This is a genomic window from Bacillus sp. REN3 (genome assembly GCF_017912555.1).
Taxonomy (GTDB): Bacteria; Bacillota; Bacilli; order Bacillales; family Cytobacillaceae; genus Mesobacillus.
Genome location: NZ_JAERSD010000017.1, coordinates 1 through 89,692 on the forward strand (window position 1 = coordinate 1; position 89,692 = coordinate 89,692).

General features: G+C 43.6%; 82 protein-coding genes and 2 pseudogenes. 48 read left to right on the forward strand and 36 right to left on the reverse strand.

Annotated elements, in window-relative coordinates; genetic code table 11:
• Positions 1–230: 230 nt before the first annotated feature.
• The 3 genes from JJQ88_RS14660 to JJQ88_RS14670 all read left to right on the forward strand — a co-directional run bounded on the left by JJQ88_RS14660 (position 231) and on the right by JJQ88_RS14670 (position 3,308).
• Complete coding sequence (locus JJQ88_RS14660; RefSeq protein ID WP_210366797.1) at positions 231–956, forward strand: hypothetical protein; 726 nt, start codon at positions 231–233, stop codon at positions 954–956.
• Between the two features lie 16 nt (positions 957–972).
• Complete coding sequence (locus JJQ88_RS14665; protein WP_210366798.1) at positions 973–1,845, forward strand: DUF3307 domain-containing protein; 873 nt, start codon at positions 973–975, stop codon at positions 1,843–1,845.
• An 83-nt stretch (positions 1,846–1,928) separates the two neighbouring features.
• Entirely contained in the window at positions 1,929–3,308 is a 1,380-nt protein-coding gene (locus JJQ88_RS14670) for an FAD-binding domain-containing protein (RefSeq protein WP_210366799.1), read from the forward strand.
• Between the two features lie 13 nt (positions 3,309–3,321).
• Here the strand turns inward: JJQ88_RS14670 and JJQ88_RS14675 are convergent, their stop codons facing one another.
• Entirely contained in the window at positions 3,322–4,200 is an 879-nt protein-coding gene (locus JJQ88_RS14675) for a DMT family transporter (RefSeq protein ID WP_210366800.1), read from the reverse strand.
• Positions 4,201–4,342: 142 nt separating this feature from the next.
• On the opposite strand from JJQ88_RS14675, the gene JJQ88_RS14680 reads away from it, so the two are divergent.
• The 16 genes from JJQ88_RS14680 (at position 4,343) to hutG (ending at position 22,662) form a co-directional block, all read left to right on the forward strand.
• Complete coding sequence (locus JJQ88_RS14680) at positions 4,343–5,755, forward strand: aminotransferase-like domain-containing protein (protein WP_210366801.1); 1,413 nt, start codon at positions 4,343–4,345, stop codon at positions 5,753–5,755.
• A gap of 38 nt (positions 5,756–5,793) precedes the next feature.
• Complete coding sequence (locus JJQ88_RS14685) at positions 5,794–6,549, forward strand: exodeoxyribonuclease III (RefSeq protein ID WP_210366802.1); 756 nt, start codon at positions 5,794–5,796, stop codon at positions 6,547–6,549.
• Positions 6,550–6,829: 280 nt separating this feature from the next.
• Complete coding sequence (ccpN, locus tag JJQ88_RS14690) at positions 6,830–7,477, forward strand: transcriptional regulator CcpN (protein WP_210366803.1); 648 nt, start codon at positions 6,830–6,832, stop codon at positions 7,475–7,477.
• 13 nt (positions 7,478–7,490) lie between these two features.
• Positions 7,491–8,309, forward strand: coding sequence for a pyruvate, water dikinase regulatory protein (locus tag JJQ88_RS14695; protein ID WP_210366804.1), 819 nt, complete (start codon positions 7,491–7,493; stop codon positions 8,307–8,309).
• On the forward strand, positions 8,309–10,981 hold the full coding sequence (gene ppdK / locus JJQ88_RS14700; protein ID WP_210366805.1) for a pyruvate, phosphate dikinase: 2,673 nt from the start codon (positions 8,309–8,311) through the stop codon (positions 10,979–10,981). Before JJQ88_RS14695 ends, ppdK begins: the two co-directional genes overlap by 1 nt.
• A 439-nt stretch (positions 10,982–11,420) precedes the next feature.
• A complete protein-coding gene (locus JJQ88_RS14705; RefSeq protein ID WP_210366806.1) occupies positions 11,421–11,810 on the forward strand; it encodes a phasin family protein in 390 nt (129 codons plus the stop codon).
• A 28-nt stretch (positions 11,811–11,838) separates the two neighbouring features.
• Entirely contained in the window at positions 11,839–13,500 is a 1,662-nt protein-coding gene (locus tag JJQ88_RS14710) for an ABC1 kinase family protein (protein WP_210366807.1), read from the forward strand.
• 108 nt (positions 13,501–13,608) lie between these two features.
• Positions 13,609–13,734, forward strand: a complete 126-nt coding sequence (locus JJQ88_RS21580) for a hypothetical protein (protein WP_282597709.1) — start codon at positions 13,609–13,611, stop codon at positions 13,732–13,734.
• A 120-nt stretch (positions 13,735–13,854) separates the two neighbouring features.
• Complete coding sequence (glsA, locus tag JJQ88_RS14715) at positions 13,855–14,781, forward strand: glutaminase A (RefSeq protein WP_210366808.1); 927 nt, start codon at positions 13,855–13,857, stop codon at positions 14,779–14,781.
• A 113-nt stretch (positions 14,782–14,894) separates the two neighbouring features.
• Positions 14,895–15,551, forward strand: coding sequence for a protein kinase family protein (locus tag JJQ88_RS14720; protein ID WP_210366809.1), 657 nt, complete (start codon positions 14,895–14,897; stop codon positions 15,549–15,551).
• Positions 15,552–15,638: 87 nt separating this feature from the next.
• Positions 15,639–16,217 carry a branched-chain amino acid aminotransferase gene (locus JJQ88_RS14725; RefSeq protein ID WP_210366810.1) on the forward strand — a complete coding sequence of 193 codons (579 nt, stop codon included), beginning with the start codon at positions 15,639–15,641 and terminating at the stop codon, positions 16,215–16,217.
• 272 nt (positions 16,218–16,489) lie between these two features.
• Positions 16,490–16,927 carry a hut operon transcriptional regulator HutP gene (gene hutP, locus JJQ88_RS14730; protein WP_210366811.1) on the forward strand — a complete coding sequence of 146 codons (438 nt, stop codon included), beginning with the start codon at positions 16,490–16,492 and terminating at the stop codon, positions 16,925–16,927.
• Positions 16,928–17,027: 100 nt separating this feature from the next.
• Positions 17,028–18,554, forward strand: a complete 1,527-nt coding sequence (gene hutH, locus JJQ88_RS14735) for a histidine ammonia-lyase (protein WP_210366812.1) — start codon at positions 17,028–17,030, stop codon at positions 18,552–18,554.
• Positions 18,555–18,783: 229 nt separating this feature from the next.
• On the forward strand, positions 18,784–20,445 hold the full coding sequence (gene hutU / locus JJQ88_RS14740) for a urocanate hydratase (protein ID WP_210366813.1): 1,662 nt from the start codon (positions 18,784–18,786) through the stop codon (positions 20,443–20,445).
• 23 nt (positions 20,446–20,468) lie between these two features.
• A complete protein-coding gene (gene hutI / locus JJQ88_RS14745; RefSeq protein ID WP_210366814.1) occupies positions 20,469–21,749 on the forward strand; it encodes an imidazolonepropionase in 1,281 nt (426 codons plus the stop codon).
• Positions 21,718–22,662, forward strand: a complete 945-nt coding sequence (gene hutG / locus JJQ88_RS14750; RefSeq protein ID WP_210366815.1) for a formimidoylglutamase — start codon at positions 21,718–21,720, stop codon at positions 22,660–22,662. The genes hutI and hutG overlap by 32 nt, the downstream gene beginning before the upstream one ends.
• 46 nt (positions 22,663–22,708) lie before the next feature.
• On the opposite strand, the gene JJQ88_RS14755 is transcribed toward hutG, so the two are convergent.
• Complete coding sequence (locus JJQ88_RS14755; RefSeq protein ID WP_210366816.1) at positions 22,709–23,728, reverse strand: LLM class flavin-dependent oxidoreductase; 1,020 nt, start codon at positions 23,726–23,728, stop codon at positions 22,709–22,711.
• Between the two features lie 331 nt (positions 23,729–24,059).
• On the opposite strand from JJQ88_RS14755, the gene JJQ88_RS14760 reads away from it, so the two are divergent.
• The 8 genes and pseudogenes from JJQ88_RS14760 (at position 24,060) to JJQ88_RS14795 (ending at position 29,929) form a co-directional block, all read left to right on the forward strand.
• On the forward strand, positions 24,060–24,272 hold the full coding sequence (locus JJQ88_RS14760) for a helix-turn-helix transcriptional regulator (protein ID WP_349237142.1): 213 nt from the start codon (positions 24,060–24,062) through the stop codon (positions 24,270–24,272).
• A complete protein-coding gene (locus JJQ88_RS14765) occupies positions 24,273–24,683 on the forward strand; it encodes a hypothetical protein (protein ID WP_210366817.1) in 411 nt (136 codons plus the stop codon).
• Between the two features lie 233 nt (positions 24,684–24,916).
• Positions 24,917–25,752: pseudogene (locus JJQ88_RS14770) on the forward strand (dimethylarginine dimethylaminohydrolase family protein).
• A gap of 152 nt (positions 25,753–25,904) precedes the next feature.
• Positions 25,905–27,368, forward strand: coding sequence for an alanine/glycine:cation symporter family protein (locus tag JJQ88_RS14775; protein WP_210366818.1), 1,464 nt, complete (start codon positions 25,905–25,907; stop codon positions 27,366–27,368).
• 123 nt (positions 27,369–27,491) lie between these two features.
• Positions 27,492–28,403 (forward strand): CBASS cGAMP-activated phospholipase, encoded by a 912-nt coding sequence (locus JJQ88_RS14780; RefSeq protein ID WP_210366819.1) that lies wholly within the window; start codon positions 27,492–27,494, stop codon positions 28,401–28,403.
• Positions 28,404–28,468: 65 nt separating this feature from the next.
• Complete coding sequence (locus tag JJQ88_RS14785; RefSeq protein WP_210366820.1) at positions 28,469–28,738, forward strand: DUF1292 domain-containing protein; 270 nt, start codon at positions 28,469–28,471, stop codon at positions 28,736–28,738.
• 84 nt (positions 28,739–28,822) lie between these two features.
• On the forward strand, positions 28,823–29,599 hold the full coding sequence (locus tag JJQ88_RS14790; protein ID WP_210366821.1) for a class I SAM-dependent methyltransferase: 777 nt from the start codon (positions 28,823–28,825) through the stop codon (positions 29,597–29,599).
• Positions 29,600–29,659: 60 nt separating this feature from the next.
• Positions 29,660–29,929: an RNA-binding protein gene (locus JJQ88_RS14795; RefSeq protein ID WP_210366822.1), complete on the forward strand. Its 270-nt coding sequence runs from the start codon at positions 29,660–29,662 to the stop codon at positions 29,927–29,929.
• A gap of 76 nt (positions 29,930–30,005) precedes the next feature.
• Here JJQ88_RS14795 and JJQ88_RS14800 read toward each other — a convergent pair whose 3' ends face one another.
• The gene (locus JJQ88_RS14800; protein WP_210366823.1) at positions 30,006–31,136 is read right to left on the reverse strand and encodes a glycoside hydrolase family 18 protein; all 1,131 of its coding nucleotides are present in this window, start codon (positions 31,134–31,136) and stop codon (positions 30,006–30,008) included.
• A gap of 156 nt (positions 31,137–31,292) precedes the next feature.
• On the opposite strand from JJQ88_RS14800, the gene JJQ88_RS14805 reads away from it, so the two are divergent.
• From JJQ88_RS14805 to JJQ88_RS14825, 5 genes are all read left to right on the forward strand, one after another.
• The gene (locus JJQ88_RS14805; RefSeq protein WP_210366824.1) at positions 31,293–32,087 is read left to right on the forward strand and encodes an alpha/beta fold hydrolase; all 795 of its coding nucleotides are present in this window, start codon (positions 31,293–31,295) and stop codon (positions 32,085–32,087) included.
• A gap of 88 nt (positions 32,088–32,175) precedes the next feature.
• The gene (locus tag JJQ88_RS14810; RefSeq protein ID WP_210366825.1) at positions 32,176–32,463 is read left to right on the forward strand and encodes a DUF3219 family protein; all 288 of its coding nucleotides are present in this window, start codon (positions 32,176–32,178) and stop codon (positions 32,461–32,463) included.
• Positions 32,464–33,459, forward strand: a complete 996-nt coding sequence (locus tag JJQ88_RS14815; RefSeq protein WP_210366826.1) for an LLM class flavin-dependent oxidoreductase — start codon at positions 32,464–32,466, stop codon at positions 33,457–33,459. It begins immediately after the preceding gene.
• 221 nt (positions 33,460–33,680) lie between these two features.
• A complete protein-coding gene (locus JJQ88_RS14820; protein ID WP_210366827.1) occupies positions 33,681–34,400 on the forward strand; it encodes a YebC/PmpR family DNA-binding transcriptional regulator in 720 nt (239 codons plus the stop codon).
• Positions 34,401–34,859: 459 nt separating this feature from the next.
• Complete coding sequence (locus JJQ88_RS14825) at positions 34,860–35,909, forward strand: mechanosensitive ion channel family protein (protein WP_246861204.1); 1,050 nt, start codon at positions 34,860–34,862, stop codon at positions 35,907–35,909.
• A gap of 2 nt (positions 35,910–35,911) precedes the next feature.
• Here JJQ88_RS14825 and JJQ88_RS14830 read toward each other — a convergent pair whose 3' ends face one another.
• Both JJQ88_RS14830 and JJQ88_RS14835 read right to left on the reverse strand, forming a co-directional pair.
• Positions 35,912–36,172, reverse strand: coding sequence for a hypothetical protein (locus JJQ88_RS14830; RefSeq protein WP_210366828.1), 261 nt, complete (start codon positions 36,170–36,172; stop codon positions 35,912–35,914).
• A gap of 486 nt (positions 36,173–36,658) precedes the next feature.
• Complete coding sequence (locus JJQ88_RS14835; RefSeq protein WP_210366829.1) at positions 36,659–37,303, reverse strand: SDR family oxidoreductase; 645 nt, start codon at positions 37,301–37,303, stop codon at positions 36,659–36,661.
• 275 nt (positions 37,304–37,578) lie between these two features.
• On the opposite strand from JJQ88_RS14835, the gene JJQ88_RS14840 reads away from it, so the two are divergent.
• The gene (locus tag JJQ88_RS14840; protein WP_210366830.1) at positions 37,579–38,139 is read left to right on the forward strand and encodes a class I SAM-dependent methyltransferase; all 561 of its coding nucleotides are present in this window, start codon (positions 37,579–37,581) and stop codon (positions 38,137–38,139) included.
• A gap of 149 nt (positions 38,140–38,288) precedes the next feature.
• On the opposite strand, the gene JJQ88_RS14845 is transcribed toward JJQ88_RS14840, so the two are convergent.
• Complete coding sequence (locus JJQ88_RS14845; RefSeq protein WP_210366831.1) at positions 38,289–38,444, reverse strand: hypothetical protein; 156 nt, start codon at positions 38,442–38,444, stop codon at positions 38,289–38,291.
• Positions 38,445–38,549: 105 nt separating this feature from the next.
• Here JJQ88_RS14845 and JJQ88_RS14850 point away from each other — a divergent pair, with 105 nt between their 5' ends.
• Complete coding sequence (locus JJQ88_RS14850) at positions 38,550–38,741, forward strand: YbxH family protein (RefSeq protein WP_210366832.1); 192 nt, start codon at positions 38,550–38,552, stop codon at positions 38,739–38,741.
• A 153-nt stretch (positions 38,742–38,894) separates the two neighbouring features.
• Here the strand turns inward: JJQ88_RS14850 and JJQ88_RS14855 are convergent, their stop codons facing one another.
• Complete coding sequence (locus JJQ88_RS14855) at positions 38,895–40,001, reverse strand: MGDG synthase family glycosyltransferase (protein WP_210366833.1); 1,107 nt, start codon at positions 39,999–40,001, stop codon at positions 38,895–38,897.
• Between the two features lie 196 nt (positions 40,002–40,197).
• Here JJQ88_RS14855 and JJQ88_RS14860 point away from each other — a divergent pair, with 196 nt between their 5' ends.
• From JJQ88_RS14860 to JJQ88_RS14870, 3 genes are all read left to right on the forward strand, one after another.
• Positions 40,198–40,404: a DUF1657 domain-containing protein gene (locus tag JJQ88_RS14860; protein ID WP_210366834.1), complete on the forward strand. Its 207-nt coding sequence runs from the start codon at positions 40,198–40,200 to the stop codon at positions 40,402–40,404.
• A 174-nt stretch (positions 40,405–40,578) separates the two neighbouring features.
• Positions 40,579–41,142: a YkoP family protein gene (locus tag JJQ88_RS14865; RefSeq protein WP_210366835.1), complete on the forward strand. Its 564-nt coding sequence runs from the start codon at positions 40,579–40,581 to the stop codon at positions 41,140–41,142.
• A 74-nt stretch (positions 41,143–41,216) separates the two neighbouring features.
• Positions 41,217–42,032: a metallophosphoesterase gene (locus JJQ88_RS14870; protein ID WP_210366836.1), complete on the forward strand. Its 816-nt coding sequence runs from the start codon at positions 41,217–41,219 to the stop codon at positions 42,030–42,032.
• A 243-nt stretch (positions 42,033–42,275) separates the two neighbouring features.
• Here the strand turns inward: JJQ88_RS14870 and JJQ88_RS14875 are convergent, their stop codons facing one another.
• Positions 42,276–43,028, reverse strand: a complete 753-nt coding sequence (locus JJQ88_RS14875; RefSeq protein WP_246861205.1) for an endonuclease/exonuclease/phosphatase family protein — start codon at positions 43,026–43,028, stop codon at positions 42,276–42,278.
• A 100-nt stretch (positions 43,029–43,128) separates the two neighbouring features.
• Between JJQ88_RS14875 and JJQ88_RS14880 the strand changes: the two genes are divergently transcribed.
• Positions 43,129–44,613 carry an alkaline phosphatase family protein gene (locus tag JJQ88_RS14880; RefSeq protein ID WP_210366875.1) on the forward strand — a complete coding sequence of 495 codons (1,485 nt, stop codon included), beginning with the start codon at positions 43,129–43,131 and terminating at the stop codon, positions 44,611–44,613.
• A gap of 302 nt (positions 44,614–44,915) precedes the next feature.
• Here JJQ88_RS14880 and JJQ88_RS14885 read toward each other — a convergent pair whose 3' ends face one another.
• Positions 44,916–46,445: a multicopper oxidase family protein gene (locus JJQ88_RS14885; RefSeq protein WP_246861206.1), complete on the reverse strand. Its 1,530-nt coding sequence runs from the start codon at positions 46,443–46,445 to the stop codon at positions 44,916–44,918.
• Positions 46,446–47,455: 1,010 nt separating this feature from the next.
• On the opposite strand from JJQ88_RS14885, the gene JJQ88_RS14890 reads away from it, so the two are divergent.
• Together JJQ88_RS14890 and JJQ88_RS14895 are read left to right on the forward strand one after the other, a co-directional pair.
• Positions 47,456–48,346, forward strand: a complete 891-nt coding sequence (locus JJQ88_RS14890; RefSeq protein ID WP_210366837.1) for a Vgb family protein — start codon at positions 47,456–47,458, stop codon at positions 48,344–48,346.
• Between the two features lie 15 nt (positions 48,347–48,361).
• Positions 48,362–49,009 (forward strand): Vat family streptogramin A O-acetyltransferase, encoded by a 648-nt coding sequence (locus JJQ88_RS14895; protein WP_210366838.1) that lies wholly within the window; start codon positions 48,362–48,364, stop codon positions 49,007–49,009.
• A gap of 631 nt (positions 49,010–49,640) precedes the next feature.
• On the opposite strand, the gene JJQ88_RS14900 is transcribed toward JJQ88_RS14895, so the two are convergent.
• The 5 genes from JJQ88_RS14900 to parE all read right to left on the reverse strand — a co-directional run bounded on the left by JJQ88_RS14900 (position 49,641) and on the right by parE (position 57,082).
• On the reverse strand, positions 49,641–50,126 hold the full coding sequence (locus JJQ88_RS14900) for a staygreen family protein (protein WP_210366839.1): 486 nt from the start codon (positions 50,124–50,126) through the stop codon (positions 49,641–49,643).
• A gap of 81 nt (positions 50,127–50,207) precedes the next feature.
• Entirely contained in the window at positions 50,208–50,975 is a 768-nt protein-coding gene (locus tag JJQ88_RS14905; protein ID WP_210366840.1) for a hypothetical protein, read from the reverse strand.
• A 93-nt stretch (positions 50,976–51,068) separates the two neighbouring features.
• Complete coding sequence (locus JJQ88_RS14910; protein ID WP_210366841.1) at positions 51,069–52,511, reverse strand: alanine/glycine:cation symporter family protein; 1,443 nt, start codon at positions 52,509–52,511, stop codon at positions 51,069–51,071.
• 150 nt (positions 52,512–52,661) lie between these two features.
• Positions 52,662–55,100: a DNA topoisomerase IV subunit A gene (parC, locus tag JJQ88_RS14915; RefSeq protein ID WP_210366842.1), complete on the reverse strand. Its 2,439-nt coding sequence runs from the start codon at positions 55,098–55,100 to the stop codon at positions 52,662–52,664.
• Positions 55,097–57,082 (reverse strand): DNA topoisomerase IV subunit B, encoded by a 1,986-nt coding sequence (gene parE, locus JJQ88_RS14920; protein ID WP_210366843.1) that lies wholly within the window; start codon positions 57,080–57,082, stop codon positions 55,097–55,099. The genes parC and parE overlap by 4 nt, the downstream gene beginning before the upstream one ends.
• Before the next feature lie 318 nt (positions 57,083–57,400).
• Between parE and JJQ88_RS14925 the strand changes: the two genes are divergently transcribed.
• Positions 57,401–58,810, forward strand: a complete 1,410-nt coding sequence (locus JJQ88_RS14925) for a S8 family peptidase (protein WP_210366844.1) — start codon at positions 57,401–57,403, stop codon at positions 58,808–58,810.
• A gap of 37 nt (positions 58,811–58,847) precedes the next feature.
• On the opposite strand, the gene helD is transcribed toward JJQ88_RS14925, so the two are convergent.
• From helD to JJQ88_RS14970, 9 genes are all read right to left on the reverse strand, one after another.
• Positions 58,848–61,172, reverse strand: a complete 2,325-nt coding sequence (gene helD, locus JJQ88_RS14930) for an RNA polymerase recycling motor HelD (protein WP_210366845.1) — start codon at positions 61,170–61,172, stop codon at positions 58,848–58,850.
• Positions 61,173–61,466: 294 nt separating this feature from the next.
• On the reverse strand, positions 61,467–62,603 hold the full coding sequence (locus tag JJQ88_RS14935) for a glycerate kinase (protein WP_210366846.1): 1,137 nt from the start codon (positions 62,601–62,603) through the stop codon (positions 61,467–61,469).
• A gap of 18 nt (positions 62,604–62,621) precedes the next feature.
• Positions 62,622–63,887: a GntP family permease gene (locus tag JJQ88_RS14940; protein WP_210366847.1), complete on the reverse strand. Its 1,266-nt coding sequence runs from the start codon at positions 63,885–63,887 to the stop codon at positions 62,622–62,624.
• A gap of 288 nt (positions 63,888–64,175) precedes the next feature.
• Entirely contained in the window at positions 64,176–64,589 is a 414-nt protein-coding gene (locus JJQ88_RS14945) for a CoA-binding protein (RefSeq protein WP_210366848.1), read from the reverse strand.
• Positions 64,590–64,669: 80 nt separating this feature from the next.
• The gene (locus JJQ88_RS14950; protein WP_210366849.1) at positions 64,670–65,566 is read right to left on the reverse strand and encodes a glycine betaine ABC transporter substrate-binding protein; all 897 of its coding nucleotides are present in this window, start codon (positions 65,564–65,566) and stop codon (positions 64,670–64,672) included.
• Positions 65,563–66,228: an ABC transporter permease gene (locus JJQ88_RS14955; protein WP_210366850.1), complete on the reverse strand. Its 666-nt coding sequence runs from the start codon at positions 66,226–66,228 to the stop codon at positions 65,563–65,565. The genes JJQ88_RS14950 and JJQ88_RS14955 overlap by 4 nt, the downstream gene beginning before the upstream one ends.
• On the reverse strand, positions 66,228–67,205 hold the full coding sequence (locus JJQ88_RS14960; protein ID WP_210366851.1) for an ABC transporter ATP-binding protein: 978 nt from the start codon (positions 67,203–67,205) through the stop codon (positions 66,228–66,230). Before JJQ88_RS14960 ends, JJQ88_RS14955 begins: the two co-directional genes overlap by 1 nt.
• A gap of 105 nt (positions 67,206–67,310) precedes the next feature.
• Positions 67,311–68,609, reverse strand: coding sequence for a purine/pyrimidine permease (locus JJQ88_RS14965; protein ID WP_210366852.1), 1,299 nt, complete (start codon positions 68,607–68,609; stop codon positions 67,311–67,313).
• Between the two features lie 170 nt (positions 68,610–68,779).
• Positions 68,780–70,216, reverse strand: coding sequence for a phospholipase D family protein (locus JJQ88_RS14970; protein ID WP_210366853.1), 1,437 nt, complete (start codon positions 70,214–70,216; stop codon positions 68,780–68,782).
• A gap of 353 nt (positions 70,217–70,569) precedes the next feature.
• Between JJQ88_RS14970 and plsY the strand changes: the two genes are divergently transcribed.
• On the forward strand, positions 70,570–71,160 hold the full coding sequence (plsY, locus tag JJQ88_RS14975; RefSeq protein ID WP_210366854.1) for a glycerol-3-phosphate 1-O-acyltransferase PlsY: 591 nt from the start codon (positions 70,570–70,572) through the stop codon (positions 71,158–71,160).
• 146 nt (positions 71,161–71,306) lie between these two features.
• Here the strand turns inward: plsY and JJQ88_RS14980 are convergent, their stop codons facing one another.
• Positions 71,307–72,143, reverse strand: coding sequence for an STAS domain-containing protein (locus JJQ88_RS14980; protein WP_210366855.1), 837 nt, complete (start codon positions 72,141–72,143; stop codon positions 71,307–71,309).
• Between the two features lie 269 nt (positions 72,144–72,412).
• Between JJQ88_RS14980 and JJQ88_RS14985 the strand changes: the two genes are divergently transcribed.
• From JJQ88_RS14985 to JJQ88_RS14995, 3 genes are all read left to right on the forward strand, one after another.
• On the forward strand, positions 72,413–72,598 hold the full coding sequence (locus tag JJQ88_RS14985) for a hypothetical protein (protein WP_210366856.1): 186 nt from the start codon (positions 72,413–72,415) through the stop codon (positions 72,596–72,598).
• Positions 72,599–73,083: 485 nt separating this feature from the next.
• Positions 73,084–74,250 (forward strand): CapA family protein, encoded by a 1,167-nt coding sequence (locus tag JJQ88_RS14990; RefSeq protein ID WP_246861207.1) that lies wholly within the window; start codon positions 73,084–73,086, stop codon positions 74,248–74,250.
• A 92-nt stretch (positions 74,251–74,342) separates the two neighbouring features.
• Positions 74,343–74,636 (forward strand): HesB/YadR/YfhF family protein, encoded by a 294-nt coding sequence (locus tag JJQ88_RS14995; protein ID WP_210366857.1) that lies wholly within the window; start codon positions 74,343–74,345, stop codon positions 74,634–74,636.
• 19 nt (positions 74,637–74,655) lie between these two features.
• Here JJQ88_RS14995 and JJQ88_RS15000 read toward each other — a convergent pair whose 3' ends face one another.
• From JJQ88_RS15000 to JJQ88_RS15030, 7 genes are all read right to left on the reverse strand, one after another.
• Entirely contained in the window at positions 74,656–74,961 is a 306-nt protein-coding gene (locus JJQ88_RS15000; RefSeq protein WP_210366858.1) for a hypothetical protein, read from the reverse strand.
• On the reverse strand, positions 74,962–75,405 hold the full coding sequence (locus tag JJQ88_RS15005) for an acyl-CoA thioesterase (protein WP_210366859.1): 444 nt from the start codon (positions 75,403–75,405) through the stop codon (positions 74,962–74,964).
• Position 75,406: 1 nt separating this feature from the next.
• Positions 75,407–77,734, reverse strand: a complete 2,328-nt coding sequence (locus tag JJQ88_RS15010) for an AAA family ATPase (RefSeq protein WP_210366860.1) — start codon at positions 77,732–77,734, stop codon at positions 75,407–75,409.
• A 94-nt stretch (positions 77,735–77,828) separates the two neighbouring features.
• A complete protein-coding gene (gene tlp / locus JJQ88_RS15015) occupies positions 77,829–78,050 on the reverse strand; it encodes a small acid-soluble spore protein Tlp (protein WP_210366861.1) in 222 nt (73 codons plus the stop codon).
• Between the two features lie 136 nt (positions 78,051–78,186).
• Positions 78,187–78,330: an acid-soluble spore protein N gene (locus tag JJQ88_RS15020; RefSeq protein WP_210366862.1), complete on the reverse strand. Its 144-nt coding sequence runs from the start codon at positions 78,328–78,330 to the stop codon at positions 78,187–78,189.
• Between the two features lie 69 nt (positions 78,331–78,399).
• Complete coding sequence (locus JJQ88_RS15025) at positions 78,400–78,531, reverse strand: FbpB family small basic protein (protein ID WP_210366863.1); 132 nt, start codon at positions 78,529–78,531, stop codon at positions 78,400–78,402.
• Positions 78,532–79,012: 481 nt separating this feature from the next.
• Positions 79,013–79,888, reverse strand: a complete 876-nt coding sequence (locus JJQ88_RS15030) for a LysR family transcriptional regulator (RefSeq protein WP_210366864.1) — start codon at positions 79,886–79,888, stop codon at positions 79,013–79,015.
• Between the two features lie 132 nt (positions 79,889–80,020).
• Between JJQ88_RS15030 and JJQ88_RS15035 the strand changes: the two genes are divergently transcribed.
• Entirely contained in the window at positions 80,021–81,307 is a 1,287-nt protein-coding gene (locus tag JJQ88_RS15035) for an NCS2 family permease (protein WP_210366865.1), read from the forward strand.
• 29 nt (positions 81,308–81,336) lie between these two features.
• Here JJQ88_RS15035 and JJQ88_RS15040 read toward each other — a convergent pair whose 3' ends face one another.
• The 3 genes from JJQ88_RS15040 to JJQ88_RS15050 form a co-directional block, all read right to left on the reverse strand.
• The gene (locus JJQ88_RS15040) at positions 81,337–81,882 is read right to left on the reverse strand and encodes a hypothetical protein (RefSeq protein ID WP_210366866.1); all 546 of its coding nucleotides are present in this window, start codon (positions 81,880–81,882) and stop codon (positions 81,337–81,339) included.
• A gap of 280 nt (positions 81,883–82,162) precedes the next feature.
• A complete protein-coding gene (gene acnA / locus JJQ88_RS15045) occupies positions 82,163–84,871 on the reverse strand; it encodes an aconitate hydratase AcnA (RefSeq protein WP_210366867.1) in 2,709 nt (902 codons plus the stop codon).
• A 458-nt stretch (positions 84,872–85,329) separates the two neighbouring features.
• A complete protein-coding gene (locus JJQ88_RS15050; RefSeq protein ID WP_210366868.1) occupies positions 85,330–85,587 on the reverse strand; it encodes a hypothetical protein in 258 nt (85 codons plus the stop codon).
• Positions 85,588–85,702: 115 nt separating this feature from the next.
• On the opposite strand from JJQ88_RS15050, the gene JJQ88_RS15055 reads away from it, so the two are divergent.
• The gene (locus tag JJQ88_RS15055; protein ID WP_210366869.1) at positions 85,703–85,846 is read left to right on the forward strand and encodes a small acid-soluble spore protein P; all 144 of its coding nucleotides are present in this window, start codon (positions 85,703–85,705) and stop codon (positions 85,844–85,846) included.
• Positions 85,847–86,576: 730 nt separating this feature from the next.
• On the opposite strand, the gene selA is transcribed toward JJQ88_RS15055, so the two are convergent.
• Both selA and JJQ88_RS15065 read right to left on the reverse strand, forming a co-directional pair.
• Positions 86,577–87,989, reverse strand: coding sequence for an L-seryl-tRNA(Sec) selenium transferase (gene selA, locus JJQ88_RS15060; RefSeq protein ID WP_210366870.1), 1,413 nt, complete (start codon positions 87,987–87,989; stop codon positions 86,577–86,579).
• Positions 87,990–88,173: 184 nt separating this feature from the next.
• Positions 88,174–88,356, reverse strand: a pseudogene (locus tag JJQ88_RS15065) (Rdx family protein); the annotation flags it as partial.
• Positions 88,357–88,546: 190 nt separating this feature from the next.
• On the opposite strand from JJQ88_RS15065, the gene selD reads away from it, so the two are divergent.
• A complete protein-coding gene (selD, locus tag JJQ88_RS15070; RefSeq protein ID WP_210366871.1) occupies positions 88,547–89,599 on the forward strand; it encodes a selenide, water dikinase SelD in 1,053 nt (350 codons plus the stop codon).
• Positions 89,600–89,692 lie beyond the last annotated feature (93 nt).

An 89,692-nucleotide genomic window follows, 5' to 3' on the forward strand; every position in this document is an offset into this window, starting at 1 on the left:
GGTTTGATGAGGAGGGACTGAAAGTAAAAGAGGAAGCCAGGAAGGCTCCCTCTTTGAAATCAGTTTCTTACTCTACCATCGACCCATTGAAGCGAACGTACGCTCTTGTTAAAATGAATGAAAGTGATTTTACGCTGGAGTATAAGGTTTGACTAATCAATCTAATTTAATTAAAATTAAATCATATAATCTAATTTAAGAGGTTGGGTGGTTTAATGGAGCCTGTGTCGGTGTTTATTATGGATGTGTCCAAGTCTTCTGCCGCTGGAGCGGAAATAAGCAGTTATCTGCTGGAAGTGGAGCAGCGGATAAAGGAATGGTATACGGGAATGATCGACATAAAAGTAAAACATCGGGCCGGCGATGAAATCATTTTTATTGCACAGGGTTATCCGACAGCATACATAACAGCGTTTTTCATCAGCAGGCTCTGGAAATATGAACGCCATATGCCATATTTCGGTCTCGCCTATGGGAAAATTGATGACAAAGTAAAGAATCTTGATGTTGAGAAGTGGATTCATCCAATAGTGAAACAGGCAAGGATGGCGAGTGACAGTTTGAAAATGGAGCAAAAAGGAAGGGAAACATTCCTCTTTCGGCTGGAGGCAGAGAATAAGGAAACAGAGATGCTGCTGAATCGAGTAGTAAGGCTCCAGCATGCATTGGAAACGCAGCAAACTGAAGTCCAGCGACTTGTTTGTTCCATGTACTTGATTTTCCAAAAACAAAATTTGATTGCCAGGCTTCTTGGCAAATCGGCACCGACGATTTATAGCCATTTCAAAAAAGGTCACTGTGAACTGATCCTTGACAGTTACAAAGAGGTCAGGATCGTGCTTGATTCCTATCAAGCCAAAGAATTGCCAAGCAATGATATCGTCGACAGCGGTCTCCTTGAAGCCGAAATCCGGAAAATCATAAGAAAGCAGCCAGGAATCTATCTTACTATTTAATGTGAAAGGAGCAGGCATGCTGTTATTACTTCTAATCATTGCCCACCTTCTTGCGGATTTTTATTTACAGACCGATGAAATGGTCCGTGAAAAGCAAAAACACCTAAAAAAACATGTCCTTCATCATTTTACCTTGTATTTCGCCGTTCTTGGGCTATTTTGGTTCTATGGCAGTCCAGGAAAAGGTGTTTTGGAAACTTGGCTTTGGCCTGCCTTGTTCTTAACGGGTACGCATTTTATCATCGATTACATGAAGATCAAGCTTGTGGATACATTCTCAAAGGTTGGGAATTTATACAAGCTTTCCTATTTCATTATCGATCAGATTTTGCACCTGGCGACGATTGTTATTACTTGCCAATTGTTTTATGGCATTAAAGCAAGGTCTGTATTCAATCGGCTCATGGAACTGGTTACCGTCGAAGGCGCAACCATGGACACAATGAGTGAACTTTTATCTATTTTTGTCATTTTAATTTTCGGCACTACGGTCAGCGGCCATATCATCAGGATCTTGCTAGGTTCATTGCCGGGACAGCTGTTGAGCTTTGAAGGAAAGTACACATTCCAGAACAATCTGAAGGAGGATATTTATCCGGAAGAAGGTTACGGTGACAGGGGGCTTTCGGAGGAATACAGCTATATGATCTTCAATAAGCATGACCTTTCAAGAGGCAAGCTGATCGGTTACATTGAAAGGCTGCTCGTCATCCTCCTGACTTTCTATCATGCTTATCCTGCGATTGCTTTCATTGTAACAGCTAAATCGATTGCTCGTTTCAAACAGTTGGATGACCGGGATTGGGCTGAATACTTCCTGCTTGGGACATTGACCTCCATGTTCCTCGGATTGGCTTTCGGCATTTTGCTGAGGGAAATATTGGTTTGATAAAATGGCGGCCACATTGGTGCGCCATTTTCATTTTCTTTGGGTAAATGTATAGATGAACACTGGAAAATGGGGTGACTTCGATGAATGTTATGTTATTCAACAGGGATTTAAGGCTGTGTGACAACGAACCTTTTGCGGAAGCGTCGAAACCTGGGGAGTTGCTGCCCCTGTATATCTTTGATCCATCTGAATGGGAAGAAACAGAGCTATCGCACCGTCACTTCCAGTTTGTACTGGAAAGCCTGGAGGAACTTTCATCACAAATACAGCAGCGCGGAGGCAAACTGTTTTTGGCGATTGGGGAAATCGAAGCGATTTTAGCCGAACTCCTGAAAGCCTATGGATCCCTTGCCATCTTCACCGCAATTGATACTTTGAAGAAAGATCCAATTATGCAGTGGGTGAAGAAGAACAATCAAAGATATTCTGGCTATGGTTTAAAGAATGACGGGGAATCCGAAATGACCTTTAAGGCACGATGGAGGGAATATGTAAACAGTCGGGTTATTGAAGCTCCTGCGCGTCTGCAAGTTCCAGCGAACGTTCCGGAAGTTCTTTTTACCAATCCGAATCGAGTAATGGGGATCAAGGCCAGAGGAAGTAAAATCCGTTACGGACAGCAAGGCGGAGAAGAGAAGGCAAAGGAGACACTCGACACTTTTATTCATCATCGCTATTTGAAATATGCCGAGAACCATCAAATGCCTATTGCTTCTTCCATGTCGTCCAGCAGACTATCAGCATATATCGCATGGGGCAATCTGTCTGTACGGACAATTTTCCAGCAGACAATAGAAAAGGCGGGAAATATCAGGGTGGATGAGCGGCGTCAATTTGATCCATTTCTCGCAAAATTGTTTTTACATGATAAATCAATCCGCTTCATTAAAGAATCGGATGTCAATCAAATAAAAAGATGCTGGGACGAGGGATGGTACGGACGATGGCTTGCCGGAAAAACGGGGATTCCATTTATTGATGCTGCGATGAGATGTCTCGATAAAACTGGATGGTTGAATTTCACGCTACGGGAAATGGTGATTTCCTTTATCTGCAATACATTGATGATGGATATCGAAAAGCCTATGCATGGGATGGCTGGCCTCCTCCTGGACTATCATCCGGAAATATACGCATATAACGTAAAAAAGATGACAGGCTTCCAGGGGGATAAAAAGCTCAGGATCATTGATCCGATCCGCCTTGGGAAAAGACTGGACCCTGATGGCGTATTTATTCGCAGGTATGTCCAGGAACTTAGAGGGGTGCCAGCAGAATACATCCATGAACCATGGCGCTACCCAGGATTTTATCAACTTCGCTATGAACCACCGATAATCGATGTGAAAAAGGCGAACAAAATTGCCAAAATAGAATTCGCCCGCCTAAATCCAGCGGACTGCCTTACAAAAAGGCAAATGAAAAAGGATGGAGCAGAACAGCTATCCTTCGATTTGTGAACCTTTACGAAGCCTAGTTCAGGTGTTTTCCTCTGTTTCGATCTTCCAAGAAAGTAAATGAAACTCCTGCAAGGGTAATGAATCCTCCGATGATTGTCATAGTGGTTGGAGTTTCCCCAAGCCACACCCAGGCAATCAGGAAAGAGGCAGCAGGTGTCAAGTAGAGAGAACTTGCAGCTTCGGAGGCTCCGGTCTTTTTTGTGATATAAGCCAGGGCGAAATACGCGATGACAGTCGGGAACACTCCCAGGTAAACGGCGCTGAGGGTGGCTCCAACTGAAGCTTGATTCAAAGCCATTCCAATTCCGGGCGAAAAGAACGCCATGATGATTGTGGCAGCCCAAATGGTATAAGCTGTGAACGGGAGAGCGCCGTATTTATCCAAATAGCGCTTCTGGAATACGAAATATATTGATTCTGATAGTGATGCTCCCAGAATCCAGATAATCCCCATCCCAGCTTCGAGCGGTCTGCTGCTTCCGGCAGAAATCAGGAAGACACCCCCTGAACATATTGCTGCGCCAATCCAGTACCACTTCCCCGTCTTTTCCTTTAGAAATAATTTTCCGAGGATACCGATCATGATCGGTGAAGTTGAGACAAGCAGGCTTGCTGTACCTGCATCAACAGTTTGTTCTCCATAACTCAGCCAAGTTTGATAGACGGCGAAGCCGAGCAATCCGAATACGAAAATGACAGGAAGATCCTTCAGCTCAGGCAATCTCATTCGAGTGGCTGCTGCATAAACCATCAGGCCGACCGCACCGATCAAAAGGCGGAGGAAGGACAAATGCTCTGGCGAATATCCTGAAAGTCCATAGCGTATTCCGGCGAATGCCGAACCCCAAAGAAGGATAATAGTAGCGTTGGCAACGATAATTCTATAATTCAAATGAACTCACCCCATATAGCCAGCCAATTCAGGAAGGAAATTTTTTATCTTCCCAATATATCAAGGACTTGTTAATATGTAACCAACCAATCAGCCGATTTTTAAACCAACCAATTGCCAATAGATAGAATGGAGCCTGATAATGAAAAGACCGCGGAAATATCAGTTGATTATCGATTTTATAAAGGAGCAAATCGGGAATGGAACTTGGCCTGTCGGAAGCAGGCTGCCTAGCCAGCGGGAACTTGCAAAGCGATTTGCTGTGAACAGAAGTACGGTGATTACTGCGCTTGAAGAATTAGCGGCTGAAGGCCTTGTCCAGGGAAAGAGTGGCGCAGGCACGATTGTGTTGAACAATACATGGTCATTGATGCGGTCAGGCCCTCTAATTAATTGGAATGAACAGGTCCGGATGGGAACACATCTGGCGAGCCTTTCTATTGTCCAGGCGATTAATAAAGCAGAATCTGACCAGCGGTTGATCCAGCTCAGCAAGGGAGAACTTTCCCAGGAGCTTTTTCCACTTAGGGAAATGAAAACGGTCATCCAGCAAGCAGGCGAGGAACTTTCACCTTTCGGATATGAGGACCCAAAGGGTTATCCTGCTCTTCGAGAGGAGGTAAGCCTATATTTAAGGAAAAAGGGAATCCAGGCACCGCCAACATCGATCCTGATTGTTTCTGGTGCCCTTCAGGCACTCCATCTGATTTCCATCGGTCTGCTGAAGCGGGGTTCGACTGTTTTTCTTGAGAATCCCTCCTATCTGTATACGTTATCGACCTTCCAGTCTGCCGGGATGAAGCTTAAAGGTATCTTTACGGATGATGAGGGTATTCAGCCAAAAATGATCAAAGAAGAGGCAGTAAGCGGAAATTCTGTACTCTATTGTCATCCAACCTTCCATAACCCGACTGGCGCTTTAATGGGGAGCGAACGGAGGAAGGAATTGCTGAAGCTGGCAGAAAGAATGAGGCTGCCAATTATTGAAGATGATGTATATGGAGATCTCTGGCTGGATGCCCCGTCGCCTCCTCCGATAAAGTCGTTTGACAGGGAAGGGAATGTCCTCTATCTCGGCAGTCTCTCAAAAAGCCTTGCTCCTGGCCTGCGGATTGGATGGCTAGTAGGCCCCGAACCTGTCATCGACCGGCTTGCTGATCTGAAAATGCAGACAGACTATGGTTCAAGTTCTTTATCGCAAAGGGTTGCGTCCAAATGGCTTGTGAATGGTTTTTACCAGGAACATCTCAATAAGATACGCGGAGAGTTAAGGAGACGGAGAGAAGTTCTTTTATCCGCGCTGGAAACCCATCTTGGGGATGTTGCGGAATGGGAATCCCCCGCAGGTGGTTTTTTTATCTGGGTAAAAATCAATCGTGATATCCCCGTCGCTGTACTGCACTCTAAAGCAATGGCCAAAGGTGTCCTGTTGAATCCGGGGCGCATGTATAGCTCGAATAAACTTCAGTACTTGAGGCTTTCATATGCGAATGCACCTGTTGATGAGCTTATTAAAGGAATCGTGATATTAGAAACGATCATCAAAGACTGGTAGAATGAGAGAAGCATATTTTTCAAGGAGAAAAAAACAACATGAAATTTGTATCATGGAATGTCAATGGAATAAGGGCGTGTGCTGGCAAGGGTTTCCTTGATTACTTCAGAAAAGCGGACGCTGACCTTTTCTGCATACAGGAAACTAAGCTGCAGGAAGGGCAAATCAATCTTGAACTCGAAGGCTATAAGCAGTTTTGGAATTATGCGGAAAGAAAGGGTTATTCGGGCACTGCAATCTTCTCAAAAGAACAGCCGATTTCGGTCCAATATGGAATCGGTTCAGATGAATATGATTGTGAAGGAAGGGCGATAACCCTTGAATTTGAATCGTTTTATATCGTGAATGTATATACTCCCAACTCACAGAGGGACCTAGCGAGGCTTGGATTTCGGCTTGAATGGGAGGATAGGCTAAGGGACTACCTTATGCAGCTGGACAGAAAGAAGCCGGTTGTCCTGTGCGGGGACCTAAATGTAGCTCATCATGAAATTGATTTGAAAAACCCAAAGCCAAACCGGGGAAACTCCGGTTTTACAGATGAGGAACGCGGAAAAATGTCCAGGCTTTTGTCTAGCGGATTCATTGACTCATTTCGTTATCTTCACCCTGACAAGGAAGGGGTCTACACGTGGTGGTCTTACATGAATAAAGTCAGGGAACGGAATATTGGCTGGCGGATCGATTACTTCATCGTTTCCGAAACGCTGTCTCCTGCGATTCTTGAGGCTGGGGCTGAATGTATGGTTATGGGCAGCGACCACTGCCCGGTTACTTTAGAACTCAATCTTTAAATTATGGCCTCTTCGGAGAAATCCGAGGAGGTATTTTGTTGCTCATCTTAGGGACAGCCACTTTCGGGAATAACGGAGGACTTTAGGGCATAACAAACAAGTGTTTACAAAAAGTATAGCTTTTTTATCTGGGTAACAGCTGATTAGAAAAGAATTTCACAAAAAATTAAAACCTTTTCTTTCGATTTGCAGTTAAATGTTATATACTATAAATCAATAAGGATAACACATTTAACGGATCCTTGATAATGTTACATAATTTATTGGGGGTAAGCTGGTGGTGAGTTCTATTAAACTAACGAAAAGGCAGGAAGAAATCGTCCAGATTGTTAAGGAAGACGGTCCCATTACTGGAGAACGGATTGCCGAAAAATTAAAGCTGACACGCGCGACCCTCCGACCAGACCTCGCCATCCTGACGATGGCAGGCAGACTTGAAGCAAGGCCGAGAGTCGGGTATTTTTTTAACAAGGATAAAGAAAAACAGTTCGATGCAGCTGCTTTTCTTGAGCAAAAAGTCAATGACTATAAAGGACATCCAATTGTTTTGCAAAAGTCTGCCTCTGTCTATGACGCCATTGTCCAAATGTTCCTTGAAGATGTAGGCACACTTTACGCAATCGACAAGGAAGGCTGTTTGGCAGGTGTCATATCCCGGAAGGACCTTTTAAGGGCAGCGATTGGGAATAAAAACCTTGAGGATCTTCCTGTAAGCGTCATCATGACCAGGATGCCAAATATTATAACAGTCGCGCCAGAGGAAACCATGCTGCAGGCGGCCAGGAAACTTGCGGTGAACCGCATTGACTCATTGCCTGTCGTCCGCCAGAAGGGAAAAGATCCGGAAGCATATGAGGTAATCGGACGTATTACCAAAACAACAATAACAAAAGCTTACCTTGAAATTACTGAGCAAAAATCTGTCTAGGAAGTGAGTTATATTGGAGATGAAGGAAGTCGTCTATGTGGTTTCCGATTCAGTCGGAGAAACAGCGGAGTTTGTTGTGAAAGCTGTGGCCACTCAATTCAATGGAGGGCAAGTCGATATCAGGCGAAGCTCTTATGTGGAAGACGAAGAGGATATCGAGGATATCATCGCGGTAGCCAGACAGGGGCGGTCGATTATAGCCTATACAATCGTCGTGCCGAAATTGAAGGCGTATCTTGACAAGAGGTCGCAAGAGGAAGGGATTCACGCAGTCGACCTATTGAATCCGTTAATGAATGCATTTGAACAAAAATTCAACAAAGAACCTAACCATCAGCCGGGAATGATGAGGAAACTTGACGATGACTATTTCCGGAAGATTGAAGCAATTGAGTTTGCCGTTAAATATGATGATGGACGCGATCCGCGAGGAATTTTAAGAGCCGATATCGTTTTGGTAGGTGTCTCAAGGACGTCAAAAACCCCTTTATCGATGTATCTGGCGCATAAAAGGTACAAAGTAGCAAATGTTCCGATCGTTCCAGAGGTGAAACCACCTGAAGAACTTTTCCAAGTTCCCAGGACAAAATGCGTCGGACTTATCATTTCCCCTGAGAAATTGAATGAAATCAGGACAGAAAGACTAAAAGCCCTGGGTTTGGGTGCAAGGGCAAACTATGCAAGCTATGAGCGTATCCTCGAGGAGCTGGATTATGCAGAAAAAATCATGAAGCGGGTTGGCTGCCCGGTCATCAATGTCTCAAACAAGGCGATAGAAGAAACAGCCGGTTTAATACTGGATATTTTAAAAAGTGAGAGGAGTTTTAAGTGATGTCCAAATTCGTTTACCTGTTCAATGAGGGAAATAGCAGCATGAAAGAAATTCTCGGAGGGAAAGGTGCGAACCTTGCGGAAATGACAAAGATCGGCCTCCCTGTCCCATTTGGATTCACCATTTCCACTGAGGCATGCAACGCATACTATGATGCAGGCAAGAACATTCCTGAAAAAGTCAAAACCCAGGTGCTTGACGCACTCGCAGAACTGGAAAAGAACACCGGAAAGAAACTGGGGAATCCTGAAAACCCTCTCCTGGTATCTGTACGTTCAGGCGCTGTTTTCTCGATGCCTGGTATGATGGATACCATCTTGAACCTCGGTATGAACGATGAGACTGTCGAAGGGGTGGCTAGACTGACAAACAACCCGCGTTTTGCCTACGACTCTTACCGCCGCTTCATCCAAATGTTCAGTGATGTTGTCCTTGATGTCGATGTCTTCTTTTTCGAGCGACTGCTTGAAGAAACAAGGGAGGCAAAAGGATATTCTTCCGACCCCGAAATGACAGCTGAAGATTGGAAGGAAGTCATTGAGGGCTATAAAAACATTGTCACGAAGCATACAAGAAAGCCATTTCCGCAGGATCCTGCAGAGCAGCTTTTCTTGTCAATCAACGCAGTGTTTGACTCATGGAACAACCAGCGTGCGATTGTGTATCGCCGTTTGAACAAAATTCCTTCGCACCTTGGAACAGCGGTCAATATTCAAAGCATGGTATTCGGAAACATGGGCGACGATTCGGGAACAGGCGTAGCCTTTACCCGCGACCCTTCAACCGGTGAACACATCCTTTACGGTGAGTATTTGATCAATGCCCAGGGTGAGGATGTTGTGGCAGGTATTCGCACTCCGCAGCCAATCCAAACATTGAAGGATGAAATGCCTGCTGTTTATCAGCAATTTGTTGATACATGCCAGATCCTTGAACAGCATTATAAAGATATGCAGGATATCGAATTCACAGTGGAGCGCGGAAAGCTATTCTTCCTGCAAACCCGAACCGGAAAGCGTACCGCTCAGGCTGCGATCAGGATTGCGGCAGAACTCGTTCAGGAAGGAATTATTGATAAAAAGACAGCTTTGCTTCGTGTTGATCCTGAACAACTGGATCAGCTGCTGCATCGAAGGATTGATGAAAATCATGAACGCCAGCAGCTTGCAAAAGGACTCCCTGCCTCACCTGGTGCTGCAACAGGCAAGGTTGTTTTCGACGCAGATGAAGCGGAACAGCTGGCAAACGAAGGACAAAAAGTCATTCTTGTCCGTCCAGAAACAACCCCTGATGACATCCATGGAATTATTGCTGCCCAGGCAGTCGTCACCAGCCGTGGCGGGATGACAAGCCATGCTGCCGTCGTAGCCAGGGGAATGGGCAAGGCGTGTATTTGCGGGTGCGAAGCGATGAAAATCGATTTGCACGAAAAGAAGTTCCAAGTCGGGGAAATAGCGGTGAATCATGGTGATATCATTACCATCGACGGAGGTACTGGTGAAATCATGCTAGGGGAAATCCCGATGATTGAACCAGAACTTTCAGCAGAATTCCAGCTGTTGCTTTCCTGGGCTGATGAGGAAAGGAAAATCGGTGTCCGCGCTAATGCCGATAATCCTGAAGATTCCCGGAAAGCACTTGAATTCGGTGCAGGGGGCATTGGTTTATGCCGTACAGAGCACATGTTCATGGACGCTGCAAGAGTGCCGATCGTTCAAAAAATGATTCTCGCTGAAACTTCAGAAGAACGCAGCGAGGCATTAAATGAATTATTGCCGATGCAGCAGGGAGATTTCGAAGGGATTCTTGAAGTAATGGAGGGACTCCCAGTTACCATCCGTTTGCTAGACCCTCCGCTCCATGAGTTCCTGCCTGATAAAGAAGAGCTCTTGGTTGATATCACCAGATTGCAAATTCTTGAGCCGGAATCCAAAGAACTAAAAGAAAAGGAATTATTGCTTAAAAAGGTACGTCAGCTTGATGAATTCAATCCAATGCTGGGACACCGCGGCTGCCGGCTTGGCATGATCCATCCGGAAATCTATGAAATGCAGGCAAGAGCTATTTTCTACGCAGTTGCCAGCCTTGCGGACAAAGGAATTCATGTCCAGCCGGAAATCATGATTCCGCTTGTGGGACATGTCAATGAATTGAAAGAGATGAGGCAACTGGTGAATTCAGCAGCACAGAGTGTCAAAGAAGAAACAGGCAAGGAATTCGATTATACGGTGGGAACAATGATTGAAATTCCGCGTGCTGCTTTGACTGCAGACCAAATCGCTGAAGAAGCGGATTTCTTCTCATTTGGAACAAATGATTTGACGCAGACCACCTTTGGCTACAGCCGTGATGATGCGGAAGGTAAATTCCTCCAGAATTACATCGAACAGAAGGTATTGCCGGAGAACCCATTCGCTGTTCTCGACCGTGAAGGCGTCGGCAAGCTTGTTGAAACCGGTGTAACGCTTGGAAGGCAGACGAAACCTGGCCTGAAGACTGGTATATGCGGAGAACACGGAGGGGAGAAAAGCTCAATCGAATTCTGTTATAATGCAGGACTTGATTATGTGAGCTGTTCACCGTATCGTGTACCTCTCGCCCGCCTTGCAGCTGCACAGGCAACGATCCGCAAGGAGAAAACATCTGAAAAGTCAGCAGTAACAGCAAAATAAACACAAAAGAGCGTAGGCTGATTAAGCCGCGCTCTTTTGTTCTTGGCTCAAGGAAAAGCTGAAGTTAATTACATATGGCTCAAGTATGTACCGAGACGCTTAAAAGAAGATAGGCAGTTGGAGGCAATCCTGAATGTTGAACTTTTTTAACGGAAGAGAAAAAGAGACAGGGAATTGATAAAGAAGGAAATGCTGAAAACTTTAAACATCCATTAGATCAAATAATACACAGTGCCAAAGAACAATAGCAACATTTGTGATGACCGCCATCCATCAAGATACAGGAACAGTGGGATAAGGTATAAAAATACTTGTGAATAACACTGGTTAACAGGGTTCGGCCGCATGGTTGATGGCCTGTTTTTTTCCCAAAGTGGATAATTTTTACCGATATTGGGGTATTGATAAGGAAACATGTATGTAAAAGGAGGAGGACGAAATGAACAGTTTCCTGAAAAGTGGCTTTTTATTAGGGCTGGGAGCTGCTGTGGCCGGTAAAGAAAAATTTGATGAAACCATTACGAAGCTTGTGGAAAAGGGAAGCATGACACAATCTGAAGCTGATTCCTTGTTCGATGAGTGGATGAAAAAAGGAGAGACAAAGAACGAAGAATGGAATACGGAATTCAGGGAGCTGGCGAAGAACCAATTAAGGGAGCTAGGATTCGTCAGCCGTGAAGAACTTGATCATGTACAGGCACAGCTTGTGCTCCTGCAGGAGGAGCTTATCCAGTTAAGGAACAATTTGAACGATCAGGGAAAGGATAAAGCGGACCAAGAGCAGGGGATGGAAAATATTCCACCAGGCTTTTCGAAAGATGTAGATTAATAGCAGGTGAAAAATGGTGACTAAACAGATGAGACGTTTGAATAGATATAAAGAAATCGGCTCGGTCTTTGTGAGGTATGGATTCGGCTATGTTTTTGATGAAATAGGTCTGTTTCATGTTTTATCATTGAAGGATAAGGTAGCAGCAGAAATAAAAAATGGCAATACCAAAGAAGCTGGCTACCGAATCAGGTGCATGCTGGAGGAATTAGGTCCTGCGTTCATCAAGCTTGGGCAGCTGCTCAGCATAAGAAGCGATTTGCTGCCTGATGAAATCATCAAGGAGCTTGAACTTTTGCAGGATCAAGTTCCCCAGGTTCCAGTCAAAGAAATTAAGGCGAAAATCGAGCAGGATTTCGGAAGGCCGGCGGAAGAAGTGTTCGATTACTTCAATGAGCAATGTGTTGCAGCTGCTTCAATCGGCCAAGTTTACGAAGCTGTCCTGCTGACAGGAGAATCTGTCATGGTCAAGGTTCAGCGGCCGGGAATCAAGGAAATTGTCGATACAGATCTCGCGATTTTAAAGGATCTCTCACGCGCGATCGAACAAAGGTATGAGTGGGCCCAATATTATAATGTCACCGAGATCGTCGATGAGTTATCCGAGTCTATTCGCAGGGAGCTCGATTATCTTGAAGAGGCACGTAACACTGAGACTGTCCAAATGCAATTTGCTGATTGTGAACAAATTAAAGTGCCTGAAATTTATGATGATTATACCACTTCCCACATCCTGACAATGGAAAAGATAGATGGCGTGAAGGTGAATGAACTTCATAATATGGTCGCAAGCAGGGAGGAAAAACGGCAAATTGCTGAACTTCTCGTCAGCTCATTCATCACTCAAATCTTAAAGGAAGGTTTTTTCCACGGAGACCCCCATCCCGGGAATATCCTGTATGTCCCTGAAAAAAAACAACTTGTATTCATCGACTTCGGGCAGGTTGGCCGGCTTTCTGCAGGTATGCGCTATGATTCTGCGGATATGATGATGGGGATTATGCAGGATGAGCCTGAAAAAATCGTCAAATCCATCTTCCGGATGGCTTACGTCCCCTCAGATGTCGATGAAAAGCATTTCCACGATGAGGTTGAATGGATCAGCAAACAGCTGTCCCGTTCAAATGGAGGGAACATAAACCTTGGGCTGGTTGTTAAAGATTTGTTTGCCGCGGCACAGGAGCACAGGATCATCCTGCCGAAGGAAATGACAATGATGGGCAAGGCATTGATCACGATTGATGGAATCATTTCAGATATCGATCCTGAATTGGATATGATTTCACTGGCTCGCCCATATGGGGAACAATTGATGCGCGAAAGATATGATCCTGCGAAAATAGGTAAAAGGCTTTGGAGTCAGGCGGAAAATTTAAGTGATACCTTAACGAATATTCCGTCGCAAGTCGAGGATGTCCTTGACCAGGCATCAAAAGGTGACTTGAAATTTGAAATCAGCCTGTCTGAAATCAATCGTATCCTTAATAAGTTTGATCGGATCAGCAATCAGGTTTCCTTCAGCCTTACGCTGCTTGCTTTCAGCATCGTTGTGCTCGGACTGATTGTAGGCTCCACGTTTGGCAACAATACGATCCTGACTAGCGTTCCTGCTATTGAAATCGGATTTGTCATTGCCTTCGGGATGTTTTTGCTGATTATTTACTCCATCATGCGATCAGGAAGATTTTAATCATTCAAAGCGACCAAGAGGATTTAATCATTCAAAATGGTAGGCTTTGTTCCCATTTGCAGAACTTCTGTGCACTTAGCCGGTTCATAGAGCCAGGTGAAGCCTGGTATGGTAATGGAAATCGCCAGCACCAGCACAGCAGCGAGGAAAAATGATGTCTATGCATTTACGCCACTTAATATTCGCCGGCTTTTTTCTGAAAGCGTGGAATCGGAATACCGTGCTCATTCTTGATAAGAATCAGCACGGCTTTTTTTCGTTTCTGTTCTGATGTCCTTGAATGCATTGACTATCTTTTTCCGGGAACAATGGATAATAGCGGTAACCAATCAATTGGGAATGGAGGAAGCACAAATGCCTTGCAGGACGACATCTGAATTGAATAAACTTGTCAGGGAAGCGAAGAAACATACGAAACAAGGGAAGGTGGCTGATTATATTCCTGCTTTGGCAAAAGCAAATCCCAAGGAACTATCCGTTGCCATTTTCCATCATGATGGGCTATGCATATCTGCAGGAGACGTGCAGCAAAAAATTACACTTCAGAGTGTATCAAAAGTTTTGACCCTGGCCTTGGCACTGATGGATTACGGGGAAGAAGCTGTTTTTAGCAAAGTTGGGTATGAGCCGACGGGAGATCCATTCAATTCGATTGTCAAGCTGGAAAATAACCCTTCCAAGCCTTTGAACCCTATGATTAATGCCGGTGCTTTGGCGGTGACACATATGATCAAAGGAGAGGACTCTGGCAAGCGATTTGGAAGGATCCTTTCTTTTATCCAGAGGCTTGGCGGGAACCCATCGATAAACTATTGCGCTGAAGCAGCAGAATCAGAATATAGAACAGCTGACCTCAACAGGTCGCTATGCTATTTCATGAAACAGCATGGTGTCATTGAAGAAGATGTTGAGGAACTGCTGTTGATTTATACAAAGCAATGTGCGATTGAAATGGATTGCCTCGATCTGGCGAGGATTGGCTGCGTATTTGCGATGGATGGTGTCGACCCTATTACCGGTGAAAGGCTGATCCCTGGACATGTTGCAAGATTATGCAAGACATTCATGGTTACATGCGGAATGTACAACGCCTCAGGAGAATTCGCAGTCAGAGTGGGGATACCAGCTAAAAGCGGAGTGTCCGGGGGCATCATGGGAGCAGTACCGAACCGTTTTGGCATCGGGATATTTGGCCCGTCCTTAGACGAGAAGGGGAACAGTATCGGCGGGATCAAATTATTGGAGATGATGTCAGCACACTACGCCATGAGCATGTTTTAGGCCGGACGAAAAATTGTAAAGATTCGGACAAAAATTACCAGGAGGAGTATATCCATCCTATGTTACGATAGAATCGCGATAAAACCAAATGATGGAAAGGAGTTTGAAGGATATTGGAGAACAAGGTTACTTCGATGCATTCAAGACTTAAAGATGCCTTATTTGAAGAAATCGATGAGCTTTTCATTTATGCGAATGATTATTTTGCGGATTATTTACTCGGATTGCTTGATGAGTTTATCGAAAAAGAACAAATCCCCGAACCTATTGCTGCCAAGATGATTCCTCATTTCCTCTGGTGGGCCATCCTCACATACCGTTCCCCCAAAAACAGGAAAACGATCTTTCAGCACTATCTTGAGTCTCCAGAATATAAAAGCAGGCGAAAACCATATTTGCATAAGAACGTAAGCCAATGGAAATATGTCCTTCCCAGTTTCTATTATGTTGAAGAAATCTTAGGTGACCGGGCCCTCGTATTGATTGATATCTTTCAAATGAAAGAGAAGCTTGTTGGGGTTTTTAATGAAGTTTATCATCCGCCTTCCGAAAGGCAAATGGTATTTGGCTACATCCTCCCTGATGGAGATGGCACATATTCGCCGATCATTGATTTTTTCCATATCCCCTCTGAACACAAACAGGAGGTCGCTATCCAGATCATCCAGTTTTACAACAAAAAAGCAGTTACCACAGACCGTCAATTCTTCGAAAAATACTTCCCTAAACTTTTATCGATCATCTCCAAAATCATTGATAAACAGAATTAATGGGCCAGACTAATAGTTGCAATTTTGGATAATAGCATTCATGATGGAATCAAACCATTTGCAGTCATGAATATTTGGAGGTTGAACATGTTAAGAACGAAAATTGGCCGATTGCTGGCAGACAAGGCTGAACTATTTAAAGAAGAAAGGGAATATGCCCTGCGGACCGGCCTTCTGAAAGATGAATCGGATATTGCAGAAGCAGGAGACTGCACAAGATTCAAAGAAGCCTATATCGAGGTGGGAGACAAAGAAACTGAAAATTTGGTAGCGGTAAAAGGACCCGATTTTTTGGATAACCCGATCACCTACTTCAAGGATCACAAAAATGAATTCATGTATTTGGAATCTGACTGGTGGGACCTCGTCGGTGTCGATGCAGTCAGCCTTGAAATCGATGATGTTTTTGGCAATTATGATGTCATGCTTGGCATTAGGTTGCAGAAGAAATACGGGAATGCCATCAAATCCTATTTATCAGAAAATCCGGACGGAAACCCGATGGCCAATGATCTGATGTTCGATTCCAATGAAGGCATTTGGAGCCTGAACTTTTCGCTTAATGAAATAAAGGGATTCGAAGATGGAATGATGATTGGGAAAGCCTACGAGGTCATCTACAGTTATCTGTTCGGACTTGCTGAATGGGTGGAAAGCAACCAATAAACAGAAATGAAAAAACGCCTTTTGGCGTTTTTTTTATGCGTTGCGGAGGCGAATCAGCTTGGCATGCTATGACCTGTTCACCATACCCGCCAGGAAACAGGCAAGTGGGGAATAGAGGAAATTTGCTGATTCTCCTGTATGGTAATCCTTTAATATACTGCTATATTAGAATACTAAAATTTACCAAAATCCATTGACAGAAGGATGTTTTAACACATACAATCAAGATGAGTTATTAGTCAATAGTTAAAATTCTGAAATCGGAGTTAGTCATGAGCAATAAATTAGCGATTGGAAAAACTGCGATCCTGCTGGCAGCTTTGACAGAAGATGAAATGGCTGCATTTCAGCCGACTTTATCTGATGTGAAGTATTGTCTCGGCAAGGTTGGATCGATGAACATGCAAAAAGTGATTTCGGCTGTGGAAACAGCCGCAAAGCGGAATGGGCTCATCCATCAAAATTTATACCGCGAAACCCATGCCTTATACCATGCGATCATGGAGGGAATGGAGGGAGTGACAAGAGGCCACTTGGCCATTGGCGATATGAGCAGGACTGTGGGTCTGCGGTTTTCTGTTGTAAGGGGCATGCCATTTCTTGAAAACGGCGAAGGGGAATGGATTGCCGTCGCTTTTTATGGAACAATCGGAGCCCCGATAAAAGGGTCTGAACATGAAACGGTTGGTTTAGGAATTAATCATATATAGTTTATGACATTGCCTATAGTCCATAGTCAGAAGGAGGCGATGATGGTATCTTGATGCCATTGTCGGCTCCTTTTTATTATATTATCGGGAGGTAAACGGCATGGTTGTATTGACAGGTGAAACATTGACGCTGGAACAGATCAAAAGGATCTGCTACCAGGAAGAAGCAGTTGCGATCAGCCCTGAAAGCATGCGAAAAGTGGCGGAAAGCAGGGCTGCTGTAGAAAAGATTGTATCCGAGAAAAGAACTATTTATGGTATCAACACGGGTTTTGGGAAGTTCAGCGATGTCATCATCAATGAGGATGATGTCAATGCTCTTCAGCTTAATTTGATACGCTCGCATGCCTGCGGGGTTGGTGACCCTTTCCCTGAGGAGGTTTCGCGGGCCATGGTGCTGCTTAGGCTCAACGCCTTGATAAAGGGTTTTTCCGGAATCAGGCCCGTTATCGCCGAGCGTTTGCTGGATCTATTGAACCTGGGAATCCATCCGGTGGTCCCGCAGCAGGGTTCACTTGGAGCTTCTGGGGATCTTGCGCCGTTGTCCCATCTTGCCCTTGTATTGCTTGGTGAAGGAAAGGTATTTTATAAGGGTGAAATTTGCCCGACTGAAAAAGCCTTCAAGGAGTTAGGGATCAAGCCGGTTGTACTGCAGGCAAAGGAAGGCCTGGCCTTAATCAACGGTACCCAGGCGATGACAGCTATGGGTGTTGTCAATTGGATTGAAGCCAGTGACCTGGCATATCAGTCAGAATGGATTTCTGCGCTGACAATGGAAGGACTTGAAGGAATCATGGATGCATTTCACCCTGCCATCCATGAAGCACGGGGATATAAACAGCAAATGGATGTTGCGGAAAGGATGAGCAATATTCTTGCTGGTAGCAGGCTGACAACAAAACAGGGCGAGAAAAGAGTTCAGGATGCCTACTCGCTAAGGTGCATTCCCCAGGTGCATGGGGCATCATGGCAGGCGCTGGACTATGTGAAAGAAAAGCTGGAGATCGAAATGAACGCAGCAACAGACAATCCTTTGATTTTCGATGGGGGACATACAGTTATTTCAGGGGGGAATTTCCATGGACAGCCAATAGCAATCGCCATGGATTTCATGAAAATTGCCATTGCCGAATTCGCCAGTATATCAGAAAGAAGGATTGAAAGATTGGTTAATCCCCAATTGAATGATTTGCCTCCATTTTTAAGTGCCCAACCTGGCTTGCAATCCGGCGCGATGATCATGCAGTACAGCGCCGCATCGCTTGTATCTGAAAACAAAACGCTCGCCCATCCAGCAAGCGTTGATTCCATACCGTCATCAGCCAATCAGGAGGACCATGTCAGCATGGGTACGATCGCTTCAAGGCATGCCCATCTGATTATCCAGAATGCCAGGCGGGTGCTTGCGATTGAATGCATATGCGCCCTGCAGGCGGTACAGCATCGCGGAGTAGACAGGATGTCCCCACAGACGAGAGCATTTTACGAGGAAGCCAGGAAGATCGTCCCTTCCATAACTGAAGACCGCGTGTTTTCCGAAGATATTGAGAAGCTTGCAGTGTGGCTTAAAAAAAATGACAGGCAGTGGACAGCTTCCTTCAAAAACGAAGCGAACCTAGTTTCATAGATGACAGCCTTGCTTTTCAACTAAATGGCTTAAATGAACATCAGCGTAAATGATGATGGCGATAGGAATTTAAGAGCAAGACGGGTTTAGTGTAGACAATCCATTTAGAGAATGTTTGGAGTCCTTTTCGGCATATGACCATTGCAGATGCAAGACTGGCCACAGAACCATGAAGGATTCTGGATTCATAGATTTGAAGAACAGATTCAAAAATAAGGGAGTGGAAAAGATGACAATTGAAGCAAAAAGAAGCGTCAAAGCAAAAAAAGGATTTGAACTTGAATGTAAAGGCTGGGAGCAGGAAGCTGCATTGAGGATGCTTTATAACAATCTCGATCCTGAAGTAGCAGAAAAACCGGAAGAACTCGTGGTGTATGGGGGAATCGGCAAAGCAGCGCGTAATTGGGAAGCATTCGATGCAATCGTCAATACCCTCCGCAGACTTGAAAACGATGAAACGATGCTGATCCAGTCCGGGAAGCCAGTGGCTGTCTTTAAGACGCATAGAGCTGCTCCCCGGGTGTTGCTATCCAATTCCGTCATCGTCCCTAAATGGGCAAACTGGGAACATTTCCATGAGCTTGATCAAAAAGGTTTGATGATGTACGGACAAATGACGGCTGGAAGCTGGATCTATATCGGAACCCAGGGGATTCTACAGGGAACATATGAAACCTTTGCCGAAGTGGCAAGGCAGCACTTTGAGGGTACCTTGAAGCATACGATTACCCTGACTGCAGGATTGGGTGGGATGGGTGGCGCCCAGCCGCTGGCGGTTACCATGAACGGTGGTGTCTGCATCGCTGTTGAGATTGATCCCGAGCGGATCCAGAAGAGGATCGATACACGCTATTGTGACCGGATGACTAGTTCAATTGACGAAGCAATCGGATGGGCACAGGAAGCAAAGCAAAAAGGCAGTCCATTATCCATTGGACTGATCGGAAACGCCGCAGAAATCCATTATGAACTGCTGCAAAGGAATGTGAAGATAGATATCGTGACAGACCAGACCTCCGCCCATGACCCTTTGAATGGCTATATACCTTCCGGACTTTCTTTGGAGGATGCCGCAAGACTCAGGAAAGAAAATCCGAATGAATATACCAGGCGGTCACAGGCTTCAATGGCAAAGCATGTAGCGGCAATGCTGGAATTCCAGACAAAAGGGGCGGTCACTTTCGATTATGGCAACAATATCCGACAGGTTGCCAGTGACAATGGCATAGAGAATGCGTTTGATTTTCCCGGTTTTGTGCCTGCTTATATCCGCCCCCTGTTCTGCGAAGGAAAGGGACCTTTCCGCTGGGCAGCACTGTCAGGCGATCCTGCTGATATCCATCGTACTGATGCGCTTATCAAAGAGTTGTTTCCAGATAACGAACCATTGCAGCGATGGATTGACATGGCACAGGAGAAAGTCGCATTCCAGGGGCTTCCAGCCAGGATTTGCTGGCTTGGTTATGGAGAAAGGGTCAAGATGGGTCTGGCAATAAACGACTTGGTCAGGAAAGGCGAGTTGAAGGCTCCGATTGTCATTGGGCGGGATCACCTGGACTGCGGATCTGTTGCATCGCCAAACCGTGAAACGGAAGCGATGAAGGATGGAAGCGATGCTGTTGGCGACTGGGCGATTCTTAATGCCCTTGTGAACGTGGCTGCGGGAGGATCGTGGATTTCTATCCATCATGGCGGCGGGGTCGGAATGGGCTATTCCCTGCACGCGGGAATGGTTGTTGTCGCAGATGGAACAGACCTTGCGGAAGAGAGGCTAAAAAGGGTACTTACAACCGACCCAGGCATGGGTGTTGTCCGCCATGCGGATGCAGGCTATGAAAAAGCCATCGAGGTGGCAAGGGAGAAGGGTGTCGATATACCGATGCTTCCTTAAAACACAACAAGGAGTGGAGAAGATTGAAATTTGATTTGCTTGTTTTCAATATCGGCGAATTAATTTTACCTAAAAAAACGCAAAAACCTTTGAAAGGCGATGATATGAAGAAGCTGTCGATACTCAAAAACGCAGCGATCGGGGTTTCTCATGGTTCCGTCGAATGGATTGGCAGTAATGAAGAAGCAAATTCATTGGAAGCAGTCCAACGCGTCGACGCAAAGGGAAGGGTAGTCTCCCCGGGACTAGTTGACCCTCATACACATCTTGTTTTTGGCGGTTCACGGGAAAATGAACTGGCCATGAAGCAAGCGGGCGTACCATACCTTGAAATTCTTGCCGGCGGCGGCGGGATATTATCGACCGTCAAAGCAACTAAGGACGCTTCGGAGGATGAGCTATTCAAAAAAGCATCTTTTCACCTTGAAAGAATGATTTCCCATGGCGTGACAACCGTAGAGGCTAAGAGCGGGTATGGCCTCGATCGGTTAACAGAGATGAAGCAGCTAAGGGTTGCGATGAGGCTTAAAGAACAATACCCTGTAACAATAGTTTCGACATTTCTAGGACCACACGCAATCCCGCCTTCCTACAAGGGCAGAGAGAATCACTTCCTTGATGAAATGGCAGGCTTGCTGGATGAGATCAGGGAAGAGGGGCTAGCTGATTTTGCTGATATTTTCTGCGAAACAGGCGTGTTTTCAATTGAACAATCGAGGGAGTTCCTTCAAAGCGCAAAATCGAAAGGATTCGGATTGAAAATCCATGCTGACGAAATCGACCCGCTTGGCGGCGCCGAACTTGCTGCATCTCTGGATGCTGCAAGCGCTGATCACCTGGTAGCTGCCTCCGATGAGGGCATCGATCGTTTGGCCGAAAGTAACACAGTGGCAGTGCTTCTTCCTGGAACAACCTTTTATTTAGGGAAGGACCAGTATGCACGAGCGAGAGAAATGATTGATAGTGGGGTTGCTGTAGCCCTTGCAACAGATTTCAATCCGGGCAGCTGCGTTACGGAAAATCTTCAGATGATCATGTCGCTTGCTGCTTTGAAGCTGAAGATGACGGCTGAGGAAATATGGAATGCAGTCACTGTCAACGCAGCGCATGCAATTGGGAAAGGAACGGAAGCCGGAACACTGGAGATTGGACAAAATGCCAGCTTCGTCCTCTGGGATATTCCGAACTATCAATATATACCTTATCATTTTGGAGTGAACCATGCGCAAAGTGTTTACCAAGCGGGAAAAAAACTTTGGGAGAGAAAGCCAAATGGGGAATTTCAGTTATCTTCAGCCAGGTAAGCCAGCTATTTTCAAAGACCAATATGTAACAAAAGTAAATGAATGTCTCCTTCCATATTCAGACGGAAGGAAAGGGGATATCGGACTAGTCGGTCTTCCTTTTTCGAAAACGTCCATTTCCCCCTCCCAGGCATCTGCTGCACCTGCAATAATCCGGTCGATTCTTGGGGGATTCTCCACCTTTTCCGGGGAACAGAATACGGATTATTTGGACTTGAAACTATTGGACTTCGGTGATGTGGACACTCACCCAACCGATATCGAAGGGACAATTGAAAGGCTATATATAAGTGTAAAAGAAATGCTCCAAAAAAACGCCAGTGAGAGATATATTATTCTCGGCGGCGACCACGGGGTCAGCTATCCGTCAATCCGTGCTTTCAAAGAACATTTCGGGACAGTTGGGGTCATCCAATGGGATGCACACCATGATGTCAGGAATCTAGACGACGGCGGCCGGACGAACGGCACCCCTTTCAGGAGCCTTATTGAAGGCGGGTATATAAAAGGAGAGCATCTTGTCCAGGTTGGGATCCGCGATTTTGCCAATGCACGGGAATACCATGAATACGCTAAAGAAAAAGGCGTTGCTGTGTATTCTATGGGCGATATAGAGAATGAGGGGATATTGAAGGTTATCAAGAATGAATTGGCGAGGCTTGAGGGATTAGTAGACATCATCTATTTATCGGTTGATATGGATGTTGTAGACCAGGCCTACGCACCTGGCTGTCCCGCTATCGGTCCTGGAGGGATGACGAGCAGGGAACTCTTATCCAGTATTTCGCTGGCAGCAGCACATGAAAAAGTAATTGCGATGGATCTTGTGGAAATCGATCCATCGAAGGATTTCAGGGACATGACGAGCAGGCTTGGAGCCCTTGCGATGCTGCGTTTTATGTTCAGTAAATAGCCTAATAGAAAAGGAGAAGCCGGGGCAGCTTCTCCTTTTCATTTTCTTACTTTCCATTGAAGATGTCTGAGACAATTTCATAGGATTTTAAGCGGGCTTTGTGATCAAAAATCTGGGCATTGATAATCATTTCGTCTGCCTGAGTGTCATCAAGGAATTCCTGCAGCTGTGTTTTAACTGTTTCTGGGCTTCCCACGATGGAGGAACCAATCCTGCTGTCTAGTAGCTGACGTTCGTAATCACTGAGGCGTTCCTCCAAATTCTCGACAGGTGGAAGCAAAGGACTTGGGTTATTCCTGAATAAATTGAGGAATTGCTGCTGCATGGAAGTAGCAAGCAAGGAAGCCTCCTCGTCGGTCTCCGCAGCAATAATATTCATTCCCACCATGGCATAGGGTTCTTGCAGCACTTCTGAAGGTTTGAAGGACTGACGATACAGCCTGAGTGCTCCTAAAGTATTCTCGGGAGAGAAGTGGCTTGCGAATGAAAAAGGAAGCCCCAGCTGTCCTGCCAGTTGTGCGCTGTAGCCGCTCGAACCGAGAAGCCAGATAGGAATTTCGAGACCTTCTCCCGGAATTGCCCGGACACTGCGATATTTTGAATCCGGATCAGGATTGAAATAGGCCCGAAGCTCCTCCAGTTGCTCCGGGAAATCCTGCCCATCACTGCGCCGTTCTCGTCTCAATGCGTATGCTGTCACCTGGTCAGTTCCAGGAGCTCGGCCAAGACCGAGGTCGATCCTTCCCGGGAATAAAGACTCCAAGGTACCAAATTGTTCTGCAATCACGAGGGGGGCATGATTAGGGAGCATAATGCCTCCGGAACCGACCCTGATCGTTGAAGTGCCTGCCGCTACATGACCGATGACGACAGATGTAGCTGAGCTTGCGATGCCGGGCATATTATGATGCTCAGCAAGCCAGTATCGGTTATACCCCCACTTTTCTGTATGCCGCGCTAAATCCAATGTATTTCTAAAAGAATCCGCTGCTGTGCCACCTTGTAAAATCGGTGACAGGTCAAGGACAGAATATTTTATGTCACTTAAACTCTTCATGGCTTTCATCTACTTTCTTTGGAAAATAATAGCCTGTAAAGGCTATAGAACCTATAGTAACAATTCTCGAAATGGTTTCAAAATAATTTGTTTTATTTGCTTTTTCAATTCCTCATGGAAAAAGCATTTTTATGCTAAATGACTGATATGTCTTTTTTTGGTAGAAATTCAGCATTTTCAATATTTTATGGTAAAGAAGGCTCGATACTGGAAGCTGATTGCTGGAACTTTTCATTACATCTTTTCAAATATGTAAAGATATCTTTACATATTGTTGAGCGAAGTTTATGATGAATGTAAAGGTATCTTTACATTCAATCGGATGGAGGTCGGAAGATTTGTGAAAGTCATTAATCATATTAAGGAAATTCGTTTAGGAAAAGGGATTACCCAGGTTCAAATGGCAGAGGATTTACAAATTACCCGCCAAACAATCAATGCCATTGAAAGAAATAAATATAATCCAAGTTTAGAATTGGCTTTGAAATTGGCTGAATATTTCAATGTACCGTTTGAACGACTTTTTTATTTGGAAAAAAAGGAGGAGAAATAATTGGAAGAAAGAAAACTGAAAATACTTTTGTGGATTGTGATCACAGTGTGTATGACTATCGGAGGGATTATGGGGATTTATATAATTGGCAACGAAACAGGTGTATATGACTTTGATTTGATAGGGGCAATTTTTTTCGGCGTAATTGGAGGCTTTCTCGTCTATTTAATGATTTCCAAATTAAATGGAAAAAGAAATGGAAAGGTACCGGATGTCGATGAACGGACGGTTCGAATCATGCAAAAGTTTTTATTGTTTTCTTTATACGGTGTTTTAATTGGAAGCGGAGCGATGTTAATAATTGCCTATGCAATGGGAATTAAAACGATTGAGACAGGTATTTTGATTCTATGTCTGTTAGGTATTTACATGATTATTGGCCTTGGTGCGTTGGTAGTGAAAAGATTATGAAATTGGATGCAGCGTATTCGAGCAAGGGTTGAATACGTTTCATTATTATTATGCAAAAAAACATTGCCATCTTACGTCTAAGAAAGAGTTCATTCCAACAATCTTTCTCCAACTACACTTTGATGAGATACATTAAATGGGTTTAAATGAATCGTAATTTTTTTGCCTTTCAATCATGTTTTTCACCAATCATGCTAACCCTATCATCAAATAACTATTGCAGGAGGAAAACCATGCACCCTAATAGCTTCGTCTTCAGTGAGTACGATGTATTAAAAAAAGCAATCCTTTGCCAGCCGCAATATATGACGATCCGTGAAGTGATAAACGAAACCCAGGAACATTTCAAGAATGAAGGAATACATATCGAACGTGCTCTTGAGCAGCATTCGGCATTAGTCCATGTCCTGCGTGAAAATGGCGTGGAAGTCATACTGCTTCCGTATCATAAGAAATACCCGGAGCAGGTCTTCACAAGGGATATAGGATTTACACTTGGCAGACAATTTTCGTTGCCGAAATGGCAAGCAAGGTCCGTAAGGGAGAAGAGAATGTACTCAAACAATGGCTGGAGGATGAGGGTATATCTTATTACAACCTGCTGGGGGACAAGATAGAGGGAGGGGATGTGATCATTGACCAGGAAACCATATACATTGGACTCAGCAATAGGACAAACAGACATGCGGCAGACCACCTGCGGAGCTTGCTTACCCAATTCAAGGTACACCCGATCCCCTTTAAAACGGAATACCTCCATTTGGATTGCGTTTTCAATGTCATTTCCCCGGAGACTGCTCTTATCTATCGGGATGCCTTGACCGAGGAAGATATCCATTTATTCAGTTCACGCTATGCCCTAATTGAAATCACTAAAGAGGAGCAGTTTTCTCTGGGAACGAACGTCCTATCGATTGGGAACAAAAAGATTTTAAGCCTGCCAGTTAATCAAAGGGTAAATGAGGAGCTGAGAAAAAGGGGATTTGAAGTCTTAGAAGTCGACATCACAGAAATCATCAAATCGGGTGGGTCGTTCCGTTGCTGCACGCTCCCAATCTTGAGATGTTAGTCCGTATATCCCCTAAATCCTTTTATAGTACAAAGGGGATATCTTTTTGTGGAAAAATTAGTTTATATAGAATTTAAATATTTTAATTGTTCTCTAAACGAAATTATCTTATAATTCAAAATAGAAAGAAATAAATACAAAGGGGGATTACTTTGTCAGATTTCGTAAATGGTTTAAATGGTATTCTATGGAGTACACCAGTTATTTACATTATCCTTGGTATTGGGCTGATGTTCTCCATCCTGACCAGGTTCCTGCAGGTCAGGCACATTAAGGACATGGTATTGCTCATGTTCAAAGGCAGAAGTTCTGATGCTGGCGTTTCATCTTTTCAGGCATTATCCATTGCTCTTTCGGGCCGCGTTGGAACAGGTAACATTGCTGGTACTGCTACAGCGATTGCAATGGGAGGACCTGGGGCAGTATTCTGGATGTGGACAATCGCCTTCATCGGTGCGGGCAGCGCATTCGTTGAATCAACTCTTGCGCAAATTTACAAAGTGAGACAAGGTGGTCTATATCGAGGAGGACCTGCTTATTACATTGAAAAGGGACTTGGAATCAGGTGGTTCGCCATTGCATTCGCGATAGCCGCTCTCCTAGCGATGTCGCTCCTGATGCCAGGCATCCAATCGAACTCGATTGCTTTGGGAATTGAAAACGCTTTCGGTATAAGTAAAACATTCACAGGTTTATTTATTATCGTACTCCTAGGCTTGATCATTTTTGGAGGAGTCAAACGAATTGCGACTGTTGCACAATATACTGTGCCATTCATGGCTGTAGGTTACATTGTGGTAGCGCTCGTAATCATTGGTATGAACATCGCAGAAGTGCCGGGAGTGTTCGCCTTGATCTTCAAAAGTGCCTTTGGTGCTGACTCCATGTTTGGCGGAATCCTCGGAAGTGCGATTGCATGGGGAGTCAAACGGGGAATCTATTCAAACGAAGCTGGCCAGGGGACAGGACCGCATGCTGCTGCTGCGGCTGAGGTATCGCACCCTGCAAAGCAAGGACTTGTCCAGGCATTTTCTGTTTATATCGATACCCTTTTCGTTTGCTCGGCAACTGCATTCATGATTCTGTTCACAGGTATGTTCAATACAGTCGGCCCAGACGGGAAGACATTCCTAGTCGAAAAATTGCCTGGAGTTCAAGCTGGCCCTGGATATACCCAGGCTGCAGTAGACGCTGTCATCCCAGGTTTTGGTGCAGGGTTTGTCGCCATCGCTCTATTCTTCTTCGCATTCACGACTATTATGGCATATTATTATATGGCTGAAACAAATATCGCTTACCTTCTTCGCGGCAGGGATGGAAAGTTGCCAATGTTCATTCTTAAAGTTGTGATCCTTGGTGCTACCTTCTATGGGGCAGTGAAGGAAGCAGAACTTGCATGGGCGCTTGGAGATGCAGGACTGGGGTTGATGGTGTGGCTCAACCTCATCGCAATCGTTCTGCTTGCAAAGCCTGCCCTGATTGCGCTTAAGGATTATGAAGAACAGAAGAAGCAAGGCCTCGATCCGGTTTTCAATTCCAAGAAGCTTGGAATCAAGAATGCTGAATATTGGGAAGAAGAATATAAATTTGATCATGAAAACGAAAAAGTTTCGTGATGATTGATCGAAAATGGGCCAACCGCTGCAGGCTGGCCCATTTTTTCATTTCCAGGAAAGGGTATAATATTGTAATAGGGGAAGGCTGAAGAACAGAAGCCATTTTAAGCGGGAGGATGCTATATGAGAATGCTATCCATTGACGGTGGCGGAATCAGAGGGGTGTTCCCAATTTCGATTTTGCAATCAATCGAGGATGAACTGCAAAGACCGGTGGGCGAACTATTCGATTTAATTGCGGGTACCAGTACAGGTGCTATCATAGCATCAGCTGCGGCGATTGGCATACCGATGGAAACACTGATGGATAAATATCAAAGGTATGGCGAGCAAATATTCACGAAAAACGCCAAGATCGGGCTTTTTAAAAGCGTTTATAGTGACCGATATTTAAGGCGGCTGCTGAAAATATCATTTGGTGATATGGAATTGGCAGAAGTCGAGAAACCATTGGTTATCCCTGCTGTTGATATAACGAATGGAAAACCATTCATCCACCGGTCCGATTTTGGGTTTGCCAAGGAAAATGAGTTGGGGGTTAAGCTCTGGGATGCTGTCCTGTCTTCGTGTTCGGCACCAATCTATTTTCCTCCGAACAATATAAATAACAAATATCTATCAATTGATGGAGGGCTTTGGGCAAATAATCCGTCGCTTGTCTGCATCACGGAAGCCTTGAAGCATTTCAAAACCGATCTGCGAGATATAACTATATTCTCCCTTGGCACTGGCCAGCAACGGATCGATTTTACTATCGATGAGGACGATGAGTGGGGAATCCGCCAGTGGCTGCCATTCCAGTTCCCGTCTATGAAGGTAACCCCTAAGCTACTCGATTTGGCTATGGACCTGTCTTCAGAGTCTGTCTCATATCACAGCAGTATTTTGCTTGGCGGAAATTATTTGCGCCTGAATGAAGGGCTTTCAGCTGAAATTCCTTTTGACGATGCTGGCTGTATGGAGGAATTGACGCATCTCGGGAAAAAAGTATTTATGGATAGGAAAACAGAAATAATCGATTTTTTAAAGAAGTAGAACGAAAAGTTTATTAATAGGAATCAAGGCTGAAAGGCCTTAATCGAACGAAAGGGAGGAAGGACATGGATAAGCTGGAAATAGGAGAAGTTTTCACAATCATTGATGAGAATGACGAAGAATTGGAGGTTGAGGTGATCGGTTCTGCCACAATAGGAAATGATTCGTATGCAGCGGTAAGTTTTATAGAAGACCTTCAGGCAGGAACAGAGGGTGACATTGATCTGTTTTTTTTGAAAGTAGATCAGGAGGGTGATTTTGCTGCTATTGAGTCAGATGAAGAGTTCGAGAAAGTCTCAGCTGCATTTGACGAAATGCTCAAAAGGGAGAACTAGCGGCAGGGAAGGGTTGTCTATCCTTCTTGGCTGACGAATTTATTTACTGTGATTTTGCTGTGAGGGGATAAGGAGGAGACCACAATGAATGAAAAAGAGAATGTTCAAATCCAATTTGGCAAAAATGCCGGAAACTATGTTACAAGTACAGCGCATGCAGAAGGGGCAGATCTGGCTGAATTAGTTGAAATCGTAAAAAATCATCGAACCAGGGGCTCCATTTTGGATATAGCGACAGGTGGCGGACATGTAGCGAATGCTTTAGCCCCGCTTGCCGAAGTGGTGATTGCTTATGATATAACCGAGAAAATGCTGGAAAAAGCAGAGGAGTTCATTCATGGAAATGGGCATCGAAATGTGAAATTTGTCTGTGGCGATGCCGAGAACCTTTCATTTCCGGATTCATCTTTTGATATTGTAACTTGCAGGATTGCTGCCCATCACTTTCCACATGTGGAACGATTTGTGCAAGAAGTATTCCGGGTATTAAAAGCAGGTGGGCTATTTATTCTTGTGGACAATGTAGCGCCTGAGCTGGAAGAATACGATGAATTCTATAATGCGATTGAAAAGAAAAGGGATCCAAGCCACTTCCGGGCACATAAAAAGTCAAAGTGGATTACATTTGTAGAGAGCGCAGGCATGCAAGTTAGGAGCATGAGGACCTTTGTGAAGAAATTCCAGTATGAAATATGGTGTGCAAGAATGGCTCTCCCGGCTGATGATAAAAATGAGTTGAGTACATATATGAAGGACGCTGCGAAAGATATCAGAGATCACTTTTCGCTTGAAGTAAATGAATCGGGTCAGATAGAGGGCTTCATTGGGGAAAGCATCCTGCTTGCATCTGTAAAGAAGTGAATGGGTAAAAAAGGGGAAATGGCAAACGTGTCGAATTGATTCTGAAAGGAGTTGATTCAATTGGATAGCGTCATTATAGTAACCTTCAAGATAAAAGGAATCCCCATTCCTATAAAAATAGCATCCTCAAATGAACCAAGCAAGGACCAGATTCAAAAGAAAATCACGGATCTAGCCAAAGGATATGACTTAATTGGCGAGATTCAATTCAAGAAACTTCTTAAGGAAAAAGGACAGAAAATGTATATCTATGAGATTGGCGGCAGAAAATGCATCGTTCTTGTTGAACGGCTGGAAAAAATCAAAGAGTTCGAGGAAATCAGCTCATGAAAGAGTCTCACCCAGGAACCAATCGTTCCTGGGTGATGTTTTAATGAGCTATCGATTCCTGTTTCGATTAGAAGTCTCATCTAAATACATAATTTTGATTTACCAGTGTTTGTCCGATCACGTTTGCCGCGCTTGAATGATCTTTTGCATCGAGGCCGGCTTCCCAGATCATCATCCCGCCAAGCTGCTGGTCGATTGCCAGCGTTGTTTTCTTTTTTAGAGTTGAATGGCCATTATAATGATAGGTCATTCCGTTAAGGGTTACCGAGTCCTTAACGATATTCCCGGGATTGTTTTTCATCAGCGCTTCGTATGATACTTGTTTTGCACCCGGGTCTTCAGGCTGTCCATATAACGGCACCCCCAGGATAAGCTTTTCACGTGAATACCCATGTCGATCAAAAAGACGAGTCCAATAGTTAATGATATTTTGGGAATAAGAGATCGTTGAAAGGTTGGCAGCATTGTATCCGCCATCCCACTGTCCATCATAAGCCATTAAATGGACTCGCTCAAAATATTCGAACATGCCAGGTTCAAAGACAACCGAATCGTTCTCCATCCCGCTGATACTATTGATCTTAGCATTTACAGCAATGGATAATTCCTTCCCGGCGGGCCGCAGCATGACACTGAGATCTCTTACAAAAGCAGCCAAATGGGCTGCATCTTCTTTTGTCCGCGGATGCTCGAAATCAATATCAATGCCGTCAAGTTTTTCTTTCCTTACCAACATTGTCAATTCGGATGCCAATCTTTTCCTGCTGCCAGGGCTGGAAATCGCCTTTTTAAAGTAGGGGTAGGACTCGCCTCCATGAATATGGTACCAGCCCCCGACTGCTAGGATAACCTTCGTGCCTTGCTGATTTGCCTCAGAAACGATTTTCCGGAGGTGTTCGAGGGCACGATCCCCATTTAGCAGCACGTCTCCATCAGCGGTTGGATGGGCAAATGAGAAAATGATATGAGTGTAGTAAGCCATGTTAATTTTTTCAGGGTCCCGAAAGTCCTGTACATATCCAGCCAGGATTTTTGGGTTTGCACTCTTTGTTTTGGGAACAGACTTCTTTCCTGCACCTTTTTGTGATTTAGGAACGACAGTATCAGTAGATGTATTTACGGAATCATGTACGCGGTCGTATACAGCCATAGAACCGCCAATCAGGACCAAGATAGCCGCAGCAATGAAGAATGAACGTTTTTTCATGAACTGTCCTCCCAAAAAAATCATCAATCATAGGAAATTGTAACAGATATACTCCGTCCAATTTCATGGAAATATCAGGATTGGCTGCTTTGACCAGGATTAATTCAGATGGATCCGGGAATAAAGGAAATAGTATAGAAGATAGGAGCCTGTATGATGGAATCAAAAGTGCTAACAATAAATAATGCAGATATTTCCTATTACGATATAGGAAAAGGAAAACCGATTGTTTTGCTTCACGGATTTGCGGGCAGCAAAAAATATTGGGAAAAAGTCGCGCCTGACCTGGCCTCTGATTACGGGGTAATTATTCCTGATCTGCCTGGACATGGCGAATCGGGAATGTCAGGTGAGCGGAGTTCTATAGAAGATATGGCCGTGGTCATGAAAGAGTTCCTTGAGGGGTTATCAGTTGATCAAGTGACGATGTTCGGACATTCGATGGGAGGGTATATTACCCTGGCCTTCACTGAAATGTATCCTGAAAAGTTGAGTGGTTTTTCCCTTGTTCACTCAACTACGCTTCCAGATTCAGATGAAGCGAAGGAAGGCAGGGACTCCAATGCCAAAAAAGTTCTTGAGGATGGTTTCTATGAAATTATGGCCGGGTTGTCAAAAAAGCTCTTTTCTCCTGACAACTATGAGAAAAACGCTGAAGATATTAAAAGAATGGTGGATATCGGGATATCCACCTCCGATAAGGGTGTTATAAATGCATTGCTGTCGATGAAAGAGCGGCCAGACAGGACGCAAGTGCTTGAAAGGACCGACCTGCCTGTGCTTGTGATAACGGGTGATAAAGATCAAATCATTCCAGCAGAGAAAGCCTTTTGGTCCGACAGGCCTCAAATCAGGCGGGAATCGATCGATGGCGCTGGACACATGAGCATGATTGAACAGCCAAAAGAACTGGTAAGGATCATGAAAGATTTTCTTGATGAACTTCATTGATAATGGCACCTGCCCATAAAAAGGGCAGGTTTCATTGTGTGAAAGGCAAAATCATCCGCAAAACATGACTAAGGAAAGGATTTTCTGAATGGTTAAGGAAATGATTCTAAATGGATACAGCATACAATTAACTCAATACAAAGAAAGGCTTGAAGAAGGCTTGCATAAGGTATCAATCAAGTTCAATGTGACGAGTGAGGAGTATTATCCAATCACTACACTGCTATATCAAGATGAAATGCTTGTAGAGATTCCTGAAACCGGATTGGAGTTTACCGGAAAAATAACAGAGTATTCCACATCGGTCACCAACCTTTATCAAGAAGGCCAAACTGGCCAATTTAGCGTCACATTTATGGAAGCAAGGGATCAATAGATGAAGCTTAGTATTCTTGACCAAGCCCCTATTTCTGCGGACCAGACGGCCAAGGAAGCTCTTGAAGCGTCTGTGAAGCTTGCCCAGGCAGCTGAAGATGTTGGGTATGAGCGTTATTGGATCGCTGAGCACCATGATATTCCAGGCCTTGCTTGCCCTGCTCCTGAGGTTATGCTTGGTTACATAGGAGCACAGACACGACAGATCCGAATTGGCTCTGGCGCTGTCCTTTTGCCTCACTATAAACCATTCAAAGTGGCAGAAGTTTTCAATATGCTGGCCACGCTGTTTCCTGGAAGGATCGATATGGGAATCGGCAGAGCTCCAGGCGGATCGGCGGAAGTAACCAATGCGCTATCGGACAGTTTCCTGCAACGTGTATGGAAGATGCCTGAATTGCTGAAGGAATTGCTCCATTTTATCAACAATGATTTTCCCGATGATCACGATTTTTCCAGTGTGTGTGCTTCTCCACTTCCAGAAATCAAACCGCAACCATGGCTCCTTGGTACCAGCGAAAAAAGCGCCCTCCTGGCTGCCGAGCTTGGAATGGCCTACGCTTTTGGCCATTTCATGAGCGATAAGGATGCAGGCAGGATTTTACAATCTTACTATGATACATTCCATTCACGGGGACAATCTTCCAGGCCACAGTCGATAGTAACGGTAAATGCATATTGCGCGGAGACAACTGAGAAAGCGGAGGAAATTGCCCTGAGTTCTCTGATTTGGTCGCTGCAAAAAGAGAATGGAGAAGCAAATTCCGGTGTTCCTTCCATTGAAGAGGCAAAAGCCTATCCGCTGAACGAGTCTGTTAAAGATACGATTGAAAAAATGAAAAGGAAAATGATTATCGGCAATCCTGCGCAAGTCAAAGAGAAACTTATCGGTCTTCAGGAACAATATAAGGCAGATGAAATCATGATAGTGACTACAACACATAGCCTAGAGGACAGGATCCATTCTTACAAACTGATAGGACAAGAATTATTATGAATCATGAATGGCTAGATCTATGTTTCTTCAAATTGTATCCAGAGTTGGCACTAATGTGGTTTGCCATGCCTTGCATCGGTCTTCAATAAGTACCCTCTTAACAAATCGCTCTTTTGAGGTATAATATTATCTGTGAATCCTTGCAGCCCAACGTTTAGCAAGGATGTAATTCTCAGCCAAGCGCTGCAGATACCGATACAAGTTGAAAGAGAGTGGGATATATGGGTCGAAAATGGAATAACATCAAGGAGAAGAAAGCGTCAAAGGATGCAAATACAAGCCGGGTTTATTCAAAGTTCGCACTGGAAATTTATGTTGCCGCTAGACAGGGGGAACCAAACCCTGAATCAAACCAGGCATTGAAATTTGTCCTTGAACGCGCCAAGACATACAATGTACCAAGGGTGATCATTGATCGTGCCATTGAGAAGGCAAAAGGCGGAGCCGAGGAGAATTACGATGAACTCCGTTATGAAGGGTTTGGCCCAAGCGGGTCGATGATCATTGTTGACGCCTTGACGAACAACGTCAATCGTACCGCCTCGAATGTGCGGGCAGCTTTTGGCAAAAATGGCGGGAACATGGGGGTTAGCGGATCTGTATCTTATATGTTCGATGCCACTGCAGTCATTGGTTTTGAAGGAAAAACGGCTGAAGACGCGCTCGAAGTCCTTATGGAAGCAGATGTGGATGCAAGGGATATCATGGAAGAAGGTGATTCAGTCATTGTCTATGGAGAACCTGAGCAATTCCATGCCATCCATGAGGCTTTCAAGAATGCAGGAATTAATGATTTTACCGTTGCCGAGCTGACAATGCTTGCTCAAAACGATATTAGCCTAGACCCAGAGGCCCAGGCTCATTTCGAGAAATTGATTGATGCCCTGGAAGATTTAGAAGATGTCCAGCAAGTTTACCATAATGTTGACTTAGGAGAATAAAGTTCTCTCACCCCATTCATTTGATTGAATGGGTTTTTTGTTTAATCCGTTTTCCTATGGGAAATCTATTTGTATAAGATCATTGGATGCAATTAGGATGAAAATTATTTCGCTAAATGCATCAATGCCGAAATAAAAAGACAAACTCAATTGAACATACAAAATACCAAAAGAGAAGCCGAAAAGAAATCGGCGAATGCCTAAGAGAAATGGATTATGAATGGGATATCGAAAGAGCTTTGGAACTCAATTTCGCTACATTCGTTGCGGGAACGACGCTGAACCAGACAAATGCATAAACTGTTACATGTAAAAATAGCAACAGCCACAAGTTCCGGTAGAAATTCCTGGCACAAAAACGAACACAAAGCTGCTTTTTGCTTTCGGGGGTATAGTCCCTTGAATCCGTGCATTGAAGCTAAAGTGACTGATTAGAAAGATCAAATATGGGTGGTATTGATGACAGGTATTTCAATGAACGAAGAAATGATCGCAATGGTTCGCTTCCTGATAACGCTGGTAGCGATTCTTGTGGGGAGTATATTGCTGAAAAAGGCAGCGGGCCGCTTTGCTGCCGGCCGGCCTGTACTGCGGAATAAATCCCTGCCAGCCTTTCATTCATTAATGAATTGGATTACACTTTACGCAGTTGTCTTATTGTTTTTGTTTTCATTTGTCGATTCGAAATGGCTCGATTACACGATATATTCTGATGGAGACTTGGATGTAACTCCATTTCTGGTTACTTTTGTTTTTATGATCGTATCTCTTGCCCACAAGGTGATCAAACTTTTTACTAAATATATTTTATCGGAAGTTTATGAGAATTATGGAGTGGATAAGGGACTCGGATATACCTTGAACCAGGTAATCTACTATACGGTCATGATCATCGCGTTTATCGTTGGTTTCAATTATCTCGGGATCAATTTGACCGCATTAGGTGCATTATTTGGCGTCCTTGGCATCGGGATAGGCTTTGGAATGAGGAATGTTGCCGGCAACTTTGTATCCGGCATCATCATTTTGTTTGAGCGGCCGATCGAAGTAGGAGAAGTGATCCAAATCGATGACAAAATCGGACGGGTTGAAAAAATCCGTCTGCGCTCAACCGTGATTCGAACTGCAAAAGAAGGGACCTTGATTGTTCCGAACCAATATTTCATCGAACAAATCATCAAAAACAGGACCAGTGCCAAAATGATGGCACAGGTCCATGTCAGTGTTGCCTATGGGACGGATAGCGAAATGGTACAGGGGCTATTGGAGGATGCTGTCACAAGGATAAAGGAGAAAGAAGAAGGGGTTCTAGGCCATCCTGCTCCGGATATAAGGTTTGTGGACTTTAAAAACAAGTCGATGGTTTTCTTGATTGAAATCCCTGTTGCCAATTTTGAAATTAAAGAGAAAATCGAGAGCAGGATTAGGCATTTAATATCCAGGGCTTTTGTTGATCATGACATAAAATTGCCTGGATTCGACGTCGAATGGATGGAACGCAATCGATAGGATTAGAAAAAGCTCGCCTTTCTTAACGGTAGGTATTTCCCGTTAGGCAACTTTTTCACCAAGTCAAACTCGATCAGCTTCTTTAATGATAGATTGCAATAAGCCGCTGCATCGTACTTATCCCTGCCAACCATGAGTCCAATCTCTGTGGGACCGATACCTGGATAATCATAATCTTTCTTTTTTTTTCTTGAAAGCTCCCATAAAGCCTGATAAATTTTCTTGTCTTTTTCAGTGAGTTGTTTCTTTTGCTGATTTGCCATGAACATAGCCTCCAGAAAAAAAGGTTGTATATTTATTATATACACATAGTGAACAACAGTACTCCGCCTAGAAAATGCTGCTTTCATTCCATTTCAATCATAGAGAGAAAATTTCCCAATGATGGAAGAAGGGAGGGAAGCGATTAGCCGTTAGAGGCCAACACTTTTATTTCTATTCACGAAATATCGGAGGATAATTTCCCAACGTGTTAGAAAATATAAGTTTCCTCTTTTGATGGATCAAAGACGACTTTTTACAACAAGGCATGGAATCCAAGAGAGGGAATTTCTTCTGTGGCTCTTCAAATTCTTGTTGCCACATCAGGCATTTTCTTACGTGTAAGACTCTACGACGATAATGAGGGGAACACGAAAAACGCTGTTGAAGTCAGTTTCAACAGCGTTTCTTGATGGCTGATTTTAAGAGGTTTCGAGTATCAACTAGACTCGTTATATTTGTGCGCCTTTAAAACTTTGGTTTTACATCTACAATTTTTTTAGTGCTTCAGCAATCGGGCTGTCGCCAGCAATCAGGTCAAAAGAACGCTGATAAGTGTTTTCTTCCTTCAGGCTTGCGGCAATTGTCCTTGCAACATCCTCACGAGGAATCGATCCTCGCTCCAGATTTTCTGCCACTGCCACTTTCCCGCTCCCCGGCTCGTTAATCAGCCCTCCTGGCCGTATGATGGTATAGTTAAGGCTGCTTTGGAGAAGCGCTTTATCAGCATAGTGCTTCGCGACATAATAAGGTTTGATTTCTTCTGCCCAGTTTTCCCGGTTGTGTGCCTGGAAAGCGCTGACCATGACGAATCGTTTCACCCCAGCTTGCTCTGCGGCTTCCACCGTTTTTACGGCACCATCGAGGTCGACAAGGAGTGTTTTATCATATCCAGTATGTCCTCCGGAACCTGCCGTGAAGACAATTGCGTCACAGCCTTTCGCGGCTTTTGCGATTGTGTCGACAGGTCCTTCGAGACTTGCCAACACAGGTTCGATATCTGTCCCTTGATAGGCATCTGCCTGATCAGGCTGTCTCAGCATCGCCTTTACGCTGAAACCCTGTTCTTCATCAAGCAATTTGATTAGATGTCTCCCTATTTGGCCATTAGCCCCAACTACCAAAACTTTCATGAAATGTTCTCCTTTCCTTTTTACATAAGTCCTTTATATATGTACCCTGCCATCATAAATATAAAAGCGTTTTTCCCTGATCGCCGGCAAAGAATCTTAGCTGACGTGAATTTCATGTAGTTCGGAAAGATTCAAACATTCACTTAGGTGGACCCTTCAAATGGTTGATTGCTGGTATCCTGATTCTGCAGCACGTATTTATAAGGATATCGTTTTATCCTTTTTCATTGTAAGATATAGTCGAGTCAAAAAATTTCAAGCAGGCAGGTGGGGGCATGGACCAGAAAGAGAAATGGAATCGCAAGCATGCGCAAAGATTGTCTGGAAAAGAAGAGCTAATGCCGAATCCATTGCTTAAGAAACTCGTTAAAAATAAAGGAGAAGGATTGGCTATTGATATCGCCTGCGGCCTGGGAGCAAACAGTTTATTCCTTGCAGAGCAAGGCTATGAGGTAACCTCGTTGGATTTATCAGAAGTGGCTATCCGATTTGTAAGGAAAGAGGCGGAAAGACGATCACTTAGGATACAAGCAAAAGCCATCGACCTGGAAGAACTGGCTCCAATATCGGAGGAAGGAAAGAAGTACAATCTCGCCATCATGACAAATTATTTAGACCGCTCGCTCTTCCCAGTGATAAAGGAACTCTTGAACACTGGGGGCTGTTTCTTTATGGAAACTTTCTTTATGACCGAGGAGAGGAGCAGCCAAACAATACCCGATAAGTACAAACTTCGATCCAATGAACTTTTGGAGGTTTTCCAGGAATGGAAGATCCTCTTTTTTGAGAAAAATGTACAAAGCGGAAAGCAGGCGATTTTTTGCGAAAAAAAATAGTTCGATATTGATTTTTTTATTCAGTTCAGGGGTCCTCTTTCCCTACGCGGAACGGGCTCCCTCATCCTTTTTAAACTTGGAACCCGTTTCTCCCGCGCCAAAAGGGGAGTCTTCTTGAAACATCAACCTCTTAAGGGATCCCATATCGTTCAGCTGGGGTCAACCTCATCAAAAGATAACGTCGTGACAAGCGTATACTCTCCTTTTTCAATCTCTTCCTTTGATGCATGGCGGCCAAGTTCTTCCTGGTCATCCATTCCTGGAGCAATGGTAGGTTCAGCTTCGGTCTTGATTTTTCGATGCATTTCTGATCTCTCCTTATAGCATTGATAGAAGTAGTTTTTACTGAACATGGGTACTTTATGAATTAGGCCATTACATAAATAAAAGGCAGTTAAGGAGGGATTAAAGTGGGTGCAGTTGAACAAAATGGTTTTGTATTCGAACCAGAATTCAGCGTCATTGGACAAAATGGAGCGATCCATGTATTCAAAAACGGAAAGTTTATCGAGGAAATCCAGTTTGTATTTTCAGGAGAATACCCTGAGTTTGATGAAATCCAGCAGCTGATTGACAACTATTGTGAGCAAAACAGCATATGATTTAGGTATTGGTCAAGATGGATTGCGATCATCCTTTAAAGGAAGGGGAGTGAATAGATTTGGTACGAACGTTTTTTCTTTTGGGCATTCAAACACTCCCCTCCTACATCGCATCCTCCATTCTGATGGGAAAAGTAAAACCATTCAAGCGGCTCAAAGGAAATCATTTTTATTTATGAAGTTTTCCAAAATGGTCTCTACGTTTTCAAGCTGCTGCAAATAAGAGGAAACCCTATTATTGAGCAGCTGACGTTGTCGTTTGTCCTCAAGGAACAAAAGCAATTGTTCCTCCATATCTTCCGGGATGATTTTTATAGCCAATTCCTTCTCCAGCAAATACCGGAGGTTGTGTTCTTCTTGCCCTGGCAGGGCAGGGAGGAGACCTACGGGAAGCTTTTTCCACAGGCATTCACTTACCGTAATCCCCCCTGGCTTTGTTAGTACCATGTCCATTTGCTCGTATAGCCGATTCATTTCTTTTCTTGAGGATATGTAAGGAACTGCCCGAAAGTGAGAAGGTTGAAGCATGGTCATTTTCTTAAATAAAGTTTGATTCTTGCCGCATAACACATGATAGCGGATTTTCCCTGAAAACTTCAATGATTTAAATAGATTTTCAATTGTCCCCACCCCTAAATTTCCTCCAGCAACCATAACATTGAAAGGGTACGGGCAATTCTTACTGGCATCTCCCTCTTTCAGGAATTCCGGATGAACCGGAATTCCTGTAACAGCAATATTCCCAGCATAAACATCCCATTGCTCAAGATCATTCTTGATCTTTTCGCTAGGAGCAAGGTGGAGATCGATATGGCTGACTCCCCAGACGGTATTGATGAAATAGTCCGTATAAACATTTATGACAGGAACTGATAGCTCTCCAGACTTTTTCAGGAGGTTTAATAGGTACGAGGGAAGACAATGAGTGCAAATGATGAGGTCTGGGTTTTCGTTTCTTAAAAGTGTTTTCATGCTTTTTAAAAAAATCCATTCATAAAGAAAGTGCCGCCTATCTGGATCATTGCGGCCGCATGCGTTAAACCGATATAACCAACTGTAAAGTTCAGGGGTCATTTTAATAGCTTTTAAATATCCGTACGTAGTCGCTTTCTCTCCAAGCCGGGAAGTATATTCAAAAATATCCATTTTCTTAATTTCAAGTGCAGGGTTGATCGTTTTTAAATAGGAACGGAGTGCTTCTGCTGCCGTATGATGTCCCGAGGGCATTTGCAGGAAAGGTAAAATAAGGATTTTCTTCATATTAACCAAACCTTTACTTTTCTTTACCTTCAAATTTTCCGAATTCGGTCAAAAATATTCACCATATATCAAGCTTGAAGAAATAGGAAAAGAAGCTTCTTCTTCGAAAAATCTAAACATTTCCACTTATATTTCCATACGCAAAACAACAAAATACACTTCGTAACTCAATAACAATGAAGGAAGGGATTGAAAGATGACAGTAGCAGCTCAGGTAAATCAGACGATTGCAGGTTTAAAAAGCGCACAGGCAAGTTTTGAAACCTTTGCATTGCAAACTGAAAACCAACAGGCTAAGCAATTGTATCAGACTGCCGCAAAGCAAACACAAGCAATCATTGACAGCATTGGGCCCCGCGTCCAGCAAATTGAACAAGAAGAGCCACAATACAAACAACAATAAATTCTCAATCAGGTTGGCTGCTTGCCAACCTGGCCATTCGAAATAAAAGTGTGACATAGAAGTGAGTGAAAATAATCTCTACGAAAAACAAAAAGATAGCCGTGACGGTGAAAATGAGAAGGGGGTAACCGTTTGCTGCGAGCGTGGCTAGTCAAATGAAAGGAGAAGAATGACTTGTATTACCGTCCGTTTCTATTAGCCTTATGGAGATATTTCGATCCAGTCTATTTTGAGTTTACCCGGTTGCAACATCTTTGTCCTGAGAATAAAGAAAGAGGAATTTTCAGGGTCAGGCTAACTCGATACCGTGGAAAAGACGTTGTTCTGTCAGATGGAATAAAAATTTCCAAAAATGATCTTATGCTTAAAGTCCATTTGCATAATGTCAAGATTTTGAGTGATTTTTCCACCATGAAGAATGAGTGGGCTAAAGGTAGATCCATTTTTCGGCAGGTTACCGACTCCATGCCTCTTTTGGCTGCATTTATCCATAATCATCCCCAAAAAAATAATATTAAAGGCATCATTGGCATCACACTTATAAACAAAGGATACAGTCCGTTAGGGTTTGAATGTTACCATCCAGAAAACAGATTCTATTCCTGGTTTAAAAAGACATTGCAATTACCGATTTATCTGCTGTCCTCCTCAAAAGTTTCTGATTTAAAGAAACATCATACGGTTTATTTAATGATGTCAAAAGAAAAACTTATGAAAAAGTACAAACAACTGGTTTAGTTACTTGCCAGCAGGTTCCATTGTTTCGATCCAGCCATTCCTTGTATACTTGTTAACAGGGGAGGGATAAGACAATGGAACTGATTATTTTACTTATTATTTCCAGTTATCTTGGGTATATTTTGCTAAAAGCATACAAGAATACAAAGAAAGTGGCCATTAATACCATTTCCGTTACCAGGCCAAACATTACCGTTTCTAAAAAGAATTTAAAAATCCTGCACCTTTCTGATTTGCATCTTGAAAACCTATCAGTGACCCCTACTGATCTTTATGAAAAAATCTCTGATCAAACGTTTGACCTTATCGCTCTAACGGGGGATTTCCTTGATCGAAAGCGAAGCATTCCAAAGCTGAGGGACTATCTCGAGGTGCTTGAAGTCTTGAAACCTAAATATGGGATTTATGCCGTCTTTGGGAACCATGATTATGTCCTGAAAGGGAAGAACTTTAAGGAATTGAAAAAGACGCTTGAGGAACACGGCTGCAGAACACTTCAAAACGAGCATGTCGCCATCGAAGTCAATGGGGAGAACCTGAATATCATTGGAATTGACAATTACAGTACAAACCATAGCGATGTTAAAAAAGCATTTAAAGGTGTTCCCAAAGGTTATAACCTGGTACTGACCCATGATCCGAATGTTGTGCTTGATATGGAAGGTGTACATTTTGATTACCTGCTGTCAGGTCATTTTCATGGCGGGCAGATTCACTGGCCAAAGCCCTATCACTTGATTAAAATGGGGAAGCTGGTCCGGATGAAGATGATCAAGGGACTGCACTACCATGGTGGAAAGCCATTTTATATTAGTGAAGGACTTGGACAGACAGGCGTGAACATCCGAATCGGGAGCCGCCCTGAAATTACATTCCATGAAATTTCATAAGGTATCTTTTCGCCCTTCCATTATTCGGAAGGGCTTTTGCATAATTCCCAAGGCTTAAATCAAAATTTTCCACCACTCATATAAAACTGATCATCAATGATGTAAATACAATAGGTTGAAAGCCAATCATGAGCTTGGCAGGGGCGCTGGTCAACTGGTTGTGTATAGAACCTCCCCCTTGCGAATAAGGGAAATCCCAATTAACACGATCTTCAGTTCAGTAAAAGGAGTACTAAATAAGAATCATTTTATATTCAGCGTGGCCATATAAGGCAAATGATCAGAGGCTAATATATCATCCAGGCAAACTGATGCTTCGATTACTTCAATTTGCTCGCTTGTGAAAATAAAGTCCAGTTTCTTGCTGGGCCGTCGGGATGGATATGTATCGTTTTTACTTTCAAAGGAGTCGACGTCTTTTAAATGGCGAGTAACGAGTCTCCAGCTTCTTGAAAAAGGCTTCATGTTCCAGTCCCCCATTACGATTGAGAGATTTTTATTTCTCTGCACCTTCTTAAGGATGAACTCCGTTTGTTTTTGATGCAGTAATGGAGCAAAGCTAAGGTGGGCAACAAAAATGGCAATGAGCCTGTTTCCGATATCCACGTTTGCTTCCAATAGTGCCCTGTCCTCGATCAATCCAGGCAGAAAGTCAAAAGGATGATTCACGGTGTTTATTATCGGGAACCGGGATACCAGTGCATTTCCGTATTGCCGAGGACTTGCACCGTGCTGCCCCACTTTTATCGCCGATCCAAAAACGTAGTCCATATCAAGAGTTTTTGCAAGCTGAGCCGCCTGATCTGAAAATAAGCTGCGTTTCGAAAACCTATTGTCTACCTCGTTCAAACCTATGAGATCAGCTTCTGATGATTGTATGAGTTTACTTATCCTATCAAGGTCCAACCTTTTATCCAAACCCATTCCATGGTGGATATTAAACGTCATTACTTTTATCTGCACAGTTTTTAACCTCACTTCAATTCCTGTTTTCATATGTGATTGTTTTGATCCTTCCGCTTCAATATGTTATTCTCCCCTCATTTTACATAATCACTTGCCAAAATCTCCATAATAAGAGAAAAAGAATGGGGGCATTAATCCATTGGCAGTGAAAAAGCGCGTCATTTTACTCTTGCTGGACTCCTTAATGGAAGCTCCATTAAAGAATGCGATGAAACAGGAACAAGCCAACACATTCCAGTATTTTATAGAGAACGGCCATCTTTATCCAGATATCATCAGTTCATTCCCAACGATGTCGGTTAATGTGGATAGCACGATTCTTACGGGAGTATATTGTGATCAGCACAAAGTTCCAGGACTTGTCTGGTACCATCAGGATGAAAAACGGCTCATCAATTATGGAAGCCATATAAGGGAATGGATGAAACTGGGATTGAATCAATCCTTGAAGGATGTTTTATATAATCTGAACAATTGTCATTTAAACGGTGAGTACAAGACCATTCATGAAGAACTTGCCGATATTGGAAAACAGTCAGCATCAATTAATACACTCATGTATAGAGGAAGCAGCAATCATCGATTAAAAATACCTTTCCTTCTGTCCTTGCTGACAGGTTTTCCAAAAAGCCTGGAGGTAAAATCCGCTCGTTTTTTTAGTTATGGGTTAATGTCAAAGATAGGATCAGGAAATCGTTTCGGCAATGTTTTCGGAAGATATGGATTCCAAAATGCTTTTTCTGTGAAAGAACTGATTCATCTCATTAAAGAAGATAAGCTTCCAGATTTCTCAATCGTTTATTTTCCTGATGGGGATAAAAGTGTACACAAAAATGGTCCATCGGATATCAAGGGAATCAAAAAAGTGGATAAACAGCTTGCGGAAATTCTGGATAACTTCAATACATGGGAAGAAGCAATAAAGCAAAATATATGGGTTCTTCTCGGAGATAATGGGCAGGCAAGGATTGGTCCAAATCGGGAAGAGGCGCTGATCGACTTAAGGACAATATTAGGCGCTTATCAAATAGCGGGATTGAAGAAAGGAGTAACAACAGAAGATCAGATTGTTTTAGCGGTTAATGAACGCATGGCTTATATTTATTCACTTGATCCTATTCGTTTCCAGCTTTCTGCGATCGCCAAAACAGTCCAGAAAGACAGAAGGATAGATTTGATTGCATGGAAGGAAGGGGGAGACATTCATATTATATCCGGTATCATAGATGGGAAATTAATATTCCGCAAAAGCGGGGATTTTATCGATGAATATGGACAAATGTGGAGTATTGAAGGAAGCCAGGAAATCCTTGATATGGATCTAGAAGGGGATACTATCTGTTATGGGGATTATCCTGACGGGCTGGCGAGAATATATAGTTCATTGTTTTCCCATCAGGGTGATTACCTTGTTGTTACAGCCAGGCCAGGATATGAGATGATTGGGGAGGGATCTCCGACACATGTAGGAGGAGCAAGCCATGGAGCTCTACATAAACAAGACTCATTGGTCCCGATGATCGTAACAGGTACAGACTCAGCGCCCAAGCATTCCCGGATGAAGGATTTAAAAGAGTGGCTCATGTCGATCATAATTAATGAAGCTGCAGAATGATCATTAAATAGTTAGAGAAATAAAACGAACGGGATTACTTAGTCATTTCCATGAAATTCTTAAAGGAACCCCCTTATCTCCACTAAAAAGTAGAGATAAGGGGGTTTATTTATTCAGAACTAGAGATGAAGCACAAAAAGAAGTAAAATCCATACAAAATTAGTGAGGGTTTGCCGAACACAGTTCACGGACGATTTAAATTATTTAAGAAACAAGCTTACTTTAATTGAAGTCAAAACTACTCTCTTTTTACAGCGAAATAAAAAAAAGCTCCGATAGAACATCAGAGCTTTCGTTCAATATTATTCAGCAACATTAAACTGACCCATCATTCCGGCGTCTTCATGCTCGAGGATGTGGCAATGGTACATGAATAGTCCTTTATGATTGAAAGTAGCAATCGCCCGTACTTTTTCACCTGGTGCCACCAGGATGGTATCTTTCCAGCCTTGTTCGTTTGGGGGTGGAGGATTGCCGTCACGGTCCAAAATCAGGAACTGGGTGCCATGGCCGTGGAATGGGTGGGCCATGCCCATGTTATTGCCCATCATTCCCAAGCCTTCATTCGAGATTTCCCAGATTTCTGTTTCGTGAAGCTTGAGCTGTTCGTCAATCCGGTCCATATCCATCTGTTTGCCGTTTATGGTGACATTCCGTCCCATTCCGGACATTACAAACTCTCTGGTTCTTGCCGCCATTGATTCATCAACCTCTGGGATATCAACGAGTTGGGAAGGTAATTCTTTTGGGCCTTTTTCCTCGCCAGTCACAACAAATCGTATAATGGGCGTACCCTGGTCCGTCAGTTCAACCGTTTCATCCTTTTCATATTGTGAAAAATCGACAATCAGCTCTGCCCGCTCGGCGGAGCTCAGAATAAGGCTGTTCAGCTTTACCGGTTCTTCCAGAAGTCCGCCATCCGTGCCGATCTGGTAAAATTCCTCACCGTTGCTAAGGGCAAATTGATAGATTCTTGCATTTGAGCCATTCAGCAATCGGAAACGGACCTTGCCTTTTGGAACTTCAACATATGGATTGATGGCTCCATTCACCATAATCGCATCACCTTGAAGACCCATCATGACATCATGCATGCTTAGGTCATAGTCAAACTGGCCATTTTGATCAAGCTGCTTGTCCTGGATAATCAAAGGGATATCGTTCACACCGTATTTGTCCGGAAGATTCAATTTCTTACTTTTGTCATCATCAATTAAGAATAATCCAGCAAGTCCTTTATATACATGTTCCCCTGTTTTATGGAGCAGGTGAGGGTGATACCATAATGTTGCGGCGTTTTGTTCAATTGTGAATTCTGGGGCCCACGTTGTGTTTGGCTGGATGCCGTTGTGCGGGCCACCATCATCCTCGCCATCCACTTCAAGACCATGCCAGTGTATCGTTGTTGCTTCATCCAACTCATTTTTCACTTTAACAGAAACATTGTCACCCTTCTTCACGCGAATGACGGGCCCCAAATAGTCTCCATTGTACCCGAATGTGTCTGTGGATTTGCCCTCAAAAAACTCCATTGAGCCTTTTTGGGCAACGAGAGTGAATTCCCCTTTGTCCGGGTCCGGATTTTCGTCTTCCAGGATTGGCGGGATCGGAAGTGGGTTTTCATCGACTGACAGAGAGCCATTTTTCATATCTTTATTCGAGCCGGAACCGCCGTGCATCATTCCGCCATTTCCCATACCGTCTCCATTCATCATTCCTCTGCCTTGGCCGGGCATATTTCCGCCCAAGCCACGCATGTTCAACATAAAGAGCCAGCCGCCTCCAATAATTAAAACAAGGATAATAATGGCTGCTAAAACGCCCTTTTTCATTTTTGTTCCTCCTTTGTTGCCATCATTATTATTCAAGTATTCACCACAAGCTGTATATATATTTCATACCATACCCTGTATTCTATAAGCGTTATTTTTCATACGCGAACAATAGATACCTTATCAGCTAAATATGCATTTTTTGTGAAGCTAATGAGCTAATTGCTGCTGATAAAGTGCTCAAAAAATGCAGAAGACCTTGAAAACGAACTAATCCTTCCTAAAGCCAGTGTGGATGCACCTATAAAATTAACTTTCGATCAGTGACGAGGCAAGCGATTCTGTTACTGACCTGGAGCCATGTTCCAGATCTTTTGGCACACTAGATGATGGACAGCGAGGCTGAAAAATTTCTTAAAGTTTGCGAAAAGTGATTGGATCTACTAAACGAGAGTAAGGGTTCCTCTTTTAACGAGGAACCCTGATTCGGAATACTATTTAAGTGGCATGCCAACCGCTGCACTCCTATTGTCGCTCTTTGTAGGGCTTTTTGGTCAAATTCTATCATTCATTACTCAATTCGATTATATTCCTAACAAACAAGTGCTTACTTTTACAATTAAACTGACCACTTAGCAGAATAAACGCACTGCTCATATAAATTTGGAATTACCAAGCAAAAAATACCACAAGAAATTAAATAGAAAAAAATGAGAGCTATGAATCTTTATAAAGGCAGTTGACAAAACCGAGGTAGTGTTTTACTGTAAAAATAATGAAAGACGGAAGGGTGAAAAAAGAACATGATCCAATAATCCTCACTTTTAGAAAGATCGATAAGCTAAAAATATACATTCAGCTTAAGAATATTTCTCTTGATCTGAAGGCTTATTTGTATGCTTATTGATTAATTTTCTGAAATAGGATTATTGTGTAATGTACTTAATAAAGACTAAAGGACTTTAAATACAGGTCTATTTTAGTCTGTACATGAGTTGCACTGCCTCCTATCTCGGAAAATGAGTATAGGAGGCTTTTTGTGTTATAAAATTCTAAATGGAGGGATTTATATGAGATTTGAGCAGCAAGAAATAAATATTTCACATTCTAATTCAGGTCCTTATGGGATTGCCATCACACAAGAAGGGAAGGTATGGTTTACCCAACATAAAGCAAATAAGATCAGTTGTCTTGATCAAGAAGGGGAAATCAAGGAATATAATGTTCCAACTCCTGATGCTAGAGTGATGTGTTTAACTGTTTCATCAAAAGGTGAGATTTGGTTTACAGAAAATGCAACAGACAAAATAGGAAGAATCACAGTAACTGGAATAATTAAAGAGTATCCTTTGCCCCACTCCAATTCAGCACCATATGGGATTACGGAAGGCTCCAATGGAGATATATGGTTTACGGAAATGAATGGAAACCGTATAGGTAAATTGACGGAGAAAGGTGAGGTTCATGAGTATGAACTACCCAATAAAGAATCCTACCCAGCTTTCATTACGCTTGGTCCAGATGGTTCCCTTTGGTTCACTGAAAACCAAAATAATGCAATTGGAAGGATAACTGAATCGGGAGAACAAACGGAATACCAAATACCTACACCATCAGCAGGACCAGTAGGCATAACAAAAGGGAGCGATGATGCACTTTGGTTTGTAGAAATATTGGGAAATAAGATAGGGAGAATTACTATTTCTGGTGAAATAACAGAAATTGACATACCTACACCAAATGCACGTCCTCATGCAATCACTCAAGGATTGGGTGATGACTTATGGTTTACCGAATGGGGTGCAAATAAAATAGGGAGGGTAACAAATAGTAAATCAATTGAAGAATATTCAATCCATACACCTAATTCTGAACCTCACGGAGTTGTTTGTGATAAAGAAGGAAATGTATGGTTTGCATTAGAATGTAACAAGATTGGAAAATTAACCTTAATGGAATGAAGGGTGGACAGTTTTATGGAATCTAAAAGACTATTGGGACCTAACCCAGATATCATTTATCCAATTTCAGGTAATAATGGGGTCCAATTTATTAAACCATCATTGACAAAAACCAATATTGAAGTTGGAGATTTTTCTTATTATGACAGTAATCAAGGAGAATCTTTTGAAGAACAAGTTCTTTATCACTATGAATTTTTTGGGGACAAATTGGTAATTGGAAAGTTTTGTTCAATTGGACCGGGTACTACATTTATTATGAATGGAGCTAACCATCGAATGGATGGATCTACATATCCTTTTAATATTTTTGGAAATGGATGGGAGAATTATACACCAACATTAGAAAATCTGCCGTTCAAAGGAGATACAGAGATTGGAAACGACGTATGGATTGGCAGGGATGTAACAATCATGCCTGGAGTAAAAATAGGCGATGGTGCAATAGTGGCAGCAGAATCTGTTGTCACCAAAAATGTTGATCCTTACACCATTGTTGGTGGAAATCCTTCAAAACTAATAAAAAAGAGATTTTCTGATGATGTAATCGAGGACTGGATCAAACTTCAATGGTGGAATCAAGATATAAACTTGATAAACGAAAATCTTGATTACATTGTAAATGGTGATTTGGATAATTTAAAAAGTAACTTAAATAAATAAAATTTAAGCTATAGTTAAAAGCATGAATAGAATAAGTGGAAATTATTTATCCTGAATTAATTAGTATAGACTTTTTTGACCCCAAAAAATATAGAAGAAGATGTTGTAGACTTTTTGTCTTATTAGTATAGACTTTCTTGTCTTTGAACAAACTTGGTGAAAGGGGAAGCTCTTCATTCAAGAATGAATTATTTCTAGTTAACATAACATAAATTCTCGGAAGTAAAAAATACAATGATTATTCCTGTCTCAATAATTAAGTATACTCAAGTTAGTGAGACAGAATAAAAGATTTCCGTAATATTTTTTAATTTTGAACTAGTACTTGGTTTTAATTAATCTTTAAACTGGTTTAATTCATCTACTCCATTAACTTCGGATTCTAGATCAACGGGTTCACATTTTCTATTTCAATTAAATGAATTTGAACGAATCATTCAAATTCTGTCATTTTTGAACGACTAAGAATGACGCTTTTTATTTATTATTGATGTGCTGGTTGTCATCTTGATTACAAATTTTTGGTTTTTAGGTTTACATAATAAGATTATGTTCACTTCCTTCTCTGAAGTCCCGTGCCTGACGTGCAATTTATTTTTTGAAATATTTTGTTCTAAATAAAAAACACAGGTTATCCCTGTGTTTGGACCGTTTTCGTTGCTATATTCAAGTAGTTTCTTGGCGTTCCGTAATATATAGTTTCATTGAATTCTGGAAAAACTGATTGGAACTGTATATAAATTGGTGCATCAAGCAGCCACGGGTAATTGGTGAACAGACTTTTATCCCCATAAATCAAAGCTGTCAGCGCCAGGTCCATTTCCTTTTTGAAAATCAAATGCCTAATTTTTGACATATTAAGGTCATATTCTCCATTACTGATGTGCGCCTTTCCATACAGCAAGTACTCCCCTTCCCTAGTCGTCCACTCTGCCAGCACTTCATCCCGAATTAAAAAGTTGATGGCATTATCATCAAATGCTGCACCGATGCTTAAAAATAGTTCGCCGGTCTGGTCGGAATGAGTCAGGGTGTATTTCCTCCGATCCACGGGCTCGAATGGAGTTGCTGGAGGTATGAGTTTGACTGCCAGTTTTTCAGGTTTGAATTTATTCATATAAGAAGGCTCCTTCCGGTAAAAAAGAATCCTTATGCTTAGGATAGCCTATGCAATTGATGCCTGATCCGTTACAAATGCCTATTTTCCGTGTAACTTGAGGCTCTTCACCTTCGTATTCACCAGGGTCCACTTGCTATTTTCATAAATCCATGTGGATTCAACTAAAGCTATTCCGTCTGCATTAAATACTCCGCTGACCCGTTGGCTGCCAGTCAAACCCAATCCTTTGCCTTTTATTTTAATTGGCTTTAATGCAGCATATGGCTGGATAATCAGTTCTGTCGGCTCATTCAAATTGCCGTCCTGGTAAAGACCAAGATGGTCGTAATCCATTTTCCTTTCGCTCAAGTTAAATGTGTAAGACTGGCCAGTTTCCTCTATTGAGATGGATGCCCTATAGCCGTCAAGGAATTGGCTGCTGATGGACAGTGGTTCTGGCACAGGCAAGTCCACTACATTGGAATTCTTCAATGTATAGAGGTGGAAATTGGATAATCCTCCGCTTTCACCAGTGAGAATACTGACGAAAATATCTTTGACTCCGTCACGGTTCAAATCCTGATAGTCTGCTTCCGGCTCATAACCACCTTCCAGTTCGATTTTATTGGTTTGTCCATTTTGAGACTTTACTTCAATCGAAATCGACTTTGAAAAAGGGACGCCTTCTTTTAAATGATTAGCTTTTAAATACACGGTATCCTTTTTCCTGTCCCCGGTAACATCGACTCTTTTCTCTGAAATAATAGCGGAGGGGCTGCGGTTCGATTCATCCGCATAGGCGCCAGTCAACGCAGTAAGTGACATAAAAAAGAAAGCAGTAAATGTTAGCAAGATTTCCCCTTTCATCTGCATCCTCCTCATTCTTTGTATTGATAACATGTCCAAATATGGAAAAATGATGCATAAAAAACCCTCTAAGAAATCTCAGAGGGTTTTTTATCAAAGCTTATTTTGCTGTTCTGCTTCTTTCCTTGATTCCCACGATTCAATACCCGTAAGTCCAGGAATTGAATCGGAATAGAAAACAGGATCCTTCCCTTCCCTTCGCTGGCTGCGATAATCCTTCAGCGCAGCCATGGCAATCCTTCCTAGCATAGCGATTGCTGCAAGGTTGATCAAAGCCATGATGCCCATGAACAAATCAGCAAGGTTCCAAACTACTGCCAAATCGACAAGTGATCCAAATAAAACCATTCCAAGAACGGCTATCCTGTAAATAAAGATGGTTATCGGACTTTCTCTAATGAACTCGATGTTCGTCTCTCCGTAATAGTAATTGCCTATAATCGAAGTGAAAGCAAACAGGAAAATCGCTCCGCCAATAAACGTCGGCGCCCATGCACCTACGTGCTCCTGTAGCGCCATTTGCGTCAGCTGTATGCCGTCCAGGTTCGGATCGGTATAAGTGCCGGACAGGATAATGATAAAGGCAGTTGCCGAACAAATCAAAATTGTATCCGTGAAAACCCCAAGTGTCTGGATCAACCCTTGTTTGACAGGGTGTGATACCGCCGCAGTTGCTGCGGCATTTGGTGCGCTTCCCATTCCTGCTTCGTTCGAGAATAAACCTCGTTTAATCCCCATCATGACAGCCGCACCCATCCCGCCGCCTGCCACTTCCTGAAACCCGAAGGCGTTCTTTATAATCAAAGTGATCATTTCAGGAATTTCGCTGATATTCAGAAAAACGATGACGAGGGCAAGGATCAGGTAGAGGATTGCCATGATTGGTACGATGATTTGAGAAACATGGGCAATCCTTTTGATTCCTCCAAAAATAATGACAGCAGTCATGGCGGCGAGTATGATGCCAATCCAGAATCGATCCATGCCAAACGCTTCATTGAAGGCAATTGATATCGTATTTGATTGGACAGAGTTGAAAACCAGCCCGAAACAGAAAGTAATGATGACCGCAAACAAAATGCCCATCCACCGCTTGTTCAGGCCGCGTTCCATATAATAGGCTGGACCACCGCGGAATTCATCCTTATCTTTAATCTTGTAAATTTGGGCCAGCGTGCTTTCGATGAAGCTTGACGCCGCGCCGATGAAGCCAATAAGCCACATCCAAAAAACTGCCCCAGGCCCTCCGGATGCAATGGCGGTGGCAACACCAGCAAGGTTGCCGGTGCCTACACGGGAAGCAAGGCTTACGGTAAAAGCCTGGAATGAAGAAATTCCGCGTTTCCCTTCTGCCGAAACAGTTGCTTTATCTCCCAGGATCCGGATCATTTCACCGAAATATCGGAACTGGACAAATCTTGTCCTTAAGGAAAAGTATGTACCAAGTACAATCAGGACTGCTATTAAAATATAAGTCCAGACGAAGTCATTTAATACTGTAATGATGTTATTGAAAGTATCCAAAAATGTCTGCATAAAAAACTCCTTCTCTTGTTGTAAATATATACGTTCGCGGGCAGCCTCTACCTGGAAATTCCCTGACAGGAAATGAAGAGGAAAGCTATCTATTCATTTACCCTATCCGAAAACAAAAAAACACAGGTGGACCCGTGTTTTTTTGTCAAATCATTCCGGTGTTTCCATTGCTTGCTCGCTTTTCCACACTTCCGAGATTTTTCCTGTCTCGCTTTCGTCCACAAGGAAAGAACCGTTTGAATAACGATCATTGTATCGAAGCTGAGACACTTTAACGGAAACAACCTGCTGTTTCTTTGTCTGGATGAATACTTCATCAAGGTTATTAACTGCTTCAACTCCCACTATCCTGTGGGGATTGGATTTCAGCTCCCTTAACATGACCACGCCACGCTTGGCCCGGGTAGACTTTTCAAATTCTGAGAGTTTCATTTTCTTGATGGCACCCCGCTGTGTGGCAATGAAAATCAATGGGTCGCTACCTTGCTCGATCACCTTCCCGCCTACGACAAAATCCCCTTCTTTCAGATTCATCCCTTTCACCCCGGCAGCTCTGATCCCGATTGGGCTGATTTCTTCTTCACTGAACCATAGGGCGTAACCAAGATGGGAGGAAAGGAAAAGATCATTTGTGCCATCTGTAAGGTGGACATCGACTACAATGTCATCACCTTTTAGGTTGATGGCAGAAAGCGGTTTGGAATAACGCTGGGCTTTATAAAGTTTCAATTCCGATTTCTTGACCATTCCGTTCTTGGTGATGAACAGAAGGTATAATTCTTGCTCGAAATTAGTAATCGGCACCGCCTTGATGATTTCTTCATCCCTGTCGATTGGTACAATGTTAGCCACGTGCTGTCCGAGGTCTTTCCAGCGGATATCCGGAAGCTCGTGGACAGGCAGGTACAGATAGTTGCCTTTGCTTGTGAACAGGAGGAGGACATCCTTCGTATTCATGCTGAGTTGCGACATGAGCCTATCTGTATCTTTCATGGCGAAGTCCTGTCCGTTTGAGGCTGCGAATGAACGCTGGCTTGTCCGTTTCACGTACCCGCCTTTTGTAACTGTAACGATGACATCCTCGCTTGCGATCAGCACTTCGAGATTGATTTTGATTTCCTCGATTTCTGCTTCAATGACGGTTCTCCGGTCATCCGCGAATCGTTTTTTAATATCCTTCAGTTCTTTCTTGATGACAGATAAAAGCTTTTTTTCACTGCTTAAGATTGCTGTCAGTTCCTCTACCTTTTTTGATAATTCCTCTGCCTCGGCTTTCAATGCCGTGATATCTGTATTTGTAAGACGATATAGCTGCAAGGAAACGATTGCTTCAGCTTGGATTTCGGTAAATTTGAATTTCTTGATCAAATTATCTTTCGCGTCCCGTTTATCCTTGGAAGCCCGAATAGCAGCAATGACTTCATCAAGGATGGAAAGGGCCCTCATCAAACCTTCTACGATATGCTGCCTTTCCCTCGCTTTTTGGAGGTCGTATCGGGAACGTTTCGTGACAACATCTTTCTGGTGGGCGATATAAGAATCAAGAAGCTCTGCAAGACCCATCAATACAGGTGTTTTCTTATTGATCGCTACCATATTGAAATTATAGGTAACTTGCAGGTCACTGTTTTTATAAAGATAGTTCAGGACACCATTCGCATCGGCTTCTTTTTTCAGCTCGATGACTATCCGCAGACCTGTGCGATCTGTTTCATCCCGTACTTCTGAAATGCCTTCCACTTTGCGATCGATCCGGAATTCATCCATACGTTTGACGAGATTCGCTTTATTGACTTCATAAGGAATCTCCGTGATAGCTATTTGCTGTCTGCCCCCGCGGATCTCCTCAATCTCCGCTTTCCCGCGGATGATAATCTTTCCTTTTCCAGTCTTGTAGGCTTTCAAAATCCCGTCTACACCCTGGATGATTCCTCCAGTCGGGAAGTCGGGGCCTTTGATCACCTTCATCAAGTCTTCAACTGTGCAGGCTGGATTGTCGATGCGCATGATAGCCCCATCGATGACTTCGGCTAAATTGTGGGGAGGGATATCAGTCGCATAGCCTGCGGATATTCCTGTAGAGCCATTCACCAGCAGGTTCGGGAATCTTGCAGGCAGGACAGTTGGTTCACTTGAAGTGTCGTCAAAATTCGGTATGAACTCGACCGTCCGTTTTTCTATGTCTCTTAGCAATTCTCCGGCAATCGCTGACAGCCTTGCCTCTGTGTAACGCATGGCTGCCGGAGGGTCGCCATCGATGCTTCCGTTATTCCCGTGCATTTCTACCAGATAGTTCCTTACTTTCCAGTCCTGGCTCATGCGAACCATTGCTTCATATACTGAAGTGTCGCCATGAGGGTGATAATTCCCGATAACGTTCCCGACAGTCTTGGCTGATTTTCTGAAGCCTTTTTCGCTTGTATTGCCTTCTACATGCATGGCATATAAAATTCTTCGTTGAACCGGCTTCAGTCCATCCCTTGCATCGGGAAGCGCACGCTCCTGGATGATATATTTACTGTAGCGGCCAAATCGGTCACCTAATACGTCTTCTAACGGAAGGTCGCGAAACTTTTCTACTGTGCTCATTCGCTGGCAACCTCCTCTGTTACTGAAATATTTTCATTTTCCAATATATTTCCATCTTCTTCAAGGCCAAATGCGACATTGGATTCGATCCATTTGCGCCGCGGCTCGACTTTATCACCCATCAGCGTCGTGACTCTTCGTTCGGCCCTTGCGGCATCATCGATACGCACCCTGATCAATGTGCGGGTCTCAGGATCCATTGTCGTTTCCCAAAGCTGGTCGGCATTCATTTCACCGAGACCCTTGTAGCGCTGGATGATATAGCCTTTCCCGACTTTTTTGATAGCTCCCTGAAGTTCCTCGTCGCTCCATGCGTATTCAATCACTTCTTTCCGGCCGGTTCCTTTGCTCACTTTATAAAGCGGTGGCAGTGCGATGAACACTTTTCCCGCCTCGACAAGCGGCTTCATGTAGCGGTAAAAGAAGGTCAGCAGCAGAACCTGAATATGGGCGCCATCCGTATCAGCATCCGTCATGATGATGACTTTGTCGTAGTTGATATCATCAATGTTGAAATCAGATCCGACCCCGGCGCCAATCGCGTGGATAATCGTGTTGATTTCTTCGTTCTTGAAAATATCCTGAAGCTTCGCCTTTTCCGTATTGATGACTTTACCGCGGAGCGGAAGCACGGCCTGGAATTTCCTGTCCCTGCCCTGCTTGGCGGAGCCGCCCGCAGAGTCACCCTCAACCAGATACAATTCATTTTTTGCAGGGTTTTTGGACTGTGCAGGTGTCAGCTTGCCCGAAAGCATCGCATCCGAACGTTTTTTCTTCTTACCGCTTCTTGCGTCCTCTCTTGCTTTCCTGGCCGCTTCGCGTGCCTGAAATGCTTTGACGGATTTCCGGATCAGCAGCGTACTGATATCCGGGTTCTCTTCAAGAAAGTAGGAGAGATGTTCCGATACGACGGCATCTACTGCAGAGCGAGCTTCGCTTGTGCCTAGCTTCCCTTTAGTCTGCCCTTCAAACTGAAGGAGCTCCTCAGGAATCCGGACCGAAACGATGCCGGCAAGGCCTTCACGAATGTCGGCACCTTCAAGGTTTTTGTCTTTATCCTTAAGAAGTCCAACTTTCCGCGCGTACTCATTGAAAACCCTCGTCATCGCTGTTTTCGCCCCGGCTTCATGGGTACCCCCATCCTTTGTCCGGACATTGTTGACGAAGGAAAGGACATTTTCTGAATAACCGTCGTTAAATTGGAAAGCGAAATCCACTTCGATGCGGCTAAAGATTCCTTCAATGCTGACAACAGGATGCAGTACATCTTTTTCTTCGTTCAAATATTCGACGAATGCCTCGACACCTGTTTCATAGTGAAACACCTCTTTTGCGCCATGGCGTTCATCGATGATTTCAATTTTTAACCCTTTCAGCAAAAATGCTGATTCGCGCAGGCGTTCGGATAGAGTATCAAAATTGTAAGTCAATGTCGAAAAAATTTGGGGATCCGGCTTAAAATGGATTGTCGTTCCTGTTTGGTTCGTTTTTCCGATTTTCTCGAGTGTTGTAACAGGCTTGCCGCCATTTTCGAACCTCTGCTCATAGATGAATCCATCTCGTTTGATGGTGACCACAAGCCATTCGGATAGGGCGTTCACGACCGAGGCACCGACCCCATGCAAGCCACCGCTTGTCTTATAGCCGCCCTGTCCAAATTTGCCCCCTGCGTGGAGGACAGTCAGGATGACTTCCGGAGTCGGCTTTCCGAGTTTATGCATGCCAGTTGGCATTCCCCGCCCTTTATCCTGGACGCTGATTGAGTTATCCTTGTGGATTTTTACAATGATCTGGTCTCCGTAGCCGCCGAGCGCCTCATCAACCGAGTTATCGACAATTTCATAGACGAGGTGATGAAGGCCCCGTGTGTCTGTACTTCCAATGTACATTCCCGGCCTTTTCCGGACAGCCTCCAGGCCTTCCAGTACCTGTATGGCATCATCGTTATAATCAAAAGCTTGCTGATTTGTTGCCACAAACATACCCCTTTCATATCTTGCAAAAAACATTGACTGTCTTTTTTTAGTGTCAATGAATTCATCACGGTTTCTCATTCGCACATGGAAAGGATCCACCTAGATTGAGAACACTTGTTCCTTTTTATTTTACCATAAGATTGGCGTCTATGCTTAATTGTAGCGATTAATTAGGATTTCGCAAACTGATTTCTAGATTTAATTGGAATTTTGTCATAAATCCACTCCCGTTTAGAGGGAGATTCCATTGATTACCGCCATTAAATTTACGATTCTGAATCCAATCTATTAACAATGAATACTTTCGATGAAGGAGCATGAAAGATGGATAAAACCAAGGTCTTGGTCACTGTGGCTTCGTTGTTGCTGTTGCTGACGCTAGCAGCTAATGGAATCGGGAATCAGGAGAGTCGGCAGGAGAACGACAGGATATCCGCTGTGAAGTCAAAAAATGGTGTTGTCTTTGATCACTCTGCCCAAAAAGCGCAAATGGTCAGGATCAACAACATCCAAAATGGCAAAGGAATCAAAAATCAGCTGGATACACAGCAGGAAATCACGCTGATCCGCCATAACAAAAGAGATACAAGCCATTACCACCACCATGAAGCTGCAGTCGATTTCATAAGGGAGCCCGAAGCTGAAGAATTGGACCAAATCATGCGCGATATTAAAGGGAGAGTCATCAAAAAGCTGAACTCCATTTATATTTTCCACTCAGAAGCAATGGAAACACCTGATATGCTAAAATATTTCAACCAGAGGACAAATATTGAATACGCCGAGCCAAATTATATTTTAATCCAAAATGAGCTGAATGTGCCGAATGACGTCCTATACTTGGAAAATTACCAATGGAACCTGCCTCTGATTGGTACAGAGCAAGGTTGGAAAATCACCCGCGGAGTTGAGGATGTCACGATTGCAGTAATCGATACGGGTGTAGACCTAGAGCATCCTGACTTGAAAAACAGGATCATGAAAGGAATCAATGTCCTTGATGAAGCTGCCGGGCCAAATGATGATAACGGCCATGGTACGCATGTGGCAGGAATCATAGCTTCTGAAACGAATAATCATGAAGGCGGAGCAGGAATGACTTGGTTCAATAAAATCATGCCAGTAAAGGCGATGGGTGCGGAAGGCTACGGCACGACATTCGACATTGCTAAAGGCATCATCTGGGCAGTCGACCACGGCGCTGATATCATTAACATGAGCCTTGGAAATTACCAGCCCTCCAGGGTACTTGAAGAGGCGGTTAAATATGCCTACGAAAAGGATGTCGTCATGGTTTCGGCAGCAGGCAATGACGGATCGGACCAGCCCACATTTCCTTCTTCCTATCCTGAAGTGTTGAGTGTTGCAGCCGTTGACTATGATGGAAAAAGAGCCAGCTTCTCCAACTTTGGAGACTATATCGATATATCTGCTCCTGGTGTCTATATTCCGAGTACCTATTTCAAGGGGGAATATGCAGCGCTTTCGGGCACCTCCATGGCGGCGCCACATGTAGCAGGATTAGCGGCATTGCTAAAATCGGCAAATCCTGATTTATCTAATAAGCAAATCATGGATATCATACAGACTACAGCTGTCGATCTCGGGGCACAGGGCAAAGATACAGACTATGGAAATGGGTTGATCGATGTCAATTCCGCTCTTCAGCATGCACAGCAGGAAACCAGCCAAAAAATGAAAAAGCCAGGCGGTCTATTCTGGCTGCTTCCATAATCAAAAAGAGCTCATCCTAAAAGGTGAGCTCTTACTTTCACTCAATGATGAATGTGTCTTTTGATACTCCTTCAAGCAAAGGACTTCCCTTTCCAGGAGAAACGATCACCAATTCATGCATGGCGCGTGTGCAGGCTGTATAAAATAACTTCCTCTCCTCAGCCTTTGTATATTGGCTTGCATCATAAATGATCACAGCATCGAATTCAATTCCTTTTGCAAGATAGGCAGGCACGATATTAATACCGCTTTCGAAAATCAATGTGCTTTTTTCAATCAGTCTTGCATCATGGAAATTCTTCAGTGAGACAAAAGCCGCTTTGCTTTCTTTAGCTGTTTTCGTGATCACTGCAATATTTTTATGTCCAGCTGATCGGAGTCTTTCGATTAAATCGTTTGTTTTCTCTAATATTGCTTTTGCTGTTTCCAATTGAACAATGACGGGTTGGGGGCCATTCCTATTAAAGGGCTCAATCAGATTGCCGTCATCAATGAGCTGACAGGTGAACTCAACAATCTGTCTCGTAGACCGGTATGTCTTTGTGAGGTTAATGATCTCCCTCTTGCCAAAATCCAATTCAGCTTCTGTAAGGGCAGAGGGCGCTGACGTAGGTCCTGAATAAATAGCCTGGTTGAGATCGCCAAGCAATGTCATCTTGCTGTATGGGAACATCATTTTGATAAAAGCAAACTGAAACGGAGTATAATCCTGAGCTTCATCGATGAATACATGGCGAATGGAAGGATTGGATTTCCTGCCTTCAATCAAGTCCTGAAGATAGAGGAACGGTGTCGCATCCTCATGCGCAATGTAGTTCGCCTTCAATTTCTTGATTGTCCTTTCTTTTTCAATCTCCCAATACTCAGGAAGGTTTGCCTGTTCCTGTTCTTCCATGAAAAAGTTGATATAGATGTTTTTGATATCAATAAATTCAAGTTTATTTACTCTAATGAAAAGACGTTTGAAGTGCTTGTTTACAATCATTTTTGCCAGCCACTTCTGTTCTCTTTCAAAGTCGTTGAATGTTTCATCAGCGTTGTTTTGTTTATTCTGGCTATGCTTGTAGGCCTCTAAATAATCCTCTTTTTCAAGGTATTGCACTTCCTTCTCAACCCATTCGCTTGATTGCTCATTCCTTGCGATCTTCTTCAGTTCTTTAAGAAGCCATTCCTTCACGAGCTGGATCCTGTTTGGCATCGAAATGTTCGGATCCAATGAACTGTAATAATCATTGATATTCTCTTTTGAAACGATGACCCGCTTTCTGAACACTATGTTTTTGAACAAAAGGCCTCCGGATGAGATTTTATTCGAAAAGCTGTCAATCAAACTTTTGAAATCAAGGCTCGATTTGAATCGAATGGCTTCCTTCCTTTGAAGTAAATTGACATCTTTTTCTGCCTCCAATAGATACTCCATCTGTTCAAATGGGCTCTCTACTTGATATCGAGGGCCAAACCTTGTTTCAAGGTATTCCTGGAAAGTGGCCTGCTGCATGTTTTCCTCCCCCAGTTCGGGAAGTACCGTAGCTACATAGCTGTTGAACAAAGGGTTTGGCGAGAATAGCATGATGTTTTCTGATTTGATGATGTTCCGGTAGTGATAAAGCAAATAGGCGACCCTTTGCATAGCAGCGGAAGTTTTTCCGCTTCCTGCTACGCCCTGGACGACGAGAAGGTCGCTCGTATCATTGCGGATAATCTGGTTCTGTTCCCTTTGGATCGTGGCGACGATGGCCTTCATTTGCGTATCTGCATTGTTTCCCAGCACTTCCTGGAGCATTTCGTCACCGATGGTCACGCCAGTATCAAACATCGCTTTTATTTTTCCGGCACGAATGACAAACTGGCGCTTTAACTCCATATTCCCAGTGATTGTTTCAGCGGTGGTTTTATATTGTGCAGGACCTGGAGAATAATCATAATATAATCCTGAAATTGGCGCCCTCCAATCATAAACCAGGAAGTTCTCTTCCTTTTCATCCATCAGTGAGGAAATGCCAAGATAAATTTGTTCTGTAGTTCTTTCCCCGTCCTCAACAAAGTCAATTCGCCCGAAATAAGGGGAGAACCGGAGTTTTGATAAAGTCTTCAATTGTTTGATCATTTGTGACTGGGAGCGTTCCCGCTCGGAAAGAAGGGCTGCTTGCTGTTTTATGCTTGTAAATGTTTCAGCGGCATCATCAGCTTCATCGAAATTGATGGTTACATCCTCCCAGAATGTCTTTCTGATCTTAAGTGCATCCGAACCTACCTTGCTGGAGGATTTTTTCCACTTATCAGCTTTTTTATCAACTTCGCGAATGACTGAATCGACCCGTGCTTGTTCCAGCTTTAAGTTTTTCTGCTGTATTTCGTTCATGAAATCACTCCCGGTCAGAGATAATATGTTTTTCTTGACTTTTACATTTCCGTGTGATAATGTTAATATAGGTTTTTCTGTACATATTTATGATTATAAAAAATCGAGCATCTATCATTTTACTATGGATAGGTTTTTTTTTCAATGAATATATGACACTAATCACCCATTGGGGTGGTTTTTTCTTGATTCCTTTCCTTCTTCCTGTTCAAATTTTAAACATCATCCGCAATTTCTCAAAGAACAGTTTGAAAAAAGCCGCATGCTGTCGTGGCAAATGCGGCTTTTTTCAAATCAACTTAGCCCGAATTTAATTAATTCGGCAATATTCCGTGATAGGCGTTCGATGAACTCCCCGGCCCTCGCAAAAGCCTCTTCAGAAGTTACAATTCCTGGGAGGATGCTGAATACTGCATCGATGCCATGATCATGGACAACATTGCTGTCAGCAGCAACATTGCCAGCGATGGCAATAACGAAAGCTCCGTGCCGTTTTGCTGCCTTAGCAACGCCGATGGGTGTCTTACCAAAAATTGTCTGTCCGTCGATTTTTCCTTCTCCTGTAATGACAATATCGGCATCCTTTAATTGCTCTTCAAGATTTGTCGCCGAAATGACAATATCTACACCCGTTTTCAATTCTGCCGACAGGAAAGCCATCAAGCCTGCTCCAAGCCCCCCAGCGGCACCTGCCCCTGCTATATTCTCGATATCCTTTGCAAGGTCTCTCAAGATGATTTTTGAAAAATGAAGCAGATTTTGATCCAATTGTTTTATTGACTCAGTGGTCGCTCCTTTTTGCGGCCCAAAGATGGCTGAAGCTCCTCTTGGCCCTGTAAGCGGATTGTCGACATCACATGCGACTTCAATTTTGATTTCAGCCAGCCGATGGTCCAGTCCGCTCACATCGATTTTCGCTAATCTGTCTAACTGGCCGCCTCCCTCTCCGATTTCATTCCCATTCTTGTCAATCAGCCTCGCCCCAAGTGCCATAGCCATCCCTGAACCGCCATCATTTGTTGCACTTCCGCCTATTCCTATGATCATGTGCCTGACACCGTAATCAAGCGCGGCAGCAATCAGTTCTCCAGTTCCCCGTGTCGTCGTAATCAACGGATTTCTTTTTTCTGCTGTGACGAGGTGTAGACCTGAAGCGGCAGCCATCTCAATCACTGCAGTTTGTTGGTCCCCTGACAGCCCGAAGAAAGCCTCCACAGGGTGGCCAAGCGGGCCGGTTACAGTCACGGGGATGAGGGTCCCGCCTGTAGCGTCGACCAATGACTGCACAGTCCCTTCGCCTCCGTCAGCCATAGGGATTTTAAAAATGGCAGCATCCGGAATGGTGTTTCTTATACCCTTTTCAATAGCATTGGCCGCCTGAAGGGCAGTCAGGCTTTCTTTGAAAGAATCAGGGGCAATAACAATTTTCATTTCAAGCTCTCCTTTCTATCAAAAGAATTTGAAGATTCCAAAGAGCAATGTTGAGACGATTGCCAGTGTTATGCCTACAGTTGTTTCATAAGGAATAAGCTTCAGCCGTTCCTTGATTTCCATATTGACGCTTCCGCCAGTAGCGTGGAAGAAGCTGCCGTGGGGCAAGTGATCGAGGACAGTCGCGCCAGCATGGACCATAGCGGCTCCTGCGAACGCAGACACACCCATTTCCAAAATCGTACTGCCGAACACCTGTGAAGCAACTGCAGTGCCGGCGGTTGTTGAAGCTGTGGCTGCTGACATGAAAATGCCTGATGCCGGTGCCAATACGAAAGCTGGAAGACCGAGTGCTTCAAGACTTTTGATGATGACATCCTTCAATCCCGAATTTGCGATGATTCCAGCTAGCGTCCCTGTACCAAGGAGCATAATTGCTACACCCGACATTTTTCCTAAGCCAGAGATGGCATATTCGTTGATGTGCCTGATGCTGCCCATTGCCAGCGCTCCAGCAATACCTCCTGCAGGAAGAGCGACCATCGGATCGATGCTGATATCGAACAATGGCCGAAGGGCAAGTAAAATAATGGTCACCAGAGGGGCGACAAGAGCGGGGAGGATAGATGGGGCCTGGCCGCTCACAGCTGTTTCGCTCTCTTCGGCGGTAACTTTCACACCTTTTTGCACCAGGGTTCTTGCAAGGAAATATGTAACGGAAAGTCCGAAAATAGCCGGAATCATCCCTGCTGCCATTACAGAGGTCAATGGGATCTGGAAAGCGTCTGCAGCAGCAATCGCGTTAGGATTTGGCGACATAATGTTTCCGGTTTTCCCTCCTCCAATCATTGCCAGCAATATAGCGGTTTTCGAAATTCCTGCTTTACTTGCAATCGCCAATGCGATTGGCGATACAGTAATGACAGCAACATCGATGAAAACCCCTGCTGTCGTCAGAATCATCGTCGCAATCGCTAGGGCAAGTAAAGCCCTTGTTTCTCCGACTTTTTTCACTATTTTTTCAGCGATGACCGCCGCCGCTCCCGATTCAATCAGGACACCAGCAAGCACACCAGCTGCAAGAATCCTCATGACAGCAGGGATGATGCTTTTGGCTCCTTCCATCATTAAAGTGACGGTGCCTGTAAGGTCTGCTCCCCCTGCCAGGCCGCCGATCAGTGCCCCAGCAATCATTCCATAGGCTGGCGACACTTTCTTCAATATAAGAAAAATAGCAACCACCAGGGCAATGATTGCGCCAAGAGCATTAACTTGGATATCCATGCGAATCGCTCCCATTCAAGTATCGTACATCCAGTGTAAACGCTATCTAGAAGATTTTCATGATTCAAACTTACGAAAAAAGCCAGAAACAGGCCACCATCTTTTATGCGTTTGCCCTATTTCAAGGTAAATTTGTTTTCGACATCGATAGACGAGATGCATTGTCGACGATGTCCCGGCAAACCGCTTATCAAGGTACCATTCTTATTCCCGTCTACACTAGATAGGTTTAAAAAGGTGGATATCCAAAAAAAAAAGCGCGGGAATCGTTCCCGCGCTCATTTTGATTCACTTGGTCAAAGCGTGTTCAACCTTTATGCATCTGTCCATGATGACTGTATAGCCTTTTTCTTTCAGGAAATCATAAGCTTCCTGGTTTTCAAGTCCAAGCTGTGCCCAAAAAATATCTGCATCAATCTCCGCGAACTCTCTGGCGATATCCGGCAAGTATTCAGACCGGCGGAAAACGTTGACGATGTCAACATGGCCATCAATTTCCTTAAGGGATTTAACAGCCTTTACGCCGAGTATCTCATCAGCTTTCGGATTGACAGGAATGATGTCATATCCGGCCGATTGCAGTGCCTGAGAGACCATGTAGGATGTTCTTTCCGGATTGTCGCTCAATCCGACGACAGCTATTCTTTTTGCCTTTTTCAGAATCTCACCGATTTCCTGGCGGCTTGGATTCACTATTGCCATATAGATCACTCCCATGAAAAATTACCCATCTGTCTCCATTGTAGCTTACTCTGCAGGGGAGTCATACAAAATTGCTTCACTTATTCCTTGATCAGTCCCTTTTTGATCAGAAAGTCCCTTGCTACCTTCTTCGGCTCCTCTTTATCGATATCGACTTTTGCATTCATTTCTGACATCTCCTCCTCGCTTATTTTTCCAGCGAGACCATTCAGTGTTTTTTCCAGATCAGGGAACTGGTCAAGCACATCCTGGCGGACAATCGGGGCTGCGTAATATGGTGGGAAAAAACTTTTATCATCCTTCAGGCTTGCTAGGTCATAACGGACGATCCGTCCATCGGTTGTGAATGCAGGGATGACATCCACCTTTCCATCCTTAACAGCTTCATACATGATATTCGGGTCGAAACTGTCGCTTTTCTTGAACTCGAATCCATACGCTTTCACCAGGGCGTCATATCCATCAGCCCTCTCATAAAATTGATGCGGCGCCCCAAAGCTCAAATCCTTCGAATAAGGGACAAGGTCAGAAAAGTTTTCTGCTTTGATGTTTTTATCCTTTGTATAGGCAAGTGTATAAGTATTTTCAAAGCCAAGCGGCTTCAGCCAAACAATATCATATTTGTCCTTGTATCCCTTTTTTACCCTTTCGAAAATTTCGTCAGCGGTTTCTCCAGGCTTGGCTTTTTCTTTCAGCACAGCTTCAAGACCAGTTCCTGTATATTCCACATACATATCGATATCGCCTTTTTCAATGGCCGGGGTGAGGATAGAAACTTCTCCTAGCCCGTCTTTTACTTCCACCTCATAATCTGTATGTGCTTGGATATACTCTGAAAGAATATGTGGAAGGATATATTGTTCAGTCCACATCTTTCCTGAGATCACTATTTTGTCTTTGCTGCCATTGCTGCATGCTGTGATTGTTGCCAAAAGTATAAGTGCGATGAATATGAAAAATTGCTTTTGAAGTTTCATTTTCCTTCCCCCCTGTTTTTTCGCAAACCCTTCGGTGTTGCACTTTTTTCAATCTTTTTCAAGATCATATCAAACAAAATGGCCAGCACAGCAGCAGGAATGGCTCCGGCCATGACTAGCTGGTTATTCCATGTGGACAGGCCCCTGTAAATGATTTCCCCTAAACCTCCTGCACCTACAAAAGTCGCCAGTGTGGCAACCCCGACTGTCAGCACTGTAGCTGTCCTGATTCCAGCCATTACGAACGGCAATGACAGCGGCAGTTCAATTTTTGTCAAAATCTGTTTTTCAGTCATTCCCATTCCTCGTCCGGCTTCAATTACCGCCGAGTCCACGCTGACGATTCCTGTATATGTATTCCTTAGGATGGGCAGAAGCGCATAAATCGTCAACGCGGTTATGGCGGTTATGCTCCCTGTACCGAAAACTGGGATCAAAAAGCCAAAGAAGGCAAGACTTGGGATTGTCTGGAAGACGGAAGTGATACCGATGAAAAATTCAGCGAGCTTCTGCTTACGGGATATAAAAATACCAAGCGGAACTGATATCGCAATCGCGATAAGAATGGACGTCAAGGAAAGAAATAAATGCTCACCGATTGCCTTGGAAATATCTTCAGACCTGGATGAGAAAGTTTGGATCAATACCGACAAACCGAACATTAATGGTTCGCCTCCTTTTTCCGCACCGTGTAATGGCGGAGCAGATGGTTTGTTGTGACCATGCCAATAGGTACATTTTCCTCATCCGTGACAGTCAGGGTGGAAGCGTTATTTTCAAGCATAAGTGTAACAGCAATATCCAAAGGCATATGCTCCTTTACGCTCAAGGTATCCCCTAATAGGTTATCTGGTTTATCGCTTCCAGTTTGCTTGAGGAATTCACCAGCTGTTATGGCTGCACTGCTCTCTTTTAACCTGTCCTCCCCGATAAATTCCCTTACGAAATCATCAGCAGGAGTTGTGAGTATTTCATCCGGTGTGCCTACCTGTATAAGCTTCCCATCCCTCATAATGGCAATCCGATCTGAAATTTTAATGGCTTCATCAATGTCGTGGGTGACAAAAACGATCGTTTTCTTGATTCGTTGCTGGAGGACTTTCAATTCATCCTGGAGTTGTTCCCTGCTGATTGGATCAAGTGCACTGAATGGTTCATCCATCAGGACGATCGGCGGCTCGGCTGCAAGCGCGCGGACCACGCCAACACGCTGCTGCTGTCCCCCGCTAAGTTCAAGAGGGAATTTGTTTTTATAGATTGCTGGCTCGAGGGCGACAAGCTCCAGCATTTCATCGACTCTCTTTTCAGATTGCTCTTTTGGCCAGCCTTTCAGTTTCGGGATCAGGGAGATATTTTCTCCCACAGTCATGTGCGGCAGAAGACCTATTTGCTGGATGACGTAACCAATATTCCGCCTGAGCTTGACGCCATCTAGGGCGGAGATGTCTTCCCCATTGACTAAGATTGTTCCTTCAGTGGGTTCGATCAGTTTATTGATCATTTTCATTGTCGTAGTTTTGCCGCATCCGCTCGGCCCGATCAATGATAATAGTTCGCCATGTTGGACAGTCAGATTCAGTGATTCGACTGCTTTGTGCCCATCACCATAAATTTTTGATACATTCTCAAAAACAATCATTTCCTCACCTGCTTAACAAGAGTACATCGCTTTTCATTTTCGGAAAGAATAAAATACTTCTCACTATACCCGAAATCAAATAGCTCAAAACTAAATGAAGTAAATTCAATGCATTCTCTTTTTTTTATTTTGATTTCCAAGAGTCAATTGATCGGCGATGACGGCAATCAAAGTCCCTAGGATCAATCCGTTGTTAAGAATTGAAATAAGTGCCGGATGAACACCAATGAAGGCATTCCCCGGAATGAACATAGAACCTGTCCCGGCCATCAACGATATTCCGGCGACCAGTCGTGTTCTCTTTTTGTCAGGTTCACGGTCCATTTCTTCGAGGGCAATGCCAATCATATTGGCAAAGACAACAAAGGTGACCGAGTAGCCTACAGGTGTTGGCAGTGATGCAAAAAACGCCATTACAGCTGGAAGGAAGCTGGCTATGATGATGAATACTGAACTTAGGATGAAAGGAAACAATTTTGTAATTCCAGTCGTGGAAATGAAACCGGCAGCGCCTGAAATCGGAACGGACCCGATGGCTGAAAACAATCCGCCGAGAATCTGATTGATTCCTGAGGTGAAGCCGCTGGCGCGATACCGAAGGTCCTTGGTCCTCACTCCATGCTGCTTTAACACTTGCTCCGTTACCTTTATGCTTGCGAGCATATTTGTAATCAATAAAAAAGTAATGAAAACGGCTGTTACCACTAACCCTGAGTTGAATTCCGGATTCCCAAAAGCAAGGATTTCAGGAAGCTTAAAGAAAGAACGTTCGGGTATAGAGAGGCTTTCTCCCAATCCGAGAAACGAGAAGGCTGCCCAGCCGGCAGCAAGGCTGATCAGGATGGAATACTGGCTGATCCACTTAATGTGATGTCTTGATAAATGAAAGGTCAAGACCACAAGCAAAAAGCTGAACAGCGCAATTGAAAGATCAACAGTGGGCTGACTGCCTGTGATGCCCATCATTCCTTTTAAAAACGAACCGCTTAGCTGGATGACAAGCAAAAGCAAATATATCCCGCTGACGATCGGTGTGAAAAGGTTTGCAAGCTTTTCAATCCATTTAAAAAAACTTAATAGAAAAAAGACGATTCCGCTAGCGATCATCGCACCTTCCAAAGCCTGCAAGGTTTCCATTGTCGAACTGAACAGAGAAGCGCTTAAACCAGCATAAATGGCAAAAACACCCCACCACAATCCTGCTGGTCCTTCGTTGATGGGCATGCGATGGCCAATCAACGCCTGCAGTAAACTGGAAACACCAAGGACGAACATTGTCCTCTGAACGAGGCCAGTTGTTTCAGTAGGACCTAGACCATATAAATCAGCGATCGCAATCGGGGCAACAATTGAACCCGCAATCATGAAAGCCATCCATTGAAATGCAGAAAGACTAGTTTTCATGTTGAATTTCCCCATACCCTTCAAGGTTATCTGTTTATTTTTTCCTTAATATTATTTATCGTACTGAAACAGCCAGGAAAAGAGAAGTTTTTTTCATTGGAAAGTACTTTTTTATGTTGATACTTCCAGTGACACAAATGAAGCTTCCTTTTTACAGGAAGCTGGATGAATCAGTAACTGGTAAAGCGAAGGACCTTTTGGATCCAGTAGATGATGTATTTCAATGGCGTCATGATATCATTCTTTTCTTCATATTCGATCGTGAACTCACCGTCCTTGTTTTCCCACAGCCGGCTAAAATAACGATCGACATCTTTGACTACCTGGGCATCGGAGGGAGCATCAACTTTAAAGTTTGTTTCCAGATTGAAATCATCTAGGTTTCGTTTCGTGAAATTCGCAGAGCCTCCAATGATCGTGGCTTCCTCTCCCCTGTCAAAATAAATCATCTTTGTGTGGTACTGTTCCTCATTAGTGTTATACCATTTTATTTCAATATTCTTATTTCCAAGTTTCTTTATTTCTGCCGACACAGGAATATTTGGCAGCCCCGCTTTTTGATTCCCGAATGCATTCGTATTTGGATCAAGGATGATATTGACATTCGCTCCCCTGTCCGCAGCTTTGTCGATTTCATCTATGACATTCCTTTCTGCCAAATAGAACATGCCAATCCAGACATCTTCCCCTTTTTCTGTTTCCTTCAATTCTTCAATCAAGTGCTTGAAAATTTTCCCTTCGGTCAAAACTTGGATCTTTATATTTCCAGATTCATTGACGCGCTTGAATTCAGGTAGCTTGCCGCCGCCGGAAAAATCGGATACAGCCTGTTCGGATTCTAGGATATCCGCGATGACATTCCCTGTGGTCTCGAAGGCGATATTGGAATGGAATCCACTCGCATCGTGCGGGTTTGCCGAAGCGACAATGGCCGTTTTTTCCGTTACAAACACTTTCCTGTGATTTGCCTTCAGGTTCAGCAGTTCCAGATAGGATCGCAGAGTCACATCTGGTGCGTTTTTTGCCATCGGATTTGGAATCCATCCCTCTCCCGACTGTCCAAACCACTGGAAGAAAACTCTCCAAACCCCTGTGTAAAGCGGGTTTGAGTCTCTTAGCGGATCAAGGTCGGTGAAAATAACTTCAATTCCATTGTCCCTCAAATCCTGCAAGACTCCCGATTTGTGCGACCCGTAGGTAAGGTTGATCTCATCGGTGATAAAAATAATCTTTAAATCCTTATGCTTCTTTTTTTGCGCTATCAATGTCTCGCTGATATTCTTGCTTATTTCCGGATATCCCATATCTTTCTTGAAATAGCCATTGAACAGGAACATATCGAGAACAATGAAATCCTCCGCCTCTTCTATTCTTTTCAATACCCTCTTGAAAATTTGCTGCTCATATTTCTTGTCGCCATATTGATCTTTGTAGGTCAGGTCGGTTAAAAATCGAACATCTTCAACTCGATGGACCTTCCCTTCATATGATAAACCCTTAGGAAGGGTCTTATAAGAATGGAAAAAAATCGTAGATGCGACCAGAAGGAAGAGAAAGCCTAGAATCCAAAATGTTTTGCTCCTCAAAAGCTTCCTTGACTTGCTCATTTGATAATCTCCTTAATTGGCTGAGTTAAAAACCTGGCTGTTGGTTTCCGGTGCAAGAGACTGTCTTCGTGGGGGAATTCAGGGACCCGCCAGTATATCGAATTAGCCGCTGCCCGCACCCATCAACACCGATGGAAAAATAAATTGGGGATTTAACTAAGCCTGCTATTTAATAATATTCTTATTTACCATTTTAGTTAGTTATAAACTTAGCAAGCAGGAATGATCAGCCGTTTCACGGAAGCACATTTATTATTTCCCGTAAGCGATACCGTTTTTTAAGTTTTGCATGGAGTTTTTGCATGAACATGGTAAAATAAAAGAATCCTATTTCTTTTTAAGGAGAATTTTTTATGGCTTTAAACGCAATGATTATTCTTTTGGCTTATTTGCTTGGATCCATTCCATCGGGCTTGATTGTAGGCAAGCTGTTTTTCGGAAAAGATATCCGGGAACACGGAAGCGGGAATCTCGGAGGAACAAATACCTTCCGCACACTTGGAATCAAGGCGGGGCTTGTGGTCACGATTGCGGATGTGCTGAAAGGTACGCTTGCTGCCAGTTTGCCAGCTCTGTTTCCTGATTCTGGCCTCCATATGCTCATTGCAGGGATATTCGCTGTGGTCGGACATATGTATCCTGTATTCGCTGGCTTCCGCGGCGGAAAGGCTGTTGCGACATCAGGAGGAATCTTGCTTGCATATGCTCCAATGATGTTCCTGTTTATGCTGATCTTCTTTTTTATTTGCCTGTACATAACCAAGTATGTCTCATTATCCTCGATTCTTACAGCGATTGCTACATTCATTTATGCGTTACTTACCAGGGACATACTATTGATCGCAGTCGTAGCGGTACTTGCTTCTTTTGTCATTTACAGACACCGGGCAAATATTGCTCGGATACGCAACAAAACGGAGCCCAAGATCAAGTGGCTTGGATAAAATGATGGCCGGCAATCTGTTTGGGTTGCCGGCCATCATTTCGTGGATATTCATATCTTGAAAAGTTTTCCTCTGCTGCACGCCATCATTAGGAAGGAAGACGGGACCTTGTTCGAATTTCCTAGGTTATGGGAATCACGCTTTCCTTACTTCCTGTAGATACCGAAGTCTTTCATGGCCTGTCCTGGATTATTGTATAGCGTGATATTGTCAAAATTTATTCCTAGATTGACGATGGAATGTGCCAGTTCAGGCCTTATCCCTGTGATATTTACCTCCACGCCTGTCAGTTCAAGGCTCGAAATGATTTTGAAAAGCTCCTGTGCAACCATCGTATCAACAATATAGACGCCAGAAAGATCGATAATCAGGCACTCCACTCCCTGTCTGTCCGTTTCGTGCAGTGACTGTTCCATGATGATTCTTGACCGGCGAGTATCGATTTCTCCAATGATTGGCAGCACGGCAACTCCATCGACAATCGAAATGACTGGTGTGCTAAGTTCATCGATTGCTTCTTGCTGTGACTGCAACTGTAGATTGGTTGACCTGGTAAATGAATCTGTAAAACTTAGGATAATATGGCCGATAAAGTCATTGATAAAGCGACCAAGCTTGTGAATTTGCCTGGCGGATACATTCTCCTCCCCTTCAGAAAAGTCCTTCATCTGATCCCAGGTGACTTCCTTGATGATCGTAAAAGTCTGGATGGATTGATAGAGAGTCAATCCGAGCCTGAGGATTTCTCCGGTATTTTTCTTTGCCCAATGATCGACATCCGTCTCTGTATTTTTTCCCCGTGAGTGGTTGGCGAGCAATTCGACATATTTCGTTATTAGTTCCTTCACGAGCTGGGATTGTGTATTCGACAAGAATGAAAAAATACAGGGTTCCTTTTCAGTAAGGGTATCCATAATTTTCTCCGCAATTTCTCCCTGGTTCAAGTCCAAGTAGTTACTTAATTTGATGAATAAGGTTTCCAATTTAATTCATGCCCCTTGTTATGATTCGTTTCAAGTATCATACCTTGATGTAGCTTCATAAGCCCAAAACTGGAAGAACATTGAAGAAAACAGACTTGGTTAAAGACAGTTGGAGTGGACTTCCCAATAAAAAATTACCCGATTATTCGTTCGTTTAAACTAATCCTGCAGCCTTACATTCGTTCAATGGATTGTCAAATTAGTATCGTTTCTAAAGGATGATTGGTTGGTAAAATATTGATAAGAACTTTGGAAAGGGGGCGAGTGGTATGGAAGAAATCCTTAAATCCATCGATCATTTTGTATTCACGACTTCTACAGCGGATGTCACGGCCCCGAATGACTTCGTAGTCGAGTTTTTCGCTCAATCAGAAACTGATCGAAAACCTTCGGTCATTAAAATCAATAATTTGGACGAACTTGTTGACTTTTTAGAGGATAGTGATGGTAATTGAAAAATGCAGGTGCCCCTTCCGGTACCTGCATTTATGTTTTTACGAGCGTAAATCGTCCGTTTCCAAAGAAGTCTTTCGTAAATTCGAGTTTTCTTTCGGAAAAATAAGGAAGATCCTGTTCGTGAATTAGGATGGAAACATCATTAAAATCAAAAATCCTATCATTCGTTAATGGCCGCTCTTCCAGAGCGACTCTGAGCTGCGGTCCGCCTCAGCTGATCCCCATCGTCATTCGGACAAAAAGCTTTTCATCTTTTCCCTTCTCTTTCTCAATGGCTGTACGTAAAATGCCATAAGCGTATTCTGAAATTGAAAACAACCTTCAACACCTTCTTCCCAGCTATTAAACCTTACCACTTTTGGTAAAAATAATAACGTAATATGACGATAAAATAAAGGTTTTGCCAAAATTTATATATTATTTGACCTTCATATAATATAGTATCAATAAGGAAAATTACTTTGATTTTCAAAGGGAGATAGAAATGAAAAAAATACCTGGGGTATTATCTCTTGGAATCTTTATTGCGGCAGGATTGGGAATCGCGGCGTCCGCGATTACTTTCCAAATGTATCACGAAGCAGAAGCGAATGGACAGAATGGGATTGTAAAAACACAAAAACCACATAGTCCCCGAAGCTCGGATGTGGCCGGAAAATCATATGCTGAAAAAGTGACACTGGGAGCAATTGGCGATATTTTGATTCACGACACAGTATATGAAGATGCGTTTACTGACGGAAACTATGATTTTAAACCAATGCTTAGACACATGAAGGAATATCTGCTTGCTCCTGACCTTCTCCTCGCCAACCAGGAGACTGTCCTGGGCGGCGTGGAAATTGGATTATCGAGCTATCCAGCTTTCAACAGCCCTGTCGAGGTTGGAGATGCATTGATCGATGCAGGTGTCGACATTGTTTCCAACGCGAATAATCATTCACTGGACCGATCGGAGAAAGGTGTACTTAAGTCTACTGGATATATGGAAGCGGCTGGCCTTCCTTATGTAGGTTCATTTAAGGATGCCGAAGACCGCGATAAGGTAAGGGTTTTGACAAAAAACGGGATTAAGGTTGCCTATCTTTCTTATACTTACGGCACAAACGGAATTCCTGTTCCAATCGGGAAGGATTATCTTGTAAACTTGATTGACCGTGAGATAATGAAAGCCGAAATTCACCGCGCAAAGGAGCAGTCCGATGTTATTGTCATGAGTATCCACTGGGGAAATGAATACCAACGGTTCCCAACGGGAGAGCAAGAAGATTTGGCACAATTTCTCGTCAATGAAGGGGTTGATATCATCTTCGGTCATCATCCGCATGTTCTTCAGCCAATGGACTGGATTGAGGCGCCAGATGGACGGAAGGCCCTTGTTGTCTATTCCCTTGGAAACTTCCTTTCCGGGCAAATGTGGGACTATAAAGATATTGGCGGCCTGGCAACGATAGAAGTGACTAAGATTCTTGCTCCGGAAGGAAAGAACATCATGCTTTCCAATCCACAATTCCTTCCTACCTTCGTATCAAGCAGCAGACAAAGGAATTACCAGGTCGTTCCTTTAAACGAAGCAGCAAACTATGGGCTTGCAGACGCACAGAATAAGCATGCTGAAATCATGCATCACATGACTAATAGCCTGAAATAATCCGGTACCTCTTTCGCATACGAAGCGAACGAGTGGGGGGCAGATAAAGCCTGTGTTATAATGGCTCTAGTTGGCTATGAAAGGAGATCAACATGAACATTACCATTCACGATGATGCTGCTGCCTGGTATGAAAATGAAATGGGTCTTTCAAAGGGTGGCTATATGCGTTTCTTTGCCAGATATGGGGGATTCAGTACCGTACAGCAAGGCTTTTCATTGGGTGTCTCCAAGGAAGAACCAGACCATATAGGAGCGAAAACAGAGAAAAACGATGTCACATATTATATCGAGGAAAAAGATTTATGGTATTTTGATGGACATGATTTAATTGTGGATTTGCATCCCGTAGGCAAGGAACCAGAATTTAAATACGAGAAAAAATAAGGCAGCAATGGCTGCTGCCTTATTTTTTTGCTTGCATCCCTAAAGGGTTAAGGATGCCTTCCTTATTAAGGATTTCTTCTTGTATCTTGCCGAAAAGGTCGTAATGCGGGAAATCGGGCTTCCGACGGTCAATCCATTCAGGCTTTAATCTATGCTTTCTCCCCCAATTTTCCAGCTTTGTAAGATCATTGCAGCCTACCTTGGTTACAGTCTTACAGCCTGGGAACCGGTCATCAAGCCAGTAATGGGTAAGAAAGGCGATTTCTCCCCTACTGATTCGTTGCTTCCACTCATGAAGTTCTTCCCTATTGATTCCAAATGCCAATCAGATCTGCTCCTTTTTGCCTTCTGGCTGTTTCATCGCCTTGAGATATGCTTCATGCCAATCAGGATAGGATCTCTTCAGTGAAATCGGGCGAAAACTCTCCCGCTTGACACAAACATGCCTTGAGCTTCCGTACACGGCAAGTTCTCCCTGTTCTGTATACACTTCATATTTATATAAGACCCGGAACCCGTCATATTCCTCCACCCATGTTTTTATTATTGCGGTTTCTCCATATCTTACGGGTTTCTTGTAGGAAGCCTCAATATCGATGACAGGCGAAAGAATTCCGTCTTTTTCCATTTCAGCATAGTTGAAGCCAAGGTCATGGATCAATTTTGTCCTGCCGAGTTCCATCCAGACAAAGTAATTGGCGTGGTAAACTACACCCATTTGATCTGTTTCTGCGTAACGGACTTCGATTTCTTTTGATGAAATATGCATACTATTCCCCTCTTATCCCTTTATTTAATGCGTTTTGGAAATCGCTTTTCTCCAGAAATGACGCATACTCGTTGAACTCTTCCAGTTCCCCGCCCCCCATTAACCTGAAGGCCTGGGATTGGATGGCATCATCAACAAGATTGGCAGCAAACCGTCCATTTCCGTTCGTATCCATTTCGTCGATTACCTGTTCTAAAAATTCAATCGCTTCTTCCGTAATGTAATATTGATAGTTTCTCGCATAATTTTTGATGATTTCAAGTAATTCCTCTGAAGTGTAATCCGGGAACTGAAAAAATTTCTTGAACCTTGAACGCAAACCTGGATTGCTTTTAAGCAACTCATTCATTTCATCAGGATAGCCAGCAAGGATTATGACTAGGTTTTCGTTATGGCGGGTCATCTCATCCACAAGCGTGTCAATGACTTCTTTTCCGAAATCTCCTGCAGACTGCCCAAGCAATGAGTATGCTTCATCTATGAAAAGTACTCCCCCCAACGCTTCACGGATTTTCTTCTTCGTCTTGATGGCAGTCTGGCCAACATAGCCCGCAACAAAATCCGCGCGACTGGTTACTAGCAAATGGCCCCGTTTCAGCATCCCGCATTCTTTTAATAACTCAGCAAATATTTTAGCGACGGTTGTTTTGCCTGTACCGGGGTTGCCCGTGAAAACGGAGTGCACCTGAACAGGTACTACAGGCAATCCATTTTCCCTGCGAAGCTGCTGCATTCTGACAAATGAAATCAAGCCCATAACTTCCGATTTTACAGGCTCCAATCCTACGAGTTTATCAAGACGGTCAATTGGAGATTCAACTGACACAGGCTGTTCGGCTTCGAAATCTTCCTTTTCAAGGAGAGTGAATGCAGCCAAATTTGATTCATCGATTGGCCTTGCGCCCTTCTTAAAAATGGCATCCAGTACAAGGTTACGGACTGTCCGAGCGTTGCCAAAGGTTTCATCCACCCTTTCTTTCTCGATTCTTTCAACCAGTATCGGCCTTGCTTCCGCTGTAATCGCGAAATCATTATCTCTTGCAGTCAGTTCAGCGATCTCAATCAGCTCTTCATTCGAGTAATCGGGGAGGTGGATGAAATTGGACTGTGGAAATCGACTTCTAAGCCCAGGATTTGAATCCAGGAACTGCCGCATTTCATCAGGGTAGCCAGCCAGGATGACAGCAAATTGCCCGCCGTATTCTTTCCCTGTCATCAAGGAAACAAGTGTATCAATTGCAGTCTGTCCATAATCATTTCCAGTTTGCCCTTCACGTTTAAGGCTGTATGCTTCATCAATGAACAATACTCCCCCTAAAGCCTGCTCGACAACTTTCCGGACATTTTCCTCAGTCTGCCCGACATAGGCTCCAACCAGCTGTGAACGGTCAGCTTCGATGATTTCCCCGCGAGGAAGGACACCAAGGATATGGTAAATTTTTGCTAGCAGACGTGCAAGTGATGTTTTTCCTGTGCCTGGGTTCCCGGTGAGTACCATGTTCAAGCTTTGGTCATCCCTTGTCTTCAGACCAAGCTGCTTACGTTTTTGTTGATACTCCAAGAAATGGTAAAAATCGTTTACCCTTTCTTTTACTGATTCCATGCCAACCATTTTCCTGAGTTCATCGAGTGGATCACTGTCTTCCTCGATGGTTCCATTGGATTCGTCTTTAAATTCTTCCTTCCATTGCGCTTTGATATCACCAAGCCTTTTAATCCTCGCTTTGATATCCTCATAATGAACAGCTGTATGGAACACGCCTGTGACGGATTCTTCATATAATCGGGCTGCTTTAAGCAAGGCGGCGGTTTCTTCGGCAGCATCTTCGAGCAAACGGATCAATCGCTGGAATTTGGCTTCCATTAAAGAATCAGGTTCCAGGGTAGCTTTTTTTAAGTCTGCAAGCTGTTCTTCGGAGTAAGAGAGGAATTGTCGTGAAATATCAATATATTGCTCGGCAGTTTTCTTTTTAAGTGCACGGTTATCAGTTTCCCTAATTGGCGGAAAAACCAGGCTGTCAAAAACATTCTTTTTATTTTTCCATTGATTATTTACAAGCAGATTTTTTGCACTTCTATTCTCAGGGTCGGATTCCACTGCTTTTTGAAGCCAATCCAATACTAACGAATCATAGCCATTCCTGTTCGCGCGGGATTTCGCGGCTATTGTAAGGACTCTGGATAACGCGTTTTTACTGTTCCCTTCAGATAAAGCTTCGATCGTTGTAATCAATAAAGCTTCATCATGAATGAACCCTTTCTCATTTAATTCCTCTTCCCACATATCAAGCAGTTTCTCAAGTGGAAGTTCGTTTTTGGAATTTTTCATAACATCACTTCTTTATTTAGTATACAATTGGTATCTTATCACATTTTTCAGCAGACGGAAAAAGGCCCGCCTTCCACGGCGGGCGTGTTCTTCATTATCCTTGGTTTTCAGCTTCATCCTTGATTTCTGACCGGAAAGCATCGATACTTTCACGGCGTCTTTCATTTTTGGCATCAATCCTTGCCTTGTCCTCAGCGCTTGAGCTGTCCATTGCAGCTTCTGCGTCTTCCATATTCTCAATCGTATGATGGATCATGGATTGGAGCTTTTCGACATTATCGCTTCGGTCGTCAGGCTTAGGTGTAGTGTTTGCCATATCCGTATACCTCCCTTTAAAAAGTACAAGGATAGTTTATGCTTATAAAGTTGTTTTATCATCGGGAATTTGCTCCATTTAGAAAAGAGGAAATAAACGAAAACCTGCCATATTACTGGCAGGTGTTTTTTCATTCTTATTCGCCTTTGTTTTGAATAACCTGGGCATGCTCGCCAGATTGATCCTGCATTTTTTTTCCTTTGTTTCCGCCAAATTTACGAGGCTGTGTGCCAATATGGCTAGGAACATAGTGTTTACTATCCTTTTTTGGATTGCCCATGAATGATTCCCTCCCTTTATCTAAAGCTTTTCCTAATAAGAAGGGAATCATTTATGGTAATGTATGAAATTACTCTGCTTTTTCAAGACGCTTTTGTTCTAACTTTGCCTCGATTTTTTCGAGGGCATCACGATCACTCAGAAGTTGGCGCTTATTTTCTGATACAAGCTCTTGAAAAGACCGTTTTCGTGGCTTTCTCATCGTGCTCACCTTCCTTTACCATCATTCTAACAGTTAGTATGTCCGGAAACGGTTTCAATTATTACAAATTTTCGAAAATTTAATCGTATTCTATTCTTTCCCTTTTTTTTCGTGCTTATTCACTGTGTTACTTAATATTTAGCTATGTGAATTTGATTTTTGATTTGATTGTTGAGTTCCACTCCAGGCACTTCAACGGACAGGAAGTCCTAGTGCCGACTTTGCCGCACAGGACGCGGCGGTTTTAGTCGGCGGCTTTCCGTGGGCGTGCCGGCAAGCATTCTCAGCCCTTTGCGCCTCCGGTGTCTTCCCCAGGGAGAATATCAATGGCAAGAATGACAAAGGTCATCAAGTTTGTCCGTGAAAACCTTTTGGGCAGCAGGCAATTCTGCTTTACATGGAGGACACCAGATAGCCCAGAAATGGAGCATGCCATTCCCTAATTGACGCATTATATTGTTTCCGCAAATTGTATCTTTCATCATACCCCGGTGAGACGTTTTTTTAGGAGCTCAATAAAATTTTCCGCAGGTTTAGAAAGATAGTGCTGGCGGAGCCAAATGATCCCTACTGAGGAAGTGAGTGTAGAATTTTCGATTTCCCGGGCATTGAATTCTGGCTCGCTGTATGACTGATAGACAGATTGAGGCATGATCGTAGCCCCGACTCCTGCAGAAACGAGCTCCATCAAAACTTTCATGTCCGAGCACTCACAAACAACATTAAGGGGAAGCTGCGCTTTTGTGAAAGCTTCATGGATGATTGTATAGCTTCCAAGGCCCTCTGTGCTTGGGAGGATCAGCGGAACGTTGCTGATCTCCTCAAAGGTGATGCTCCCCTGAGCTTTATTCCTGGAAACAAATAAAAAAGGTTCATTGTACAATGGAAGATAATTGACATCATTGTTTTGAAGCGGCAGCCTGATTAGTGCGAGTTCTATCGACCTTTGCTTCACAAGTTCGGTTAAGTATGCCGAATCATTTTGGACAACACGGATGTAGACCAATGGGAAAAGGGAATGGAATTCTTCTATCCAGCCAGGAAAGTCAGGGACCGATAAAGTATTGATGCCTATTGAAAGATTCCCTTTCTTGCCTTCATCAGTTTCCTGCAATTCATTCTTCACTTCTTCGAAAGAATGGATAATATTCAAAGCGTGCCTGTAAAGAACTTTGCCTTTATCGGTTAGTTCAATCTTTTTTCCATTCCTTTCAACAAGGATCACACCCAACTCTTCCTCCATTTGCTTCAGTTGGATGCTTAACGGCGGCTGAGACATATGCAATCTTTTGGCAGCCGCAGTAATATTCTTTTCTTCAGCAATTGCAATAAAATAACGTAGTTGTCTGATATCCATGTTTCCTCCATATGAAAAAAATATGAATCCCATATAAATTATATATTTTATATATGGCTTGAGTCTATGATACGATATGTTCGTTCGTTTTAAAACGGAAATGTTTATCTGTATAGAGAGAGAGGTTATCAAATGGATAAAATATTTCGGCTAGAGGAAAATCAGACAACGTTCGGGAAGGAATTGTCTGCGGGACTTATTTCTTATATAACAGGGGTTTATATTATCATTGTCAATGCTACAATCCTTTCAGCGGCTGGCATTCCGCTTGAAGCCGGCATTATTGCGACAATTCTCAGCGTATTTGTGGGTAGCTTACTAATGGGATTTTGGAGCAATGCACCGATTCTGGTAGTACCCGGAATGGGCTTGAATGCGATGTTCACTTATACGATTGTCCAATCTGGCGGTTTTACATGGCAGGAAGCATTGGCGATGGTTTTCATTTCGGGTATTCTGTTCATGATTTTGGCCTTCACTCCCTTGGCAAGCTACATTACGTCCTCTATACCGGATTCCTTGAAGGAAGCGATCACGGTAGGAATCGGGATTCTTCTGATTCTGATAGGCTTTGACAGCAGCGGCATCATCACCAGCTCTGAACATACATTGCTTGCGGTTGGAGACTTAAGTTCATCGACAGCACTGATTACCTTAATCGGGCTTGTCGTTACGGTCATCCTGTTTATCCGAAATGTGCGAGGGAACCTGCTGCTCAGTATTGTTTTCACATCTGGTCTTTCCATTCTTTTCGGGGACAGGAATGGAACAGGAGTGGATTGGAGCCTGCCTTCCTTCTCCGAATATGCCGCTGTTTTCGGACAAGTGTCCTTTTCCCAGGCTGGCAACTTTATATTTTGGCTAACAGCCTTTTCATTGGCCATGGTCGTGATTTTTGAGAATATCGGGTTAGTCCACGGGCATACAAAGCTCCTCAACCAACCGGAAAAATACAAGAAGTCTCTTCAAGCTAACGCTATTTCCGTGGCGACTGCGGGGATATTCGGAACAAGCCCGACTGTTTCCTCAGTTGAAAGCGCAGCGGGCATCACTGCTGGCGGCAGAACCGGTTTAACCAGCGTTGTCGCTGGGCTATTTTTCCTGGCTTCGCTAGTCTTGATCCCAATCATTAAACTCGTACCGGAAAGTGCGGTTTCTCCTGTCCTGATTCTGATTGGCGTTCTGATGCTTCAAAACATCACCTTTATCAAGCTTGACGATTTGCTGGAAAGCTTCCCCGCCTTGCTGATCATCGTGCTGATTCCTCTGACATACAGCATCGCTGATGGCATGGCATTTGGATTCATCCTATATCCGCTGATGAAACTTTTGATGGGGAAAGGCCGGGAGGTAAAGCCTGCCCTTTATATGATTGCACTATTATTCCTTAGCAATTTTGTCCTTCAATATGTGTTATGATCACAAAAAGCAGCCTCCTTAGGCTGCTTTTAATTCGCTTTTTGATAGATGCTTGCACAGTGTCGCTGGCTGACATGTAAATTAGTGAGTAAATGTAACTGAGCAGCCTGTGCCTGTTCGGCCGTCGCTATTCCGTGCATTTTCAAGAGCTTCTCAAGTTCAAGCATTTGTTTTGGGTCATTCGCATAGTAGAAGCATTCACTTCTGCCCGGATAGTAGGATTCAAGGCCATTTATATTGGAAATAATATGGTATTGGGATGTTCCATTAGTTGAAAAGCCGGCTATGATTCCTTCTATTTCTCTGCCGCTTACATGGTAATTCAAAACATTATGAAAAGAGGTTTGGAGTGAATCCGCGATTTCTTTCAGATTGAAACCTTGCTGTACCAGCGTTGCCGCAGCGTCTGCACCCATGCCAACGTAATCTTTGTCTCCGTTAAGAACGATAATAGCCGTGTCAGGAATCAATTCCAGGAATTTGACACTTTCCTCGTTAATTTGAGGATTGCTTTCTAAGCATTCCGTGACGACCGAGATATAATTTCCTCTGGCAACAATGGTCAATAGGCTCATAGCGTTCACTCCTTTGGTTTATCCTACCTTTACCATATATCCTTTCAGAAGAACAATTCAAGAGGGAAAACTGTCGAAATTTTGAAAGTTTTCACTTTTTATGTCCAGGAAGATAAAATCCAGTTGGGTTCAATGGCAAACCAACTGATTGGATAGGCAATTTCCTGAAATTCAAGCTGCTTTAAGGCTTAGGCAGGAACTCTTCGGACAAAGCTGGGAAGAAAGAAACAATTCAATAAACAAAGCCCCCTATCCAATCAGTGGATAGGGGGTAAATTCTTTAACCTTTAAGTTTGTCGCGAAGGACCATCTGGAGGATGCCACCGTGGCGATAGTAATCGATTTCAACCTCTGAGTCGAAACGGACAAGCGCTTCAAACGTCTTTTTGTTTCCATCTTCGTCTGTTGCAGTGACATTAATGATGTCGCGTGGACGTACATTCTCATCAACCTGGACATCGAAATGTTCTTTTCCTGTCAGACCAAGAGTTTCAGCGTTTTCGCCCGCCTTGAATTGTAGTGGCAATACGCCCATTAGCACAAGGTTTGAACGGTGGATACGCTCGAAGCTTTCGGCGATGACAGTCTTGATGCCTAATAGGTTGGTTCCCTTCGCAGCCCAGTCACGGGATGATCCCATTCCGTAGTCTTTGCCAGCGATGACCATCAAGCCTGTTCCTTCTTGCTTATACTTCATGCAAGCATCGAAAATGGACATGACTTCACCTGTTGGCCAGTAGGTCGTGAAGCCGCCTTCCGTTCCAGGGGCGATCTGGTTACGGATACGAATGTTCGCGAATGTACCGCGCATCATCACTTCATGGTTTCCGCGCCGGGATCCATAAGAGTTGAAGTCACGTGGCTCAACACCTTTTTCACGCAGGTATTTCCCGGCTGGTGTATCCTTGCCAATCGCACCGGCAGGAGAAATATGGTCTGTCGTGACAGAATCACCGAACTTTCCGACGACACGAAGCCCAGTTAATGGAACAACCTCTCCTGCATCTGGAGTCAGCCCTTCAAAGAATGGAGGGTTTTGGATATAGGTTGAATTTTCGTCAAAAGTATACAATGGGTCATTGCTCGTCTTGATTTCGTTCCAGCGTTCGTTGTCGCTGAACACTGTTTCGTATTCCTTACGGAACAATTCTGGTGTAACCACTCTGTTTACAACTTCATTTACTTCTGCTGTTGATGGCCAGATATCCTTGAAGAATACATCATTCCCATCTTTGTCTTTTCCGATTGGATCGTTTTGGAGATCGATATCCACTGTTCCAGCAAGGGCGTAGGCAACAACCAACGGAGGTGAAGCAAGGTAGTTAGCCTTCACTAATGGGTGGATACGTCCTTCAAAGTTACGGTTTCCGGAAAGAACGGAAGTAACAAGGAGATCGCTTTCAGCAATCGCTTTTTCTATTTCAGGCTTAAGTGGGCCGGAGTTGCCGATACATGTAGTACATCCGTAGCCAACAAGGTTGAACCCTAAAGTTTCAAGGTAAGGAAGCAACTCAGAATCGCGGAGATACCCTGTGACAACTTTTGACCCTGGAGCCAAAGAAGTCTTAACGTACTTAGGGACTTCCATTCCAAGTTCAACAGCTTTCTTCGCAACCAAGCCGGCTCCTACAAGCACGTATGGGTTAGATGTGTTGGTACAACTTGTGATGGCGGCGATTGCAATCGCACCGGTATTCATCTTTGTAGTGTCACCATTGCTGAATTCCACTACAGTTTCTTTTTTGAACTCTTTCTTATCAAGTCCGAAGCCCTGGTTTCCTGCAGGTGCAGTCACTGCTTCCTGGAAGGACATCTTCATCTGGGATAGCGGTATCAGGTCCTGAGGGCGTTTCGGTCCTGATAGGTTTGCTTCGATTTCAGAAAGATTGATTTCGACTACATCTGTATATACAGGTTCAAGTGCCGGATCGAAGAACATGCCGTTTTCCTTGCAGTATGCCTCAACGACCTTGATGTGGTCTTCGGAACGGCCAGTCAAGCGCATATAATCAAGCGCTTCCCCATCAACCGGGAAGAAACCGCAAGTAGCGCCATATTCAGGAGCCATGTTTGCTACAGTGGCACGGTCCGCAAGCGGAAGTGTCGTAACGCCAGGTCCGAAAAATTCAACGAACTTGCCTACAACTCCTTTGCTGCGAAGGACTTGAGTCACTTTCAGAGCAAGGTCAGTGGCTGTAGCTCCATTTGGCATATCTCCGACTAATTTTACACCGACTACCTCAGGTACTGGGAAATAAGATGGCTGGCCAAGCATTCCTGCTTCAGCCTCAATGCCTCCGACACCCCAGCCAAGGACGCCGATCCCGTTGATCATTGTAGTATGTGAGTCTGTTCCAACAAGGGAATCAGGGAACGTTTCGAATTCTCCATTTTCGTTTTCCACTGAATGGACAACGCTGGCAAGATATTCAAGGTTCACCTGGTGGACGATTCCAGTCGCAGGAGGAACAGCGCGATAATTATCAAACGCTTTCTGGGCCCAGCTTAGGAATTGGTATCGTTCAGCGTTCCGTTCGAATTCCAGGTCCATGTTCACGCTGAGCGCATCAGGAGTGCCGTATTTGTCAACCTGTACAGAGTGGTCGATTACGAGGTCAACCGGCTTCTCAGGATTGATTTTGTCTGGGTCCCCTCCCATATCGGCCATTGCTTTCCTGAGTGAAGCAAGGTCAACAACAGCAGGAACGCCTGTGAAGTCCTGGAGGATGACACGTGAAGGCTTGAAAGGGACATCGATTTCCTTTACATCACTTGTTCCCCATTTTGCTAGATTTTCAACATGCTCTTTTGTGATTACAAAGCCATCTAGCTGGCGAAGCACCGATTCAAGCAAGACTTTCACGGAGTAAGGCAATTTGGAGACTTTGCCCACCCCGGCCTTTTCCAATGCTGCCAGGCTGTAATAATGATAGCGTTTCCCGTCAAGTTCAAATGAACTACGGGCGTTAAAAACATCATGATTTGACATATGTTTACCCCCTTCTTTCGTAAACATCATAAACGAAATATAAGTGATTGTCGAAAAGTCTGAATATTGTTCGCCATCCTTACTTTTCTTACAATTTCAATTTTAATATAACCTAGTATATAAGTAAATGACAAGAAAGTTATTGTCCATAATAAGTTTTACTTATGATATTTCTTGTTACAATGATTTTTATGTGGCAAACACATCTAAAGCATTGATCCTAAAGCAGGGAGACTGTCTTATGATTTGCCTTAACACTATGTTGGAAAAATGTTAAGTGTTGATCGGGATAGTCTGGAAGATGAAAGATATTTTTCGATATGAACATAGCATGCCATTCATGGCCCATGAAGACCACTAAAATTAAGAAAAATAAAAGAAAAGCGGAGTCGGAAATCGAATAACCATACAGTAAAAAAAGGAGTGAACTTAAAAGCGGAAGGGTCCCTTCCGCTTTTTCAATCCATATTCACGTCATTAACAATCTTGCGTAAATCTTTCTGGAATTGCTTTAGCTGTTCACGCTGGTGTTCGGAAGCATTCTCAAGCGCATTTTCAATTTGTTGAAATGCTTCATTGACTTCATTTTTTAAATGTTTCAATTGGTGTCCATAGCTGGCACTATCCCTGACAATCTCCTGGTAAAATCCTTGTGCCTCGATAAACCCCTGCTGTGCTGCCTGGAACGCTTGCTGTTTATCTTTATGGTAAGGCATATTCTTTCCTCCTGAATGGTGTTGATTTTATACCGTTAAATTGCACAACCCCATAAAAAATATACAGTATAAATTTACGTACAAATCCAAAGCTAATGAAAGGAGGGATGAATGGATGAATAAAAATGATTCTAAAGATATGCGGAAGAATGCTCCAAAAGGCAATCAGGATGGTCAGCCGGCTCCATTAAGCGGATCTAAAAAAGTTAAAAATCGGAATCACACGAGACAGAAGCATAATACCGGGCATGATTTATAATCATGTGCTGGCTGTACAACCAAGGAGGTTTTTCAGGGAACTTTCCCTTTCCCTTACCCTTACACCTAAAATAAAGGGACAATGAACGAGCATCCTTAAGTAACAACTCTTTTTTCGCTAGTGATCCAAAAAGCTGCCTAAGTAGTAATCGTGGAACTGAAAATATCCTTGAAGGGCAGCCTTTGTTAATTGGCCGGTTGATTTCCGCTCCAGGATGCTTCGCTTCCCGGGCGGCGTGCGGTGAGTCTCCTAAGGCGATAAAGATTCTGCTGGGTCTCATCTGTCCCGCTAATCCGCAACACACTGAATGGGCTTCTGTGGATTCACTCACGCACGAAGAAAATGCGTTAGCATTTTCGAGGTGTTTCAGAACTTCCATTCCAATCAACCTAGTGCTATTAACAAGAGCTTATTTTACACAATCAGATAGGCCAAACCCATTTTTTTAATGGGTTTGGCCTATCTTTGTTTTATTATGGAAGTCGAGATAGCCATTCGGGATGCATCCTATTCGAAAAAGGAGAACTTTATATATTTAGGCTAAGAGTAGCGAATAAAAAACAGACCCGAAGATACAGCTACATCTCCGGGTCTTATTGGCCTAGAATTGACAAGGTGCCATGGCCATTTTAACGGTCACTCTATAATGGATACTAAAACTGATGGGAGAAAAAAGCCAGAGGGATTCCGGGAAAATGGAAATGCTCTGGCTTTTTTCATTTCGTTGTTTTCACCTTGCTAATTTTTTGAATGAGTCAAGTAGAAGCTGCTCTTCCTCCAGGGTTACGGTTCTCAAATCTATTTGAATTTCTTCCCTATGGATACGTACAATGATTGAAGGTTTCATTTCAGTCCGCAGCTTTCTGGCTATTTGTTCTGCAGTGAAGTCTGCATGGGTGACAGATGCAATATAGGTTGGCAGTTCTACATCAGGCATTGTCCCTCCTCCGACCTGGCTTGTTCCCTGTATTAGCGATGCCCTTAGTCCGTTTCCGGAGTCATTCAGCTTTTTGACGAGTGATTCTGTCCGCTCTTTTAGTTCAATGAGTGGCACTAGCAAATCCCTGATGGTCGGGATGCTGTTCATGTCTATATCCCCTCTCAGATAGTCAAGGAGGGTTCCTTCCAAGGCAGCCAATGTCATTTTATCCACTCTAACCACTCTGGCGAGCTGATGGCTTTTCAATTGGTCGATCAATTCCTTCTTGCCGGCTATGATTCCTGCCTGGGGTCCGCCGAGCAACTTATCGCCGCTGAAAGAGACAATATCCGCTCCCATTTTCAGTACCTCGCTGACCACAGGCTCCTCGCCAATTCCATGCTTTCTGAAATCATAAAGGACACCACTTCCAAGATCCTCATAATATACAATTTTGCCATGCTGCCTCGAAAGTTCAGCAAGTTCAGCGGTTTCAACTGAATTTGTGAAACCGAGAATCTTAAAATTGCTTGTATGGACTTTCAGGATCATGGCTGTTTCTTCGGTGATCGCCTTTTCATAATCCCGCAAATGTGTTTTATTCGTTGTACCGATTTCCCTCAAGACGGCTCCGCTTTCCTCCATGATTGAGGATATGCGGAAAGAACCGCCGATTTCCACAAGCTGCCCCCGGGATACGATAACCTCTTTATCCTTCGCCAATGCACGAAGGACAAGGTAGACAGCTGCTGCGTTATTATTGACTACCATCGCAGCTTCGGCACCAGTGATTTCCCTGATAATTGCTTCTACGTGACTGTGGCGCGACCCCCGTTCTCCTTCGGCCAATTTATACTCCAAATTTGAATAATTCCTGGCAGTTTCGACTACATGGCGAATGGCATGCTCGCTCAACCTTGCCCTGCCAAGATTTGTATGTAAAATCGTTCCGGTCGCATTGATTACTCTTTTTAATGTATAGCTTAATTTCTTTTCAGCTTGCTTCGAAATGGCAATGAACAACGCTTCATCAAAATGGCTTGTTCCCGGTTCTGGTCCCTCCCATGAACCGCTGATCATTTCTTCCCTGATTTCCTCGATGGCCCTTTTGGCTATATCCGTAAGATGTTCCTGATCAGTTCGGTGTTTTTCTGCCAATGCTTGGAATCTTCCATCCTTTTGCAATTCATGAATTGCCGGAAGCTGTCTTAACAAATGCTTCATCCTGGTTACCCCCACAATAAATCTCCGTCCACTCATTATATCATTGTATTCCACAATAAAGATTTTCCAATCCTGTGAAAACTAAATTGGCTGTTTTTTCATGATTCCAGATAGATTCTTCGTATAAAGAGATACTAAATAGCAATGGAAGCACAAAAAAACCTGGCATATACCAGGCAGAATTTTATTGATCCATTTGTTGGATGATATGGTCTGTATCAGGAAAAATGCCCTTGTCGAGCTTAGAATACAAAAGTTCCCCATTTACGTTGATTTCAAATGCACCGCCGGTTGATGGGATCAATTCCATCTTTTCAATCTGCCCCTTGAAGTGCGTAAAAAGTTCTTCCGCGAAACTCGCGGCTTTTGGAGCGTAATTTCATTGCATGCAAAATGTTACTGATACCTGGAATTTCTTCATTGGACAGTCTCCCCCCAACATTTAGTCATTCACATGTTTTTACTGTCATTTTAGTGTAATGTATAAATGTATGCAATGATCGTTTTAGGATGATTTTAAAAAAAAGAAGGAGTATACTGATTTGGAGGTGATATAGTTGAGCGAACATGAAAAAATCAGGCTTACTTCCCTTTCAACCAAAGCTGGCTGAGGATGCAAGATCAGTCCTGAGGACTTGACGCAAGTTTTGCGTCTCTTACCAGAACAAGAGCCGGTGCCTGAACTGCTTGTAGGGCATGAGACATCAGATGATGCAGGAGTATATAAGCTTACTGACAGCATCGCCTTGATCCAAACAATCGATTACTTCACACCCATTGTGGATGATCCTTATATGTTTGGACAAATTGCTGCTGCCAACGCGCTCAGCGATGTATATGCGATGGGCGGAGAACCAAAGACGGTGTTGAATATTGTTGGCTATCCTGTAAAAAAACTAGGTCCAGATATCCTTGCTGAAATTTTGCGGGGGGCCGGCGATAAAGTGAAAGAAGCAGGCGCTGTGACAGTCGGAGGTCATTCAATCGATGACCAGGAGCCAAAATTCGGGTTGTCGGTAACCGGGCTGGCCCATCCCGATGAAATCTGGAAGAATGTCGGAGCCAAACCAGGAGATGTTCTGGTCCTGACCAAACCGATTGGCGTCGGCATCATGACGACAGGAATCAAGCGAAGTGCTGTAACAGATGAACAAGAACAAGTAGTAACCAGGACAATGGCAATGCTGAACAAATCTGCAGCGGAAGCCTTGAAAAAGTTCACCCCGAATGCTGTAACAGACGTAACTGGATTTGGTCTGCTGGGACATGGCAGTGAAATTGCGCGAGGAAGCAATGCCAGCTTTGAAGTCACATTGTCCAAAGTTCCGGTACTTGCTGGTACTTTGGAATTGGCCGCACAGGGTGTAGTGCCTGGAGGTTCGAAATCCAATCATAGCTGGCTGGAAGACGATGTTGAATACAAAGAAATATCTTTTGAAGAACAACTGATCCTTTGTGACGCCATCACATCTGGCGGCCTGCTCGTCTCCCTCCCTGAAGCTGATGCGAAGCAATATGTCCAGACTTTGAAAGAAAGCGGGCTCCAGTATGCTTCCATCATAGGAAAAGTCACAGAAAAAAAAGAGAAACTGATTTATGTAAAAAGGTGAAATCATTTGATTTCACCTCAGTTTGTAGACAAAAGGGGTTCGGAATGCTCACATTCCGAACCCCTTTTTGAATTTCATCGGATTTTTCAAAGG

What these genes read in the sequence shown, in the direction of transcription:
- JJQ88_RS14965 (WP_210366852.1), bottom strand. Translation starts at nt 68,609, where the DNA reads ATGAAAACTAGTCTTTCTGCATTTCAATGGATGGCTTTCATGATTGCG.
- JJQ88_RS14990 (WP_246861207.1), top strand. Translation starts at nt 73,084, where the DNA reads ATGAAAAAAATACCTGGGGTATTATCTCTTGGAATCTTTATTGCGGCA.
- JJQ88_RS14755 (WP_210366816.1), bottom strand. Translation starts at nt 23,728, where the DNA reads ATGAAAGCCATGAAGAGTTTAAGTGACATAAAATATTCTGTCCTTGAC.
- hutH (WP_210366812.1), top strand. Translation starts at nt 17,028, where the DNA reads ATGGTTGTATTGACAGGTGAAACATTGACGCTGGAACAGATCAAAAGG.
- JJQ88_RS14935 (WP_210366846.1), bottom strand. Translation starts at nt 62,603, where the DNA reads ATGAAAATTGTTATTGCCCCTGATTCTTTCAAAGAAAGCCTGACTGCC.
- JJQ88_RS14875 (WP_246861205.1), bottom strand. Translation starts at nt 43,028, where the DNA reads ATGAAAACAGGAATTGAAGTGAGGTTAAAAACTGTGCAGATAAAAGTA.
- JJQ88_RS14835 (WP_210366829.1), bottom strand. Translation starts at nt 37,303, where the DNA reads ATGAAAGTTTTGGTAGTTGGGGCTAATGGCCAAATAGGGAGACATCTA.
- JJQ88_RS15005 (WP_210366859.1), bottom strand. Translation starts at nt 75,405, where the DNA reads ATGCATATTTCATCAAAAGAAATCGAAGTCCGTTACGCAGAAACAGAT.
- JJQ88_RS14985 (WP_210366856.1), top strand. Translation starts at nt 72,413, where the DNA reads ATGGAAGAAATCCTTAAATCCATCGATCATTTTGTATTCACGACTTCT.
- JJQ88_RS14810 (WP_210366825.1), top strand. Translation starts at nt 32,176, where the DNA reads ATGGTTAAGGAAATGATTCTAAATGGATACAGCATACAATTAACTCAA.
- helD (WP_210366845.1), bottom strand. Translation starts at nt 61,172, where the DNA reads ATGAACGAAATACAGCAGAAAAACTTAAAGCTGGAACAAGCACGGGTC.
- JJQ88_RS14685 (WP_210366802.1), top strand. Translation starts at nt 5,794, where the DNA reads ATGAAATTTGTATCATGGAATGTCAATGGAATAAGGGCGTGTGCTGGC.
- JJQ88_RS14665 (WP_210366798.1), top strand. Translation starts at nt 973, where the DNA reads ATGCTGTTATTACTTCTAATCATTGCCCACCTTCTTGCGGATTTTTAT.
- JJQ88_RS14830 (WP_210366828.1), bottom strand. Translation starts at nt 36,172, where the DNA reads ATGGCAAATCAGCAAAAGAAACAACTCACTGAAAAAGACAAGAAAATT.
- JJQ88_RS14945 (WP_210366848.1), bottom strand. Translation starts at nt 64,589, where the DNA reads ATGGCAATAGTGAATCCAAGCCGCCAGGAAATCGGTGAGATTCTGAAA.
- JJQ88_RS21580 (WP_282597709.1), top strand. Translation starts at nt 13,609, where the DNA reads ATGGTAATGGAAATCGCCAGCACCAGCACAGCAGCGAGGAAAAATGAT.
- hutU (WP_210366813.1), top strand. Translation starts at nt 18,784, where the DNA reads ATGACAATTGAAGCAAAAAGAAGCGTCAAAGCAAAAAAAGGATTTGAA.
- JJQ88_RS14955 (WP_210366850.1), bottom strand. Translation starts at nt 66,228, where the DNA reads ATGTTCGGTTTGTCGGTATTGATCCAAACTTTCTCATCCAGGTCTGAA.
- JJQ88_RS15035 (WP_210366865.1), top strand. Translation starts at nt 80,021, where the DNA reads ATGGATAAAATATTTCGGCTAGAGGAAAATCAGACAACGTTCGGGAAG.
- JJQ88_RS14820 (WP_210366827.1), top strand. Translation starts at nt 33,681, where the DNA reads ATGGGTCGAAAATGGAATAACATCAAGGAGAAGAAAGCGTCAAAGGAT.
- JJQ88_RS14885 (WP_246861206.1), bottom strand. Translation starts at nt 46,445, where the DNA reads ATGAAAAAGGGCGTTTTAGCAGCCATTATTATCCTTGTTTTAATTATT.
- ppdK (WP_210366805.1), top strand. Translation starts at nt 8,309, where the DNA reads ATGTCCAAATTCGTTTACCTGTTCAATGAGGGAAATAGCAGCATGAAA.
- plsY (WP_210366854.1), top strand. Translation starts at nt 70,570, where the DNA reads ATGGCTTTAAACGCAATGATTATTCTTTTGGCTTATTTGCTTGGATCC.
- JJQ88_RS14905 (WP_210366840.1), bottom strand. Translation starts at nt 50,975, where the DNA reads ATGAAAGGGGAAATCTTGCTAACATTTACTGCTTTCTTTTTTATGTCA.
- JJQ88_RS14845 (WP_210366831.1), bottom strand. Translation starts at nt 38,444, where the DNA reads ATGCATCGAAAAATCAAGACCGAAGCTGAACCTACCATTGCTCCAGGA.
- JJQ88_RS15010 (WP_210366860.1), bottom strand. Translation starts at nt 77,734, where the DNA reads ATGAAAAATTCCAAAAACGAACTTCCACTTGAGAAACTGCTTGATATG.
- JJQ88_RS14960 (WP_210366851.1), bottom strand. Translation starts at nt 67,205, where the DNA reads ATGATTGTTTTTGAGAATGTATCAAAAATTTATGGTGATGGGCACAAA.
- JJQ88_RS14805 (WP_210366824.1), top strand. Translation starts at nt 31,293, where the DNA reads ATGGAATCAAAAGTGCTAACAATAAATAATGCAGATATTTCCTATTAC.
- acnA (WP_210366867.1), bottom strand. Translation starts at nt 84,871, where the DNA reads ATGTCAAATCATGATGTTTTTAACGCCCGTAGTTCATTTGAACTTGAC.
- hutP (WP_210366811.1), top strand. Translation starts at nt 16,490, where the DNA reads ATGAGCAATAAATTAGCGATTGGAAAAACTGCGATCCTGCTGGCAGCT.
- JJQ88_RS14890 (WP_210366837.1), top strand. Translation starts at nt 47,456, where the DNA reads ATGAGATTTGAGCAGCAAGAAATAAATATTTCACATTCTAATTCAGGT.
- JJQ88_RS14710 (WP_210366807.1), top strand. Translation starts at nt 11,839, where the DNA reads ATGAGACGTTTGAATAGATATAAAGAAATCGGCTCGGTCTTTGTGAGG.
- JJQ88_RS14780 (WP_210366819.1), top strand. Translation starts at nt 27,492, where the DNA reads ATGAGAATGCTATCCATTGACGGTGGCGGAATCAGAGGGGTGTTCCCA.
- tlp (WP_210366861.1), bottom strand. Translation starts at nt 78,050, where the DNA reads ATGGCAAACACTACACCTAAGCCTGACGACCGAAGCGATAATGTCGAA.
- JJQ88_RS14950 (WP_210366849.1), bottom strand. Translation starts at nt 65,566, where the DNA reads ATGAAACTTCAAAAGCAATTTTTCATATTCATCGCACTTATACTTTTG.
- JJQ88_RS14970 (WP_210366853.1), bottom strand. Translation starts at nt 70,216, where the DNA reads ATGAGCAAGTCAAGGAAGCTTTTGAGGAGCAAAACATTTTGGATTCTA.
- hutG (WP_210366815.1), top strand. Translation starts at nt 21,718, where the DNA reads ATGGGGAATTTCAGTTATCTTCAGCCAGGTAAGCCAGCTATTTTCAAA.
- JJQ88_RS14925 (WP_210366844.1), top strand. Translation starts at nt 57,401, where the DNA reads ATGGATAAAACCAAGGTCTTGGTCACTGTGGCTTCGTTGTTGCTGTTG.
- parE (WP_210366843.1), bottom strand. Translation starts at nt 57,082, where the DNA reads ATGTTTGTGGCAACAAATCAGCAAGCTTTTGATTATAACGATGATGCC.
- JJQ88_RS14855 (WP_210366833.1), bottom strand. Translation starts at nt 40,001, where the DNA reads ATGAAGAAAATCCTTATTTTACCTTTCCTGCAAATGCCCTCGGGACAT.
- JJQ88_RS14900 (WP_210366839.1), bottom strand. Translation starts at nt 50,126, where the DNA reads ATGAATAAATTCAAACCTGAAAAACTGGCAGTCAAACTCATACCTCCA.
- JJQ88_RS15025 (WP_210366863.1), bottom strand. Translation starts at nt 78,531, where the DNA reads ATGAGAAAGCCACGAAAACGGTCTTTTCAAGAGCTTGTATCAGAAAAT.
- JJQ88_RS14825 (WP_246861204.1), top strand. Translation starts at nt 34,860, where the DNA reads ATGACAGGTATTTCAATGAACGAAGAAATGATCGCAATGGTTCGCTTC.
- JJQ88_RS14995 (WP_210366857.1), top strand. Translation starts at nt 74,343, where the DNA reads ATGAACATTACCATTCACGATGATGCTGCTGCCTGGTATGAAAATGAA.
- JJQ88_RS14705 (WP_210366806.1), top strand. Translation starts at nt 11,421, where the DNA reads ATGAACAGTTTCCTGAAAAGTGGCTTTTTATTAGGGCTGGGAGCTGCT.
- JJQ88_RS15030 (WP_210366864.1), bottom strand. Translation starts at nt 79,888, where the DNA reads ATGGATATCAGACAACTACGTTATTTTATTGCAATTGCTGAAGAAAAG.
- JJQ88_RS15055 (WP_210366869.1), top strand. Translation starts at nt 85,703, where the DNA reads ATGAATAAAAATGATTCTAAAGATATGCGGAAGAATGCTCCAAAAGGC.
- JJQ88_RS14815 (WP_210366826.1), top strand. Translation starts at nt 32,464, where the DNA reads ATGAAGCTTAGTATTCTTGACCAAGCCCCTATTTCTGCGGACCAGACG.
- JJQ88_RS14860 (WP_210366834.1), top strand. Translation starts at nt 40,198, where the DNA reads ATGACAGTAGCAGCTCAGGTAAATCAGACGATTGCAGGTTTAAAAAGC.
- JJQ88_RS14680 (WP_210366801.1), top strand. Translation starts at nt 4,343, where the DNA reads ATGAAAAGACCGCGGAAATATCAGTTGATTATCGATTTTATAAAGGAG.
- JJQ88_RS14670 (WP_210366799.1), top strand. Translation starts at nt 1,929, where the DNA reads ATGAATGTTATGTTATTCAACAGGGATTTAAGGCTGTGTGACAACGAA.
- JJQ88_RS14785 (WP_210366820.1), top strand. Translation starts at nt 28,469, where the DNA reads ATGGATAAGCTGGAAATAGGAGAAGTTTTCACAATCATTGATGAGAAT.
- JJQ88_RS14790 (WP_210366821.1), top strand. Translation starts at nt 28,823, where the DNA reads ATGAATGAAAAAGAGAATGTTCAAATCCAATTTGGCAAAAATGCCGGA.
- JJQ88_RS14840 (WP_210366830.1), top strand. Translation starts at nt 37,579, where the DNA reads ATGGACCAGAAAGAGAAATGGAATCGCAAGCATGCGCAAAGATTGTCT.
- JJQ88_RS14870 (WP_210366836.1), top strand. Translation starts at nt 41,217, where the DNA reads ATGGAACTGATTATTTTACTTATTATTTCCAGTTATCTTGGGTATATT.
- JJQ88_RS14800 (WP_210366823.1), bottom strand. Translation starts at nt 31,136, where the DNA reads ATGAAAAAACGTTCATTCTTCATTGCTGCGGCTATCTTGGTCCTGATT.
- JJQ88_RS14910 (WP_210366841.1), bottom strand. Translation starts at nt 52,511, where the DNA reads ATGCAGACATTTTTGGATACTTTCAATAACATCATTACAGTATTAAAT.
- JJQ88_RS14940 (WP_210366847.1), bottom strand. Translation starts at nt 63,887, where the DNA reads ATGGATATCCAAGTTAATGCTCTTGGCGCAATCATTGCCCTGGTGGTT.
- JJQ88_RS15050 (WP_210366868.1), bottom strand. Translation starts at nt 85,587, where the DNA reads ATGCCTTACCATAAAGATAAACAGCAAGCGTTCCAGGCAGCACAGCAG.
- JJQ88_RS15040 (WP_210366866.1), bottom strand. Translation starts at nt 81,882, where the DNA reads ATGAGCCTATTGACCATTGTTGCCAGAGGAAATTATATCTCGGTCGTC.
- parC (WP_210366842.1), bottom strand. Translation starts at nt 55,100, where the DNA reads ATGAGCACAGTAGAAAAGTTTCGCGACCTTCCGTTAGAAGACGTATTA.
- glsA (WP_210366808.1), top strand. Translation starts at nt 13,855, where the DNA reads ATGCCTTGCAGGACGACATCTGAATTGAATAAACTTGTCAGGGAAGCG.
- selA (WP_210366870.1), bottom strand. Translation starts at nt 87,989, where the DNA reads ATGAAGCATTTGTTAAGACAGCTTCCGGCAATTCATGAATTGCAAAAG.
- JJQ88_RS15020 (WP_210366862.1), bottom strand. Translation starts at nt 78,330, where the DNA reads ATGGGCAATCCAAAAAAGGATAGTAAACACTATGTTCCTAGCCATATT.
- JJQ88_RS14725 (WP_210366810.1), top strand. Translation starts at nt 15,639, where the DNA reads ATGTTAAGAACGAAAATTGGCCGATTGCTGGCAGACAAGGCTGAACTA.
- JJQ88_RS14895 (WP_210366838.1), top strand. Translation starts at nt 48,362, where the DNA reads ATGGAATCTAAAAGACTATTGGGACCTAACCCAGATATCATTTATCCA.